Annotated in this window: 66 protein-coding genes and 7 pseudogenes; 46 read left to right on the top strand and 27 right to left on the bottom strand. The window is 36.8% G+C overall.

Annotated elements, in window-relative coordinates; translation table 11 throughout:
• Positions 1 to 158: 158 nt before the first annotated feature.
• Complete coding sequence (locus F6K23_RS24700) at positions 159 to 620, bottom strand: universal stress protein (RefSeq protein ID WP_293160709.1); 462 nt, start codon at positions 618 to 620, stop codon at positions 159 to 161.
• Positions 621 to 1,916: 1,296 nt separating this feature from the next.
• Here F6K23_RS24700 and F6K23_RS24695 point away from each other — a divergent pair.
• Positions 1,917 to 2,303 (top strand): ATP-binding protein, encoded by a 387-nt coding sequence (locus tag F6K23_RS24695; RefSeq protein ID WP_367267808.1) that lies wholly within the window; start codon positions 1,917 to 1,919, stop codon positions 2,301 to 2,303.
• Positions 2,304 to 2,512: 209 nt separating this feature from the next.
• Here F6K23_RS24695 and F6K23_RS24690 read toward each other — a convergent pair whose 3' ends face one another.
• Both F6K23_RS24690 and petH read right to left on the bottom strand, forming a co-directional pair.
• Complete coding sequence (locus F6K23_RS24690) at positions 2,513 to 3,031, bottom strand: hypothetical protein (protein ID WP_293160707.1); 519 nt, start codon at positions 3,029 to 3,031, stop codon at positions 2,513 to 2,515.
• 268 nt (positions 3,032 to 3,299) lie between these two features.
• A complete protein-coding gene (gene petH / locus F6K23_RS24685; protein WP_293160705.1) occupies positions 3,300 to 4,493 on the bottom strand; it encodes a ferredoxin--NADP reductase in 1,194 nt (397 codons plus the stop codon).
• A 1,898-nt stretch (positions 4,494 to 6,391) separates the two neighbouring features.
• Here petH and F6K23_RS24680 point away from each other — a divergent pair.
• Positions 6,392 to 7,408: a phosphoribulokinase gene (locus F6K23_RS24680; protein ID WP_293160720.1), complete on the top strand. Its 1,017-nt coding sequence runs from the start codon at positions 6,392 to 6,394 to the stop codon at positions 7,406 to 7,408.
• Positions 7,409 to 8,015: 607 nt separating this feature from the next.
• Here F6K23_RS24680 and F6K23_RS24675 read toward each other — a convergent pair.
• The 4 genes from F6K23_RS24675 to F6K23_RS24660 form a co-directional block, all read right to left on the bottom strand.
• Positions 8,016 to 9,512, bottom strand: a complete 1,497-nt coding sequence (locus F6K23_RS24675) for a CIA30 family protein (RefSeq protein ID WP_293160703.1) — start codon at positions 9,510 to 9,512, stop codon at positions 8,016 to 8,018.
• 302 nt (positions 9,513 to 9,814) lie between these two features.
• The gene (locus F6K23_RS24670; RefSeq protein ID WP_293160701.1) at positions 9,815 to 10,531 is read right to left on the bottom strand and encodes a HEAT repeat domain-containing protein; all 717 of its coding nucleotides are present in this window, start codon (positions 10,529 to 10,531) and stop codon (positions 9,815 to 9,817) included.
• Entirely contained in the window at positions 10,509 to 11,990 is a 1,482-nt protein-coding gene (locus F6K23_RS24665; protein WP_293160699.1) for a HEAT repeat domain-containing protein, read from the bottom strand. The genes F6K23_RS24670 and F6K23_RS24665 overlap by 23 nt, the downstream gene beginning before the upstream one ends.
• A gap of 99 nt (positions 11,991 to 12,089) precedes the next feature.
• Positions 12,090 to 14,573: an ATP-binding protein gene (locus F6K23_RS24660; RefSeq protein ID WP_293160697.1), complete on the bottom strand. Its 2,484-nt coding sequence runs from the start codon at positions 14,571 to 14,573 to the stop codon at positions 12,090 to 12,092.
• A gap of 280 nt (positions 14,574 to 14,853) precedes the next feature.
• Here F6K23_RS24660 and F6K23_RS24655 point away from each other — a divergent pair, with 280 nt between their 5' ends.
• On the top strand, positions 14,854 to 14,985 hold the full coding sequence (locus tag F6K23_RS24655; protein WP_293160695.1) for a hypothetical protein: 132 nt from the start codon (positions 14,854 to 14,856) through the stop codon (positions 14,983 to 14,985).
• Positions 14,986 to 15,087: 102 nt separating this feature from the next.
• Entirely contained in the window at positions 15,088 to 15,483 is a 396-nt protein-coding gene (locus F6K23_RS24650) for a hypothetical protein (protein ID WP_293160693.1), read from the top strand.
• A 609-nt stretch (positions 15,484 to 16,092) separates the two neighbouring features.
• Here the strand turns inward: F6K23_RS24650 and F6K23_RS24645 are convergent.
• A complete protein-coding gene (locus F6K23_RS24645) occupies positions 16,093 to 17,013 on the bottom strand; it encodes a DMT family transporter (RefSeq protein WP_293160691.1) in 921 nt (306 codons plus the stop codon).
• 49 nt (positions 17,014 to 17,062) lie between these two features.
• Between F6K23_RS24645 and F6K23_RS24640 the strand changes: the two genes are divergently transcribed.
• The 6 genes and pseudogenes from F6K23_RS24640 to F6K23_RS24615 form a co-directional block, all read left to right on the top strand.
• A complete protein-coding gene (locus F6K23_RS24640) occupies positions 17,063 to 18,088 on the top strand; it encodes a hemolysin family protein (RefSeq protein WP_293160689.1) in 1,026 nt (341 codons plus the stop codon).
• A gap of 986 nt (positions 18,089 to 19,074) precedes the next feature.
• Positions 19,075 to 19,878 carry an SDR family oxidoreductase gene (locus tag F6K23_RS24635; protein ID WP_293160687.1) on the top strand — a complete coding sequence of 268 codons (804 nt, stop codon included), beginning with the start codon at positions 19,075 to 19,077 and terminating at the stop codon, positions 19,876 to 19,878.
• Between the two features lie 367 nt (positions 19,879 to 20,245).
• Complete coding sequence (locus F6K23_RS24630; RefSeq protein ID WP_293160685.1) at positions 20,246 to 20,455, top strand: hypothetical protein; 210 nt, start codon at positions 20,246 to 20,248, stop codon at positions 20,453 to 20,455.
• Positions 20,456 to 20,710: 255 nt separating this feature from the next.
• Positions 20,711 to 21,115: a helix-turn-helix transcriptional regulator gene (locus tag F6K23_RS24625; RefSeq protein WP_293160683.1), complete on the top strand. Its 405-nt coding sequence runs from the start codon at positions 20,711 to 20,713 to the stop codon at positions 21,113 to 21,115.
• Positions 21,116 to 21,238: 123 nt separating this feature from the next.
• Positions 21,239 to 21,748 carry a GNAT family N-acetyltransferase gene (locus tag F6K23_RS24620; RefSeq protein WP_293160681.1) on the top strand — a complete coding sequence of 170 codons (510 nt, stop codon included), beginning with the start codon at positions 21,239 to 21,241 and terminating at the stop codon, positions 21,746 to 21,748.
• A gap of 523 nt (positions 21,749 to 22,271) precedes the next feature.
• Positions 22,272 to 22,928: pseudogene (locus F6K23_RS24615) on the top strand (SDR family NAD(P)-dependent oxidoreductase); the annotation flags it as partial.
• Between the two features lie 209 nt (positions 22,929 to 23,137).
• Here F6K23_RS24615 and F6K23_RS24610 read toward each other — a convergent pair.
• Positions 23,138 to 24,164: pseudogene (locus F6K23_RS24610) on the bottom strand (transposase).
• 433 nt (positions 24,165 to 24,597) lie between these two features.
• Positions 24,598 to 25,293 (bottom strand): DJ-1/PfpI family protein, encoded by a 696-nt coding sequence (locus F6K23_RS24605; protein ID WP_293160679.1) that lies wholly within the window; start codon positions 25,291 to 25,293, stop codon positions 24,598 to 24,600.
• Between the two features lie 213 nt (positions 25,294 to 25,506).
• Between F6K23_RS24605 and F6K23_RS24600 the strand changes: the two genes are divergently transcribed.
• Positions 25,507 to 26,187 (top strand): LuxR C-terminal-related transcriptional regulator, encoded by a 681-nt coding sequence (locus F6K23_RS24600; RefSeq protein WP_293160677.1) that lies wholly within the window; start codon positions 25,507 to 25,509, stop codon positions 26,185 to 26,187.
• An 872-nt stretch (positions 26,188 to 27,059) separates the two neighbouring features.
• On the opposite strand, the gene F6K23_RS24595 is transcribed toward F6K23_RS24600, so the two are convergent.
• The gene (locus F6K23_RS24595) at positions 27,060 to 28,394 is read right to left on the bottom strand and encodes a DUF58 domain-containing protein (RefSeq protein WP_293160675.1); all 1,335 of its coding nucleotides are present in this window, start codon (positions 28,392 to 28,394) and stop codon (positions 27,060 to 27,062) included.
• Between the two features lie 372 nt (positions 28,395 to 28,766).
• Between F6K23_RS24595 and F6K23_RS42100 the strand changes: the two are divergent.
• The 3 genes and pseudogenes from F6K23_RS42100 to F6K23_RS24580 all read left to right on the top strand — a co-directional run bounded on the left by F6K23_RS42100 (position 28,767) and on the right by F6K23_RS24580 (position 33,721).
• Positions 28,767 to 29,285: pseudogene (locus F6K23_RS42100) on the top strand (element excision factor XisH family protein).
• Positions 29,273 to 29,488 (top strand): element excision factor XisI family protein, encoded by a 216-nt coding sequence (locus F6K23_RS42095; protein WP_367267806.1) that lies wholly within the window; start codon positions 29,273 to 29,275, stop codon positions 29,486 to 29,488. Before F6K23_RS42100 ends, F6K23_RS42095 begins: the two are co-directional and overlap by 13 nt.
• 726 nt (positions 29,489 to 30,214) lie before the next feature.
• Complete coding sequence (locus F6K23_RS24580) at positions 30,215 to 33,721, top strand: esterase-like activity of phytase family protein (RefSeq protein ID WP_293160673.1); 3,507 nt, start codon at positions 30,215 to 30,217, stop codon at positions 33,719 to 33,721.
• A gap of 279 nt (positions 33,722 to 34,000) precedes the next feature.
• Here the strand turns inward: F6K23_RS24580 and F6K23_RS24575 are convergent, their stop codons facing one another.
• The 3 genes from F6K23_RS24575 to F6K23_RS24565 form a co-directional block, all read right to left on the bottom strand.
• Positions 34,001 to 34,477 carry a hypothetical protein gene (locus tag F6K23_RS24575; protein WP_293160671.1) on the bottom strand — a complete coding sequence of 159 codons (477 nt, stop codon included), beginning with the start codon at positions 34,475 to 34,477 and terminating at the stop codon, positions 34,001 to 34,003.
• 92 nt (positions 34,478 to 34,569) lie between these two features.
• Positions 34,570 to 34,851, bottom strand: coding sequence for a four helix bundle protein (locus tag F6K23_RS24570; protein ID WP_293160718.1), 282 nt, complete (start codon positions 34,849 to 34,851; stop codon positions 34,570 to 34,572).
• A 192-nt stretch (positions 34,852 to 35,043) separates the two neighbouring features.
• Positions 35,044 to 35,175 carry a hypothetical protein gene (locus tag F6K23_RS24565; protein WP_293160669.1) on the bottom strand — a complete coding sequence of 44 codons (132 nt, stop codon included), beginning with the start codon at positions 35,173 to 35,175 and terminating at the stop codon, positions 35,044 to 35,046.
• Between the two features lie 165 nt (positions 35,176 to 35,340).
• Between F6K23_RS24565 and F6K23_RS24560 the strand changes: the two genes are divergently transcribed.
• The 4 genes from F6K23_RS24560 to F6K23_RS24545 all read left to right on the top strand — a co-directional run bounded on the left by F6K23_RS24560 (position 35,341) and on the right by F6K23_RS24545 (position 37,941).
• Positions 35,341 to 35,529: a tetratricopeptide repeat protein gene (locus F6K23_RS24560; protein ID WP_293160667.1), complete on the top strand. Its 189-nt coding sequence runs from the start codon at positions 35,341 to 35,343 to the stop codon at positions 35,527 to 35,529.
• A gap of 2 nt (positions 35,530 to 35,531) precedes the next feature.
• Positions 35,532 to 36,398, top strand: a complete 867-nt coding sequence (locus F6K23_RS24555; RefSeq protein WP_293160665.1) for a tetratricopeptide repeat protein — start codon at positions 35,532 to 35,534, stop codon at positions 36,396 to 36,398.
• Positions 36,399 to 36,559: 161 nt separating this feature from the next.
• Positions 36,560 to 37,642 (top strand): RNA-guided endonuclease TnpB family protein, encoded by a 1,083-nt coding sequence (locus F6K23_RS24550; protein ID WP_293160663.1) that lies wholly within the window; start codon positions 36,560 to 36,562, stop codon positions 37,640 to 37,642.
• Positions 37,639 to 37,941 carry a hypothetical protein gene (locus F6K23_RS24545; RefSeq protein WP_293160661.1) on the top strand — a complete coding sequence of 101 codons (303 nt, stop codon included), beginning with the start codon at positions 37,639 to 37,641 and terminating at the stop codon, positions 37,939 to 37,941. The genes F6K23_RS24550 and F6K23_RS24545 overlap by 4 nt, the downstream gene beginning before the upstream one ends.
• 138 nt (positions 37,942 to 38,079) lie before the next feature.
• Here the strand turns inward: F6K23_RS24545 and F6K23_RS24540 are convergent, their stop codons facing one another.
• Positions 38,080 to 38,934, bottom strand: a complete 855-nt coding sequence (locus F6K23_RS24540) for a class I SAM-dependent methyltransferase (protein ID WP_293160659.1) — start codon at positions 38,932 to 38,934, stop codon at positions 38,080 to 38,082.
• A gap of 3,322 nt (positions 38,935 to 42,256) precedes the next feature.
• On the opposite strand from F6K23_RS24540, the gene F6K23_RS24535 reads away from it, so the two are divergent.
• From F6K23_RS24535 to F6K23_RS24495, 9 genes are all read left to right on the top strand, one after another.
• Positions 42,257 to 47,962, top strand: coding sequence for an alpha-2-macroglobulin (locus F6K23_RS24535; protein WP_293160658.1), 5,706 nt, complete (start codon positions 42,257 to 42,259; stop codon positions 47,960 to 47,962).
• A gap of 127 nt (positions 47,963 to 48,089) precedes the next feature.
• A complete protein-coding gene (locus F6K23_RS24530) occupies positions 48,090 to 49,607 on the top strand; it encodes a HEPN domain-containing protein (protein ID WP_293160656.1) in 1,518 nt (505 codons plus the stop codon).
• Entirely contained in the window at positions 49,604 to 50,014 is a 411-nt protein-coding gene (locus F6K23_RS24525; RefSeq protein ID WP_293160654.1) for a PIN domain-containing protein, read from the top strand. The genes F6K23_RS24530 and F6K23_RS24525 overlap by 4 nt, the downstream gene beginning before the upstream one ends.
• Positions 50,015 to 50,134: 120 nt before the next feature.
• Positions 50,135 to 50,590, top strand: coding sequence for a Panacea domain-containing protein (locus F6K23_RS24520; RefSeq protein WP_293160652.1), 456 nt, complete (start codon positions 50,135 to 50,137; stop codon positions 50,588 to 50,590).
• Positions 50,591 to 51,028 carry an MAG6450 family protein gene (locus tag F6K23_RS24515; protein ID WP_293160650.1) on the top strand — a complete coding sequence of 146 codons (438 nt, stop codon included), beginning with the start codon at positions 50,591 to 50,593 and terminating at the stop codon, positions 51,026 to 51,028.
• A 355-nt stretch (positions 51,029 to 51,383) separates the two neighbouring features.
• Entirely contained in the window at positions 51,384 to 51,536 is a 153-nt protein-coding gene (locus F6K23_RS24510; protein ID WP_293160648.1) for a hypothetical protein, read from the top strand.
• Between the two features lie 66 nt (positions 51,537 to 51,602).
• Positions 51,603 to 52,766 (top strand): DUF262 domain-containing protein, encoded by a 1,164-nt coding sequence (locus F6K23_RS24505; protein ID WP_293160646.1) that lies wholly within the window; start codon positions 51,603 to 51,605, stop codon positions 52,764 to 52,766.
• A gap of 6 nt (positions 52,767 to 52,772) precedes the next feature.
• The gene (locus F6K23_RS24500; RefSeq protein WP_293160644.1) at positions 52,773 to 53,855 is read left to right on the top strand and encodes an MAE_28990/MAE_18760 family HEPN-like nuclease; all 1,083 of its coding nucleotides are present in this window, start codon (positions 52,773 to 52,775) and stop codon (positions 53,853 to 53,855) included.
• Positions 53,856 to 53,860: 5 nt separating this feature from the next.
• A complete protein-coding gene (locus F6K23_RS24495) occupies positions 53,861 to 54,127 on the top strand; it encodes a Panacea domain-containing protein (RefSeq protein WP_293160642.1) in 267 nt (88 codons plus the stop codon).
• 558 nt (positions 54,128 to 54,685) lie between these two features.
• Here F6K23_RS24495 and F6K23_RS24490 read toward each other — a convergent pair.
• Positions 54,686 to 56,110 (bottom strand): alkaline phosphatase D family protein, encoded by a 1,425-nt coding sequence (locus tag F6K23_RS24490; protein ID WP_293160640.1) that lies wholly within the window; start codon positions 56,108 to 56,110, stop codon positions 54,686 to 54,688.
• A gap of 63 nt (positions 56,111 to 56,173) precedes the next feature.
• Between F6K23_RS24490 and F6K23_RS24485 the strand changes: the two genes are divergently transcribed.
• Together F6K23_RS24485 and F6K23_RS24480 are read left to right on the top strand one after the other, a co-directional pair.
• Positions 56,174 to 56,305: a hypothetical protein gene (locus F6K23_RS24485; RefSeq protein ID WP_293160638.1), complete on the top strand. Its 132-nt coding sequence runs from the start codon at positions 56,174 to 56,176 to the stop codon at positions 56,303 to 56,305.
• Positions 56,306 to 56,536: 231 nt separating this feature from the next.
• The gene (locus F6K23_RS24480; protein ID WP_293160636.1) at positions 56,537 to 57,031 is read left to right on the top strand and encodes a Uma2 family endonuclease; all 495 of its coding nucleotides are present in this window, start codon (positions 56,537 to 56,539) and stop codon (positions 57,029 to 57,031) included.
• Positions 57,032 to 57,268: 237 nt separating this feature from the next.
• Here the strand turns inward: F6K23_RS24480 and F6K23_RS24475 are convergent, their stop codons facing one another.
• The 4 genes and pseudogenes from F6K23_RS24475 to F6K23_RS24455 form a co-directional block, all read right to left on the bottom strand.
• Positions 57,269 to 57,820, bottom strand: a complete 552-nt coding sequence (locus F6K23_RS24475) for a GDYXXLXY domain-containing protein (protein ID WP_293160716.1) — start codon at positions 57,818 to 57,820, stop codon at positions 57,269 to 57,271.
• Between the two features lie 18 nt (positions 57,821 to 57,838).
• Positions 57,839 to 57,976: a hypothetical protein gene (locus F6K23_RS24470; RefSeq protein WP_293160634.1), complete on the bottom strand. Its 138-nt coding sequence runs from the start codon at positions 57,974 to 57,976 to the stop codon at positions 57,839 to 57,841.
• 675 nt (positions 57,977 to 58,651) lie between these two features.
• Positions 58,652 to 60,160 (bottom strand): annotated as a pseudogene (locus F6K23_RS42920) (DUF2157 domain-containing protein); the annotation flags it as partial.
• Between the two features lie 75 nt (positions 60,161 to 60,235).
• A complete protein-coding gene (locus F6K23_RS24455; protein ID WP_293160630.1) occupies positions 60,236 to 60,868 on the bottom strand; it encodes a pentapeptide repeat-containing protein in 633 nt (210 codons plus the stop codon).
• 82 nt (positions 60,869 to 60,950) lie between these two features.
• Between F6K23_RS24455 and F6K23_RS24450 the strand changes: the two genes are divergently transcribed.
• The 7 genes and pseudogenes from F6K23_RS24450 to F6K23_RS24410 form a co-directional block, all read left to right on the top strand.
• Positions 60,951 to 61,085 carry a hypothetical protein gene (locus tag F6K23_RS24450; RefSeq protein WP_293160628.1) on the top strand — a complete coding sequence of 45 codons (135 nt, stop codon included), beginning with the start codon at positions 60,951 to 60,953 and terminating at the stop codon, positions 61,083 to 61,085.
• 74 nt (positions 61,086 to 61,159) lie between these two features.
• A complete protein-coding gene (locus F6K23_RS24445; protein ID WP_293061074.1) occupies positions 61,160 to 61,522 on the top strand; it encodes a VOC family protein in 363 nt (120 codons plus the stop codon).
• Positions 61,523 to 62,402: 880 nt separating this feature from the next.
• On the top strand, positions 62,403 to 63,662 hold the full coding sequence (gene rodA / locus F6K23_RS24440; protein WP_293160626.1) for a rod shape-determining protein RodA: 1,260 nt from the start codon (positions 62,403 to 62,405) through the stop codon (positions 63,660 to 63,662).
• A complete protein-coding gene (locus F6K23_RS24435; protein WP_293160624.1) occupies positions 63,659 to 63,817 on the top strand; it encodes a hypothetical protein in 159 nt (52 codons plus the stop codon). Before rodA ends, F6K23_RS24435 begins: the two co-directional genes overlap by 4 nt.
• Before the next feature lie 583 nt (positions 63,818 to 64,400).
• Positions 64,401 to 66,902 (top strand): endonuclease MutS2, encoded by a 2,502-nt coding sequence (locus F6K23_RS24430; protein ID WP_293160622.1) that lies wholly within the window; start codon positions 64,401 to 64,403, stop codon positions 66,900 to 66,902.
• A 173-nt stretch (positions 66,903 to 67,075) separates the two neighbouring features.
• Positions 67,076 to 68,341 (top strand): annotated as a pseudogene (locus F6K23_RS42915) (RNA-guided endonuclease InsQ/TnpB family protein); the annotation flags it as partial.
• Positions 68,342 to 69,045: 704 nt separating this feature from the next.
• Positions 69,046 to 69,144, top strand: a pseudogene (locus F6K23_RS24410) (DDE transposase family protein); the annotation flags it as partial.
• Positions 69,145 to 70,133: 989 nt separating this feature from the next.
• On the opposite strand, the gene F6K23_RS24400 reads toward F6K23_RS24410, so the two are convergent.
• Positions 70,134 to 70,328 carry a hypothetical protein gene (locus F6K23_RS24400; protein WP_293160616.1) on the bottom strand — a complete coding sequence of 65 codons (195 nt, stop codon included), beginning with the start codon at positions 70,326 to 70,328 and terminating at the stop codon, positions 70,134 to 70,136.
• Between the two features lie 623 nt (positions 70,329 to 70,951).
• Here F6K23_RS24400 and F6K23_RS24395 point away from each other — a divergent pair.
• On the top strand, positions 70,952 to 72,112 hold the full coding sequence (locus F6K23_RS24395) for a YHYH protein (RefSeq protein WP_293160614.1): 1,161 nt from the start codon (positions 70,952 to 70,954) through the stop codon (positions 72,110 to 72,112).
• Here the strand turns inward: F6K23_RS24395 and F6K23_RS24390 are convergent.
• The 3 genes from F6K23_RS24390 to F6K23_RS24380 all read right to left on the bottom strand — a co-directional run bounded on the left by F6K23_RS24390 (position 72,109) and on the right by F6K23_RS24380 (position 77,665).
• Positions 72,109 to 75,606 (bottom strand): AAA-like domain-containing protein, encoded by a 3,498-nt coding sequence (locus tag F6K23_RS24390; protein ID WP_293160612.1) that lies wholly within the window; start codon positions 75,604 to 75,606, stop codon positions 72,109 to 72,111. The genes F6K23_RS24395 and F6K23_RS24390 overlap by 4 nt on opposite strands.
• Positions 75,607 to 75,956: 350 nt before the next feature.
• Entirely contained in the window at positions 75,957 to 77,336 is a 1,380-nt protein-coding gene (locus F6K23_RS24385; protein WP_293160610.1) for a transposase, read from the bottom strand.
• Between the two features lie 38 nt (positions 77,337 to 77,374).
• Complete coding sequence (locus F6K23_RS24380; RefSeq protein ID WP_293151654.1) at positions 77,375 to 77,665, bottom strand: hypothetical protein; 291 nt, start codon at positions 77,663 to 77,665, stop codon at positions 77,375 to 77,377.
• Between F6K23_RS24380 and tnpA the strand changes: the two are divergent.
• Positions 77,611 to 77,848, top strand: a pseudogene (tnpA, locus tag F6K23_RS42090) (IS200/IS605 family transposase). The gene F6K23_RS24380 and the pseudogene tnpA sit on opposite strands and share 55 nt — an antisense overlap.
• Before the next feature lie 93 nt (positions 77,849 to 77,941).
• Here the strand turns inward: tnpA and F6K23_RS24370 are convergent.
• Entirely contained in the window at positions 77,942 to 79,255 is a 1,314-nt protein-coding gene (locus tag F6K23_RS24370; RefSeq protein ID WP_293160608.1) for an AAA-like domain-containing protein, read from the bottom strand.
• 193 nt (positions 79,256 to 79,448) lie between these two features.
• Here F6K23_RS24370 and F6K23_RS24365 point away from each other — a divergent pair, with 193 nt between their 5' ends.
• Entirely contained in the window at positions 79,449 to 79,766 is a 318-nt protein-coding gene (locus tag F6K23_RS24365) for a peptidoglycan-binding protein (RefSeq protein ID WP_293160606.1), read from the top strand.
• A gap of 139 nt (positions 79,767 to 79,905) precedes the next feature.
• Positions 79,906 to 80,349, top strand: a complete 444-nt coding sequence (locus F6K23_RS24360; RefSeq protein ID WP_293160604.1) for a peptidoglycan-binding protein — start codon at positions 79,906 to 79,908, stop codon at positions 80,347 to 80,349.
• A gap of 177 nt (positions 80,350 to 80,526) precedes the next feature.
• Here F6K23_RS24360 and F6K23_RS24355 read toward each other — a convergent pair whose 3' ends face one another.
• Positions 80,527 to 81,672 carry an RNA-guided endonuclease TnpB family protein gene (locus tag F6K23_RS24355; RefSeq protein WP_293160602.1) on the bottom strand — a complete coding sequence of 382 codons (1,146 nt, stop codon included), beginning with the start codon at positions 81,670 to 81,672 and terminating at the stop codon, positions 80,527 to 80,529.
• A 524-nt stretch (positions 81,673 to 82,196) separates the two neighbouring features.
• Between F6K23_RS24355 and F6K23_RS24350 the strand changes: the two genes are divergently transcribed.
• The 5 genes from F6K23_RS24350 (at position 82,197) to F6K23_RS24325 (ending at position 85,763) form a co-directional block, all read left to right on the top strand.
• A complete protein-coding gene (locus F6K23_RS24350) occupies positions 82,197 to 82,640 on the top strand; it encodes a peptidoglycan-binding protein (RefSeq protein ID WP_293160601.1) in 444 nt (147 codons plus the stop codon).
• Positions 82,641 to 82,734: 94 nt separating this feature from the next.
• Positions 82,735 to 82,896, top strand: a complete 162-nt coding sequence (locus F6K23_RS24345) for a hypothetical protein (protein ID WP_293160599.1) — start codon at positions 82,735 to 82,737, stop codon at positions 82,894 to 82,896.
• 416 nt (positions 82,897 to 83,312) lie between these two features.
• The gene (locus tag F6K23_RS24335; RefSeq protein ID WP_293160597.1) at positions 83,313 to 83,879 is read left to right on the top strand and encodes a transposase; all 567 of its coding nucleotides are present in this window, start codon (positions 83,313 to 83,315) and stop codon (positions 83,877 to 83,879) included.
• On the top strand, positions 83,821 to 84,267 hold the full coding sequence (locus F6K23_RS24330) for an RNA-guided endonuclease InsQ/TnpB family protein (RefSeq protein WP_367267804.1): 447 nt from the start codon (positions 83,821 to 83,823) through the stop codon (positions 84,265 to 84,267). The genes F6K23_RS24335 and F6K23_RS24330 overlap by 59 nt, the downstream gene beginning before the upstream one ends.
• Before the next feature lie 380 nt (positions 84,268 to 84,647).
• Positions 84,648 to 85,763, top strand: coding sequence for a pentapeptide repeat-containing protein (locus tag F6K23_RS24325; RefSeq protein ID WP_293160595.1), 1,116 nt, complete (start codon positions 84,648 to 84,650; stop codon positions 85,761 to 85,763).
• A gap of 285 nt (positions 85,764 to 86,048) precedes the next feature.
• On the opposite strand, the gene F6K23_RS24320 is transcribed toward F6K23_RS24325, so the two are convergent.
• Positions 86,049 to 86,543: an organic hydroperoxide resistance protein gene (locus F6K23_RS24320; RefSeq protein ID WP_293160593.1), complete on the bottom strand. Its 495-nt coding sequence runs from the start codon at positions 86,541 to 86,543 to the stop codon at positions 86,049 to 86,051.
• Positions 86,544 to 87,003: 460 nt separating this feature from the next.
• Here F6K23_RS24320 and F6K23_RS24315 point away from each other — a divergent pair, with 460 nt between their 5' ends.
• Positions 87,004 to 87,489 (top strand): hypothetical protein, encoded by a 486-nt coding sequence (locus F6K23_RS24315; protein ID WP_293160591.1) that lies wholly within the window; start codon positions 87,004 to 87,006, stop codon positions 87,487 to 87,489.
• Positions 87,490 to 88,340: the final 851 nt, after the last annotated feature.

Genomic DNA, 88,340 nt, shown 5'->3' with positions numbered 1-88,340 from the left:
TGGAGGGCTCGCGTGGTTGCACTCCCCTTGTTCGCGCAGCGTTGCGGCAGCAAAACAGAAAGCCCGCGTCCGTGAGGTGGGGAAGCCTACATCATAATCTTTGATTTGATGTAGGAGAACGTCACAAATGCCGTCATACATCCTCATTTAATACTGCGTCAATTTTCTAATGTTTCTGGTGATCGCCAACTAGCAGGAATTACCAAAACTGGACAATGGGCACCATGCAAAATACCCTCACTAACACTACCCACAAAAAATTTCTCAATACCACTGCGTCCATGAGACCCTATGATCATTAAATCGGCAGCTAATTTTTTGGCCTCTGCCAAAATAGTCTCTACTGTAGAACCTTGAGTTAACAAAGCCACTGTATCAAGACCTTTTTGGCGTAGCTCTTCTGCCAAATCTTGAATCTGCTGATGTTCTCTACGAAACTCTTGTGCCCAGCGGTCGCGCTTAGGCTGAGGTCCAGTCTTAAAACCAACAAAATCAGGATCTGGTTCAGCAATATGAATTAACCATAATTTGCTGTTAAAAGCTTGGACTAAAGTTTCCGCTTGAGTAATAATGGCAGGAGTGATTTGAGAAAAGTCGAGAGCAACAACTATATTTTTCATTGGTAATTTAGGTTTTTAATTGAATATAGTTTCAGATATTATTGTTCTGATTAAGTTATACTAATTGACTCAAATAATGTGACAAAACTCTGCTTATTTGCCTTCTCAGGAATAGATATTTGTAGCTAAAATTTCTCCAAATACTATTATATCATCTTTAAGTTAAAATTAGTATCCAATGTGAAGAAACAGAAGAGTACAACAAGCATGGGCATAGAATAAATTAATATTTTTTAAGAAATTATAAAAAATATAACTGTAGTATTTTTAAGCTGCTATAATTTTATGTCAATGTATTATTTAGCAACGATAACAAAATGACACACATGATGGCAATGAATTGTGCTTGCGAATCCTGTTCATGTATTGTTTGTCCGATGGTGGCCTTAACGATTATCCCGATATTACTCATTGCGTTCAAGAAAATGATGAGTGCGATAAGTAGCGAATCACCTATAAGTAACAATACAAGTAGCGTCCGATTATAGAATTCAATCTTCTATATTTTTCTATGCTTACCTAGTATCAAGAACATCCTCATGTTACTAGAGTTGAAAATATCGCTGCGCCATCGGTAAAATTGTAGCAGATGCGCAAATCAATAACTTTTTATCCGCTTTCACTTCATAGCTTTCAGGGTCAATCTATATTTTTTTTGGTAAAGCATCATTTAACTTCATATCCTGATTTGTGGATTTGCTATTACTAGTGCGTCTAGCTTTATTTTGTAGGTAAGCTTTATATCTGAGACCGACGCAAGTATAAACTTTACCCCCAACCCTGTCCCCGGAAGGGGGCAGGAGTAAGTTATCGTTTTAAAAGGGGAGACTTTATATCAAATCCGGTTGAATACTTATTATATAGTTGGGGGAGATGGGGAGATGGGGAGATGGGGAGATGGGGAGATTGAAGTGTGGATAGAATTATAAACAGATATTAGACTTGTGGCTTTATAACTTAAAAAATCCCCAAAAACCTTGTTCTTTAAGGATTCTATATCTTGGATAGCAAAAATGCTTGGAATTATTGCTCTGTCTAGGTTAGAGTGATTTTTTCCCTTTATTTAGCGACAACTCTATTATATCAGCAGATTCTATGTGCAATTAACCGGATTTGATATTAAACCAGAATTATTTAATGATTAATGATTAATTATTAGACTTGTCGCTTTATAACTTAAAAAAATCCCAAAAACTTTGTTCTGTAAGGATTGTAGCTCTTGGACTGCAAAAATGCTTGGAATTATTGCTCTGTCTAGGTTAGAGTGATTTTTTCCCTTTATTTAGCGAGAACTCTATTAATTATTCAGTAAAGATTGAGATTGAAGATAATGGTCTGGGGGTGACATCAGAGGAGAGAGAGCGAATTTTTGAACAGGGGTTTACGACTAAAGATGTGGGGAAAGTTACCGGGTTGGGAATGGCGATCGCTCATCAAATTATTACAGACAAACATGGTGGTAAGATTACTTGTAATTCTATACTCACTAAAGGTACAATCTTTACTATTACCGAAAAATTGTGGGTATGCGCCTCCCCTTTTAAGGGGATAATAAGCGGTCAAGGGATGGCGAGGTCTCCTCGCCATATCCAATCGACTCCTGTGAAGAAAAATTTTCATGAATTTGTCAATCCTCTTCTTTCAAGGAGAGGTAATTATTCATTATTCATTATTCATTATTAATTGTTGAAGTTACCAATTGTGTGATACCATGTCTGGTTATTATAGGAATGTGTAGGGTTAAAATACCCTGGCTCTGATTTTCAACTAATTTTTTGATAGTAGTGCATTCTTGTGGCAGATGCAAAACTCAATTACTAATAGTTTAGCTAGTAATTTTATTCATCATTATTACCAACTATACACCACTACCACTTAATTTCTAAAAGAAGTTATCCGACTGGAACTAAATCAACTTCATCTGCACCATCAGTTTCACCTTGACCAGATGTAATTTGTTCTCCATTAACTTCAACAGCTAAATTTGTACCGTCTAAGTTAACATTATAGTCAGTAGCATCAGCAGTATATCCTACACTAGCAACCATTTGCCTACCTGCATCAGTGTATTGGAAACCCATCAATTGATTTTTTTCTTTCTCGTTATCGTAAGACCATATTACCATGTATTGTTGGTCTTGATATTCAAATACTTTAGGTGGACGAGTGGGAACATAACGACCTGGAGCGCCAAAACTAGCATCAAGGAAAGGCTGTACTGACTCAGGTTCCACAGTCGCAAAAGCAATATCATCAGCTTCTAGCTCTACTTCTGCGTCTTCAGTTGCTTCTGGATCGGGTTCTTCTTGATCGCGGTTCTGGAAATAATCTACAGCTTTTTTTACACCATACCCAGTAGCTGCTACACCAGCAACACCAGCGACAATTTTAGCAAGATTACCAAAGTTCATTTTGTTCTCCTAATTTTGATTTTTGATTAATTAAATTTAAGAGACGTGACACCAACCCAAATATAGGGAGAATATCTAGGCAATTTTTGTCCCCTGTCTCAATTTATTAGTAACTCAATCCACTTGATATTAGCAGAATTTGTCGATGGCAAACAATTACTAAACACCCTGTTTTTTTGTCCATTCAACTAAAAAAGGAGGGGTATCAAATGTACCTCTCCCTGAATTCTATGAAATGCAGCGATTAATAGTTATCTATTATATCATATTAGTAAGTTTCAACGTGCCAGCGGTGTTCTTTTTTCAAGCTCTTCTGATACTCGCTCCAATCAACATCAAACTTACCAGTCACAGCAGACATTCCCTCATCAATGCCACCTTCCATACCTTTGAGACCGCAGATGTAAGTGTGAGTATTTGGCTTTTGGATGTGGTCCCACAACTCATCAGCGTTTTCTTGAATTCTGTGCTGAATATACATCTTGCCGCCATCTTTATTCTTTTGTTCGCGACTAATAGCGTAAGTTACGCGGAAATTATCAGGGAACTGACGTTGCAGTTCTTCAAGCTCTTCTTTATAGAGAATATTAGGAGTGTAAGCACAACCGAAGAATAACCAGGCCAAACCTTTAAACTGATAATCGGGGTTTTGTTCTCTTTCCTTAAACATCCGCCAGATGAAAGCACGGAAAGGAGCAATTCCTGTACCTGTTGCGATCATAATAATAGTTGCGTCTTCATCATCAGGCAACAACATTTCCTTACCTACTGGCCCAGTAATGGCCACATCTGCACCTTCTTCCATACCACATAGGTAAGAAGAACATACACCATAGATTCTTTCGCCTGTTTCTGGGTGATTGTATTCTAGACGGCGTACACACAGAGACACTGTTTGATCGTCAAGATTATCACCGTGACGAGTAGAAGCGATGGAATAAAGCCTTAACTTATGAGGTTTACCCTTATCATCTGTTCCAGGTGGAATAATACCAATACTCTGACCTTCTAAATAGTGCAAGTCACTACCAGAAAGGTCAAATACTAAGTGACGAACAGTACCTTCACCACCCTCACGCACTAATTCAGTGCTGGAAAGACATTTGCCGACGAATGGATTTTTGGGACGATAGGTGTTTACAGGAACATCCTTGTGCGACTTAGGTTTTGCTTGAGTCATAGCTTTAGTTGTTTCTCCTGTTTTAGTTGTTTGACCGTTTATTTGAGAGTCTTCACTCACAGCTTTAATGCTGATAATTTTGCCTCCCATCCGTGTAATCCTTTGCATTTCTTGGTTCATGCGGGCATAAGGTACAGTGATATAAACAGTTCCACTGCGACGGATGGGGCTATTTGTTTTGTCAGTAATATTACTCTGACCTAAACCTTCGACTTCGTATACAAAAGTACGACTACCGTATTCTGTATTGCTTTTTACACCCAATGTAGTTTGAGTTTTCATTAGTTGATTTCTCCATTTAGATAAAAGTATATTGCCAAGAGATGATGAGCCTTTTTATTTAAGTGTTTTTTAAGATACTCTGGCGTAATGGCCAGCAGGTTTTAAATCTATATTTCAGAGGTTTAGTGCTGAAAATCTTGTTTTCCTTATGTCATCTTATTTATTCTGTAATTAATTCTATGATTAGGAATCAACCTAAAAGTAGAATTACCGTATGATGAGTAAAACTAATATTTTTTTCAGTTGTTTACTCTAATGTAGTAGGTTCTCAAGCTTCAATAAAAAGAGGCAGTATAGTATTCTGTATTGTTTTTTACAATATGACTAAGTGCAGTTTGAATTGTCATAATTGACTTATCTTTGATTCTGGTACAAATATACTTTTCACCCACAAGAATGTCACTTTTATTGCAGCTTGAGATAAGATGCTTTTAACTATATGGCCAATACAGAAACATCTTTAATTTCACTCTATTATTTAGCTCTAAGGCATCGTTATTCTTAGCGTTAATCAATTCTGACTATTTTACATATAAAATGCAGAGTGGTCTTAATTTCTTTGAGGTTCTGTAGCTAACTATCAAATTAATAGTCAGTAGTCAGTAGTCAATAGCCAGTAGTCAGTAAAACCGAGACTGCTTTCTATGGAGATTCTCAACCCATCAACCCCATTGGCACTGCGGGTGACGGTAACGGTGAGGATTAAATCCATAAGAATTGAAGAAGACAGAAGAGAAAATTGCATGGGGATGCTTTCGACAAACCACTTCGTGTCTGATAACCCCAACCAATTTTAATCACCGTGTAGATGGTGGGATATTAAACCCATGAGAGAAAAGATAAAAATAAAACAATATCATCAGTCCAATTTATCTGACTTAATTCAGATTTTTTATGAAAATTGGCGAAAATAAATCAACCAAATACAATCACTAGAATTTATAGGTGGAGAGGTAAAAATGCTTTCAGTTTTGCAAGTCCTTGACTTATGACGTTTGGCTGTACAAAGATAACTTTTGTCTATTATACTCATTCCTACAGAATATAGTTGATTAAGCTTTTATTTCTTTGATCCTTGTAGGGAAGATCCCATTCTGATATGATGTTTTACAAAAGTTAGTAATAAAGACTTAGAGTCAATAGCTTCAAAGTCTGTCCAAGAGTCCAACAACAGTGAGTGATTTTAGCTTTTCACTGTGTAGTGAAGCAACACTTTTAAGTGAATTTGTTTTATGTGGACACCAAGTTCATGAGACTTGTCTGTTGATTTAGCTGAACCCGCCATAAAACTTCAAGTCTATCCTTATTAAAAGGATTTGGCCAAGAAAACGGGTAATTTTATGATTAAATTTTGATAGATAAGCTTGAATGGAGTATTACAGGAACGAACACGGCTCAAGAAATGCTCAGGAATTTCTCCTGGACTCACCGAAAAGCTGAGACTCACCCAACTAAATTTTGCTCTGGGTATTCCGTCAACCCTAACGGGTATAACGGGAGGGCAGGGCGCGACCCGCAAAAAAACTAGTAGCGTTCTTTAGTTGACAAGGTGGCTTAAGCGTGTTTAGCTATGGCCTGTTAGGAGTAGCGGTAATACGCACCTGACGGCTGAACCTAAACAACTCAAGATATGGGATTCAACTGGTGAAGTCCTGGTAATTCAGTATTTGAGGTAAAATCTTGAAGGAAGCCGGGTGAGTACAGAACTTTTAGTACAAGAGGCGGTGGGTCTCATCGTTGCTGCCTGTGGAGGCGTAGACATTAGTCAGCCAGGGAAGCAGGAAGTTCCATCCGTGAGGAGGAGAAGCTCCTGCTAAATCTCGCGAGATTTAGAGGGAGAGAACGTCACAAAAATATGGGATATGTCATTCAACTTTGTTTTGTGTTAGAGGGAAACTATTGTGAAAAAACCAGATAGAGTAATCTTAATTGGAGTTGCAGGAGACTCTGGATGCGGAAAATCTACTTTTTTGCGTCGTGTAACAGATGTATTTGGAGAAGATTTTGTTACAGTTATCTGCCTGGACGACTACCATAGCTTAGATCGTAAGCAACGTAAAGAAACAGGAATTACTGCTCTTGACCCAAGGGCCAATAATTTTGACTTGATGTATGAGCAAATTAAAGCTCTAAAGGAAGGTCAGTCTATTGATAAGCCAATTTATAACCACGAAACTGGCTTGATTGACCCACCGGAAAAAGTTCATCCCAATCATATTATAGTAATTGAAGGTCTTCATCCTCTGTTTGATGAGCGCGTGCGATCCCTACTTGACTTTAGTGTCTATCTAGATATTAGTGATGAAGTAAAAATTGCTTGGAAAATCAAGCGCGATATGGCAGAAAGAGGCCATCGTTACGAAGATGTACTTGCTTCTATCAATGCCCGTCGTCCAGATTTTGATGCTTATATTGACCCACAAAAAGGTCACGCAGATGTGGTCATTCAAATCTTGCCCACTAAACTTATTCCTGATGACAAAGAACATAAGGTATTACGAGTACGCTTGATCCAACGTGAAGGTGTAGAAGGCTTTGAACCAGTATATCTGTTTGATGAAGGATCGACTATTAACTGGATTCCTTGTGGACGTAAGCTTACTTGTTCCTATCCTGGAATTAAAATGTTCTATGGCCCAGATGCCTATTTCGGCAATGAAGTTTCTGTCTTAGAAGTAGATGGTAACTTTGATAACCTGGAAGAAATGATTTATGTTGAAGGACATCTCAGCAATACTGCCACTAAATACTATGGTGAGATGACTCACATGATGAGGGAACACCAAGACTATCCAGGTTCCAATAATGGTAGTGGACTTTTCCAAGTTTTAGTTGGTTTGAAAATGCGCGCCACTTATGAGCGTTTGACTGCGAAAGTTTCCCCTGATGAAAAAGTAGCAGCAGCAGTTTCATAAACATCCAGAAGAAAATTTTCTATCTAAAAATAAACGCGAGTGGTTAATTTCACTTCGCGTTTTTTTTTGTTTGATAGATATATAGCAAAAGGAAGAAGAAATAAGGCATTTAGTTATCTAGGCGATTAGTTATAGCAACTGCCATAACTGTTAGGACGCTTGACGCAAGACAAATTCCATAGCATCCTGTAAACACTTCATATCTTTTAGGCAGCGACGAATTCTATAGCAACCGCCTGGTTGGTGTTTGACAATTAGTGCGAGCATCTTGCTCGCGTTATGAATCATCATAATTACCCGATGTCCTAACTATAGTGGCGACTGCTATATCTACCAGAAAAGGAAGAAGGAAAAATCTGGCGTTGTCTGAGTTTTAAGCTTTTTGATAGGCTAGGGCTTTAGCCCGTAATATCAAATCCGCCTAATTGCACATAAATCCAATCAGGTAATAATCAGGGTTTTAAGCTATTGATTTTGAGGGCATTTAATCGGATTTGATATGAGATATTTATCTTATTGCTTAAGCCCTACTACGAGAGTTTCTAACTTATAACTATTCAACCGGACATGATATTCACGAGGTTCGTGAACAATTGCTAAATACTTTTTAAACTGTCACAGTTAATTTATTTTGATCAGCTTCTAAACTGTTAAATAACTTCTGCCAATTTGCAGCACTAGCCTGATTTTCTTTATCTCCTTTTGCCTCAAAAGTTGTATTGCAAGCTTGTGGTTCTTCCAAAACTTTAATACAAAGTTCGGCAATATCATCCCGACTAACAATACCTTTAATATTGTCACCTTGGTCAAATATTAATGCTTGACCTCCTGGTTGTTCAGTCATGCCACAAGGACGAATAACAGTGTAATTAATCCCACTAGAACGAATAACTTCTTCTCCTTTTAATTTCCAGTTTAATAAACCTTTCAATTGGTCATTAAATTTCACAGCAGGAGGTTGTTCATCTAAGTTTAAACCTGGTCGCCCCGGACGAGTTACACCTGCCGAACTAACCAAGACAAATTTAGGTAATTGTTCGCTACCATAAGTTTTAATTGACTCAATTTCTAACTGAAAAAATCCTGGTGTAAATTTAGGATTAAGTTCTCGGTTATATTCAAATTTACTCAACATTAATTGGTAGGAATAAACTTGACTGGGATTAAAAGGTTGAGCATTTTCTACAACTCTAGCGCGAAATACTGGTGTTAAATCTTTAAATGGAATGCGAATAGTTGTCCAGATATTATAAACGGTGTCAAAAGAATAGCTGTAACCAACTCCATCCCATTTATCTTCACAGCGGAGGAAAAATTTATAACGTTTGCCATCTCCCTTGACTCGCAGTTCGATACCAGCAGCTCCCAACAAATTCATTGGGGGGTCGAAATTACGAGTACGAACAGATACAAAACCCCCTGAATTGGCAGTGGAGACATTACCGGAGAACATCGCACCAGTATCTGTCAGACGGATGGAACTTTCGCTGACTCCCCCCATAACTATGTCGTCTAATGCTCCCCAAGTTTCTTTGAGGTCTTGGGTGGGGTTGGTGAAGTCAAAGATAATTTTGTTGTTGCTTGGTTGTAATTGTGGTTTTGCGGCTGCTACAAGATTTTTCATACCTTCATATTCGACAAGTTGGGGGTCTTCAACAACTTCTGGCATAAAGAACTTGATGCCTTGGTAATATTTTTCCCGGTTTGGGTTGTCTCCTTCCACTGGTTGTACTCGTGTTCCTGTACAACAAATAATTTTACTCACGTTTTTGAATATTTCAGGGGTGAGGGTTTCTGGTTTAGTAATATCAGCAGTTACTATTTCAACGTTTTTGCCGAGAACTTTCTGAGCTTTCTTAGCATCTCGAACGAGCGATCGAACTTGATAACCCCGCTTCTGGAGTCTAGGTACAACTCGTTTACCAACTCCACCATTCGCACCTACTACTAATACAACTTCTGATGTGTTTGTTGCTTTAGGTGTCTTTTCACCGAATAATTTTTGTAACCATTTAACACTACCGATAAAAGGAACTACCCCGAAGTAAGATAGGGTTTGGAATAATCTACTTGGCTTCCATTTGGATGTTTTACTGTTAGTCATGGCCATATCCTTAAACTCTTCTTCATATTTATATATTAAGATATGTTAAGGAATTTTGCTGAATGGCCATCTTGGTAGTTGATTATACCATGTCCGCTTGAATACACTTTGGAGGAAAGAAGGCAGAGGGAAGAAGGCACTTATGCTGAAGGATTTCTTACAATTGTGACTTATATCATGTCCGCTTTTGAAATTGCTGTAATGTCTTCTTTGCCCAGTTCCGCAAATCTTTATCTGGGTCTTTTTTTGCTCTGTTTTTTAATAGCGGGAGAGTTTGGGGGTGGTTGGGATATTTTTGAACGTTAGCGGAGCTTTGCGTCAGCAATCGCTTCTAGTGCAGTTTTTCGAGGGTTGTTGGGAAATAGGTAACTGTCATCTTTATTTTTAAATGGGTCTTGAAGAGCGCAATTTCCCAAAAAATTAAATATTCCTGGGTCATCTTTCCAACCATTAGCTATTCGTTTTATTGCTTCACTGCGGACATTCTCATCTGGGTCTTTTTTTGCTCTATTTTTTAACAGTGGAAGAGTTTTTGGATGGTTTGGATATTTTTTAGCGATCGCTTCTAGTGCAACTCGTCGGGGGTTATCTTCACCCAGAAAGAAAGCGTCTGGATGCTGATATGGATCTTTGAGGGCGCAATTATAGAATAGCTGAAACATTCCTGGGTGATTTTTCCAACCAGTAACTATTTGTTGCAATGCTTCACATCGCACATCAGAATTCCGATCAGACTGTACCTGTTGTTTGAGGAATTCTAAAGTTTCTGGATAATTTTTCCAACCAGTAACTATTTGTTGCAATGCTTCAACTCGTACATCGGAACGATCGTCGGACTGTACCAGTTGTTTAAGTAAAGGCAAAGTTTCCTGGTGATTTTTCCAACCAGTAGCTATTTTTTGCAATGCTTTGACTCGTACATTCTCATCTGGGTCTTTTTTTGCTCTATTTTTTAACAGTGGGAAAGTTTTTGGATGCTTTGAATATTGTCTGGCGTTAGCGGAGCTTTGCGTCAGCAATCGCTTCTAGTGCAACTCTTCGAGGGTTATCTGAAAAAATAAATAAATCATTTTCATCTTGATATGGATCGTTGAGGGCGCAATTATAGAACAACTCAAACATTTCTAGATCGTGTTTCCAACCAGTAGCTATTTGTTCCAATGCTTTAACTCGAACATCAGGATTATCAGACTTTAGCAGTTGTTTGAGGAGTTGTAAAGTTTCTGGGTGATTTCTCCAACTTCTCACTATTTGTTGTAATGTTTCATATCGCAGTTCCCAATCACCCTCTGACTCTAAGAGTTGTTTGAGGAATTGTAAAGTTTCTGGGTTATTTCTCGAACCTCTAACTATTTGTTTCAATGCTTCACCTCGCACATCGGGACTCGGATCGGATAGTAAGAGTTGTTTGAGCATTGATAAAGTTTCCGGGTCATCTTTCCAAATAGTAGCTATTTTTCTGACTGCTCCCTTTGATATCGCCCAAAAATCCTCAGATCCTATATGTTGTTTAAGTATAGGTAAGGTTTGGGAATCATGTGTCCAATGAGTTGCTATTTGTTCCACCACTTCATTTCGCACAAACGGATTAGCATGGGACTCTAGCACTTGTTTGAGAAAGGGTAAAGTTTCCGGGTCATCTTTCCAATGAGTTCCTATTTGTCGCACTGCTTCATGTTGCACTACCGAATGATCCTTAGAAACTGCCCAATGTTTGAGCAGAGGCAAAGTTTCCGGGTCATCTTTCCAACCAATAGCTATTTGTCGTACTGCTTCAACTGGAACTAACCAATTATTAGACTCTATCAGTTGTTTGAGGAAGGGCAAAGTTTCTGGAGCGTCTTTCCAAACAGTTGCTATTTGTCGCACTGCTTCAAATCGCACATGAATATTATCATCGTGCTCGATTAGTTGTTTGAAGAAGGATAAAGTTTCCGAATCGTCTTTCCAACCAATAGCTATTTCTTGTAATGCTTTCCGTTTTTTGAGGAAGGCTAAAGTTTCCGGGTCATCTTTCCAAATAGTAGCTATTTGTCGCATTGCTTTAAATCGCAGTTGTAAATCCCAATTACGTTTGAGGGCAAAAAAATTTTCATGCTGATGGTAAGCTGCCAAATCTTTTAAATCATTTAATAACTCAGTTCCTACATCATCAATATCCTGACTATTCCTAACTTCAAAAAAACACTTACCTGCTAAAAATAAATTCTGAAAATTTTCTTCTTCCCCATCTGTATCGATTAAATAACTAATAATTTCTCCCACAAACTGAGGTTCGATAGTTCGAGCAATAAACTGCAATACTTGATGCCATTTTTCATCTTGCCAATGCTGACCAAAAACTTCCTCTATTATTTCATCTAGTGAGATAGTTTGTTCCTGCTCAAATTGCCATACCAAACTACAAGCATAAAAATATTCCCAAAAAGTTCGATGTACGAAAGCATAATATTCAACTTGAGTAGTTCCCCTAGTCATTTCAGTTATTAGTTATCAGTTATCAGTTATTTCCCCCTCCATTCCTATTCCCTATTCCCTATTCCCTCTTCTATATTGAGTCTGAATTTTAACAGTATTCTATCCAATAGGAATCTCGATGATAAACTCTGTTCCTTTTCCTTCCTGGGAATTACAAAAAATCCGACCGCTATGTTTATCTACTATAATTTGATAACTAATTGCTAAACCAATACCAGTACCTTTACCTACAGGTTTTGTAGTAAAGAAAGGGTCAAATATTTTGTGACGCATTATATCTTGGATACCTACACCATTATCATAAATAGTAATAGTTACGAAATTTTTGTCTACAACTTTTGTTTGAATTTTAATTGTGGGAATTTGTTGTTTATTTGATTCAGAAAATTTGCCTTTTGCTATTGCTTCTTCCAGAGCATCAATTCCATTGACCAAGATATTCATAAATACTTGATTTAACTGACTCACATAACAAGATATTTTAGGTAAATTACCATATTCCTTAATTACATTAATCTGCTTTCCAACTTTAGGAGCAAGTCGATTATTTAATATTAGTAAAGTACTATCTATTCCCTCGTGAATATTAACTGGCTTCATTTCTGCTTCGTCAAGCCGTGAAAAATTACGCAAAGACTTGACAATTTCATAAATGCGTTCTGTTCCTACCTCCATAGATTTTAATAGTTGAGGTAAGTCTTCAATAATAAATTCTAAATCTATTTTTTCACTTTCTTGTTCAATTTCTGGCGATGGAACGCAATGCTTTTGATAGAGTTTAATCAAATCCATTAGTTCATTAGTATAATTATCTGCATATTTGATATTGGCATAAATAAAATTAATTGGGTTATTAATTTCATGAGCAATACCTGCAACTAACTGTCCTAAGCTAGACATTTTTTCACTTTGGATTAATTGCGTTTGAGTCAATTGTAATTTTTTTAAAGTTTGTTCTAATTGAGCAGATTTTTCTCTCTCTCCTGCTTCTGACTTTTGCAAAGCAGAATTTAATTTGGCTAGCTCATCTGCTTGTTTCAATACAATTTTAATAATCGCATTTCTCAGTTCTAAAGCAACATCAATTTCACATTTTTTCCACGGTCGAGATGTAAGTTTAACAATTCCTTTCCACAACTCAAATGATTTTCTAGGGCACAATTTTATATTACCATTAGGTTCTACTTCTGTAACAGGCGCTGGATCTCCTGCCCAATTAACTGTTCTAATAACTTCTGGTCGAAACCACAAAATATAAATTCTCTGAGCTGAAGATATTGAGAGTGCCAATAACCCACTAACTATATCTTTATATTTCTCAAACTCTTGATAAACTTTGGGCAATGAATCTGTATAAAATACTTCTTGATTAAAATGTTGATGAAAATTTTTTTCTACCCAGCTAATTAATTTTTCAACAGTTATTAATGGTGGAGTTTTTCCCACTGACTGAAAATCATCACCAGAAACGATGATAGCTCCTTCAGCACTGACTAAATTTAGTAGTTTATTTTGACATTCAACTAAGGCATAAATAAAATTTTCTGATGTTGAAATCTCTTCAATAATTTGACTCTTGATAGACTTTAACTTTAATTTATAATCATAGTCTTTATTGTTTTCTTTATAAGCAAGTTCTAGAGACATTGTTTGCCCTAAAAATTCACAAGTTGCCCGTAACTCATAAGGTACATATTTCGGTGAATTATGATGGCAAGCAATCAAACCCCATAACTTTTTATTTTTAAGTAAAGATATAAACATTGTGGCAGTAACGCCCATATTTTTTAGATACTTTGCATGGCAGGGAGAAACACTTCTTAAAATAGATAAAGTTAAATCAATTGGTTGGTGACTAATCTGATTATTGACAGGTATAATTTCTACTGATTGATAATTAACATCTACTATCATCCTCAACAAATTTATCTTAAAAAGTTCTCTAGCTTGGGGTGGAATATCGAAGCTTGGGTAATTTAATCCTAAAAGTGAATCTAAAGTTTCTATTTTATCTTCAGCAATTACAGCTCCATTGTATTGAGAATCAAATTTATATACCATCACTCTATCAAAGCCTGTGATTTTTCTAATTTCTTCAACAATTATTTGACATAAATTTTTTAAATCAGAAGCATCTTGCATCTTTGATGCTGCTTCTCTAACAGAATGATAAAAGTTTAAAAATGAAATACTTTCTTCAGATGTAGCTGGCTCTAATTCGAGGATTAAAAATTTTTCAGAACGATGAATTATACCGTCAAGGACTAAAGATTTATGCTTTGTTTTAACTGATAATTTAACAGGATTGATGGTTTTAAGCTCCGGATTATTTTCTAAGCTTTTTCTGAGTTTATTGATTTGCTCTTGGTCAAGAAAATAACTCAGATTTTGATTCAACAATGTTGTCGCTGGTATGCCAAATAATTCAAAAGTATTATTACTTACCTGTAAAATTGTCAATTCTGGTTCTTTTAAGACAAATAATATACCGTGAGGCTGAATGTGACCAGAGAGATGAATTTTTTCTTGATATTTATTTGTTAAATCTACTGTTTTGTTTTGAATAACTTGCTTAACGTTCATTTTAATAAAATATTAATTATTGTGACAATACTAATAATCACACCTCTGATACTAAGTATTTTTTTCTGCTTGTCTATAACTTTTATACTTAATGTTAAATTTAGTACATTTATTCAAGCTATTTTTGATAATTGATAGACTTTTCTATAATAGCTTTAAACATTAATTAATTTTCTTTCTACTTAATATTTGTTTACAAAACTTAATATAAATGGATGAAAGCGAATAACATCTTAGGTATAATTACTAAAATTATGTTACTAAATAAACTAGGAGATACATGGAAACTACTGATTGGCAAACTATAATTCCTACTGGAATGGCAATTACTGTTTTTCTTGGAGCATTTCTAATGATGTTCACTAATTTGTGGACTGATTCAATTAAAAAACAGGAAAAAAGTGATAAATAAATAGTTATTGATTAAACTTTCATCCTAGAAAAGTCAAATTTTGAATAAGATTGAATTTATCTGGGAAAATTAGGAAAATAAAAGAGAAAAGAAACTACAAAAATGTTAAATCTAGATAGCATAATCGAATTTTCACACATATACTGTGTAGCAATTTGTGGTGTTCTAGTACCCATGAATGTACTAGCAAGTTTACAACCAATAATTTTTACAGCCCTCCGTCGCCCCAAACAGGAAATTAACTTAATAGCATTAGTAGCTAGTTTTTACGCTTTAATGATTATCTTTCATGTTGGAAGCTGGTTTATTGTAGGAGTAGTGAGAATCCAAACATTCATTCTTTTGTGGTTTGCTAGCTGTTGTTTAATTACTAATACTTGGGCAATTATTCATGGCTCTAGCATGAGAGAATTTATTCAATTTTCACAACAACTTCTAGTTAGGCTTACTAAAAGTTTAACACTTCAACATCAAGAGATTAGGCCTGAAATTAAATAGGATTTTCTCAGGATAGTGTAGAGATTAGTCTGAATTGTTTGAGTGAAAAACAATAAATAATTACTGACAAATCCTACACTTTTCATCTATTGTCTTCCTAAGCTTTCTTTGCTGGGAGATAGTAGATGAGAGGTTTTAGATATAGAAAAAAATTACCGTTCAATCCTTATTTAAACTCCCACCTAATTCAACCATTAATGATCAAATTCGTGTAAGAGGATTGACTGAAAGGAAAATTTTTTTCTTTTTTCCCCTTAAAAGGGGAGTAAGCATTCAGCCGTCAGCTATTAGCTATCAGCTTATTTTTTAATTTTAGATAAAAACTTTATTAATTGAGCTATAACTATAATTAAATATTACTACAAAAACTAGCTTGCTTAACCTTAAAGTCTATATTCATTTAAACCATGTTTTTAAGGATGTGTTCTTATTGCTGATAGCTGACAACTAATAGCTGAATGCTTACAAAGGGGAGTCTTTAAACCACAATTTATCGGTAAAACTACAAACAAAAGCAGTCGCTATTACTGTATTTGACTTATGACATAATATTAATAATCAAACTTCTTCCTTATTACTTCTTCCTTCTGCTATAGCAAAAAACCTTCTTTAATTAGAATCAATAGTAGGAATATTGTTCCGTCCGCTGACAGCGATCGCCACTCCAATTAACAATATCATTACACCAAAAAAAACCATTGTAGAAGGCACTTCACCTAACAATAAATAACCTAAAAAACTAGCTCCAACAGGTTCAAATAAAATTGCCAGACTAACTAAAGTAGGAGACAACCAGCGTACTGCCCACATCAAACTTGTATTCCCTACTAATTGAGGAAATAATGCCATCAATAATAAGTAAAAGTAAACTAAACCAGAGTAACCAGAATAACCAACACCTAAAATTAAGGGAAAAGGCAATAATACAATTCCAGCTACAGTAAAAACTATCACAAGATAGCCACCAACACTAAACCCTTTAGTTTGAGCTTCCCGTCCTAGAAGTATATATAAACTCACTACCCAAGCTCCCATAAGAGCCAAAAAGTTTCCCAGCAGAGGGTTAATGCCTGTAGACTCCCCACCAATATCCGCTAAACCAATGATTATCCCCCCAACCATAGCTACTACTATGCCAATAACTGTCTGACGAGAGAGCCTTTCCTTCAACCACCACCGCGACAACAAAGCTACCCAGATGGGATTAGTGGTTACTAGAGTGGTAGAGGTCGCGATCGAAATGTAGGATAAAGAGGTAATCCAAAAAGCATAATGGACAGCGAGGCAAACTCCTGCTGCTAATGCATAGGGTATTGCTCCCGACTGGAGACTCTGCCACTGAATTTTTGACCATGCGGGTACTAATAATAAAGCAGCGATCGTCACCCGCGAGGCAGCCATTACCAGACTAAACCCTACCCCACTCATGCCAGCAGAGAGACTTGTCAACTTGATTAATATTGCACTTGTAGATATTGCCAAAACACCGATAGTTAAAACTAATACAATTCGCCAGTTAGGAGGTTTCATCAGAAAATAAAAAATGGTATAATTGAGTTTAACCAATTATTACTTAAGTATGCTAAAGCTAACTATTATAGTTTTAATTATTCTCATAGGTTCTGCTCTTTGTTCTGCTACTGAAACAGCTTTACTTTCAGTTTCTCCTATCAAAGTACAACAGTTAGCACAGTCTAAAAAAACAGCAGCATTAGCACTGTGGGGAATTAGGAAAAAAATTAATCGCCCAATTGCTACTGTTGTGATTATTAATAACATTTTTAATATAGTTGGTAGTATTTTAATTGGTAATATTGCAGCTTCGGTTTTGGGAAATGCTTGGTTAGGAGTTTTTTCTGCAATATTAACTTTTTTGGTAATAGTTTTTGGGGAAATTATTCCTAAAACTTTAGGTGAGCGTTATGCCATGCAATTTGCCTTAACTGTGGCTTTACCTGTCCAGGGGTTAACTTTTATATTTACTCCTATAGTTTGGTTGATGGAAAAAATTACTTCTCCTTTTACTAAAGGGCAGAAATCACCGACTACTAATGAAGCAGAAATTATGTTTTTAACCAGAATAGGATATAAAGAAGGAGTTATTGAAGGTGATGAAGCTGAAATGATTAGAAGAGTATTTCGGCTCAATGACAAAAATTCTTTTGATATTATGACACCTCGAATAGCGACAACTTATCTATACGCTAATGCAACTCTGGATGAGGTAAAGTCGGATATTATTGCTTCTCAACATAGCCGCATTATTGTAATTGGAGATTCTATAGATGATGTACTTGGTGTAGCGTTGAAAAATGAATTACTTAAAGGAATTATAGAAGGTAAAGATAGTAATAAAATTTATGATTTTATGCGAGATGTTAGATTCGTTCCCGATACATTGAGAGTAGATCTATTGCTAAAAGAATTTCAAAAATATCGTCAACATTTGATGGTAGTTTTAGATGAATATGGAGGAATGTCGGGGGTGGTTACTCTGGAAGATGTTTTGGAAGAATTAACTGGTGAAATTGTGGATGAAACCGATCAAAGTGTTGACCTACAAATTGTGGCAAGGATGAGAGGAAAAAGAAAGTTAAAAGATTAGTTTGAAGGAGGTTTTAGATGGTAGGTTTTAAGTACAGGACTTACACAAATTAACCTTTAAAACGCCATATGTAGGGGCGAATGGCATTTGCGTTCCGCAAAGCTCCGCTTTATATGTTGCGGAGCAAAACGCCCTCATTCGATGAAGAAGGTTTTAGGTTGTCGGTTGTCGGTAGTAGGTAGTAGGTTAATTAAGAGGAACTTATCTCACTATTTTTAACAAGCTTATTTGTTTCAGTAAAATATGTTTGAACAGCTAAATTTTTCGTTTTTAATTCTCAAATATTATGTCTTTAAGTAGATTCTCTTTTTTACTTCCTTAATGTCAAGATAATTCTTACAGCGGTTTTCATTTCAGTAGACCACAGTAGGGACGTTGCATGCAACGTCCCTACAGGGTTTTGGTTATGACGATGTGGTTCATCAATTTGAAAAGCGCTGTAATGTAAAGATATAGCAGTTGCCACTATAGTTAGGACATCGGATAATTATAATGATTTATGACGCGAGCAAGATGCTCGCACTAATTATCAAACAGCAACATGGCAGTTGCTATAATTGCTGTAAACTCTTTTTTTTAGTAAACTTTCCTTTTTTTCTCACAGTTGCGTTAAACTATTTTTTGTATAGCAGTCGATGGAAAGGTTAAGACATATCAAAAACTCAAAACGTAAGCATAAGCATTTAGCGGTCAGCTATCAGCTATCAGCTTTATTACCTTTAGTGGACAATTTAAGCTCGTTGTTCTTGTGCTTCAATTCTTTGTTCAAAAATGTAGTAGAAGTTAAGCAAATACTTGGTTCATTCATTTTTATTGCTGAATGCGAGCGCATTCCGCACCGAAGAGCTGACTGCTAATAGCTGTTTGCGCAGCATCCCGTAGGAAATACTTACCTCAAAACTCAGACAATGTAAGCTTTTCCCCTCTTCTTTCTTCCTTCTTCCTTCTGCTGTACATATCAAATTTTAATTATCTACAAAAAAACAATGCTACCAACAGTTTTAATTACTGGTGCTTCTCAAGGTTGTGGCAAAGCAACAGCACTTTTATTTGCTAGAAAAGGATATAACATTGTCTTAGCTGCTAGAACATTAGATAAATTAGCAGAAACAGCTAATGAAGTTAGGGCAAACGGTCGTTCTGCTTTGGCTATTCCTACTGATGTTACTGATGCTAAACAAGTAGAATATTTGGTGCAAAAAGCAATAGATTTTTATGGCAAAATTGATGTATTAGTTAATAATGCTGGTATTTGTTTGACTGGTGCAATGGAGCATACAACATTAGAAGATTTTCAACAATTAATGAATGTTAATTTTTTCGGTTATGTGAATACAATAAAAGCTTTATTACCCCATTTTTTGGAAAATCAATCTGGCACAATTGTTAATGTTGGTTCTTTTGGTGGGAAAATCCCTTTGCCACAAATGACTGCTTATTGTGCTAGTAAATATGCAGTTACTGGATTAACTGATACTTTACGTCTGGAATTACAGTCAAAAGGAATTAATGTTAGTTCTGTACAACCAGGGGTTATTAATAGCGATTTTATGGAAAGAGCGCAGTTTCGGGGTGGAGATAATTCTGAAGTAGAAAGTAGTCGTCAACAAATGAATTCTGTTTTAACATCTAATTTTGTTAGTCAGCCAAAAGATATTGCTGAAGCTATCTGGAATGCGGTGAAAAATAACCAGTCTGAAGTAGTAGTAGGTCCGGCTGTTTTTGCAACAGAAACTTATAGGTTATTCCCTGGTTTAGTTCAGTTTATGATGGGAAAAAGTTTAGGATAATTTATGATGAAGTAGTTTAGCGATCGCTAATACATTAGCTAATAAATTGTTAGACCGAATTCCTTGACTTCTAAATAATATAATTCTTGCTGTAAGTAGGGGCAAACGGCAGTTTGCCTGACAATATTTACTCTCTCAAAACCAAAATATTAAAGTAAGCATTCAGCCGTCATATCATGTCCGGTAGCATCGGTCTTGTATAGTAAATAGGCAACAGCTCATCTGCTCCGGAAGGCAACAGGCAAGAAAAAAACTTAAATTTCCTGCAAATATCCACGCCAACTTTTACACAAACGATTGCCTTCGGACATGATATCAGCTATTAGCTGAATGCTGACTAAATTTATTTCTTCAAGTAATATTTAAAATGCCTAGATATCAAGATATATATCCATCCGAACCCCTGATACAAAGCCTTGATTTAGTACGTCCATTAGCAGCAGATTTACTTACTCTAGAATATTTTGAAGCCGAACCTGCTTCGATGCCTATAAATAAGTATGAACAACATCATATTATTATCAATTTAACAGAAGAACCTCATAGGGTAGAAAATTGGCGCAATGGAGAACATTGAGATTTTATTTATCACAAAAATGAAATTATTGTTACTCCTGCTGGTGTAGAAAGTGGCTGGCAATGGCACGTTCAAAGTAAGTATATTATTATTACTCTGGAACCTATTAAATTTGAAAAATTTGCTCAAATAGAATTAGGAATTTTACTTTCCGAGCAGCAATTAAAAGATTTACCACAATTTTTATATGAAGATATTACTCAGTCGGGAATCCAACTTTTAGAAGCTTTAAAATGCGAACTAGGTTCCCAAATAATGTTTGAATCTTTTGCTCGTATATTTCTGACTAAACTGATTATAAAATACGGCTTACAAGCAGAAGAATATGAATTTTATAAAAGCTTCACTGCCAAACAATACAAACAAGTATTAGATTACATTGCACTTAATTATGGCAATAATATATTACTAGAAGATATGGCAGCAAAAGCAAGTCTTAGTACTTCCAATTTCTCCCATTTGTTTAAACAAACTATTGCTCAAAGTCTCTATCAATTTTTGATGGCTTACCGTATAGAACAAGCAAAAAAAATACTCGATAATCCTAATAAATTAATGGCTGATATTACTTTTGCCTGTGGCTTTTCCGACCAAACTCATTTCTCTCGCGTATTTAAAAAGATAGAAGGTTTAACCCCCAAACAATATCGAAAGAAATAATACTAATTTTGCTTAGTGTTGTCAAGCTAATGTTAAATTAATTTTGAACAGGTACTGATCAATTCCAAATACATATTTATTGCTCAAATTTATAGAATTTTCAACTACAGCTATTTTTGAATTATGGTTTACTTAGAAACACAACGTCTTATCTTGAGAGACTTTCATCAAAAAGACCTGTATCAACTTGCACCAATTCTTGCCAATTCAAAAGTTATGAAATTTTCTCATACTGGAATTTTATCAATCTTACAAACCAAAGAAAAAATCCATAGTTTTATTAATTCATACAAAGAAAATGGATTTGGAAAGTGGGCTATTATTCTCAAAGAAACTAACAAATTAATCGGCTATTGTGGAATTGCAATAGAAGAAATTAACAAGGTGCATGAACGAGAGATTGGATATCGACTTGCTCCAGAGTTTTGGGGTAAGGGGTTAGCAACTGAAGCAGCATCAACAACAATTCAATATGCATTTAAACAACTCAAATTTCTATACATCCTGGGAATTGTTGAACGAGAAAATATAGCATCAGTGAAAGTGCTGGAAAAGTTGGGTATGAGATACGAAAATAAAACGATATTTCATGGCATTGAGATGGATATATATCGCTTAAATGCCTCACACTAAGATTGTATTAAAGCAGCAAAAAATATCAATAATTTTAATAAATTAATGGCTGATATTGCTTTGACTAAATAATTAAGGCAAAAAGCCTATTCTTATTTGAATAAATCAAGCAAAAAATAATTTTTCCCAATCTTATCCGTTCTCAGGAGAGGTAATTATTAATTATTAATTGCTAATTCTTGAATTGTAGTGATTCCAATCAAGCTCATTTCTCCCACCTGTGTAAAAATATAAAGTGAAGTACCTAATACAAAAAGTAATAAAAACTTGAAAAATAATTTTAATAAAATCGTGGTAATTGATGCTAGTGCAGGATGGCGGAAATAACTGACCAGTTACAAAATCCCAAAACAATTACAAATCAAAAATGATTGACTGTCAGATATGCGTCTTACATTCTGGAGGGGCTGTGTGCGCAATTACTTCCGCACAGTAGGCGCCCCGTAGGACACCTCGCCAATTAGCACTCGATGCATGAATTTTGACTTTTGACTTTTAACTTCCGCGTAGCGGCACTAGTCGTGGTGTAGGTGCTGCTGTTGCCGAACACATTGTACCTCGCACTACCGAACTCATTACAGTTTCTCGTTCTCCTTCTAGCTTTGGTAATTGGATCCAAGCTGATATTAGCAACAAAACCGGAATTGAAATTGTTACTAATGCTGTAGGTAATTCTCTGTTAGATGCACTTTTGTATATGGGTGGTACTTGGGAAACTCAAGCTTTTAGCAACGAATATTCCTTTGAAAAATGTTCTGATGAAGATATAGAAAACGTAATAGCAGTAAATCTTGTAGCACCTATTCGTTTAGTGAAATCTCTATTACCAGCACTGCGTCAAACAACAAATCCTAAAATAATTTTTATGGGTGCGTTATCGGGTTTAGATAATTTTCCAGCACGGGAAGTTGCCAACTCCGCGTCAAAATTTGGTCTTCGAGGTGTAGTTCATGCACTGCGGGAAGAACTCCGTAAAGATCGTATTGCAGTGACAATTATTAATCCCGGGAATATTGCTACTCCTGAAGTATTAGACGACCTCAAACAAGCTGGAAAACCAGAAACCGATGCCATTCCGTTATCAGATTTATTCAGCGTTATTGACTGCGTACTTTCTCTATCACGCTCAACTTGTATCAAAGAAATTCAAATCCCGGCGATGAATGGTAAAGGTGCATGATTGAGTTTAGTCTTTCATTATTTATAAAGAGGGAGGAGTCAGGAGTCAGAAGTCAGGAGTCATATCAAATCCGCAGGACTTACGCAAAGACACTATATATAGTGCCTACTCATTTAGGCGATCGCTATAAAATTTATAGCGATTGCTGACGCAAAGCTCCGCTAACGCCTCAAGATAGATACCATAGTTAAAACAAGGGTAAAAAGCACCTATAAAATAAAAATAGCCCTGAATTTTATTGTGGGCTTCTTCAGTTCTTGGACTAAATAATCTGAGAGTAATTCATTTTTAACTTTATAGATGGTTTTTCCTATTTTTACTGCTAATCTTTTTAAAAAATTCCAGACTAGCATCGCACAGGCTATATGATTTTTCTGAATTTGTCTGAGACGGCATTGACAGAATTCAATTGCGTGTTAATTGTTTAATTTCCCTGTAAAATTCTTCAATTTTCCATCTGGTTTGAGACTCAAGCTTTACAGCATCTACTGAAGATTGATCTAAGTCATTAGTCGCAATATATTCTGTCCTGTTGGTAGAAACAGTTGCCCATAATAATTTAACTTTCTTATCCCAAAGGAATTCCTTTTATTTTAATTATTTCACCTGATATTTTTTCTGATTTATTCCAACTTAATTATCCTATATTTTTATATTTTTCTATACCACCAGTATCATCTACTAGACGATTTATTTTTAAGGGACAGTAATAAATTTTTTCTAAGTTATCTACCAATGCCATTAATCTTTGTGTTGCATACCAACTATCCATTAATACAGTCTTAAATGGTATTTTTTTCTGATTTACCACAGAAAAAATCATTTCTTCTACATGATCTATTTTACTCTTTTTATTAGTATCCGGGTCATAAGTTCGATAATCTATCAGCCAAAAATCTTCGATTTATAGATTAAAATATATACAATTTACTATCCCTATACCACGAATTACTCTATGATGATTACCACTATACTGTCGCCGGAATAACTCAATTTTATTACTGTGTTCTTTATTAAAAACTGTATCATCAAATATTAAATAACATAAGTGTGTTAGTTACAATTTCCTCTTTAACATTTCCCCATAAATCCTGGTGATCAAAATTGCTGATTTTCAGATAAAGATTTATCGTGTCATGGCTAATATTTTCTAGATGGTTTGCTAAAGAGCGTGATTGTATAATTTGTATGAGAACTAAGCAAATATTGACAGTAATCAATATAGTTAAAATTCATATTGTTAGCTCGCTCTTAATCATAATATAATTATATAATAAGGGCGACTTTTACAATTATGAAAATCAACTATACTTTATATGAGTTATGATGATTTTGTGGTTCAGGCGATCGCTTAAAATTTTATAGCGATCGCCTAAATTCGTATACACCATATATAGTGTATTTGCGTAAGTCCTGATCCGGTAGCATCGGTGTAATTAGATGGGGAGATGGGGGGATGGGGAGATGGGGAGATGGGGAAATATTTGGTAATGGTTGAAGATGGAACATTTTTTTATACCGAATTAAACGGATTTGATATCAGAAAGGAATAAAGAAGAAGAAAGAAGAAAGAAGCAATAAGAAAGAGGAGGAAAAGGAGAAAGTTTTTTTTGCTGGCGCAAAACTTTCCTTACGGAATGAAGGGCGCAAATGTTAACGGTACATGATATTATTTTTTAATCTTTAACATTGTTTCTTGAATTTGATGTAAAAATGCCTCAATTAACGGTTTTTCAAATTGCAACAATGGTTCTACAATTTCATTGCCTGCTTTCTCTGGAGTACCAGCATCAAAAGGAGGCATCGGATTATACTCCATCATTAATTGAGTCATCTTTGCCATATTTTCTCCCCAAATGAGACTTACTAGAGTAAGACCAAAATCAATTCCTGAAGTAACCCCTGCTCCAGTAATTCGATTCCGATCGATAACAACTCTTTCGGGAACAACTTCAACTCCCAACATAGCTAATTGTTCTCGAAATGCCCAATGACAAGTTGCTTTATATCCTTGTAAAAGATTAGCTGCTGCTAAAATTAATGAACCCGTACAGACGCTAGTAATATATTTGGTGGTAATGCTTTTTTGTTGTAAAAAACTGATAATCTCAGCATCTTTCATTACTTCAATTTGCCCCATTGCACCACCAGGAACACAAATAATATCCAATGTCGGACAATTATCTAGTGTTGTTGTTGGCGTAATTAATAATCCTTCATTACTCACAACAGGAGTTAAAGTTTTCCACAGTAAATGTATTTTTGTCTGAGGTGGAAAAGCTAGAACTTGATAAGCTCCCATTACGTCTAATTGAACCACATCTGGATAAACTAAAAAGCCAATATTAAATTCTTTTGTCATCATCAAGTATTGCAATAAAATGTTATGTCTGAAATAATCGTAAGGGAAAAATTTTTATTTGAATAGTACCCAAGTGGGTATATTTTTCAAATATAGTAGTCACCATTAGTTTATTTAACTTATGAAATAACTGCAAACTTTGGAATATCAATAATCAAACTTCTTTCCTTTTCCTTCTATTATACAATTATGACTTTGCACCCCCTATTCCAAAAAATGGCAACTGCATCCACCGAAGCAGAATTAAGATTTAAGTTAATGGATAATCTCAGTCAATATTTTGCAGTACAACGTTGGGGAATATACCTGGGAGATGAGCAGAGCGGTCTAATCAGTTGTGATGTCCGAGGAGTAAGCGATCGCTTTGTAGAAAGATATCAACAAATTGGCAAGTCTGTCGATCCTGTACTTAAATATGTTCAAGAATATCATGCTCCAGCTCATGAGGAATTGGTCTTACCAAACCAAACATGGAAGCAAAGCGAACTTTATCAAAGATGTTGTATTGAATATGACCACGAACATATTATGACTGGCCCAATTGTGGGTAATGGTCAATTAATCGGTACAATTCATTTTGCTCGCATTGGTCATACACCAGCCTTCAACACAAAGGATTTAAGTAATTTAAGTGCTGTTTGTCTTCATTTATCTGCTTGTCTAGCCAACTTAAAATCTTCCGATAGATTCAGTCAAAATTCGCCTCAGATGCTTTTGACACAGAGAGAAATTCAAATTGCTCAATTAGTTGCACGGGGGTTAACGAATGCAGAAATTGGCAAAGAATTATGGATTAGCCAAAACACAGTGAAGCAAGCGTTAAAAAGAATGTTTCGGAAATTGAAAGTTGCTTCTCGAACAGAAATGGTCGCACAATTACGAGATTTATTGATTTAGTTTGTCTTCAGAATTTTCCTGACAGATACAATAGACATCTGTTCATTAATGGATAATGGATAATTGATAATTACCTCGGGTTTTAACCGTTACGGAATTGAATATAAGGAATATTTTCTTTTCTCTTGGTCGATTGGATATGGCGCAGGTTTCCTGCGCCATCCCACCCAACGGGGAAGCTACGCTAATATCATGTCCGGTAGCATCGGTCTTGTATAGTAAATAGGCAACAGCTCCGGAAGGCAACAGGCAACAGGCAAGAAAAAAACTTAAATTTCCTGCAAATATCCACGCCAACTTTTACACAAACGATTGCCTTCGGACATGATATAACGACCGCTTTTTCCCCTTAAAAGGGGAGGCTTCAAGGCGCGAATTATTTAATTATTAATTATTAATTATTCGGTAAGAGGGAAGATGTGGGGAGAAATAATACAAAAAATTCAACACTCCTTGCTGATGATTTTCGGTCAAAATTGATGCGCGAAAAGACTTGACTACCATAATTATATAGAACTCAAATGGGTTCTATAAGTCCTGTTTTTCCGAAAGTCCAACTAAATACTAAGTACCTATGCAAAATTAATTACCGAAAAATTGTGGGTATGCGCCTCCCCTTGGATAGGGGATAATAAGCGGTCGTTTGCGCAGCATGACCTAGGATGGGATGGCGAGGTCAAAGGAGCCATATCCAATCGACTCCTGTGAAGAAAAATTTTCATGAATTTGTCAATCCTCTTCAATTTATTCTCAAGCAGAGGTAATTATTCATTATTCATTATTCATTATTAATTGTTGAAACATCCTACTGATTCCCTATTGCCTGTTGCCTGTTGCCTCTCTCAAATAGGAAATTTATTTTGCACGACTACTTAAAGTAAATTCCTAGACTTGAGCTGCAAATATCTATCTACCAATTCTGTACTAATTTGATTTGCAGGCGCATCTAAAACCAAAACTCCTTTCTGTTTCAACTGAGTAAAAGCAACCTGTCTTTGAGATAATAAATCTATTGCCACAGCACGAGTATAAGCAGCATGACTTTTTTCATGTACCTGCTGATTTTCTCCAGAAACAGTGGGAGTATGTGCTAATTTCTCCACCAATGGATCGCACAAAGCTACACAAAACGGTAAATAACGAGGCGTTAACCTTGCCAATGCTGCCAAAAGTTCCGCAGAAGCAGTAGTATCCACAATATCTGTAATTACGACTACCAAAGCACGACGGGTTTGTTGCTTAACCACTCTAGTAACTGCCTCGACATAATCTGGTTCCCGCAAAACTGGTTGAATAGGTGTAAGATTTTCAATTAATTTTGATAATTGATTTTTCCCCCTCTCTGGTGGTATCCAAGTGCTGAGTTGACGCTCAAATACTCCCACTCCCACACGATCGCCCCTACTAAACCCCGCCATTGCCAATGATAAAGTAGCATTCAAACCCCAATCAAACCGTTTTAAACCCTGCACCTGGGCAGTCATCAACCTCCCCCCATCAAGTAAAATAATCAAAGTTTGCTCCGTTTCTGGTTCCAATACCCGCACTAAAGGACGACTACGACGAGCGGTAGCTTTCCAGTCAATGAAGCGTATATCATCACCAATACCATATTCCCGGAGTTCAGAAAATTCTGTTCCCATTCCCAGACGTCGCTTTTGACGCATCGTGCCAGTATTTTGTAGAGAGAGACGGATAGAGAGCGATCGTAACCCCAGCAAATCTGGATAAACTGCCACCTGTTGACTTGCCGGAACTTGCCATTGCTGCCACGCTAACCCCCACTTTCCCAATTGTCGCGCCCGAATATTTCCCCACTGAAACTCACCTCGTTTATCGGGGTTGACATGATAAGTTAATTCCTGACTGCTGTTAGGTTCAACTATTGCTGAGAGAGTAGTAGAGGAAGTTGCAAACTCTGGGGGATAATCATCATGCAAGATAATATTTGCCCTGTGTTTGCCAGACTCAACCGATATAGTAATATGATTATCTCGCCCAATGGAAAGTTTCTGTAAAGGGTAGCGCGCTAGTTTGACTCGATGAGGTTTCACTGTAGCTCCATCCCAAACAGCCAAACTACAGATAATCAAATCAAACAGTGCTAGTGCCATCAAACTTATTTGTTGATCGAACAAAATAGCGATGACTGGCGCAACGACCATTCCTAATAATAATAGTAAATATAAACGTTTTGAAGGAATCATTTAAGGTTAAAATTGAAGAAGGCAGAAGGCAGCTATGCTGAAGGCAGAAGGGAAAATTGTTTATGGATAGTCTTCGACACGCCACTCCGTGTCTTACAGCGCTTTTCATATTGATGAACCACATCGTCATAATCATGCACCCAGTAGAGACGTTCCATGAAACGTCTCTACTGTGGTCTACCGTACAGGAAAACCGCTGTATAACCCCAAAAAATTTTAAGCACCCCCGTTGACGGTGGGATATTAAACCCACCACTGAAAAGATCATGCTAAAAATTAGGAGATTAATCATATCAAGTTTATGATAATAATAATTGTATAATAATATAATTTTTGCTTTTGCAAGATAAGCTTGTATTAAGTTAGGTTGAAATGGCAAAAGATATTTACCATCAGATAGTTAAAACAGCACTATTGAAGGATGGGTGGACAATTACTGAAGACCCTTTACGGCTGAAAGTTGGCCGTAGGATTCTTTATGCAGATTTGGGGGCAAAAAAGCTCTTAGCAGCTCAAAAAGAGGGACAGAAAATTGCTGTAGAAATTAAAAGCTTTTTAAGTCCATCTCCTATAAATGATTTAGAACAAGCTTTGGGTCAATACATCATTTATACACAAATTTTGTCTGATACCATTTCTCCATGAAGTTGCACTTAATATAAAGATGAGAATAGTCTGTTTAATCAGGTCTGAGCAATAATTATTAAGCGCATTGTTACAGAGAAATGGTATGAGCAACAGCCAGAGCGTCTGTTATATCTGGCTATTTCTGAAGGCATATTTTCAGACTTCTTTTCAGAAGAGTTACCACAGTCTGTTGTTAAATTTAACCAGCTTCAGCTATTAATTTTTTCACCAAAAACAGAGGAAATTGTAGAATGGATAACTTAAATTTATATCGAGATATTATTGAGAAAATTCTCCATAAATACGCTAATATGCCTTATGCTGATGGTGAAATTGAAGAGTATTTAATTATTGATAGAGAACGTAACCATTTCTTACTACTAGATGTTGGTTGGCAACAAAAACGTCGCGTTCACGGTTGCATTACTCATATTCAAATTATTAATGGTAAAATATGGATTCAATAAGATGGAATGGAAGATGGAATTGCTCCAGAACTTGTTGAGGCAGGAATTCCAAAATCAGACATTTTTTTTAGGGTTTCATCCGTCTGATGTAAGACACCATACAGGTTACGCGATCGCTTAATAGTTGAGAGTTAAACTAGCGGTCAGCATTTTCTGTACCGGAATGCTCTGCAAACAGCACTCAGCTTTCAGCGCGCTACAGCGGTTTTCCTGTACGGTAGACCACAGTAGTAGCGTTAACGTAGTTGTGGGCTAGGTAATGGCCATAGTAGGGGCATTAACGTAGTTGCGCGTAGCTAAAGGCCTTTCGCCCCTACAGGTTTACCGAAAAATTGTGGGTATGCGCCTCCCCTTTTTAGGGGATAATAAGCGGTCGTTAGCGTAGCTTCCCGAAGGGTGGGATGGCGAGGTCTCGGAGCTGTCCTCCAATCGACTCCTGTGAAAAAAAATTTTCATGAATTTGTCAATCCTCTTCTTTTCAAGGAGAGGTAATTATTCATTATTCATTATTAATTGTTGAAGGTGCTTAAAATTGTTTGGGTTGATAAGACACGCAGGTGGCAAGTCGTTGACTATCCATAAGCAATTTTCCCTTCTCCCTTTCAAAGGGGGGTAGGGAGGATACCTTCTAACTCCTGCCTTCTTCAAGACTATTTAAACTTATCTTAAAGTGAAACTGTTAATATACAATCGATCTATTAAACATATATACAACTAGGGAGATTAATGACTGACCCACAACTCAGACCATTAGGTACTTATGACACAGGCGTTTTTGATGAAAGTGCTGCTGAAATTCCAGCTTACGACCCCAATACACAAAGAGTGTTTGTTGTCAAGGCAAATGAGGCTGCTATTGATGTATTAGATATTAGCGATCCCACCGACCCCAATTTCATAGGTCAAATTGATGTTTCATCCTTTGGCGCAATTGCCAACAGCGTTGCAGTAAATCAAAATGGCATTGTAGCAGTGGCGATCGAAGCTGATGTCAAACAAGACCTTGGCACTGTTGCCTTCTTCGATGCAGATGGGAATACTCTCAACCAAGTAACCGTGGGTGCATTACCAGATATGCTCACCTTTACCTCCGATGGCACAAAGGTGCTAGTGGCCAATGAAGGAGAACCCAATGACGAGTACACCAACGACCCAGAAGGTTCGGTTAGCATTATCGACATTTCTGGTGGAGTAGAAAATTTAACCCAGGCAGATGTCTCTACCGCTGATTTTTCTGCTTTCATTGGTAGGGAAGAAGAATTGCGTGCCAAAGGCGTTCGGATCTACGGTCCTGGTTCAAATGCGGCTCAAGACCTCGAACCAGAATTTATTGCTGTAGATGGTAACGATACGACAGCACTGGTCACTCTGCAAGAAAATAATGCTGTAGCAGTGGTAGATATTGAAAATGCCAACATTGTAGATGTTCTGCCATTGGGAGTAAAAGACTACAGTCGCGGTCTTCCCTCCCTGACAACATTTGAGTTTTCCAACCTGCCAGTTTTGGATACAACCGAAGGGGGTCAGGAAATTCTCTTGGGTGGTTTATCTGGACTATGGTATGAAGGTACAGACGATGACGGCAACCTACAATTTGTCACCGTACCCGATCGTGGACCCAACGGTGCACCCACAGACGTAGATAACGACGGAGACAACGAAAGACCATTTGCCTTGCCAGACTATCAAGCTAGAATTGTTCGTTTTACACTAGATGAAGACAGTGGCAATATTCAAATTACTCAAGAAATTCTCCTCAACAGGGAAGACGGTACAACTCCCATCACAGGTTTACCTAATATTCCTGAAATAGACGAAGAACCAGTAGACTTATCTGGAAACCCCCTAGAATACGACCCATTTGGTGCAGACCTTGAGGGTATTGTTATTAATGATGATGGTACATACTGGACTGTAGACGAATATCGCCCCGCCATCTACCACTTCGATGTTGATGGGTCACTCATCGATCGCTTTGTACCCGAAGGGACAGCAGCACTAGCAGGAGAAACAGAGGGAACTTTTGGCACAGAAACCCTACCCGCAGAATATTCTAACCGTCGTCGCAACCGTGGTTTTGAAGCCATTGCCCTGGATACAGATGAAGATATTCTCTACAGCTTTATTCAAACACCTCTAGCAAATCCAGATCGCACTACCTCGGACAACTCCAGCGTCATCCGGATGTTAGGTATCGACCCAGCGACTGGAGAACCCGTAGCAGAATATGTTTATTTGCTAGAAAAACCTGCTCTCAGCGATGAGCTCAATCTAATCGTTGATAAAATTGGCGATGCCGTTTATGATGCTGATAATGGCACATTTTATATTCTAGAGCGAGACTCTTCTACCACTGCCACAGGCAAAAAATTTATATTTGAAATTGACCTCACAGGAGCAACTAACTTACTCGCTCCCGGTGCACCAAACTTACCAGAAGAAACGACTCTAGAACAATTAACTGCAGATGAGTTAGCAGCATTAGACATCCAACCAGTTAACAAAACTAAGATAACTAACCTACCCTCCCTTGGTTATCTAGCAGGAGACAAACCAGAAGGTTTATCACTTTTACCAGATGGACGACTAGCAGTACTAAACGACAATGACTTCGGTCTCCTAGATGAGGAAATTCCTGGAGATGGCACTGTTCCCCTCAACCCAGAACCAGTGCCAGTAGTTTTGGGTGTAATTGATTTTTCAGAAAGTAATCAAATTGACCCAAGCGATCGCGATGATGGTATCAATTTAGGCAACTGGCCTGTTTCTGGTCTATTGCTACCAGATAGTATTGCTTCCTTTGTGGTAGAAGGTGAGACCTATTATGTAACAGCAGATGAAGGAGATGACAGAGAGTTTGATGCTCTTGACGAAGCAGTGCGAGTAGGAGATGACGAATATGTACTCGACCCCGATGTTTTTGACGTTGCTGCACTAGAGGATGATACTGCTTTAGGTCGTCTAACAGTAACAAATCAAAACGGCGATCTTGATGGTGATGGGGACTTCGACAAAATTTTCAGCTCTGGCGGTCGGTCTTTCAGCATTTGGGATGCTGCGGGCAACTTAATCTTCAACAGTGGGGATAGTATTGAACAAATAACTGCAGCACAGTTCCCAGATAACTTTAACTCAGACCGAGACGAAAATACTTTTGATAGTCGTAGCGACAATAGTGGTCCTGAACCCGAAGCTATAACTACAGGAGTTTTAGGCGATAAAACCTATACTTTTCTTGGTTTGGAACGTACAGGGGGCATTATGGTTTATGATGTCAGCAACCCCAGCAGTCCAGATTTTGTGCAATACATTAATAACCGCGACTTCTCTGTAGAATTTGATGTTGATGCAGATGGAGACCCAGACCCTACCCCAGAACAGTTGTTAGCAGTAGGAGATTTAGCACCGGAAGGACTTGCGTTTATTTCCCCAGAAGATAGTCCGAATGGGGAGGCGTTATTAGTAGTTGCCAATGAAATTAGTGGTACTACTACTATTTATGAATTTAGCCCAAACCAGGATATTCAGGGAACTCCAGGTAATGATAACCTTGAAGGTGGTACGGGTAACGATAATATTGATGGTCTCGCTGGTAATGATATTCTTAGTGGCCTTGGTGGTAGCGATACTATTAATGGTGCTGCAGGGGACGATGATATTAATGGCAACCGGGGAGATGACTTTGTTAGTGGTGGTGATGGTGATGACCGCGTTAATGGTGGTTTGGAAAACGATACCATCTTTGGCGGTAATGGAGATGATAACTTAATCGGTCGTATTGGTAATGACCGGATATTAGGAGGTAGTGGAGAAGATATTCTCAGTGGTGGTCAAGGTCGCGATCGCATCAATGGTGGTGCGGATAATGATACTCTCACTGGTGGTGCAAGTATCGACCGCTTTATTTTTGCTGCTAATGATGAGTTTAGTCAGGCGAGTTTAGGGGTGGATGAAATTACAGACTTTAACCCAGACTTAGATTTAATTCTGCTTGACTTAACAACTTTCACAGAAATTACTACTACTTCGGGTGAAGATATTGGGGATGAGTTTGCCACGGTAGAAAGCAATGGTGATGCTGCTAGTAGTGAAGCTATTATCGTCTACAATTCTAGTAATGGTGCTTTATTCTATAATGCTAATGGCAGCGATAGTGGTTTTGGAGATGGCAGTCAGTTTGCAACTTTGACTGGTACTCCAAATGTATCAGCAGAGAATTTCGTAATTAGATAATATTTCTATTTAGTTAGTCTTTGTAGGTTGGGTTACAGCGGTTTTCATTTGGGTAGACCACAGTAAGGACGTTCCATGGAACGTCCCTACAAGATTTTGCTTGTGAAGATATGGTTCATCAATTTGAAAAGCGCTGTAAGCGATGGTGCAATCCAAAAATAACTGATGATACTATTATCTAATTATTTGTTTGGGATATATCTTGATGTTGGGTTTATCCTGCGGATAAGCTGGCGCTAACGTTCCTCAACTCAACCTACTCTACTTTATAATTGTTATCTATTTCGATTCTGTAATTAATTCCTCAAACTCGGCAACTGAATTAACAGTAATTGTTTCTACAAGTAACCGTTTTAGCAAAGCTAAGTCATTAATTTCATTAATAGCTTTTATCAGAGTTTCTGGCAAACTATTAAAGCGTTTTTCCAGTAAGTCAAGAATATTTTGTCTGCAATTTTCTTTTGCTCCTATTTCCTGACCTATTTCTGGACCTATTTGCTGACCTCTTTCTATAGCTAATTCTTCTATAGTGCTTAGAAATTCCATTCTTTGTTCCTCCTCATATTGATTAATTTTGCTTTGAAAGTTTGATTCTAATTCTGGGGGCAATGTCATCATTTTATCAATGAATTTAAACAAATTGATAATATCGAACTTGGTTAAACCCTTTTCGTATAAACTTCTAACTAATTGCCATTTCCATTGCTCTCTTTCTGTCAGGTTACTTGTGGTACTCTTAGTTTTCAAATGTGCCATTTTATGAAGTCAGAAGTTAGAAGTCAGAAGTCAGAAGTTTATTCTTTTAGTTTTTTAATAGTAGCGACTAATATTCTAATAATTTATTCGGTTTATTGCATCAAATATTTAAACTTTTCTAATGATACTACTTCAGCTTCTATTATAACTTCTAGCCAATATTTTGTTTCTCTTGCTTCTTTCAGGGCAATTTCATATTTACTGATAAAATCTCTTTTTGATTGAGCTGACTGAGCTTCACTACAATTAGCTCCTACAGAAGTTCCTGACTTTAACAATTGATTTGCTAAAGTTCTACTCACATTAGATTTTCCTTCTAACCAGGTACAAGCTTTGACGACTCTAACCGCAAACTTTTTTGTTCTTTCCTGAATTTAAATTTGTTGATTATTCAAATTATTACTCAACCCTAATACTTCTAAGTTTATAGTAAATTTTTTATCAAATTATATCTGAATTCACCTATTTCAAAAACCTCAAACTTACAACTTCATAAAAACTTCTGACTTCTGACTTCATAAAGGCTGCTTACTTCTGATCTTATAAAAAAGAATAAGCTTCAGACTTCAGCATAACTTCATAAATACTTCTAACTTCTGACTTCTGACTTCATATGCCTCTTCAAAAGTAGCAAATTTCCCACTATTAACCTGTGCTTCAATAAACTTTTCCTGTTCATGAATCAGCCTAATATTCATAAAAAAACCTCAACCATTACATTTTGTCAAAGTATAAAAAAAAATCTTCCTTGTTGTGTATTTTCTAAAATATTACAACTTGGAAATTGTCAGTTTGAATTATTATATATATAATACTTTACTATAAATAGATAAACTTATCTATCTTATTTACTCAATAGTAATATGGTTAAAATCAAAAAAAATCAAGCAACAAATTTCTCAGCAATTGAGATTAAGAAATATTTCCTATTGGGTAACACGGCATATTTACAAAAGGAGTTTGACAAGGCGATCACTTATTTCCAAAAAGCTCTGGAAATTATTGAGAGTATGGAGGTTTTCACGGGGTTGCTAATGCCTATTTCAACTTAGGTATGGTAGCACAAGAGCAAAGACAGTTTGATGAAGCTTTCCAAAAAGCTCTGCAAATTTTTAAGGATACTGAGGATTTGCATAAGGTTGCCAACGCCTATCTAAGTCTAGGTATATTGGTAGCAGAGCAACAGCAGTTTGAGGAAGCGATCGCTTATTTCCAAAAAGCTCTACAGGTTTTTGAAGATGTGAGAGATTTTTACGGAGTTGCTGATATCAATCACAACTTAGGTGTAGTGGCACTTTCCCTAAGCAAAATTGATGAAGCTATTAGACATCTCCAAAAATCTCTACAGGTTTCTGAAGAGGTGAAAGATTTTTACAACGCAGCCAAAAGTTGCCATAACTTGGGAGTCATCACACAAGAACAACAAAAATGGGAGGAGGCGATCGCTTACTATGAAAAAGCAATTCAGCTCTTTGAAGAATTAGGAGATACGTGGGAAGCAGCAAAACATTGTCTATTGGTTGGCACGATCTGTGTTGAACAAGGTTCTTGGTATAAAGGTCTAGATTATTTAGAAAAAAGTTTCCAAACTTACAGCAAAGAAAACGACTATCAACTTCTTGCTAAAACTACCTATCAAATAGCTCGCACTCACCATTTAATGAGTAACTTCGATAAATCTCGCATTTATTATCGAGATGCTCTACGAATTTATGAACATATAAAATACCAGCAAGGTATTGCATTATGTAAAACTGGACTAGGTTGGTTAATGGTACAAATAGGCTTTGTTGAAGATGCTTTATTGGAGTTAGAAAAGGCAAAAGAAATTTACGGGGAACTTGGTGATAAACTATGGATTAATGAAGTAGAAAAAATGATAAATTTGATTGAACAAATGAAGGAGAAAAAACTAAAATGACTGATGGGGATAAAATTTACGATGAATTAGATAATATCTATCGGGATTAACTCCTCAAGATTTCATCGTATTAGAGCATTGACTTAATCAAAGAATAACGATATTATACGATATGATACGTTAAAAAGCAGACTATTTAGATAGGCTGCCAATACGCATATATGAAATCCATCAGAACAAAGCTCAAACTGAATAACAAACAGAAAACCCTCTTGGCTCAACACGCAGGTTATAGCAGATGGTGTTATAACTGGGGTTTAAGTTTATGGAATGCTGCATATATTGATGGTTACAAGCCGAACCCTCGTAAGCTGAGAGAGGTTTTTACCAATCACACAAAACCTCTTTATCCCTGGATGAAAAACTTGTCTTCTAGAGTTTATCAATACGCTTTCCTGAACTTAGGTGAAGCGTTCAAAAGGTTCTTTAAAGGATTAGGAAAATACCCAAAGTTTAAGAAGAAAGGTAGGTCTGATTCCTTCACAATTGATAATTGTGGAAAACCAATAGAACTAAACGGATGGAGTCACAAATTACCATTTATTGGTATTGTCAAAACTTATGAACCTATTGAAGTAACAACTAAAAAAATAACAATTAGTAGACAAGCTGGTGATTGGTATCTCAGTTGTAGCTATGAATTTCACCCCACAACCACACCAAAAAAAACTGATGTAGTGGGTGTAGATTTAGGAGTGAAAACTTTGGCTACATTAAGTGATGGAAAAGTATTTGAGAGTGTGAGATCGTATCGCCAGTTTGAAGCTAAGTTATCCCGACTGCAATACCTAAATCGTCATAAAGAGATAGGCTCTGCTAACTGGAGGGCGGCACAACGGAAGATAGCCAGATTGCATAGAAAAGTAGCAAACATTCGTCAAGACGCACTTCATAAACTGACAACTTACTTAGCCAAAAACCACGGCAGAGTTGTCATAGAAGATTTGAATGTCAGGGGTATGTTAGCCGGGCAAAAGCTAGCGAAAGCAATAGCCGACCAAGGATTTTATGAAATTCGGAGACAGCTTAAATATAAATGTCAATGGTACGGAAGTGAATTAGTAGTAGTAGATAGATTCTTTCCATCATCAAAGACTTGTTCTAATTGCGGTCACGTTCAAGATATGCCCTTGCATCTGAGAACTTATGATTGCCCAGATTGTGGGGTATCAATAGATAGAGATTTAAACGCAAGTATAAATTTAAGAAATGCGGTCGGCTCGGTCGTGAATGCCTGTGGATGAGTAACCGCCGACGGCCTCACAAGAAGCAGGAAGTAAACATCAAGTTGTCACGTCATGTAACGCTTTGTATCAGTTTTATAGAGCAGTTAGTACTAGAAAAAGGCATTTTATCAGATGTAAATGTCACTATTGATGATTTACAAAGAATAAAAGTTAATACATTTAGTGAGATTTTGCCAATCTTAGACAAATTAATTCAGCGAGACTTGCTTCGTAGGTTGCCTAGCGATCGTACTGCTGAATATGCTGCAACTCCACTTTTGTTACCACCAAGCAATGAGGAGAAAGAAGAAGATTAGACATCTCCTCCAAAAGAGGGGTTCAATAGAGTTATCGCTAAATAGATAGAAAAAATAGCTCAAACTCAGGCAGAGCAAGAAATACAGCTATTAAATATCATTAATAGTTATAATCTTTACATATCAAGGGTTTTAGTGTCAAAATTTGGTATTGTTATATTTTTTGGCAGTAATTGCAAACTCAAGCAAATTAGATTCATATTTATCTCCGGCAACATTTGCAAAAAACTCATTAATAACAAAGCCATTACTTTCTAATTCATTTTTTAGTGTTTCTTTACTGAAATACTGTAGCCAGTTGTAAACAATACGTTTTTTGTTTTTTTCAATGATTGTGTATTTGTCTAAACTTACTTTTTCGATTTCATATATGAATAAATTTACAAAACAATAGTATTCTTCTGACGACCAAAAATTATTTAGATGATTATGTTCATAAAATGCTGACTCTTGTTTTTTGTTGAAACTTTTTATTGAATAGACATCAAGTAAAAGAGAACCATTCTGTTTTAGTAGCGATGAAAATTTTTGAAGTAGTGTTTTCCTTTGTTCTGGACTCAGTGCACAAAAATCACACATTATCATGGTGATTAGATCAAATTTTTCAGATGTTTGAAAGTCTAAATAATTTGTATTTACATAATTGATTTTCAAACTATTTTCTTTTGCTACCTGTTGAGCATATTTCAGAGAATTTTTTGAAAAATCAATTCCTGTTACTGATGCGCCTTTTTGGGCAAATCTTGTTGTATACAAACCAGGGCCACAACCAAAATCAGCAATAGCGCAGTTCTCATCTATGTTAAAATATTCAGTTATCCATTTAGCGGAGCGATCTATAAAAGCCTTGTTTCGAGAAGAAAGGTCAATATCTTCACTTAAATGATATTCCAGCATAGCATTAGCTGTATGCTCATTCGTCCACAATTCATTGGCTGTATAAAATTCAAATGGCTTAGGCTTAGAATTGATTTCTTTGATCTCATCAAACATGATTTTATCACACCTTTAGGTTTTATTTCGGTTAAGTACAGATGGGTTCTAGAGAGAAGTAATTCTTGGATGGAAAGATGTAAAAGTTTTTAACTAAACTTTTATGTTTTGTTAGATTTATGCTTAAAAGATTAGCGATTGCTTAGATATTAAATAAATTTTATCAGATTTTTAGTATAGTCATTTCAATTTAAAGTGAGACGCCTACTGCCTTGTGATGATAGCCTTCATAGCTAAATCTTTGTATCATTCTTATTTGAAATGACTATATAATTTAAATTTCGTAATATTAATCAACTTAAAAGATCCACTCAGGGCTTCTATATAAATAAAAATAACTGTTGGACAATAGTTAAATCAAACATCCATCTGCTGAAACTCAGCGATCGCTTTCCTCTGACATCTAAATAAAAATAACTATTGGACAATAGTTAAATCAAACATTAATCTGCTGAAACTCAGCGATCGCTTTCCTCTGACATCTAAATAAAAATAACTATTGGACAATAGTTAAATCAAACATTAATCTGCTGAAACTCAGCGATCGCTTTCCTCTGACATCTAAATAAAAATAACTATTGGACAATAGTTAAATCAAACATTAATCTGCTGAAACTCAGCGATCGCTTTCCTCTGACATCTAAATAAAAATAACTATTGGACAATAGTTAAATCAAACATCAATCTGCTGAAACTCAGCGATCGCTTGACTGTGACTGTATCTAAATTCAAAATAACTATTGGACAATAGATAAATCAAACATTAATCTTCTGAAACTCAGCGATCGCTTTCCTCTAACTATATATAAATAAAAATAACTATTGGACAATAGTTAAATCAAACATCAATCTCCTGAAAATCAGCGATCGCTTTCCTCTAACTATATATAAATAAAAATAACTATTGGACAATAGTTAAATCAAACATCCATCTCCTGAAAATCAGCGATCGCTTTCCTCTAACTATATATAAATAAAAATAACTATTGGACAATAGTTAAATCAAACATCCATCTGCTGAAACTCAGCGATCGCTTCTGTTGACTGTATATAAATAAAATAACTATTGGACAATAGATAAATCAAACATTAATCTTCTGAAACTCAGCGATCGCTTCTGTTGACTGTATATAAATAAAAATAACTATTGTCCAATAGTTAAATCAAACATCCATCTGCTGAAACTCAGCGATCGCTTCTGTTGACTATATATAAATAAAAATAACTATTGGACAATAGTTAAATCAAACATCCATCTGCTGAAACTCAGCGATCGCTTGAGTGTGACTGTATATAAATAAAAATAACTATTGGACAATAGTTAAATCAAACATCCATCTGCTGAAACTCAGCGATCGCTTCTGTTGACTGTATATAAATAAAATAACTATTGGACAATAGATAAATCAAACATTAATCTTCTGAAACTCAGCGATCGCTTCTGTTGACTGTATATAAATAAAAATAACTATTGTCCAATAGTTAAATCAAACATCCATCTGCTGAAACTCAGCGATCGCTTCTGTTGACTATATATAAATAAAAATAACTATTGGACAATAGTTAAATCAAACATCCATCTGCTGAAACTCAGCGATCGCTTCTGTTGACTATATATAAATAAAAATAACTATTGGACAATAGTTAAATCAAACATCCATCTGCTGAAACTCAGCGATCGCTTGAGTGTGACTGTATATAAATAAAAATAACTATTGGACAATAGTTAAATCAAACATCCATCTGCTGAAACTCAGCGATCGCTTCTGTTGACTGTATATAAATAAAATAACTATTGGACAATAGATAAATCAAACATTAATCTCCTGAAACTCAGTGATCGCTTGACTGTGACTGTATATAAATAAAATAACTATTGGACAATAGATAAATCAAACATTAATCTTCTGAAACTCAGCGATCGCTTCTGTTGACTGTATATAAATAAAATAACTATTGGACAATAGATAAATCAAACATTAATCTTCTGAAACTCAGCGATATAGCTGCCGCTAGGCTCCGCCAACGCTTGAGTAAGGGACTAGCAAAAAAATAGCTTACCAGATCGTCTTTTGTGCAACAAAGCCATTAATAATTAATAATTACCTCTCCTTTAAAACGGATAGGATTGACTAATCATGAAAATTTTTCTTCTCTTGGTCTCATGGATATGGCGCAGGTTTCGGAGCCATCCCTCGACCGCTTATTATCCTCTTAAAAGGGGAGGCTTTAAACCACAATTTTTCGGTAGGGGAGTAGGGGAGATTGAAGGCTTGAAGTATAGTTATAAACATATACTATATAACCGGATTCTATAGAACCCATTTGGGATCTATTAGGCATCTCCTTGGGAGTAGGGAGTAGGGAGTAGGGAGTAGGGGAAAATAATTGATGAATAAGAGTGTAATAATTGATTTTATTTTTGATTGTTGGAGATATCTATCAATGGGAGTAGGGAGTAGGGAGTAGGGGGAAATAATTGATGAATAAGAGTGCAATAATTGATTTTATTTTTGATTGTTGGAGATATCTATCAATTATGTAATTAAATATCAATATCCTAACTTATTGGCAAAAAAAACAGCATTAACTAAAGATAGGTTAGGGGTTCTATATAATAATTGTATAATAGACATCTCCAGAAAATAAACTTGCCCTTTATTTACTATAAATTAGGGCTTTCAATAATTGATAATTGATAATGGATAATTGATAATTACCTCTCCCTAAAACGGATAGGATTGAATAAAAGGAAAAGATTTCTTCTCTTGGTCTCATGGATATGGCGCAGGTTTCGGAGCCATCCCACCCTACGGGAAGCTACGCTAACGACCGCTTTTTTCCCCTTGAAAGGGGAGGCTTTAAACCTGAATTATTGAATTATTGAATTATTGAATTATTGAATTATTAATTCTTCGGTAAAAGTTACTCACAAAATCATTTTCCGTGTTTTTTTCCTAACAACATCTTCCCTGTTGCCTGTTGCCTGTTGCCTGTTCCCTAATGTTACAAAAAGTCTATATCTTTTTCGGAGATGTATAATAAATAATTGGTAAGTATTTCCTGCGGAATGCTGCGCAAACAGCTCTTAACGGTCAGCTTTTTGGTGTGGAATGCGCTCGCATTCAGCCTTTTAATGAATGAAGCAAGCATTTGCTTAACTTCTACTATATTTTTAAACAAAGAATTGAAGTACAAGAACAACGAGCTTAAATTGTCCACTAAAGGTAATAAAGCTGACTGCTGAATGCTGTTTGCGCAGCATGACCTAGGAAATGCTTACAATAATTGTAGGTAAAAACTATCCTCAAATAAAACAAGTATGGTTCTTAAATATTGGAAACATTTTTTACTAGGATTATTCCTAGCTTTTGCCATTGCAGCTTGTGGTTTTTTTAACACAGGTTCAAAACAGGCGAAATTACCGATGGTAGATTTAATTATTACTCCTCCACTACCGGAGTGGATCGAACAAATTAGTCCGACGGGAGAAGCAGAACTTTTAAGTCAAATTCGGATTCGGTTTAAAGAACCTTTGATTCCTTTGGAAACTTTGGATTCTCTAGAACAACAGGAGAAACTTAAAAAGTTTGAAATTTTCCCAGAATTACCGGGTGAATTCCGATTTTTGACTCCGAAAATGGTTGGTTTTCAACCTGCGGAAAGCTTTCCTATATCTACGAGAGTAAAGGTTACTTTGAAGGCTGGTTTATCCGATCTGAAAAATCATCAATTAGATGAAGATTTGGCTTGGAGTTTTAATACTGAACCAGTTAAATTAACGAATTTACCAACTACTAAGCAGCAAAATAGAAGACCACAACCAATTGATATAAATCCGACGTTAAATTTTACTTCAAATGTGGAGTTGGATGTAAGTTCAATTGAGGAAAATTTAAAATTTTTACCAGAGGGAGAAACAGAAATTTTACCTTTGACGGTTAGTTTAGAAACATTGGAAACTAATGCAGAGGAAGAAGAAGTTGTTACAGAAGAATTTGACTCTTCATTCCGTCAGTGGAATTATTCGATCACTCCTCAAACTACTTTAGAAAAGGGTACTAAATATCGCTTGGAATTTGATTCGGGAATTGAACCTGTAAAAGGTAATTTACCTAGTCAAACACCTTTTGTGAGTGAAGTAGAAACTTATTCCGCTTTTGAATTTTCTGAACTGAAATTTTCCCAGGGTGGCGACAGATTTGTAAAAGGTAATCCTTTGTTGGAATTTAATCATGGTGTTGTAGCTAATTCGGCAGTAGAAAATATTACTATTGAACCTGAACCAAAAGAGACAAAAAATCTGATTCAAGCTTATGATGACTATAATATTGTTAGTTTCAATCCTTGGGCGTTAGAACCCGATACAAACTATACAATTACTATCGGCGCTAATCTCAAAGATAAATTTGGGCAAGTATTAGAAAAGCCTGTTGTTTTAAATTATCAAACAGGGGATTTAGTCGGAAATCTTTCGGTACCTGCTGGTTTAAATATTTTTCCTTCTAGTCAGGATTTACAACTGAATATTTCTACGGTAAATTTGCCAGAGTCGGAATATCAAGCGGTTTATCAAGTTGTTAAACCAACAGATTTGGTTTACGCAGAATCGGCTTATCCCAGAAGAGATAGAAAAAATTTATTACCAGCAAATGAAAAGTGGAAAAACTATCCTGTTTCTGGTGAAAAAAATCAGATTCAAGAAGTAGCAGTTCCTCTCAGAGAACAACTAGGCGGTCAGACAGGAATGTTGGCTTATGGGGTAAAAGCACGGACGAGTTCTTATCAAGAAAATGGTGAACAAAAATGGCAAGAACCAAAATTTTATGGATTGGTACAACTGACTAATTTGGGAGTATTTGCTCAGTGGTTTCCAGAGTCGGGAATTATTCGGGTAAATCATTTGGATGATGGTGCTCCTGTTGTGGCGGATGTGGAGATTTATCAATCTCAATTAAATGCTAAATCTCAGCCTAAACCTACTGCTTGTGCCACGGGAAAAACCGATGAAAATGGTTTGCTAAGTTTGACTAAGACCGACTTACAAAAATGTATGAATGGTCGGCGTTTTTCCCAAGCACCGGAATTATTAGTAATTGCCAAAGAAAAGGAAGATTGGGCTTTTGCCAGAACTAAAGAATATAGCGGTACTTATGGTTATGGGATTTATTCTGGTTGGGATAGTGGCAAGCCTGAATCGCGGGGTACTATTTTTTCTGATAGAGAACTTTATCAACCAGGGGAAAAGGTTTGGTTGACTGGAGCTGCTTATTATTTGGAAAATGGTAACTTGAAACAAGCGGAAAATATGGATTATCAAGTTACTATAAATAATCCAGATGGAAATAAGACAAATTTAGGTACTCAGACTACTAATGAATTTGGTACTTTTTCTCTAGAAATTCCTCTGGATAATAATCAGTCATTGGGTTATTACAATGTGGAGGCTAAGGGAGAAAATGGCATAGAATTTTACGGAGAATTTCGCGTTGCTGAATTTAAACCGCCTAATTTTCAGGTAGACCTAAAACTGAATCAAGAAATTGCTTTGATTAATGAACAAATAGTGGCGGAAGCTGAAAGTAATTATTTGTTTGGTTCTCCAGTACAAGGAGCAAAGGCTAAATATTATGTCACTCGTCAAAAGACAGAATTTACTCCTGAAAATTGGCAAGAATTTTCTTTCGGTCGTCAATGGTTTTGGCCGGAAGAAACACCGACTATTCCTAATAATGTATTGGAAAAAAATGTGGTGCTAGATAATCAAGGTGAGGATAATCAAATATTTACTGTCGGAAAAGATTTGCCCTACCCAATGACTTATCGAGTAGATGTGGAAGTGACAGATATATCTAATCTTTCTGTCGCAAATACTCAAACATTTACCGCCCTACCAAGTAACAAATTAATAGGTCTAAAAAGTAAATTTGTTGCCGATGCTAATAAAAAGTTTCCAGTAGAAGTTATTGTCACCGACTCTCAAGGAAAACCACTTTCTGGGGAAAATATTCTGCTGGAATTACAACAAATGGAATATAGCAGTGTCACCCAAGTAGTGGCAGGTAGTCGCAACCCTAAATATCAGGTGGAATATAAAACCGTTGCGAGCGAGAAAGTCAGAAGTGGCAATAAACCCAAAACCGTCAACCTTACCCCACCAGAGTCTGGTAGTTATCGCATCCGAGCTAATTTTGCCAATGCTGAAAATGACATTACTGGCACCGATATTCAAATTTGGGCAACCGGAGCAAACCGCGTTTATTGGGGAGGTCGTAACGAAGACCGTCTGGAAATTAAACTCGACAAAGACACCTACAAACCAGGAGAAACAGCAACCGCTTTAATTCAGTCACCCTATCCAGAAGGGGAATTATATTTTGCCGTTGTCCGCGACAAACCACTGTATGAAAAAATCGTCAAAGTTACAGGTGGCGCGCCAGAAATTCAGTTTCAGGTGACAGAAGATATGTTACCCAACGCTGCGGTAGAAGCAGTATTAGTGCGGCAAGGTCAACCACTCGCAGAAGTGGAACCGGGAACTGTGGAAAATTTGATGAAAGTTGGTTTTACTCCATTCAAAATTAATTTGGCAGACAAATACTTAAATGTAGAAGTCACACCCCAACGTCCGGAAGCACAACCGGGAACCATGCAGACTGTGGAATTGGCAGTTAAAAATAATCAAGGGCAACCCACTAAAGGTCAGTTTATAGTAATGGTTGTAAATGAAGCGGTCTTGCAACTAAGCGGTCATCGTCCCCCAGACTTAGTCGAGACCGTTTACGCTGAACAACCAATATCAACCACCTTCAACGATAACCGTTCCGAAGTACAAATGGAGGCAATGTCATCCGCTCTCAGAAAAGGTTGGGGTTATGGCGGCGGAATATCATCTGCTGCATCTGGCACCCGCATTCGTACAGACTTTCAATCTTTAGCTTATTACAACGGTTCTGTAATTACAGATAATAAAGGTAAGGCAACGGTGACATTTAAAATGCCAGACGATCTGACAACTTGGCGCGTGATGACTGTTGCCACAGATGGGAATTTGCATTTTGGCAACGGGGAAGCAACTTTTGTGACGACTCAACCATTAATGTTAAACCCGGTGTTGCCTCAGTTTGCTCGTATCGGCGATAAATTTGAGGGTGGCGTAACAGTTACGAATAATACTGGCAAAAAAGGAAATCTCAAAATAGATGGGGAAGTTAGTCAGAATATTTTATTTGCCGAAAATTCCCAAACTACCCAAATTTTTCAAACCAGGACAGACTCAGGTACCAATGCTTACCGTTTCCCCATGGAAGCAAAACAAGCAGGTGAGGCAAAAGTGCAATTTACCACTGACCTGAATAACCGCAACACAGATGGGTTTGAAATTTCATTACCCGTGCAGTCCTTGGCAGCAAGTGAAACGGTAGTAGAGTCTGGCACAACTGACTCTCAAATACAAATTCCACTAAATATTACAGAGAATGTAATGCCAGATGTGGGAGGTCTAGAAATTTCCATAGCAAGTACATTAATACCAGAAATTACAGCCCCCGCAAAAGCAGTGTTGAAAAAAGACCAATTACCATTTTTAGAGCCTACCGCCAGTCAATTAGCGATCGCCTCTAACCTCCAAATATTGGGAGAGAAATACGAGCAAGCATTTGTAGACTTCAACCCAGAACAACAGGCAAAACAAGCATTAGAAAAATTAGAGAAGTTGCAACTGCCAGACGGAGGTTTTGGTTATTATCCAGGATGGGAAAAATCCAATCCTTATCTAACACCCTATGCAGCAGAAGCGATCGCCCAAGCCAAAAAAGCATTTCCAGATTTAGTAAATGAGGAAATGGTAAGTAGTCTGCGGAATTACTTAAACGACATTTTGGCAAACCCAGGCAAAGATGAATATTGCAGCGAACAACTCTGTAAAAATCAAGTGCGCTTAGACGTTTTGATGGCATTGTCAGAATTAGGCGACACCCGCAATAGTTTCCTGTCAGATATTTATCAACAACGGGAAAAACTATCTCAGGTAGACCAAATAAAACTAGCGCGCTATATATCCACCTTCCCCAAATGGCGCAAACAGTCAGCAGAAATGTATAACGAAATTCAGGAAAGCGTCTATGAAACCGGACGTAGTGCCACATTGAATATACCGCAAACCTGGGGGTGGATGAATTCTACTACCGCAAGTCAAGCTCAAGCATTGCGACTATTTATTACCCGCGACGCCAAACCAGAAATATTAGACCGACTATTACAAAGTCTGCTCAACCTCCGACGGGATGGCACCTGGCGCACAACTTATGATAACGCCGAAGCGTTGAAAGCATTGGTTACTTATAGCAACACCCAACCCGCTCCACCGAATTTTGTCGCCACCGCAAAATTATCCGGTCAACAATTAGATGCTGCCCGTTTTCAAGGTTATGAAAATCCGAATCTCTCTTTGAATGTAGCAATGGATGGGTTGCCAAAAGGAGAATCAGATTTAGTATTGGAAAAATCTGGAGAAGGCAAATTGCACTATTTAGTCGAATACAGTTATCGCCTCCCAGGAAACCAACCAGGAAAGTATAAAGGTTTGCGAGTAGCACGAGAAATTCGTCTGGCAAATGAAGAGGAAATTTTGCAACGCATGGATTTATCGGAAGTCGCGTCACCATTAGATGTCAGTACAGGGCAAGTCTTTGATATTGGCATCGAGGTTATAACAGACCGTCCCGTAGACCATGTAATTATTCGTGACCCACTACCAGCAGGTTTAGAAGCAGTTGACACCAGTTTCCAAACCGCCACTTCTGCTGTGAAGGCAAAAGCAGATAGTTGGCAAATAGGATATCAACAGATATATCGCGATCGTGTAGAAGCTTATGCAGACCGTTTAAACCCAGGAGTGTATAGCTTACATTATTTAGTCAGGTCTGTTACTCCCGGAACATTTATATGGCCTGGAGCAGAAGCAAAATTACAATATGCACCCGAAGAATTTGGGCGATCGGCAACAGCGACCTTAGTTGTGAAGTAGTTATTTTTAGGGTGCGTTTTGCGTACCCTAATAAATGTTATTATTTAAGCTATGCCCAAAATTAAAAAACAGGGCATAGTATTAAAAATTTGAGTATTACTAATACTTATTAATTAGAGGTTTGAAAATGGAAAATATAGAATATTCAGGATATTGGTGGTTGCCGTCAGAGCCAGATAAAAAAATAGCTGGTACTCTTACATTTACAAATGATGAAGGAATTAAACTTCGGCTCATAGGTTCACTTCATAATTTTTCTTTACTGAAAAAAACTATTAATGTTCCAATTCTTTTAGGAGTTGTCCATGAAAATATTATTACTCTTTGTGGTTGTACTAATTATTCTTCAAAGACAAGTTTTCCAGGCTTTTCAAGTCAAGAATATACCTCAGAACTTGCTTTGATTGGTAGACATTTTACTAACCCAGACAAACTATTGTTTAATAAAGCTAGAATACAATATAGTTGTCTATCTGACTGGGCTAACTTACCTGTTATTAGACAAGAACCTGAATTACCATACCAGGAGAAAGAAAAAGAATTAAAATTTATATACACTCGTCCTGAAACAATTGAAGCAACAACAACATACGGAAAATTTTCTCTTAATTATGGCTACTCCGAAAGAAATTTCATAAATATTTACTTTAAACAATATGCATCATTAATTATTCAAACTAATGAAGAACTTTCATTTACAGATTTTCGTTCTAAATTCATACATCCTCTAAATAACTTTTTCACTTTTGCAACTGATAGAACAAACTCTATTACTGAATTAGAATTTTATTCCCGTCACGGTGATGTAGACATAGTAAATAGCCGTTATAGTCTAGACGAAATTCCTATACAAGCTATTTATAAAACCTATTATCCTGAAATAAAAAAACCAGATAGATTACTTGTTGAACCTGAGATGCTCTTCTCTGTCTCTGATATTCAGAGTGACTTTTCTTTAATTCTGCAAAAATGGTTTAATTCTTTTGAAGAACTAGATAGTGTTTTTAATTTATTTTTCAGTGTAAGGTATAAGCCAGATATATATTTAGAGAATCAATTTCTCAATCTTATTCAAGCTGCAGAATCTTATCATCGTCGTCGAATAAATAACCAAATTTTGTCAGATGATGAGCATGAAAAACGTCAGAAAGCAGTTTTAGATAATGTTCCTGATGAGTATAAAAAATGGCTAAAAGAAAAACTTCAGTTTAGTAATGAACCTGGTTTAAAAAAAAGATTAATAGATTTGTTTGAATTAATGCCAGAAATAACCAACCAATTAATTAAGGATAAAGAATCATTTGCTACTAAAGTTAAGAATGCTCGAAATTATTTCACTCATTACAATGAATCTTTAAAGAAAAAGGCTCCTCAACCGAAAGAACTATATTTGTTAATAGAATCACTTTCTTTCATTTTGCAAGCTTGCCTATTAAAAGAATTAGGTTGTACTCCAGATCGATGTCACCAGTTACTTAACAGAAATGATAGATATAAAAATGCAGTAGAAAGAGCAATAGAACCTAAAACCGATATGGGTAAAAAATTACAGGAAATTCGTCTTCAGATACCTTCCGAGCGTAAATTACTAACTAAGGATGAAATAGAAAAAGAAATTGCCGAAAGTCGGGGTGAAAGACTGTGAATCTTATCAAAACTTATATAGATTCTGGCGTACTTATTCAAGCATCTAGAGGTGACACCTCCATAGGAATAAAAGCACAAGAAATTCTTGATGACCCCCAACGAGAATATGCCACTAGCTCGTTTGTAAAATTAGAAGTATTACCCAAAGCAATTTATAATAAACAACTAGCTGAAGTTAATTTTTATGAGACTTTTTTTGCAGGTTGTACTATCTGGGCAAACGAACTAGAAAAAATTGTAGAATATGCTCAAAAATTAGCTTCTGATTTTGGTATAAATGCAATAGATGCTCTTCATGTTGCTGCTGCTATTTCTGTCAATGCGGATGAATTAATCACAACAGAAAAACCAAATAAACCAATGCACCGAGTTACTCAGATTAAGGTAACTTCAATTTATCAATAGTTGTGATGAATTACGAGATAGCCATTAAGTTAAAATATATTTGTTTAATCAACTGTGTTTTTTACAAAAAAAAGAACTGAAAATTTTTATAATAGTTAAAAATACAAGAGAATAAAACCTATGAAAAATTTCCTTGATATAGCTGGCTATTTTTTATGTCGTGTTGACAGAGAAGCAGGGGATACAATCTCTCCTCTAAAACTACAAAAACTTGTATATTACGCACAAGCTTGGAGTTTAGTATTTAGAAATAAACCTCTGTTTTTTCAAGATATTGAAGCCTGGGTTTCCGGACCTATTATTCGTGATGTTTGGAATGAATATAAACCTTACAATTATCGGGATATTCCTGCACCAGACGAATTAGAAATAGAATTTGAAAAAGATGAAATAGAAGTTCTTGAGGAAGTATGGAATACTTATGGAGAATTAAGCGCTAGATACCTAAAAGAATTAACACATTCAGAAACTCCTTGGCTAAATGCCAGAAAAGATTTAGAACCAGCTCAACCATCGAATAATATTATTTCTCAAGACGATATGAAATATTTCTACTCTCTAATGGTGGAGGCTTAATTGAGCAAAAAAAATAGAATAAAAAAACCTTCAGGGAAAAATAAAGGAAGACAAATTCCTGCTCAAGCAACCCCACCATTAGAAAGTAGTACCGACAATGAAAATCCTAGCTTTAGATTTACATACACAGATGAAAATAATTGGCTTTTATCTGATTGGAAGTCATCAGAAATTAATAACTTAATTCAAGGATTAAAGAAAATAGAAAAATATACTTGGGCACAGATAAAAACTCATGGTTCTAAAAAACCTGGTTCATTAGTTGGAACAGGTTATAAATTAATTAGTAGTCATCCATCTTTACCAAAAAATATACCGGAAGACATTAAATTATCAGAAATGAGAATAGATGAAAAAAAGCGAATTTTTGGATTTCGGGTAGATGGGGTTTACTATATAGTTTGGTTTGATAGAGACCATTCTGTTTGCCCTGAATAATTGAGATGGGAATAATATTCGTGGTTATCATATATTCAAAATAGAAAAAGCAGGATAAAAATTAAAGAATAGCGAACAAAAGTTACTGGATAAATGGCGTAAATTACCATTAGAAAAACAGCAATAAGTATTAGATTTAGTCGAACAACTTTATCGACAAAACCAGGAAATTAACCAGGCAAATATTTATCAACCTAAAACAGATATGGGTAAAAAATTATGGGAAATTCGTTGTCAAGCACTGACTGAGAAATCTAAGTTACTAACTTGGGATGAAATAGAAGAAGAAATATCAGAAAGTCGGGGTGAAACGCAGTGAATCTCACCAAAACTTATATAGATTCTGGCGTACTTATTGCAGCTTAAGACTCCAGTAGGATACCTGAGCATTAACAATAAGCAAGATGAAAAAAGATGGGCAGAAAATTTTGCTAATTCTCAAGACCAACTCGCCCAACTTGCCGACGAAGCAATCGCCGAGTTTAAACAAGGTAAAACAAAACTTTAAACTTTTGACCATAATAAAAAAATACTTATACAATCATAAATTAGAGTTCAAATTTAAGGAAAAAAAATGTCACTATTACCAATTGAACAAAAAATGTGGCAAGAAAAAGCTACAGCAAAAACAAAAAACGGCAAGCCTACAACTGATATTGTTGCCAAGTATCATTCTAGAGAAAAAAGAATACTTACTGAAGTTAACAGAGAAAAACTACCAAGTTTTGTCGAGGCATTAAAAAAGCCTGGCTATATGAATATACAACCATTTTATCAAAGAAGAAGCCGTTGGGATAAACAAAAGCAATCTCGTTTAATTGAATCATTTCTTGTTAATATTCCCATACCTCCAATTATTCTTTATGAGCAAACTTATAATTCCTATGAAGTTATGGATGGTCAACAAAGAATTACAGCTATTAAAGATTTTTATGAAAATAAATTAAAGTTAACAGGATTAGAACTTTGGTCAGAATTAAATGGGCTTACTTATCAAGAACTTAATCCAATAATTCGAGCAGGAATAGACCGTCGTTCTATATCAACTATTGTAATTATTACAGAGTCAACAGCTGACCCTGAAGAAGCAATGTTTTTAAAACAGCAGACCTTTGAACGCTTTAATACTGGGGGAGTAGATTTAAGTAAACAGGAAGTAAGAAATTGTTTGTATTATGGAAAATTTGATGAGCTATTGCTTGAATTATCGCGTCATCCTATATTTGCTGAAGCTTGGGGAATACCTAAAGAAAATGATAGCCCCGACTTGGAAAAAAATAATCTCTACAAAAAAATGGAAGATGCTGAATTAGTGCTACGTTTTTTTGCTCTGAGAAACAAAGATTATTTCCGCGGTCAAATGGAAGATTTTCTAGACTTTTATATGATAAAAAGTACCCAATTCTCCGATAAAGATATTGAATTGCTAAGAGAGATTTTTTTAGAAACTATCGAGTTAGCTAATCAACTCTATGAAAAAACTTTATTTAAACCTTTTGGTGCCAAAAAGCAAGTTTCTTATAAAGCTTATTATGATGCTGTAATGGTTGGATTAAGTAAACATTTATCAAACGCAGAATTATTAATTTCTAACAAAAATAGAGTTATAGAAGAAACAAAAAAATTACTTGAAGAAGATAAATTACGTCTTTTCACAGGTGGTGGAAAAACAAAAGCTGATATTAAAACAAGAATCGAACTATTTGACAATATGCTTTTACGAGTGATTGGAGAATAATTCAGAATGTTTGATAATCTCCTGGAAATTGTCAATGTAAATATTAATAGTATTCGAGCAATTATTCAAACTAATAATAGACTTAGAAAAATTGCAGAGAAGGGAATAGTAAATAGACAGCAATCAAAAGATAATCAAGAAATTATTGAGTTATTAAAAGGAACTCCAAATGAAAAGCAGTGGAAATTATACGAACATTGTGCAGTAGTAACCCGTTTGTATGCTATTTATGAACGTTTTGTAGAAGAGTTAATATCAACTTGGCTACAATATTTACCACAGCTAGTAGAAAATTATTTAGAATTAGATGAGAAAATTCAAAATACTCATCGAGAAGGTGTGGGGCGTATATTGCTGGAATTTAAAAAAGATAGATTTAAAGACCTATCTGAAAACCAGGTGATTATAGGTCTATTTTATGGAACAACAGGTGAAAATAAAAATTATGAATTACTACCACAAGCTTTTCTTTTGCATGACCAGAATTTACGGAAAGATATACTAGAAAAATTATTCACTGATGCTGGAATAGGTAATACCTGGAAATGGGTAATAAAACACAGAAAAGTAATCCATATTATAGAAGAAATTAGAGGAAATAAAAACATTGCTGAAAAAGAACTTAAAAACGCTGTTGAAGGAGAACTTAATCAATTAATTTCCTATAGAAATGAAGCAGCTCACGGAGTTGTTGATGAGATTCTGGGAACCCAAGAATTACTAGATTTAGGTGATTTTATTAAGGCTTTATGTCAAGCATTAGCAGAATTAGTAACTTATCAGATAATTCAAAAGCAAACTTCCACAGGTAAAGCTAAAGAAATTGGTGAAATTACAGAATGGTTTAAAAAGCCAAAGGCAGCAGTAGCAAGAATTAATAATAGTAGCTTGTCTATAGAAACAAATGTTTTTTTAGTCAGCGAAACATCTTCATATTGTCGCTTGGCTAAAATTGAGAGTATTCAAATTAATGATATTTCCCATGAAAATATAGAAATAACCAGTGAAGCTGAAGTTGGTTTAAAGTTTGATATAGATGCTAAAAAAGGATTGAAAATTTATATAATAGTTGAAGATTCAGTAGAATAAAACCTATGAAAAATTCCCTTGATATAGCTCGCTATTTTTTATGTCGTATTGACAGAGAAGCAGGGGATACAATCTCTCCTTTTAAACTACAAAAACTTGTATATTACGCACAAGCTTGGAGTTTAGTATTTAGAAATAAACCACTGTTTTTTCAAGATATTGAAGCTTGGGTTTCTGGACCTATTATTCGTGATGTTTGGAATGAATATAAACCTTACAATTATCGGGATATTCCACCATTTCAGTTATCAGTTATCAGTAGCGATCGCTGAAACCAGAACAAGAAAAGATTTAGAACCTGCTCAACCATCGAATAATATTATTTCTCAGTCAGATATGAAAGCTTTCTATTCTGAGATGGTGGAGGCTTAATTCAGTGATCAGTTCTCAGTTATCAGTTATCAAAATCCTAGCTTTAGATTTACATACACAGATAAAAATCGTTGGCTTTTATCTGATTGGAATTCATCAGAAATTAATGACTTAATTCAAGTGTAAAAAAAAATAGTAGGGTTACGCTGACGCTAACCCACCGAAACATTATAGATTTGGCGGTGCGTTACACTTCGTTAACACACCCTACGAGATTACTGGTTTCTATAAACCGGAAGGTGTACGGAGGGGTAATATCATGTCCGGATAATTAGTTATAAAAAAACTTTCTCCTTCAACTCTAGTTGTTCTTCTTTCTTCCCTCTTTCCTCCTGACTCCTGACTACGGAGTCCTCAGGACTCCGTAGTTATTTATTTATCACTGTTCAACCGGACATGATATAACAGAACCCCTTCTAAACATTTACTGCTGATTGCTGAGTGCTGATTGCTTATTGTCAAAAACTATGTTCTTTTTCTCCTAATAACTTCCCTAATCTTTGAAAAACCTGAAACTTCAAGGAATTCAAATCGCAAGTCACCCGCGAAAAATTGTCATCGAAATGGGCAGGTCCGGCATTTGTTACAGTATAGCTATGAGATGTTAATGAAGTAGTTTTCAGCTTTCCTGATAACTGGAAACTACCACTTTTATGAGGGTAAGGCCAGAAAAAAGCCGATGATATCAGAGAAATAATTTTAAAATCTGGGTCTTCTTCGCAAAGTAACTCCGCTGACATAGAACAATGTACGTCACCAGATAGAAAAACTACCCGTTTAATTTTATTGGTGCGGATAAATTCCAAAAGTTCGGTGCGTTGGTGCAAATATCCACTCCATTTATCTAGCTCTGTATTTTTAAAGTCTGGGAAAAATGGAACTGCAGAGGCAACAAACTTTACTCGCTCTGACCCATCTGCTAGCCATTTTTTTAAAGCTTCAAACTGATCTTCATTAATTATTTCTCGCTCTTCAAATGCTGGATCGCATGATTCTGCTTCGTGACGTTCTGTGCGGGTATCGGTTACAAAAAAGTCACAGCATCCGTCTGTAAATTTGTACCAGAGTTTTGAGGGCGAACCAATAACATCAGCTTTGTCATCTACAATCTCAAATAACGGACTGTGACTCATCTGATAGGTAATGTAAGCATGAATTGCTACAGGGAATAGAGTCACCCAATCCTTCGGCGACGCTTTGGACGGCCAATTATCCTCAATTTCGTGGTCGTCAAGAGTCATGTAGGTAGGAATTTGCCCCATCAGTTCGCGAATATGGGGTTGGGTAAAGGTCTCTTGATAGCGACTAAAAAACTCCTCAATTGTGCGATCTGCACCGATAGCATTGAGGTCGTCGGCATAAATTTGGTCTCCTACCATGAGCAAGGAATTAGTAGTTGTACCAGAGTTTATTTGTTTGAGAATAGATTCAAAAGTTTTGTCGCCGCGATCGTCAAACCAAGAACCAAATAATTTTAGCAGATAACGACAAGAACCAAAAATAAATGAGCGACTCTTTTTCGGATCTGTGGAAGCAGTCTGAAATTGCTTGGTATGTGCTTTCGACCAATCAAGGTTTATGTTTGCTTGGTCTACTTCCTCTTTTTTTTGCAAAAAATAGCCAATTTGATATTCATACTCTGTTTCTGAGGATAGTTCGTCGAATACTGCTACTCCGGAGGTATCAAAAGCAGGAGACATCTTGAAGAAGATGGGGGGGTCATAGTCTGAGGAGTCTAGGGCCCGAATTCGGGCGACTCCTACACAAGGGAGAACACTTTTTTTGTTTCTAGAGAGTTTATATTCACCACGACCAAATATGCGTGCAGTGTCACCCGTGACTGCACCCAGGATCGGACCAACGGTTAAAGGTTTTACTTTCATTGTCTATCTAAATAGTATGCTTTTTAAGCTATTGCATAATATCGTTATTCTTTGATGAAGTCAATGCTCTATGAAAAAACTAGGCAAGGAAGAAGGAAGAAGGAAGAAGGAAGAAGGAAGAAGGAAGAAGACTTTAGCTTTTATATAGAATCCGGTTATATAGTATATGTTTCAGGACTTACGCACGGAAACTAAATCCAGTGAGGGCGAATGCCATTTCCTAAGGTCATGCTCCGCAAACGCCCCTACATATGGCGTTTTTAAGGTTGATTTGCGTAAGTCCTGTGTTTATAACTATACTCCCCTACTCCCCTAACGCCGGAATTTTAATATAGCATTCGCCATCTAGCTCATGCACGGGAGCAAGATGCTCCCACTACTAAAGAAATGACATAATATTTATATTGGGAAATAATTTTAATAACCATGCCAAATTTAACAATAAAAGACCTAGAAAAATTAACCACAGAACACCCAGACCATCAAATGGAATTAGTAGGAGGAGAAATCATCGTTATGAGTCCGTCAGGTTTAGAATCAGATGAAGTAGCAGCAATGATTATCACCCTATTATTAAACTGGGTGCGACCTCGGAAACTAGGTAGGGTGACAGCTTCTAGTGCAGGTTTTCGTCTGCCAAATGCAGATGGAGATGTTCGCGCACCGGATGCAGCTTTTATTCGCGGCGATCGCCTACCTCAAACTACAGAAAATTATTCCGAAATAGTTCCAGACCTAATTTTTGAAGTCAAATCTAAAACTGATTCTGTAACCAAACTCCAAGAGAAAATTCAACAGTTTCTCACTTATGGTACGACTGTAGGAGTATTAGTAGACCCCCGCACTCGCACAATGGAAGTATATCGCCCCAATACGGAGAAAGTTGTGCTTGGGGATGGGGATGTTTTACAAGTACCATAATTGTTACCAGGGTGGGAGTTAGCTGTTGCTGAGGTTTGGGCACCGGAATTTTAATCAGGTAAGGAAGAAGGAACAAGGAACAAGGAAGAAGACTTTAGCTTTTATATAGAATCCGGTTATATAGTATATATTTATAACTATACTCCCCTACTCCCCTACTCCCCCAAAGCCGGAATTTTAAGATAGCGGTCGCCATCTCCTTCATGGACGGGAGCAAGATGCTCCCACTACATTCAATTAAAACTTGTAGTTGCGATCGCGTACCCATAAACTAATAGGTACTGCTTGGCCTTGAGAACTAACTTTTACTTCTACTACAAAAGGTATTTTACCTTCTAAATTAACAGTAGTTTGTGCTGTTTGAATATCCTGATTAATATCTTCGCGTTTATCTTCAGGCATATAATAAGTTTCCAAGCCATATTTAACTGTCCAACCATTAAATTTTCCTTGAATAGCTATTTGATTATCTGGCAAATTTTGAGGCTGTTTTGCACTTACATCTATAGGTTTCCATGCTTTGGAAATGTCTAAATTTTCTGTTGTTTCCGGTGCAGTTAAAATCACATAAATATCAGTTTGATTTTGTGTAGAAAGTTTTCCTGAACTTTCTAATTCAAATTTATTCCAACCAGGAAGTTTACTCAAATTATCTTTGCGGGATATATCATAATTTAAAACTTGATAATAACCTCGCAAAAAATCGTAGGGGTCTACAGGTACAGTTTGCAAAACTACTGTTCTACCTGTAATCGTAGTATAAATAGCTTGAGCTGGAATTGACAAAATTAATGCTAACTGTACAGTTCATGGCAAAATAAATCGCCAAATTGGCATCTGATTTTTTGAAGGTTTTGTTTGATTAATAGGTGGGTTTAATTCTTCATAATAATCAGATTTTTTAGTTGATGAATTGTTTTGATTAAAAGGATTGATGATTTTCATGTTAATTCTCTCTTTTTTTAGGGGACAGGGAATAGGGAATAGGGAACAGGGAGTAGCAATTTGATAAATGTTTGCTACATTTTCGCATTGCGGGGGACCCACCCCTAACCCCTCCGGTGGAGGGGAAATAGGGGAGTGGGTAGGGACGTTGCATAAGGGCGTCCGTACAGGGAGAGGTAAAAATAAGAATAATTAACAATAACTGGCTAATAATTATCAAAAAAAATATTCAGTCTATGTTAATTACTTAATAATTAAAGTGTCACTTAAATATAGCATTCTTTTCTCAAATTGGTAGAATAGGGAACAGTGGAAAAAACATTGCCTAGTCTAAGATTGATCATTAGCATAACTCCTAACGATTCTGGCTATTGTTATAATACCAATTTGGAAAAAGAATGAATGTTACGAATAATAAGGGCAGTAGGCACGGATAGCCATTTGCCCTTTAACTCCTAAGAAATAACCTAGTTATTTGTAGCAAATATTTATCAAATTGTTATAACACTCAATACTTCACACCTAATTCTTACAACCTCAAATAAAATTGGCATTAAAAAGCGTTTCGGTCCGGAATACTCCGCAAACAGATACCATTATCTATACACAAATTTTTAGGCTGTTAACGCAGTTCCTCCGCAGGAGGCTAGCTAATAGCTGATAGCTGATAGCTAGTTAATTCTTAGATAATAAATGACGTTCAAACCATAAACCAGCAACTATAACTCCTACACCACATAAAATAAATACAAAAGATTTAAGTAATAATCCAGTATTATACTCAAAAGTGCGACAGATAATTTGTAAAGTTAGTAATACTAAACCACCCCAGAAACCTCCTCTTATTCCTCGCATCAATCCAATTCTAATTAAACCTGTTGCTAAGAGAAACATTTCTATATTTATGATAAAAGTTGCTATTTCTGGAATTTCATTGATACTCAAATGCCAGAAACATAATATTGTAGTTACAACAATGAAGCCCAAAATCACACTACTGACTGAATCTAATTGCCAACGATGAGAATTTGTTCTATTGGTTCGTGCTAAATTAAACCATTCCCAAATAGAAAAACCTATAAATATTAGAACTTCAATTAAAGTCAACGAACTAAGCTGTAATGATGTACTTCCATCGCTTAAATCTTGTGTTAAAACATAATTCCAAATTCCCCGAAAAGATAAATATAAAAATCCAATACTCAAATACCAAATAGCTAAACTTCTGGCTAATGGTTGAAAAAATTGACTATCTATTTTAGGCAAAATAGTATCGTCATACCCCCATAATAAAGCTAGAGGTAAAATCAAGACGATCGCTCCCCAAACACCATTATTTGATAAGTAAAAAAATTGCCACAAATTAATTTATAGAGCTAGTAATAATATCGATGTAGCGAGAAAAAAAATAATCTTGGAACTGCACCAATAAGCTAGTGACATTAACAAAAATGCTGCCACCAAAGCCATATATTTGATAATCGCCTCTAACCAGGAAAATTCCACAGAAGAAAATACACTTGATAAACCCATGAAATATCCTAATCCTATTAACAGAATAGCCATAATTCCTAGACTTTCTAGTTGTAAACTATAAGCCATTACCAAAACTCCCAATCCCCAAACAATGTATAATCCGAAGGGAGAACCACCGATATGAAACATTTGAGCCATTAATGCTATATTTGCCCCTAAAATTAATGCTCCAAATATTAAAAGTCCGTGACCTAATCTTTGTTTTTTACTGGTAGTATTCGGTAGATTATCAAAATAATTGGGTCTAAAACCCTGCATTTTAAGGTTAAGGCTAAATATTTTTGGAGCGAAGCTCAAATCCTCGTTAAAAAAATCACTTCTGACTTCTGACTTCTGACTTGTGACTTCGTTATTTGGCTGTCGCCAGAGATCAAAACCGCTGGTATTAACTAAGATAAATAGAGTTAATAATAGAAGTGTTTTTACTTCTCGCGACCACTGTTGCCAGTTAGCAGAAACAAAAGTGATAATACCTAATCCTAAAAGAATACCACCGAGAGAAATTAAGATAGTAATAAAGCGAGCGCTGGCAGTTTCCTCCAAAGCATCAAACTGGTATCGCTCTGATAGTTGTTGATAAAGGCGATCGCTAATTAATTCTTCTGTTTGCCATAGTTTTGCTTCTTTACGAAGCTGGCGACGAAACTTTTATGTAATCATTTTATTGCTAAATTAAGTAATATAAATGGTAGTGCATTAGCAAAATTTTTACAAAAACTTTTACTACAAAACTTCTCCACCAGGCATAGTAGTATTACCAACAATAGCATTTTCAACATATATAGAAGAACATATATCTCTTTCTAAATCGTAGTTTGCACCTTTGAAATTAGCATTTTTTAGGTTTGCACCTTCAAAATCGGTGTTTTCCAAATCGGTATCTGTCAAATCAGCCCCAATTAATATTGCATCAACTAGATAAGCAGTGTACAGACAAGCTTCATTAAGATTAGCGCCACTTAGATTTGCTCGTTCCAAATCTGAATTGCTTAAGTTGGCTCCTCTAAGATTTGTGTTCCTTAAGTTGGCTTCAATCAATGTAGCCTCGCTAAAGCTTGCTCTTTCTGCGTTCGCGTTACTGATATCAGCCCCACTCAGATCGCAATCGCTAAAACTTGCCTTATAGAGATTTGCCCCCTTCAAGCAAGCTCCTATCAAGTTCGAGTGGCAAAAGATGACATAATCAAGGTTCGTATCTGTAAGGTTAGCACTTGTAAAATTAGAATAACGGAGATCGAGACGCTTTACAGAAGAACCACTGAGATTGACACCACTAAGATCGACACCACTAAGATCGACTTTCTGAAAATCTTTTTCTCCTTCGACCAACCTTCTGAGAAATTCTTGTGCATCCATAAATTTTCTCCTAATATAGCTCTATATCATCAACTATAGCCAAAATGGATTACCCGATCGCCAAATCAAACTGTTAATGTAGTTGCCAGACAGAAGTACATTCAGTGGAAAACGCGACTACACTATCCTTAGACTACTTTGGGATAATGCTTTGAGACGAGGAGAAATAGCAAGATTAAATATTAGTGACGTTAACTTAAGCGATCGCCTCCTCTAAATACAGGAAAAAGCAAAACAAACAAATAGCGCGTAATATAATTCAAAATAGAAAAATTTTAATAATTGTTGAGTATGAAGTTGAAAAGATTAGGCCATGTAGCTATCTGCGTGCAAGACGTTGACAAAGCAGTAGAGTTCTATCAAAATCTGGGAATGGAAATAGCATGGAAAGATGCTGACTGGGCATACCTGAAAGCTGGTGATGATGGACTTGCACTTTTGAGTCCTGGATATGACCAAGCAGGGCCACATTTTGGGTTCGTGTTTAGCGATCGCTCAGAAATGGAAACCGCCTACGAACAGCTCAAAGTCCAAAATATCCAAGTCTCCCCTGTCCATGAACATCGAGATGGCACAGCTTCCTTTTACGGTAGAGATTTAGATGGTAACTGGTTTGAATACCTGTACGAACCGGAAGCCATAGTTAATAATTAGACATCTCCTCCAAAAGAGGGAGTGAGGGAGTGGGGGAGTGGGGGAGTTGGGGAGAAGAAAAAATAAGAATAATTAATATTAACTGTGCTGCTAATTATCAAAAAGGTGATTCGGCCTGTGTTAATTAATTAATAACTAAAGTCTTACCCAAGCATAACATTGCTTTCGGGAATTGGCATTAGACTCTTTCTACTCCGTACTCCCCGTTGGGAGCATCAGTAGATATATCGGGCATTTTCAACCCGTCTCTAGGGTTTACCGAAGAACATATAAATTTTACAGCAGTCGCCATTACTCTATTTGACATATCAAAAACTTAAAATTCAGACAACGCCAGATTTTCCGGTTTTTCGGCCCTCTGTTCAGATAACTAAAGCCTTCTTACCGAAAAATTGTGGGTATGCGCCTCCCCTTTTAAGGGGATAATAAAAAAAATTTTTCATGAATTTGTCAATCCTCTTCTTTTCCAGGAGAGGTAATTATTCATTATTCATTATTCATTATTAATTGTTGAATTCTGTCCCACATAACTAATATGATGTCTGGATAGTAGCGCCATAGAACTCCGTTCCGCTTACAGGTTAACGTTTGCGCCCTTCATTTCGATAGGATGCGTTGTGTGCCAGCAAACAAAAACTTTTTGTTTGTAATATTGCTTGAGCCACTGAAATATCTATCTGGCCTGGCGAGCTAAAGCAATACTACGCAGCAACTATTCAACCAGACATGATATATAACCTTTCTTCCTCCTTCCTTCTTCCCTCTTCCCTCTTCCTTCTGTCATCTCAAAAAAAATTTTAATTTATGCAGACATCCCACTTAAATATATGTATTAACTATCAGGAGTATTCTAAAGTCTAAAATATTTACATATTAAAATATGACCCAGAAATTAGTATTAAGAAATCGCCGAAAATGGCCCCTATCACAATGGCGCAATATTGATTGGCCTCTACTGCTGATTTATATAGGAATGACCACTTTTGGTGGAGTTATGATCCAAAGTGTCGAACGAAACCAGGGATTGACAGATTGGTGGCAACACTGGCTCACTGGAGGAGTAGGCTTAATCTTGGCCTTAATTATTGCTCGTTGTCGTTATGAAGTTTTAATTAACTGGAAATGGGTAATTTATATTTTAACCAATATTTCTTTGGGAGCTGTACAACTCATTGGTACTTCAGCTCTGGGGGCACAAAGATGGATTAATGTTGGTGGTTTCCACGTTCAACCCTCAGAATTTGCCAAGGTAGGAATAATTATTACCTTAGCAGCAATACTTTCTTCTCAGACTAGGGTAAGGCTATTAGGCTTTTTTAAGGTTTTGATTATTACAGCCATACCATGGTTATTAATATTTTTAGAACCCAACCTTGGCACATCTTTAATATTTGGTGCAATTACCATGGGGATGTTGTACTGGGGTAATGTTAATCCTGGTTGGTTAATATTACTTGTCTCTCCTATTTTGTCAGCTATTCTTTATAGTATCTATTTCCCCGCTTGGGTTGCGTGGATCGCTTTAATGGCCTTAATTGCATGGCGGACTTTACCTTGGGGTTGGTTATGGATGCCTATAGTTACTGGAATTAATATTGTCTCTGGAAACGTTGGGCAAATATTATGGAATTTGCTCAAAGATTATCAAAAAGACCGACTAACGGGATTTCTGAATCCAGAACAAGACCCCCTGGGCACGGGATATCACCTAATTCAATCTCGTATTGCTATTGGTTCTGGACAAATGTTTGGTAGGGGACTATATCAAGGTACTCAAACTCAACTACACTTTATCCCAGAACAGCATACAGATTTTATTTTCTCAGCTATTGGCGAAGAGTTGGGTTTTGTTGGTTGTATTCTGGTACTTTTAGCTTTTTGGTTTATTTGTCTGCGGTTGGTTATTATTGCTCAGACTGCTAAGGATGATTTTGGTTCTCTGATTGCTATTGGAGTATTATCAATGTTAGTATTCCAGGTTTTTGTGAATATTGGGATGAATATTGGTTTGGCTCCTGTGACTGGTATCCCACTACCGTTACTTAGTTATGGGCGATCGGCTTTGTTGAGTAATTTTATTGCCCTGGGGTTAGTGGAGTCAGTTGCTAATTACAGTGCTAAATCTAGGCAAGGTTTTTGACAATAGGCAACAGGCAACAGGCAACAGGCAACAGGCAACAGGCAACAGGCAACAGGGACAGGGCTATTTCATTCTTGATAATAACTATGGGTGTGGGGAGTGTGGGAGTAGGGGAGAGGGGAAGAGGGGGAGTATGGGAAGGGTGGAGAGTTTAGAGAAAACTACAACCATCTGGGGTTGAATTAGATGAAATTTTATGAGAAAAAAACACTAAAAACAATCTCCATATATAATTTCCGGAGATATCTGTTGGTAATATCATGGCCGTTGGTATCGTTTGTGTAAAAACTTGGGAAATATCTATTTTTTCTTTCTTTCAAATATTCTTCCTTGTTACTTGTTCCTTGTTCCTTGTTCCTTAATTGCGGGTCAAATGCTCCCACTATTTATCATACCGATTACGAAAAATTAGGATTTGAGATTGCTATCTGTTCCGGACTACTGCGCAAACCTTGTGGGTTACAATGACGAAAATCGGTTGTATAGCGCTGTGCGCAGGCAACAGGCAACAGGCAACAGGCAACAGGGGGAGTAAATTGCCGAGAAGATAAGACTTTTAGCTATTTGGCCTTGACTGCAATTTGTAAATATACCAGCGCTCATTGCTATACTGCTTAAGTCCTAGACAAATCTATCTAGCTCCGGTCTCCAGACTTCCGATTTTGAGTTCCGAAATATTTTGCAATAATTGTAGTATAATATAATTCATAGTACATAATACTTTATATATATTAAGCTTTGATTCAATCCGAGACTTTAGAATTACTGGAATGGCCTCGCTTGTGTCAACACTTGGCCACTTTTACAGCGACGAAATTGGGTGCAATATTGCTCCACAATTCTAGGACTTTTAATATCGGCGATCGCCAAAACACGACTAATTATTTACCAATTCCGTCAACAAAAGCGGAAACTATACAACTATTAGCTGAAACTAAGGAAGCTTATATACTAGAAACTCGTCTTCCCCAGGGTTTGTCCTTTGATTGTATTGAAGACTTTGGAGATTCCCTGGAAAGAGCAGAACTAGGTGGTATACTTTCTGGAAGTGAACTTTTAGCTATTGCAACAACTCTGGCAGGGGCTCGTAAGTTACGTCGGACAATTGATAATTATGAGCCAGAATATGAGTTGTCAGTTTTACCAGAATTAGTAGCTGAGTTACGCACTTATCCAGAACTAGAACAGGAAATTCACCGCTGTATAGATGATAGGGGAGATGTTACAGACAGGGCAAGTCCCAAACTAGCAGGTATTCGAGAAAAAATGCACCATTTACGCGATCGCATTGATGGGATACTTCGAGGCATTTTACAACGGAAAGCTAGTGCTATCCAACAACCTATTATTACTCAAAGGAGCGATCGCTTTGTAATTCCTGTCAAAGCTCCTCAAAAGGATGCCGTACCTGGTATTGTTCACGATACATCGACAACAGGCTCTACATTATACATTGAACCTAATGGAGTTGTCAACCTCAATAACCAAATGCGACAACTACAGCGTCAGGCCCAAAGAGAAGAGGAAGCAATTCGGCAAGCATTAACAGAACAAGTGGCGGAAGTCAAGGAAGACTTGGAGCAGTTACTGATAATTGCTACTAAAATTGACCTCGCCACAGCTCGCGCTCGTTATAGTTTATGGTTAGGAGCAAACCCACCTCAATTTACTGAACCAGATTCCGATCGCCCCGTGAATATTCGTCAATTGCGACATCCGTTGTTAGTTTGGCAACAGCAATACGAAGAAGGAAATGATGTTGTACCTATTGATGTGACGGTGAAATCTCCAGTCAAAGTGGTGGCAATTACGGGACCTAATACTGGTGGTAAAACTGTTACTCTGAAGACCTTGGGGTTAGCTGCACTGATGGCAAAAATAGGATTATTTATACCTGCCAATGAACCTGTGGAGTTGCCGTGGTTTGAACAAATCTTGGCTGATATTGGTGATGAGCAGTCGTTAGAACAAAGTTTATCTACTTTTTCTGGTCATGTTCGACGCATTATTAGGATTTTAGAAGCAATAGATGAGGATGAAAATCCAGAAAATTCTGGTTTATCTTCTACCCTGGTTTTGTTAGATGAAATCGGTGCTGGTACAGACCCCACTGAAGGTAGTGCTTTAGCAACTTCTATTTTGCAATATTTGGCTGACCATGCGCTATTAACAGTGGCAACTACCCATTTTGGAGAACTGAAAGCTCTCAAATATGACGATGAAAGGTTTGAAAATGCTTCTGTAGAATTTGACATCAATTCCTTACAACCTACATACCGGTTGCTTTGGGGAATTCCAGGGCGTTCTAATGCTATGACTATTGCTGGCAAGTTGGGTTTAAAACAGGAGATTATTTATAGAGCGCAAGATTATGTGGGAGGAAATTCTGAGGATGTGAATCAGGTAATTGCAGGTTTGGAAGCTCAAAGACAGCAACAGGAAACAAAGGCGAAAGAAGCTTCTGAGTTACTACAAGAAACTGAGTCTTTACATCGGGAAGTTTCTCGAAAAGCTGCTGCGCTCAAGGATAGAGAAAGAGATTTACAGTTGTCACAGGAGATAGCGGTACAGGAAAAAATTGCTGAGGCAAAGGCAGAAATTGCTACAGTAATTCGGAATTTACAACAGGGTCCGTTAACTGCTCGAAATGCTCAGAAAGCTACGGAAGCTATTAATGAAATTTCTGAGAAATATTTGCCTTCTCGTACTCTCCCTGTCAAGAAACCAAATTTTATGCCTAAGGAGGGCGATCGTATTCGGATTCCCAAAATTGGGCAAACAGCAGAAGTGTTGAGCGCTCCTAATGAGAATGATGAATTAACTGTTAAATTTGGAATTATGAAAATGACAGTTAATTTGGCAGAAGTGGAATCTCTTGATGGTGAAAAAGCAGAACTTTCTAAAAAGAGTAAAAATGTAGAAGCGCAAAAGAGTAAGAAGTCAGAAAGTAAGTCTAAAGAAGCTCAACCGGAGATTAATTCTAGTGGTTTAGCTGTTCGTACTTCTCAAAATAGTATTGATATTCGTGGAAGTCGGGTTGCAGATGCTCAAATTGAGGTAGATAGGGCACTTTCTAGGGCGATCGAATATGGTTTGTTGTGGATTATTCATGGTAAAGGTACTGGTAAATTGAGACAGGGTATCCATGAATTTTTGCAGGATCATCCGTTGGTGGAGCGTTATGAGTTAGCGTCTAGAAATGACGGCGGTAGTGGGGTAACTATTGCTCATTTAGTGTAGTGCGACTCATTAGTGTAAAATTTTGGTCTATCTGAGTCCAAAGACCCTCAGAAGTTGATAACAAGCATGAAAAGTAGATAGGAGCATTGACTTAATCAACGAATAACGATATAATACCTTAAAAAGCATACCATTAGATAGACTGCCCTCAATCTCCATGAAATCCATGACTAACCAAACTCAAATTAAATAATAAACAAAAAACGGGCGATGGCACAACACGCAGGTTATAGCAGATGGTGCTACAACTGGGGTTTAAGTTTATGGAATGCTGCTTACATAGATGGTTACAAGCCCAACCCTTCCTTTCCTTTCCTTCGGAATGCTACGCAAACGGAATGCTACGCAAACGGAATGCTGCGCAAACGTAAACTCAGAGAGGTTTTTACTAATCACACCAAACCCCTCTACCCCTGGATGAAAAACCTCTCATCTAAAGTTTATCAATATGCTTTTATTAACTTGGGTGAAGCATTTAAGAGGTTTTTTCAAGGGTTGGGTAAACGCCCAAGGTTTAAGAAAAAAGGTAAACACGATTCCTTCACAATAGATAATTGTGGGAAACCAATAGAATTAAACGGATGGAATCATAAATTACCTTTTATTGGTATGGTCAAAACTTATGAACAAGAGTGAAGCAACAACTCAAAAAATAACTATCAGTAGACAAGCAGGTGAATGGTATTTAAGTTGTAGGGGCGAACGGCCGTTCGCCCCTACGAATGAATTTACTCCGACTTCAACACCAAAAACTACAGAAGTTGTAGGTGTAGATTTAGGAATTAAGACACTAGCAACACTAAGCACAGGTGAAGTATTCGAGAGTATTAAGCCTTACAAAAAAGCGCAAAATAGATTAGCGCGCGTTACAACGACAACTGAGTAAGAAACTTAAGCATTCAAGGAATTGGTACAAAGCAGTAGTCAAGCTAGCCAAACAACATAGACGAGTAGCTAATATCCGTAAAGATGCACTTGATAAATTGACAACAACAATCGCCAAACACCACGGCACTGTTGTGATTGAGAATTTGAATGTGTCTGGAATGTTAGCTAACCATAAGCTATCTAAGTCAATAGCAGATCAAGGGTTTTATGAGTTTAGAAGACAGCTTGAATACAAGTGTCAATGGTACGGCTGTGAATTAGTAGCAGTAGACAGATTTTTTCCATCATCTAAGACTTGCTCTAGTTGTGGTCATGTACAGGATATGCCTTTGAACATCAGAACTTATGACTGTCCAGAATGCGGTTGATCAATTGACCGAGACTTGTTTGCGGAGCATTCCGTAGGAAATGCTTCAATTAATTTAAGAAAGCGAGTGTGTAATTCCGAGGTTCCCTCGGAATGTAAGACACACTCAAGAAATGCGGTCAGCTTGACCGTGAATGCCTGTGGAGGTCCTGCTGCCGACAGTTCCGGTGGAAGCAGGAAGTAAACATTAAAATGTCACTAATTATGCGGTGCGACCCCGCGCCGCCGACAGCTCGCTTGCGGAACGCGCACCAAGAGAGGGAATGCTGACTCCTGTGAGGGAACGCGCACCAAGAGAGACGTTTTATATCGGTTTTATGAAGCAGGAGCAGGGAATAGTTCTTAAATTGTTTAGGGGAGCCATATAGAACCCATTTTGGTTCTTTTTAACTCATGGCTAGTCTTTTAAGCATTAGCCTTACAAAACAAAGATTAATTTTGGTGTTAGCATGCTCAAAAAAGATTAATTCAAGCAGGTGAAGGAAGAAAAAAGGCTTTAACCAAGGAATAATAAATCACTTAAATATTAGACTTGTCGCTTTATAACTATAAAAAACTGGTAAACCCTTATCATGTAAGGATTTTAGCCATTTTTACATAAGAACGTCTGGAATTACTACTGTGTCTTAATTTGAGCGATTTTTTCTATCTATTTAGCGACAACTCTATTATTTTATTGGCATCATATACCAATTTTTTAAACATGAGGAATAAACTTTGGTATAAGTGAATAATATCAAATCCGCTCGGGTTCGGTATAAAAAAAATTTTCATCTTCATCCAAGAGCAAATGTTTCGCGCATTCTCTTCCCTCCTGACTCGGTCCTCCTGACTCGGTCCTCCTAGATTAACTATCTAATTACACCGATGCTACCGGATTTGATATAAAGTGCTAATAATATTTTTCATTACTGGATAGATATTCTCAAAGAATTACTACCAGTAAGTTGATTAGAACAAGTAAAAAAAAAAGAAAATGAATTATAATGGGTTAAGGAAATATTAACAGAATTAGAATTACGGGGTTGCACATTATGGAATGATATTGCCAAAAATTAGTTGATAATTTGACTCTAAAAAACCTAATATTCATTATTATGGCAATTCTCAAATCCAAAATTCTGTTCATCAAAAATGTCAAATCATTCGTCACTGTGCAACACCAGAATTACAGCACTTTTGAGGATAGTGAGGTAGAGCTATAAGACTATTTATTTCTATATTCCCTGTTGCCTGTTCCCTAGAGCAATAAAACTTTGTACCTCATCAACTAGAAAACTGCTGTAATTGTAGATAGTAAAGAACAAAGTAGAGAAAGACCAGGTGAATATAAAAAAACAGAAAAATATTACTCAGGAAAAAAGAAAAATCATACTTTAAAAAATAAAATAATAACGACACCAAAAGCGAGTGCTTAATTCGCCGTCGCACGGCGAATGTAAGAAGCACTCAAGACAGGAAAAGAAATAGTAGATGTAATAGTAGGATAAAAAAGTCCAGTAAGTGATGTAAATGTATTCATAAAACAACGAATGGGAGTTTGATAAAAAACAAAAATTTCAAGGAGATAAAGCTGATGAAGGAGTAGAGAGAACAACTACACCAAAAAAGAAACCAATAAAAAAAGAAATGCTACCAGAAATCAAAGAAGAAAATCAAGAAAAAGCCAAAAAGATAATATTTGTAGAACACGATCTGAAGATTAATCAAAATCTTTGGAGTTGCTAGAGAAATATTCAGATTAAAAAATAATAATTATCAAAAAGTAATCTTAACAATATGTGGTTTAGTTAGACTAAGGATTGGCTCATTTATATTAGTATAAATCATGAAAAAATGAGATAAAAAATAAGGAGGAAAGTACAATAAATATTTATATTCGTAACACGAAGTATCTCTAATACCCATAAAACCGTACAACTTAACTATCTTGATGAGTGGCGATAACCTCCGGTTAAGCGCACGCTATCCCTCGACTAAAGATAGTTAGGATCGGCGTTTGAGTATTTTTGGAGATGTCTATTGTCAAGTAGAATAATAATTTTGGGAATATTCACTGGTTTAGATTTGAAGTAATCAATATTATTCAACAACATTTCAATTAATCCTTGATCGTCAGAAATTCTGATCGAAAAAATATTGATATCTTGCCATTCTAATACCAATTTCATAAAATATTGCTACAGTCTCAACACAGGCAACAGCTCCGGAAGGCAACAGGCAACAGGCAACAGCTCCGGAAGGCAACAGGGAAAGAAAAACTGGATAAAAAAGGGGAAAAAATGCTTAACTTTGAAATTTGATGGATATATACAATTTTTAATTGTAGCAAGAAATCACAAATTAAGATGTAACTACCTTTTTTGAATTTGGTATAACATCTATAAACCTCCAATAAATCGGACATTTCTGCCTGTGTTACATTACAGCGCTTTTCAGATTGATGAACCACATCGTCATAACCAAAAGGGCGAATGCCATTTGCCCCTACTGTGGTCTACTGAAATGAAAACCACTGTAAGATTTACTTATTAATAGACCCAAAATAGGTGTCTAGTGAACTGTACATTAACTATTAGACAGCTCACTGTACAGTTAAATTAACTATCGAAAAGTGTTATTATCAAGAAAGATTTGGAACCGTAACTGGTACGTTATGGTTACAATGTAAAAATACTATCTCAACTGTTGCAAGTAAAGCCAGTAGAAGTACGGTACTGTGATTTGGTTTTGGGCTTAACCCCACTTCGATCGCAGTTGCTACTCAAACACCCAAATTTATTAGGAGTAAATAATGAAATTGAAATACATTTACATAATAATGCTCGTCTTGTTCTTGATTGGATTCAGTCCTAATAACAGTTCAGCAATAGGTCTAAATAACACTAGCAATCCAATGTCTAGCTTGAGTGAATTTAATACCAATAGCCACAATGTATACGCAAATAATAGCACGGTCAGAAAAGTTGAATCAAGCTCTAAACAAAGAATAAAGAATCGGCAAAATAGCAAGGACATTACAGACGTGATTTTGAAGAAAAGGAAACCTAGTTGTGCAGATTATGTAAAAACTTACACGTCTTCTGTAAAAGATCTTAAGAGCAATCAGGAGTTCAAAGGAAATTTATCGGTTTCAGTTAGTGGTGATAAATGTATATTTACTACCAATGCTATACCGAACTATGACTTCAACAGTAGTCAATTTGTAACGGATGTGTCTGCACAAAATCTCACTCTTGAAGTTACGACGAATCCACAACAAGCATCCAAAAATACAGAGCTATCCCTTGCTACAGACAATGCAATTTTTCTTAATGGCGTCAAATTAGACTTACTTTCAGCTGGTTGCTATGGCGTGGGTGACGGAAAAATTGGCTGTAGTGATATGGAGCAACCATGGCGCTTTGACCCAATGTCTAGCTTGAATGACTTTCAGACCGATAGCCACAACGCACACACACAGCCAAGTGGCATCTATCATTATCATGGTTCTCCTGTTGCTTTATTCGATTCGGAGAATGCTATCGTCTCGCCAGTAATTGGTTTTGCAGCAGATGGATTCCCTATTTTTGGTTCATATTTCGACGATAATGGCACGGTCAGAAAAGCTAAATCAAGCTATCAGCTAAAAGAAGGGGAACGACAAGAGATTAAGTGTGAAAATCCTGGTGGAATATACGATGATAATGGCACGGTCAGAAAAGCTAAATCAAGCTATCAGCTAAAAGAAGGGGAACGACAAGAGATTAAGTGTAAAAATCCTGGTGGAATATACGATGGATCATACAGAGATGATTACGAATATGTCGCAGAATTAGGAGATTTAGATGAATGTAACGGTATGACAATCAATGGCGTATACGGTTACTTTGTCACAGACTCATATCCTTGGGTAATGGGGTGTTTCAAAGGCACTCCCGACAGTTCATTTAACAAGCAAAAGTCGAACAATTAACCGAAATCACTGCACAGGTTGCGATCGCTCTGTTCTAACTGTTGATTGGTTTGTAGATAATCTTTGACCCAATTGCAAGCATAAGCTAGTTTGTCAAGCTGAAGAATCCGATCCAAATTCCACAGAATGATGGTGCGATCGCTACTAGCAGAAGCGAGAATTTTTCCATCAGGACTAAAAGCAACTCCTCTAACTCCACCAGAGTGTGCGGTTAGAGTTTTTAATAAAGTACCGTCAATGTTCCAGAGTTTGACTGTTTTGTCCAAAGAAGCAGAGGCAATAATTTTGCCGTCGGGACTAAAGTCTACTCCCCAAATAGAAGCATCATGTCCAAAAAAGCTTCTTAATAAGGTCCCATCGCGCTGCCAGAGTTTAAGCATATTATCTGCCCCAGCAGAGGCAATAATCTCGCCATCGGGACTAAAAACTACACCTCTAACTGTCGATTTATGTCCAGTAAGAGTTCTCAATAACTTTCCGTCCGCCTGCCAGAGTTTAACCGTATTATCAACAGAAGTCGAGGCAATTATCTTGCCGTTAGGACTCCAAGTAACGTCTTTAACCTCAGCAGTATGTCCTGTCAGAGTGAGTAACAATTTGCCATTTGTTTGCCAGAGGTTAACTGTATTGTTTCCCAAAGCGGAGACTATTTTGTCACCGTCGGGACTAAAGGCAACCCCCCAAAAAACAACATTTTTCTCAAGGGTTTGCAGCAACTTGCCATTTGTTTGCCAGAGTTTAATGCTATTGTCTGATGATGCTGATGCGAGAGTTCTATTATTAGGGCTAAAATCCACATCAAAAACAATAGCCTGATGTCCTTCCAGACTTCTGAGTAACTTACCATTTGTTTGCCAGAGTTTAACGGTGGTATCTGCTGATGCAGATGCAAGTAAACTTCCGTCAAAACTCCAGGCGACTGCCCCTACCCAATCCTCATGGCCAGTAAGGATTTTATACAAACTGTTGTCAAGTTTCCAGAGTTTTACAGTCTTATCTTCACTAGCAGAGACGATCGTCTTTCCATCAGGACTAAAAGCAATATCTCTAACAACAGCACTATGTCCTCTCAAAGTTCTATACAATCTCCCATCTCGATGCCAGATTTTCACTGTAGTGTCTATCGAAGCAGAAGCAAGCATTTGTCCGTCAGAACTCCAGGCCAGACGATAAATAATACCATCATTATCGGTTAGAGTATTTAACAACTTGCCGCTTTTGTTCCAAAGTTTGACTGTTCCATCTTGACTAGCAGAAGCTATGATCTCGCTGTCGGGACTAATTGCAACTGATCTGACTCCAACACCAGTTAGAGTATTTAACAACTTGCCGTTTTTGTTCCAGAGTTTGACGGTTCGATCTGTACTAGCAGAAGCTATAATCTCGCCGTCGGAACTAATTGCCACATCAGCAATTTTCATGCTATGTCCTTTTAATGTTCTCAATAACTTGCCACTTTTGTTCCAGAGTTTAACTGTTTTATCCTCACTAGCAGAGGCAATGATCTTACCGTCGGAACTAAAAGTAACTCTTGCAACCGCTCCACTGTGTCCTTTCAATGTTCTCAACAACTTGCCATTTTTATACCACAGCAAGATATTCCCCTGTTCATCACTAGAGGCAATTATTTCTCCGTCTGGGCTAAAAGTAACTCCCAAAACCCCGGAATTGTGACTCGTGAAAGTTGTCAATAACTTGCCGTTTTTATTCCAGAGTTTGACGGTTCGATCTGCACTAGCAGAGGCAATGAACTCGCAGTCGGGACTAACCGCAACTCCCCAAAGTCCTGCCCTGTGACCGATTAGGCGATTGTACTCGTCTACCCCATACAAGGCTTTCGTAAGTACTAATTCAACTTGGTTTTTGAGCTTTGAGTCTACTTGTCTTAATTTTTGTAATTTTTTGTTAGCCTCAATCGCAGACAAAAGTGCATCCAACCTTTGATGTGAGTTGTAGTTTCCAGTAGAAGAAGACACTAATGCTTTGATTTCGCTAATTATTGCTTCCTTTTCACGAGTTTCTGCTCGTTGATATTGTATAAAAGTTATTATTCCCAAGCCAGAAACTATTAATAATGCCAAACTGACTGCAGCCAGAAATATCCTTTGTAGTTTAGCAGTTTTTTGCTCTTGCAGTAATCTTTTTTGTTCCTCTGCAAGTTGTGCTTCAATTGCTTTAGTCTTCTCAGCTTCTAATGCTTTTTGGATTTCCAACTTGTCAAATTCTACCGACGCAGCTAAAAATTCATAATCTATATCGCTTAAACTTTTCCCCTGAGACCACTTTTGAGCATCTTTTAATGCCAGTCCCCGCAACAAACGAGAAGGGTCAGTTTTGTTTGATGCTATCCAAGCTTCTAATACCTGAGAATAAGGACGTAGGACATTTAATTGCTTTTCTACCCATTCTGTGTTAAAGACTTCCGCATAAATCCGGTTTTTCACCTTCAATAAACCATCCTTTTTCACTACCAAACCAGACAAAATTAGTTCCATTTGTTCTCGAGAGTCATCTGTTTCTATTTCTTTTCTTTGTAAAATAGCCTGATAGATTCCTAATAACTTGGCGGCACGTTTTTCATTCCTTTGAATCCTATCTCTAATTGTTCTTAAATGTTCTGGCTCGTCTTGTGATTCCCACTTGTGCAGCATCTTCGTTCTCACTATGCTTTCCACCCAAAATTCTTCGTTCCCTGCGGGAATAGTGATAATTTCACTGACTGAATCTCGACTAGCTTCAACCACTAATTTACATAACTTTTGGCTGAGAAATGGTTGCCCATTTGTCCAATACAATATCTGTTTTATAACTTCAAAACTATCTCCTATTCCAATTTTTAATCCTGCTGCTAAAGGTTGAACTTGCTCTAATGTAAAACCGTCTAGTTCAATGGCGCGACCAATATTAAAGGGAGTTCTGGTTTTATCTTTAATTAAATCTGATGGCGTGGCAACCCCAAAAATGCCAAAAGTTATACGTTTGTATTCTGGATATATTGCTCGTTGATTATAACAGAATCTGATTAGTGCAAAAAAGTCATCTACAGAAAAATCTAGACTGAGAATACTATCAATTTCATCTACAAAAATGACAATATTGTTTTCGGGAAATTGTTTGAGCAGAATATCACTAATAAAACGACTCAATCTTTGCAGTAAAGAAATATCTTCTTCTTCTTTCCACCATTTTTTCAAATTAACTTTGCCTAAAAGTTGAAACCCCCGCCATAACTCACCAGCTACTCCCTTATACCACTGTGTAGGAGTAATATGTTTACTGCCAATATTAGTTAGATCGACAGTGCTACATTTGATACCTTCTTTTTGTAATTTATGTCTAGTTCTAACTAATAGGGAAGATTTGCCCATTTGACGAGAATTCAGCACGTAGCAAAACTCCCCTCGTTTTAAGGCTTCATATAATTGAGTGTCAGCAAGTCTTTCGACGTAACTGGGCGAATCATCTTGCAAGCTACCACCAATTTGATACGTCATATAGTATTAGTATCCGGATAATTAGTTATTGTATGATCAGAGGAGTCAGGAGTCATTTCAGTTATCAGTTATCAGTTATCAGTTATCCGTACCTCTGCCTGTTTGCGCAGCATGACCTAGGAAAGTAAAGTGAATTGAAATATTGAACTTGATTTTTTTTCATCCCCTTGAAAGGGGAGGCTATTGACCTTATTTTTTGGTCAGTAGGAAGAAAGGATGAGAGTTGGAATTATCTGGGGATAAGTGGGCATTTTATGTCTGCATTGCATGGAAGTAGAAAGTGCGATAACTGTATAACCAGATTTTATATCCCACATTCCGCACTTCAATAACCGTATTTTCTTCATGAACTACCCCGCCGTGTAGACGGACGGGGTTTCTAAGTCCCCGTCAACAAAGTCCACACTTTGAGATTTTGATCGCTTCATTTGCCCCAGTTGCCTCATCGAGCCAGTATGCTTACAGGTCGAATCAGTAGAGCTTGAGCATCGACGATTAACGAGGCCAGTTCCTAACCCCGGTTGCCGATCTGCAGCAACATTCCACATTACCATGGCCGAGCCTTGGTCTCTTGGTATTTCAAATCCACAATCATCACAAATATGGTAACGATTACTCAATTTCGCCCATTCTTTATGAACAGTTCCACATCTAGGGCAACGTTGAGATGGCTTGACTTTTTTGGTATCTATGGTTATGTGCAAACCACCTTTAGCTAGGATTTTATACAGCGCCATTTGGTTTAACGCTCCAAAACCCACATCTAATAAGGCACGGTTTAAACCTGCTTTCTGTTTTTTGCGTTTACCTTTTTTAGCCTTGCGAGTCATACCTCTAACATTTAACTTTTCGGTCACAACGATGTCATAACAACTAGCAATTTCTGTTGTGATTTTGTGCTGCCAATCTTTTCTTCTGGCTGACTGTTTGGCTTTGAGTTTAGAGATTTTTCTGTTCGCTTTTTTCCATCTACTTGATGCTTTTTGCTTACCTTTAATTGGTCGCTGCTTTCTTTTTAGTTGACGTGAAGCTTGCTTAATTTTTGGGGCAAACTCCCTGTCAAATCTAGGATTGCTGATTGAGTCGAACCCATACCCGTCATAGCAGGTCAATGCTGTTTCACATCCTAAATCAAAAGCCACAATTGATTCATAATCCAGTGGAGACTTACTACCAAACAATGGTTCAGGTTCTGAGGTCTTGATACTAAATGAAGCATACCACTCATCTTTATGAGGACGATAAACAATCGTACAAGTAGTAGGTTTTCCCCAATACTTAAACCTACCCCGCATCCTGAGTCTCACACCCAAGTCATTAAGTGTCACCCATCCACAGTTGACTGCATATTTTTGGCTACATTCAATCTGCACTTTAAAACCTTGCCGACCATCTGGGTAAGTCCAACCGGAGTAATTTCTAATTGACTTAAACTTTGGGCGTTTCCTAATTCCTTTTAAAAAAGCGTTATAAGCTAAGTCAACACGCTTGACTGTTGCCTGTAGCGTAGTCAGATTGAGTTGCTGGTAATCTGGCCACTGCTGCCTAAAACCAGGCAATGCGTTTTGTTGAGTAAAGTAATCTACACTTCTTCGCGTTTTTCTCCACTCAAACCGTCTATGAGCGACACAAGCGTTATACAAAAGTTGGTGTAGCTTTCTGGCTAAAAATAGTTTTTCTTTCTGTACTTTTGTCGGGTAGAGTCGAAAAGTCAATCTTCTATTTGTCATAATGACTATCACCTCCTTTAATCTTTGAGTCGCTAAAATTATATTAACATATTAGCATGGGGAAAGTCAGCTCTTAAGTAGAAATTATGGAGAAACAATTTAATAAAGGTGCTCATGTAGTTTATGATATTCACTTGCATATATGTTTCGTGACCAAATACAGGAAAAAAGTTTTGACCAAAAATATGATTTGAGACATGAAAGAAATTATAGATGCATGTTTTAACTGCTAGACGTTGCCAACGCCGAAGAGTTTGAGGGTGAACCTGACCATGTGCATATATTAATTCAGTTACACCCAGACAATAATATTTCTCAGCTAATATCATCTCTAAAGTCTGCTACCAGCAGAATTATTAGACGAAAATATGCCCAACAAATCAACCAATTTTACTGGGGAAAAGCGCTGGTTATGGCATGACTCAAAATGTATAGTTTCCTGTGGTGGCGCACCCTTGGAAATAGTCAAAAAATACATAAAAAATCAGTCGGGAGGTAGACAAAACAAGTGAAAACAGTGGATAAACATTTATTTGTGTAAGGGGGTGCTTTCCGCCCCACCCTGTGGAGGAGTGGGGAAACCAGCACCCCCGATACCTTCCCCCTTATGGTTGTTGGTATTGACCAGCAAAATAAAGACGATACATTTGACAGGAGGGGTAGGCGCGATCGCCGTCTAATTTGATAAGTCCCATACTTTCTAGTTTATAAGTCACAATTGGGTCCAACTTGACGCTCTCGCTCGTCATTACCACCTGATGAAGTGCTGCTGATAGTGTTGGTTTTTTTTGTATGATTTCCCAGTGATGGCGTAAAATACCACCATAAATTCCTCCTTGAGTAGGAGCTTGTTGTAACAATGTTTCTAATGTTATTTGTTCCTGAGCCAAATGGTAGAGAGCAATGCGCACTAAATAAGGATGTCCTCCCACCATTGCCATCAACTGCTCCACTCTATCTCCTTCTGTCCAGTTTAGTCCGTGTCTGGTTACTAAATCTTGAATTTGCTTGAAATTAAATTCAGGCAGCTTGATCGGCAATCCTATATTAAATGGAGATTGATTAATATCTAGGGATATATACACTTCTGTAGAGTGAACTACAACTAAACGCAGTTTTTGAAATAGCGTACTTTGCCTTGCTTGTTCGTGCCAAAATCGCAGCAGGGGTAAAAATTCTTCAGCGATGTCCGGATGTTCAAAAACGAAATTAATTTCGTTTAAGACCAAAACTATGGGGGTGTCTACTTGCCCTAACAAATACCCTTCAAAATAAATCCCGCAACTTACTTTACTACCCATCTCCTCGTCCCAATATTCGTCTAGAAGAGGTTGTAGTTGTAGCTGGCGAGCTATATTCGCACAAAACCAGCGTAAGAATTTATTTAAGTGAGCATAAACGGCCTTATCTGCTTCCTGAAAGTCTATTTTTACTATTTTGTAGCTCTGTTGTTGAGCAAAAGCTAAAATTCTGAGCAGCAGGGAACTTTTTCCCATTTTCCGAGGTGCTTGAATGCGAGTAACACTTCCGGGTTTAAGAATTTCATTGCAGCTCAGTTGTTCCATCGGGGGACGGTCGATATAAAAATGAGAATCTAGGGGGACTGGGCCGTTGGGGTAAGGAGGGGACTTGTCCGGGTTGACATCCCTGAACTGAGGAGTTTCAGGATTAAAATTGCTTGTCTGGGATGGCACATCAAAATCTAAATCAGCGATTTCTCTCCACGAAAACATCAATTTACTGCAAAGTTCTTCAAAAGTCGTAAAGTCAACAGGTTTACCCGTGAGGAAATTGCTGACTGTGGCCAAAGCCAAGCCGACATCCTCAGCCAAAGCTCGCTGGCTGGGAAAGCCATTACGCCTGACTGCTAGTTTGACTGTTTCAATGCATCCTTGACGAACTTTAAGTGACCTTGGCATGGCTCCTAAATCTAACTACTATATATACTTTAGCATTGATTAACTAAAAGTCAGTCACAAGTCAGATATTCTCAGGCGATAAGTCAGTATGCAGTGAAATTTAATGAATATATGAGGTTCAAAGAAGTCGAGCTTGATGCTCAACAAAACTGAACTCTGTTGTTTGTAATGAAGTAATAAGGAATTTTCTCAAATGGCTATATCAACAATGACTGTATCAACTTTACCTACTTTAAAAGAGGGTGATAGCGGAGATGCTGTTCGCTTTCTTGAACAGTTACTATCCTCAATCTATTGGTTTGGTCTCCAACAAGGTAGACCATCTCTGATTACAAGTAACGTGAGATTTGATGCCAACTACGATAGTCAATGCCAACAAATAGTAACTGAGTTTCAGGAAAATTATAACGCTACTTTTCCTTTTCCATCACCTGACATCACAGTAGATGGAGTGGTAGGTCCTGAAACATGGAAAGCATTAGGTGATGCTATCTTCAAATACACCTATTAAAACTTAAACACTCTTGTTGCTACATCTCTAGATATGACTGCAACAAGAATGTACAAACTCTTGGAGTTTACTCCTGGGGTTCCTGACCAAATCGATCTAATTTCTCATACTCATCTATCCTAATACAGGAGAATTAACAATGACTTTAAGTGTTTCAAGTTCTTTTTCTTTACCAGTTTTACGCAACGGAAGCAACGGTTATAATGTAACTCTGGTACAACGCCTTCTCAATGATGCTGGCTATGGTTCTTTAGTGGAAGATGGCATCTTTGGTGTTCGCACTGACGCCGCAGTTAAGCAGTTCCAAAAAGACCGAAATTTAATAGTGGATGGTATAGTTGGTTCTCAAACTTGGGGAGCTTTAGTGCCTCCTACTATCGGTCGGGGTAGCAGCAGTGATGATGTTAAACGTCTGCAAATGATCCTGAATGAAATGGGCTATTCTCTAGTTGGAGATGGTATTTTTGGTTCCAACACTGAAGCAGCTGTCAAGGAATTCCAAAAAAATAGCCGCTTAGAAGTTGATGGCATTGTCGGTCCTTTAACTTGGTATGCTCTGATGAGCACTATGATTCAAGACTAAGGATTTTTAGAAAGTACTGGCTTAACCCACGCTCCCGTGTTTAACTGTCCGGTTCGTTCTTCATGGAACTGGCGATCGCATTCCCAGGAATGTCATTGAGAGCGAGAGCGTGGCAGTCAGAACTTTAACCGTTCTTAGAAACCTACGATAATCTATATAAATCTATGATTATCTGTTCTATTCCTGCTTCATTCTGGTAACGTCGGCGTTATCCAGTCCACAGGCTGTCACGGACGAACTGCCCGCCATAGCTAAATTTAACGCTGCATTCAAGTCTCGATCACAGCTAAAATTGCAGTGTTCGCAATTGAAAACGCGCTCTGATAAAAACAGACATTTTTTAACAGTTCCACAGTTAGAACAAGTCTTAGAGCTAGGAAACCATCTATCAACAACGATTAGCTCCGAGCCGTATAACTTACATTTATACTCTAACTGTCTTCTGAACTCGTAAAAACCCATATCGGCAACAGCTTTAGCTAGCTTATGGTTAGCCATCATTCCAGATACATTCAAATCTTCTATTACTATCTGACTGTGGTTTTTAGCTAAGTAAGTAGTTAGTTTATGCAACGTATCTTTTCTGATATTAGCTATTTGGCTGTGTACTTGAGCTATCCTAAGTTGAGCCTTTTTCCAATTAGAGGAATAGACGACTTTATGTCGGTTTAAGTATTGCAACCGAGAGAGTTTGGCTTCTAACTTTCTATAAGACTTAGCTCCCTCAAATACTTCACCTGTTGACAATGTTGCTAAAGTTTTTACTCCTAAATCTACACCAACTACATCTACTGATTTTTCAGTAATTTGGGGTATGGTTTCTACTTTGAAACTAATAAACCATCTATCAGCTTTCCTGCTAATAGTTACAGACTTAGGAGTTACATTATCTGGCAGTATTTCATAAGTTTTAATCCATCCAATTCGGGGTAGTTTTATATGAAACACACCTACTGATATTGAACCATCTAAAGTGAAACTATCGTCTCTACCTTTCTTCTTAAATTTAGGTTGACCAGACACTTTACTAAAGCAACGCTTCCAAGCATCTGATAAATACCTCAAGGCATATTGAGGCGCTGTTTTAGATACTTCATAATACCAATAGTTATTAGGTTTAACCATTGCTACCAAAAGTTTATGCAGGTCGATTGCAGTAGGAAATTTAAGTTTACCTGAAGGATTATTTGAATTGTGGTTCAGGATGTTCCTAGTTAGCCATAATCCCCAATTGTAAGCATGACGAGCTACACCAGCGTGTTTAGCCAGCAAGGTTTTTTGTTTATTATTTGGGTGTAACTCGGTTTTGAATCCTAGTAGCATAAAATCAAATATAGATTATCATAGATAATACTAGATAATCTATGATTATGTCAAGCTGTTAATTACCCTTGCCGATAATGTAGACAAAGAATATCTTAGGCTGTTCATTAATTGATAATGGATAATTGATAATTACCTCTGGTTAAAACCGTTACGGAATTGAAGATAAGGAAATATTATTTCTTTTCTCTTGGTCTGATGGATATGGTTAGGAAACCCATCCATCCCACCCTTCGGGAAGCTACGCTTTTTCCTACGGAATGCTACGCAAACATGTCGGCGACAGCCGTTAACGAAGTTGTGCGCCAGCAAAACGACCGCTTTTTCCCCTTAAAAGGGTCAGCTTTAAACCAGAATTATTTAATTATTAATTATTAATTATTAATTATTCGGTCAGGTGTTGGCTTCTTTCCTTGAAGCGATCGCAACAAGAATGTACAAACTCTTGGGCTTTAGTCCTGGAGTTCCTGACCAAATCGATATAATTTCTCATACTCATCTATCCTAATACAGGAGAATTAACAATGACTTTAAGTGTTTCAAGTTCTTTTTCTTTACCAGTTTTACGCAACGGAAGCAACGGTTATAATGTAACTCTGGTACAACGCCTTCTCAATAATACTGGCTATGGTTCTTTAGTGGAAGATGGTATCTTTGGTGTTCGCACTGATGCCGCAGTTAAGCAGTTCCAAAAAGACCGAAATTTAATAGTGGATGGTATAGTTGGTTCTCAAACTTGGGGAGCTTTACTGCCTCCTACTATCGGTCGGGGTAGCAGCAGTGATGATGTTAAACGTCTGCAAATGATCCTGAATGAAATGGGCTATTCTCTAGTTGTAGATGGTATGTTTGGTTCCAACACTGAAGCAGCTGTCAAGAGATTCCAAAAAAATAGCCGCTTAGAAGTTGATGGCATTGTCGGTCCTTTAACTTGGTATGCTCTGATGAGCATTATGATTCAAGATTAACGATTTTTAGATTGTATTATCCAAGTGTGGGAGTTCAATTCTCCCACTTCTGACTTCAGTTATTCAGACAGTGAGATTTGAGGAGAATACTCCCATGCAAGTTAGATGGAAAATTTTATTGGTCAAAATAACAGTCTGGTTAAGTTTAGAGATTTGGCTAAATTTAGTAGGACTTGATTACTTAGCTGATTACAGTGAGTTTATTTTTGAGCAGAATAATGGCTTTGTTGGGCTTTGTTGTGTGAATCTGGGCTAATGCTAGAGAATTAATACTTTATGTGTTCTGTGTGTTTCTTTACCACTATAGAGTTAGGGGCTATCAACAGTATTAAAATAATTGGACAAAGTGAAACACAATTAGACATTTACTGTGATATACTAGATTTATATCTAACTTATTAAGGATATATGAAACAGCAGAACTGCCCTTGAATGCCAACAACTCTAATAATCATGAAATCCTTTAAAACTAAGTTAAAACTTAACAATCAACAAAAAACAATACTTGCCAAACACGCAGGAGTTGCACCTGACTGCCTATAACTGGGGATTAGCAACTTGCATAAAAGAGTACGAAGAAACTAAAAAACGCCCAAGCGCAATTACCTTGCATAAGCGTTTAGTAGCTGAAGTCAAATCAATTAATCCCTGGTATTATGAGGTATCGATCGGGTGCACCAAGGGCAAGCATTAAGAGATTTAGAGAGGGCATTTAAAAACTTTCTAACTATTGCGAGCCGTGGTTTTCCGGTCTTTAAGAAAAAAGGTAGAAAAGACAGCTTTTATTTAGAAGGAAGTATTAAGATTCTCCAAGGAAACTGCATACAACTACCAAGAATAGGAATAGTAAAAACATACGAAATCTTACCTTCAGTAGCAGTAAAAAACGTCACCATCTCAAAAAAAGCAGATAGTTGGTACATCAGTTTTAAATATAATTTTGAATCCTATCCAACAGAAAAAGTAGGAGAAACAATAGGTGTAGACATAGGCATAAATACATTAGCAACCTGTTCTGATGGCAGTAAATTTGCTAATGTCAAAGCCTACAGACAAGCAAAAAAACAATTAGTTCGTCATCAACGTGCAGTCAGTAAAAAAGTTATTGGCTCCAAAAATCGACTCAAAGCAGTAAAAAAATTAGCAAAACTTCACAAGAAAGTCGCCGATATCAGAGCAGATGCACTACATAAACTCACAACATGGGCGAGCTTTAAACCACAGCACCATAGTAATTGAGGATTTGAATGTGAGTGGAATGCTCAAAAAGCGGTGCGACCCCGCGACGACGTCAGTCGCAAGCGGTCAGACCCCGCGTCGGCGTCAGACGCAAGGGAATGCTGACCAAGAGAGGGAACGCGCACCAAGACACCATAAACTAGCAAGTGCCATAGCAGACTGTGGTTTTTATGAATTCAAGCGTCAACTTACATACAAATGTGAATGGTACGGCAGTGAATTAGTTATAGCTCCTAGATTTTATCCAAGTTCTCAAATATGTTCAAACTGTGGGCGTCAACAGAAAATGCCGTTAAACTTGAGAACTTATGAGTGTAGTGAATGCGGTTTTGAAGCTGACAGAGATTTGAATGCTGCCGTTAACTTGAAAAACTATGTGTATCAGTAGCTTGAGTCAAGAGCGAATTTAAGCCTGTGGAGAAGATAAGTTACAGACGATAGTCAGTGATCTTCAGTGTTTGCGCAGCATTCCGCAGGAAAACAGGAAGCTAGCTCCAAAACCCTCATGGGTAAGTTTGGGTAAGTTTAGTAGAACGGGTACTCTTGAGGTCTGCCAAGCAAAGTGGTTTCAGATTAATGTGACATATATCACTCTGTTTAAACTTAGCAGTCACAATATAACAACCGGGCGATCGCGGAGTTTCAGGATTTTTCTCACAGCTAAAACCTAAAATCTTAGAGATGATTGAATCGTAATATAAACTTTGGTTACTTTTGTCTGCTTATGGCTCTCATTTCAAACATTTAATGAAGGATGTTAAATTAGTTATGACTCAAAATCTAACAGGTCGCAAAGTAAATTTATCACAAAGTTTAGATAATTCACTAGATAATGTAGAAAAGATATTAGAAAAACCTGAATTCAACAATAAAGTTTTGGGATTCTTTGAAAAATTCTATCAAAAAAAGCAAACAAATTCATTTCTTTTTAGATACGAATTATGTAAGTTATCAAAAGAAATAGATATACCAGCAGAAGATTTATCTAATCTTTTTAAGGCTTATTGTTATGACAAGTATTTACAAGATTTAAGAAAATCTACAAAATTTCAAAATAGTAATTTTCTGCAAAAAACAATACTAGAGTTTTATCAAGGCTGGAAGTATAATTTTATTGATACTTGGGATTTTCTTCAGACTCCTATTTTTCTTAATTTTAAAAATTTTGAAAGTCATATAGGATTTTTTTCTATCATGGTGGGAATGATAGTTCCTATGTGGGGATTAAAATTTGCTTATGATGAAGGAAAGGAGGAAAGAAAACAATATACACAACAATTAGAAATGCAAAATAAGCAATTAGAAATGCAGAATAAGCAATTAGAAATGGATGTAATTGACAAAGGATGGAATATTATTATTAAACATGAAGGAAAAGAACAAAATTTGGGAAGAATAAAGGCAATTGAAAATCTGAATAAGTTAAACACTTCATTGAATCGAGTGAATCTAAGTAATGCAGATTTAACTGGATTGGATTTAAAAACAGGAACAGAACATTCAGCTAAACTGGCTAAAGCCACATTCAATGAAGCTGTATTGTATCATGCTAACTTGAGTGGAGCTGACCTCATTGGTTCTGAATTTAAAGGAGCAAAATTAGGTAGTGCGAATCTAACAGGAGCAAATTTAACTGGTGCTATATTTGGTGATGCTAATTGCACAGAAACAGAAAAAATTAACGATCAGAAAAATCTAAAATGTGCTAACTTAAATAAAACTGACCTAAGAAATGTTGAAGGCTTAACCCCTGAACAAGTCAAGAGAGCCTATAACTGGAAAGCAGCTATATACAGTGAGAATTTTTGTAAGAAGTTCTCTGAAGAAGACCGAAAGCTTACTAAAAGTTGTAATCAATATTTTAATTCAGACAATGAGGAGTAATATCAAATTCAGTTATTTAGGTAGTGCATTACAGAATGGCAACCTAAATGGGGTAAAGATGATTAAATCTCAAAAAAAAGAAAAGCATCAACTAGCTTCTATTTTTATTTATTGTATGTGTTTGTGTGTGTTTTGTTGCGTTGCCCCTATATACTTAGGGGCTATTTTTTTTGTTCGCGTTCGCTGCAATAAAGCTTGACATTATGTCCTATTTTCTACATATCTTGTCTATGCCTCATTAGCAGCAAGACCTACAGCAGTTAAAGTACCTTCAAAACTCAAGAATTAAACTACCACCACTTTCACGTCAATATTACCAGCAATCGCTTTTGAGTACGGACAGAGTTGATGGGCTTGAGCAACGACCTGCTCCGATGTTTCACGCTCTGAGTTGGGCATTTCCACTTTTAACTCAGCAGCAAGCTTATATCCACCATCTGCTGGATCTCTGCCAAGAGTGACGGCACATGTCACCGTTGTCTTAGACGCATCGACCCGCATCTTTCTGGCAACCAAAGCCAGTGCCCCATGAAAACAGGCAGCGTATCCAGCAGCAAACAGTTGTTCTGGATTAGTTCCTTGGCCCCGACCACCAAGCTCTTGAGGCATCGCCAGTTCTAAGACTAATAATCCATCCTCACTTTCCGCATGACCTGACATCCGGGCGTGTTCTTCTTGTCCCGGTGTTACAGTGACCACAGCCGTATACAAAGACTTCATTTCAGCCCCTTCGTATGGCTGTTCTAATTGCTGCATCAGTTTCTCTGTATCAGGGTTCATAATTCCTCGCTTTTCCGAACAATGCTTCAAGTAGCATAATACTACGAGTCGGGGCACGGGTTCGTGTAAAATCAGGCTACATCTCCTGAAAGCTTTGTTATAATTCAGTTTTAATGTCCACCCCAGAACGGAAATCAGCAGAATAAGTAATTTTATATTTCATCAAAACTCCAATAGGTCAGACATTTCAGCTTGTGGCTGCTGGAGATTATCATCGTACACCATCAAGGTCTTGGGGTCAGCATGACGGCTAAAACTTTGGGCTTTCCTAATATTCCCAAGTCAATGCCAACAAATAGTAACTGAGTTTCAGGAAAATTATAACGCTACTTTTCCTTTTCCATCGCCTGATATTACAGTAGATGGAGTGGTAGGTTCTGAAACCTGGAAAGCGTTAGGTGATGCTATCTTCAAATACACCTATTAAAACTTAAACACTCTTGTTGCTAAATATCTAGAGATGTGGCAACAAGAATGTACAAACTCTAAAGTACCTCTTAATAATTCTAACATTAAACCTACAGTTACATATAATGAACCTACAGTTACATATAATATGAATGAAATAGATAGCAAGAATAGTTATGCCGAAATAAAGATAGGTAATCAAAATATTAGTGGTACTTTTATTGTCGAAAGATTAACTCTTAATTGGGATTACTCAAAATGTCCCCAATTTACTAATGTACCTGATGTAGGTGGTTTGACTATGGAAGAGTTTAAATACAGTGCTAGTTTAACTCAAAAATCTGACTCTAAAGTTTTAGATGATCGGGAATTCAAATATCCTCCTAATGATGTAGATAAATTTAGTATTTATATAAACCATAGTAAAAATGGGGTCTACAAAGTTTGGTTTGATTTTGATTACTACTTGTTTGGAAATGAAGATACAAAAAATAAGAAGACAGAAGATCAGGTTATTTCGTATTGTAACAAGTTGTAACAAGTTCGTATATTAATAAATGTAGTTAATTACAGCGGTTTTCATTTGGGTAGACCACAGTAGGGACGTTCCATGGAACGTCCCTACAAAGTTTTGCTTGTGAAGATGTGGTTCATCAATTAGCAAAAGCGCTGTAAGTTATAAAACCTAAATTAGACCGAAAACCTAAAATAAATTTCAGTGTTAAACTAAGCAAGCTCATTAAGCATTAAAAAAAAATTTTTTCTCAATACTAACAAAAGACTAAAACAATGGGCAAAAAATCAATCAATAATGCTAGAAATATTTTAAATTTACTAAATAGTATATTATTTGGTGACTTTCAGGATATTATCACTATAGTTAGTATCGTTGCGTAAGTCCTGTCTATACTGATTATGCTCAAACTTAGAGTTGAATGTTAATAAAATTTGCAGCTCAACTTACTATACTGATGTCCAATGTTTAATCAATCGAAAAAATATTCCTCATTTTTCAAAAATTAAGCGATTCTGATGTGCAATAAATGTTTTATTTCTTTAGTACGACCGCTCCGAGCAATATCAAAATTATTCCTTTTTTAGTTTTAAAAATGGTAGTCCTGTATAGTAATGGTGAATGGTGGCTGAAATGCTTGCTATACCGTTACCGAAAAAATTACAATGTACCACTACCTTAAAAATTTATAAGCAACACAGAAAAAGGAAGAAAATTAATCAAATAGAGACATATCTATAGAACCCCCGATCGTATCTCTAAAAATTAGGCGATCGCTAATCTCTTGAGCATTAGTCGAATCAAACAAAGATTAATTTTTGCGGTAGCATTTTCCAGAGTTCTTTTCCTACCCAATGCTCCGCAAACAAAATTTT

Source organism: Okeania sp. SIO2C9 (genome assembly GCF_010672455.1).
Classification (GTDB): Bacteria; Cyanobacteriota; Cyanobacteriia; order Cyanobacteriales; family Microcoleaceae; genus Okeania.
This window is presented reverse-complemented; position numbering and strand designations above follow the sequence as displayed.

Excerpts from the sequence above, each read along its gene's own strand:
- F6K23_RS24700 (WP_293160709.1), bottom strand. The coding sequence starts at position 620 with ATGAAAAATATAGTTGTTGCTCTCGACTTTTCTCAAATCACTCCTGCC.
- F6K23_RS24690 (WP_293160707.1), bottom strand. The coding sequence starts at position 3,031 with ATGAACTTTGGTAATCTTGCTAAAATTGTCGCTGGTGTTGCTGGTGTA.
- petH (WP_293160705.1), bottom strand. The coding sequence starts at position 4,493 with ATGAAAACTCAAACTACATTGGGTGTAAAAAGCAATACAGAATACGGT.
- F6K23_RS24675 (WP_293160703.1), bottom strand. The coding sequence starts at position 9,512 with ATGACTAACAGTAAAACATCCAAATGGAAGCCAAGTAGATTATTCCAA.
- F6K23_RS24665 (WP_293160699.1), bottom strand. The coding sequence starts at position 11,990 with ATGACTAGGGGAACTACTCAAGTTGAATATTATGCTTTCGTACATCGA.
- F6K23_RS24660 (WP_293160697.1), bottom strand. The coding sequence starts at position 14,573 with ATGAACGTTAAGCAAGTTATTCAAAACAAAACAGTAGATTTAACAAAT.
- F6K23_RS24655 (WP_293160695.1), top strand. The coding sequence starts at position 14,854 with ATGGAAACTACTGATTGGCAAACTATAATTCCTACTGGAATGGCAATT.
- F6K23_RS24650 (WP_293160693.1), top strand. The coding sequence starts at position 15,088 with ATGTTAAATCTAGATAGCATAATCGAATTTTCACACATATACTGTGTA.
- F6K23_RS24645 (WP_293160691.1), bottom strand. The coding sequence starts at position 17,013 with ATGAAACCTCCTAACTGGCGAATTGTATTAGTTTTAACTATCGGTGTT.
- F6K23_RS24640 (WP_293160689.1), top strand. The coding sequence starts at position 17,063 with ATGCTAAAGCTAACTATTATAGTTTTAATTATTCTCATAGGTTCTGCT.
- F6K23_RS24635 (WP_293160687.1), top strand. The coding sequence starts at position 19,075 with ATGCTACCAACAGTTTTAATTACTGGTGCTTCTCAAGGTTGTGGCAAA.
- F6K23_RS24630 (WP_293160685.1), top strand. The coding sequence starts at position 20,246 with ATGCCTAGATATCAAGATATATATCCATCCGAACCCCTGATACAAAGC.
- F6K23_RS24625 (WP_293160683.1), top strand. The coding sequence starts at position 20,711 with ATGTTTGAATCTTTTGCTCGTATATTTCTGACTAAACTGATTATAAAA.
- F6K23_RS24620 (WP_293160681.1), top strand. The coding sequence starts at position 21,239 with ATGGTTTACTTAGAAACACAACGTCTTATCTTGAGAGACTTTCATCAA.
- F6K23_RS24605 (WP_293160679.1), bottom strand. The coding sequence starts at position 25,293 with ATGATGACAAAAGAATTTAATATTGGCTTTTTAGTTTATCCAGATGTG.
- F6K23_RS24600 (WP_293160677.1), top strand. The coding sequence starts at position 25,507 with ATGGCAACTGCATCCACCGAAGCAGAATTAAGATTTAAGTTAATGGAT.
- F6K23_RS24595 (WP_293160675.1), bottom strand. The coding sequence starts at position 28,394 with ATGATTCCTTCAAAACGTTTATATTTACTATTATTATTAGGAATGGTC.
- F6K23_RS42095 (WP_367267806.1), top strand. The coding sequence starts at position 29,273 with ATGGATAACTTAAATTTATATCGAGATATTATTGAGAAAATTCTCCAT.
- F6K23_RS24580 (WP_293160673.1), top strand. The coding sequence starts at position 30,215 with ATGACTGACCCACAACTCAGACCATTAGGTACTTATGACACAGGCGTT.
- F6K23_RS24575 (WP_293160671.1), bottom strand. The coding sequence starts at position 34,477 with ATGGCACATTTGAAAACTAAGAGTACCACAAGTAACCTGACAGAAAGA.
- F6K23_RS24565 (WP_293160669.1), bottom strand. The coding sequence starts at position 35,175 with ATGAATATTAGGCTGATTCATGAACAGGAAAAGTTTATTGAAGCACAG.
- F6K23_RS24560 (WP_293160667.1), top strand. The coding sequence starts at position 35,341 with ATGGTTAAAATCAAAAAAAATCAAGCAACAAATTTCTCAGCAATTGAG.
- F6K23_RS24555 (WP_293160665.1), top strand. The coding sequence starts at position 35,532 with ATGGTAGCACAAGAGCAAAGACAGTTTGATGAAGCTTTCCAAAAAGCT.
- F6K23_RS24550 (WP_293160663.1), top strand. The coding sequence starts at position 36,560 with ATGAAATCCATCAGAACAAAGCTCAAACTGAATAACAAACAGAAAACC.
- F6K23_RS24545 (WP_293160661.1), top strand. The coding sequence starts at position 37,639 with ATGAGTAACCGCCGACGGCCTCACAAGAAGCAGGAAGTAAACATCAAG.
- F6K23_RS24540 (WP_293160659.1), bottom strand. The coding sequence starts at position 38,934 with ATGTTTGATGAGATCAAAGAAATCAATTCTAAGCCTAAGCCATTTGAA.
- F6K23_RS24535 (WP_293160658.1), top strand. The coding sequence starts at position 42,257 with ATGGTTCTTAAATATTGGAAACATTTTTTACTAGGATTATTCCTAGCT.
- F6K23_RS24530 (WP_293160656.1), top strand. The coding sequence starts at position 48,090 with ATGGAAAATATAGAATATTCAGGATATTGGTGGTTGCCGTCAGAGCCA.
- F6K23_RS24520 (WP_293160652.1), top strand. The coding sequence starts at position 50,135 with ATGAAAAATTTCCTTGATATAGCTGGCTATTTTTTATGTCGTGTTGAC.
- F6K23_RS24505 (WP_293160646.1), top strand. The coding sequence starts at position 51,603 with ATGTCACTATTACCAATTGAACAAAAAATGTGGCAAGAAAAAGCTACA.
- F6K23_RS24500 (WP_293160644.1), top strand. The coding sequence starts at position 52,773 with ATGTTTGATAATCTCCTGGAAATTGTCAATGTAAATATTAATAGTATT.
- F6K23_RS24495 (WP_293160642.1), top strand. The coding sequence starts at position 53,861 with ATGAAAAATTCCCTTGATATAGCTCGCTATTTTTTATGTCGTATTGAC.
- F6K23_RS24490 (WP_293160640.1), bottom strand. The coding sequence starts at position 56,110 with ATGAAAGTAAAACCTTTAACCGTTGGTCCGATCCTGGGTGCAGTCACG.
- F6K23_RS24485 (WP_293160638.1), top strand. The coding sequence starts at position 56,174 with ATGCTCTATGAAAAAACTAGGCAAGGAAGAAGGAAGAAGGAAGAAGGA.
- F6K23_RS24480 (WP_293160636.1), top strand. The coding sequence starts at position 56,537 with ATGCCAAATTTAACAATAAAAGACCTAGAAAAATTAACCACAGAACAC.
- F6K23_RS24470 (WP_293160634.1), bottom strand. The coding sequence starts at position 57,976 with ATGAAAATCATCAATCCTTTTAATCAAAACAATTCATCAACTAAAAAA.
- F6K23_RS24455 (WP_293160630.1), bottom strand. The coding sequence starts at position 60,868 with ATGGATGCACAAGAATTTCTCAGAAGGTTGGTCGAAGGAGAAAAAGAT.
- F6K23_RS24445 (WP_293061074.1), top strand. The coding sequence starts at position 61,160 with ATGAAGTTGAAAAGATTAGGCCATGTAGCTATCTGCGTGCAAGACGTT.
- rodA (WP_293160626.1), top strand. The coding sequence starts at position 62,403 with ATGACCCAGAAATTAGTATTAAGAAATCGCCGAAAATGGCCCCTATCA.
- F6K23_RS24400 (WP_293160616.1), bottom strand. The coding sequence starts at position 70,328 with ATGAAATTGGTATTAGAATGGCAAGATATCAATATTTTTTCGATCAGA.
- F6K23_RS24395 (WP_293160614.1), top strand. The coding sequence starts at position 70,952 with ATGAAATTGAAATACATTTACATAATAATGCTCGTCTTGTTCTTGATT.
- F6K23_RS24390 (WP_293160612.1), bottom strand. The coding sequence starts at position 75,606 with ATGACGTATCAAATTGGTGGTAGCTTGCAAGATGATTCGCCCAGTTAC.
- F6K23_RS24385 (WP_293160610.1), bottom strand. The coding sequence starts at position 77,336 with ATGACAAATAGAAGATTGACTTTTCGACTCTACCCGACAAAAGTACAG.
- F6K23_RS24380 (WP_293151654.1), bottom strand. The coding sequence starts at position 77,665 with ATGATATTAGCTGAGAAATATTATTGTCTGGGTGTAACTGAATTAATA.
- F6K23_RS24370 (WP_293160608.1), bottom strand. The coding sequence starts at position 79,255 with ATGCCAAGGTCACTTAAAGTTCGTCAAGGATGCATTGAAACAGTCAAA.
- F6K23_RS24365 (WP_293160606.1), top strand. The coding sequence starts at position 79,449 with ATGGCTATATCAACAATGACTGTATCAACTTTACCTACTTTAAAAGAG.
- F6K23_RS24360 (WP_293160604.1), top strand. The coding sequence starts at position 79,906 with ATGACTTTAAGTGTTTCAAGTTCTTTTTCTTTACCAGTTTTACGCAAC.
- F6K23_RS24355 (WP_293160602.1), bottom strand. The coding sequence starts at position 81,672 with ATGCTACTAGGATTCAAAACCGAGTTACACCCAAATAATAAACAAAAA.
- F6K23_RS24350 (WP_293160601.1), top strand. The coding sequence starts at position 82,197 with ATGACTTTAAGTGTTTCAAGTTCTTTTTCTTTACCAGTTTTACGCAAC.
- F6K23_RS24345 (WP_293160599.1), top strand. The coding sequence starts at position 82,735 with ATGCAAGTTAGATGGAAAATTTTATTGGTCAAAATAACAGTCTGGTTA.
- F6K23_RS24330 (WP_367267804.1), top strand. The coding sequence starts at position 83,821 with ATGCACTACATAAACTCACAACATGGGCGAGCTTTAAACCACAGCACC.
- F6K23_RS24325 (WP_293160595.1), top strand. The coding sequence starts at position 84,648 with ATGACTCAAAATCTAACAGGTCGCAAAGTAAATTTATCACAAAGTTTA.
- F6K23_RS24320 (WP_293160593.1), bottom strand. The coding sequence starts at position 86,543 with ATGAACCCTGATACAGAGAAACTGATGCAGCAATTAGAACAGCCATAC.
- F6K23_RS24315 (WP_293160591.1), top strand. The coding sequence starts at position 87,004 with ATGTGGCAACAAGAATGTACAAACTCTAAAGTACCTCTTAATAATTCT.